This window comes from Candidatus Endoriftia persephonae (assembly GCF_023733635.1).
Lineage (GTDB): Bacteria > Pseudomonadota > Gammaproteobacteria > Chromatiales > Chromatiaceae > Endoriftia > Endoriftia persephonae.
Genome location: NZ_CP090569.1, coordinates 1,262,791 through 1,377,640, shown reverse-complemented (window position 1 = coordinate 1,377,640; position 114,850 = coordinate 1,262,791). Strand labels below are relative to the sequence as shown.

The 114,850-nt window shown below is 56.9% G+C and carries 115 protein-coding genes, 3 tRNA genes and 2 pseudogenes (2 of these 120 running past the window's edge); 33 read left to right on the top strand and 87 right to left on the bottom strand.

Annotation, left to right across the window (positions count from 1 at the left end; all coding sequences use genetic code 11):
- The 9 genes from L0Y14_RS06290 to L0Y14_RS06250 all read right to left on the bottom strand — a co-directional run.
- Positions 1 to 983, bottom strand: the 5' portion of a protein-coding gene (locus L0Y14_RS06290) for a proton-conducting transporter transmembrane domain-containing protein (protein WP_005963993.1). The gene continues 895 nt to the left of window position 1, outside the view; only the first 983 of its 1,878 coding nucleotides appear in the window; the start codon lies at positions 981 to 983; its stop codon lies off the left edge, out of view.
- A complete protein-coding gene (locus L0Y14_RS06285; protein ID WP_006474039.1) occupies positions 980 to 2,449 on the bottom strand; it encodes a complex I subunit 5 family protein in 1,470 nt (489 codons plus the stop codon). The genes L0Y14_RS06290 and L0Y14_RS06285 overlap by 4 nt, the downstream gene beginning before the upstream one ends.
- The gene (locus L0Y14_RS06280; protein WP_006474037.1) at positions 2,446 to 2,910 is read right to left on the bottom strand and encodes a Na+/H+ antiporter subunit C; all 465 of its coding nucleotides are present in this window, start codon (positions 2,908 to 2,910) and stop codon (positions 2,446 to 2,448) included. The genes L0Y14_RS06285 and L0Y14_RS06280 overlap by 4 nt, the downstream gene beginning before the upstream one ends.
- Positions 2,910 to 3,596: an MnhB domain-containing protein gene (locus tag L0Y14_RS06275; protein ID WP_251859283.1), complete on the bottom strand. Its 687-nt coding sequence runs from the start codon at positions 3,594 to 3,596 to the stop codon at positions 2,910 to 2,912. Before L0Y14_RS06275 ends, L0Y14_RS06280 begins: the two co-directional genes overlap by 1 nt.
- A complete protein-coding gene (locus tag L0Y14_RS06270) occupies positions 3,583 to 3,885 on the bottom strand; it encodes a hydrogenase subunit MbhD domain-containing protein (RefSeq protein WP_005964001.1) in 303 nt (100 codons plus the stop codon). The genes L0Y14_RS06275 and L0Y14_RS06270 overlap by 14 nt, the downstream gene beginning before the upstream one ends.
- On the bottom strand, positions 3,882 to 4,187 hold the full coding sequence (mnhG, locus tag L0Y14_RS06265; protein ID WP_005964003.1) for a monovalent cation/H(+) antiporter subunit G: 306 nt from the start codon (positions 4,185 to 4,187) through the stop codon (positions 3,882 to 3,884). The genes L0Y14_RS06270 and mnhG overlap by 4 nt, the downstream gene beginning before the upstream one ends.
- Complete coding sequence (locus L0Y14_RS06260) at positions 4,184 to 4,450, bottom strand: monovalent cation/H+ antiporter complex subunit F (RefSeq protein WP_005964005.1); 267 nt, start codon at positions 4,448 to 4,450, stop codon at positions 4,184 to 4,186. The genes mnhG and L0Y14_RS06260 overlap by 4 nt, the downstream gene beginning before the upstream one ends.
- A complete protein-coding gene (locus L0Y14_RS06255) occupies positions 4,447 to 4,959 on the bottom strand; it encodes a Na+/H+ antiporter subunit E (protein WP_005964007.1) in 513 nt (170 codons plus the stop codon). The genes L0Y14_RS06260 and L0Y14_RS06255 overlap by 4 nt, the downstream gene beginning before the upstream one ends.
- Before the next feature lie 176 nt (positions 4,960 to 5,135).
- Positions 5,136 to 5,480 (bottom strand): AF1514 family protein, encoded by a 345-nt coding sequence (locus L0Y14_RS06250; protein ID WP_006474030.1) that lies wholly within the window; start codon positions 5,478 to 5,480, stop codon positions 5,136 to 5,138.
- 105 nt (positions 5,481 to 5,585) lie between these two features.
- Between L0Y14_RS06250 and dapC the strand changes: the two genes are divergently transcribed.
- The 8 genes from dapC to L0Y14_RS06210 all read left to right on the top strand — a co-directional run bounded on the left by dapC (position 5,586) and on the right by L0Y14_RS06210 (position 12,294).
- Positions 5,586 to 6,782: a succinyldiaminopimelate transaminase gene (gene dapC / locus L0Y14_RS06245; protein ID WP_005964010.1), complete on the top strand. Its 1,197-nt coding sequence runs from the start codon at positions 5,586 to 5,588 to the stop codon at positions 6,780 to 6,782.
- Positions 6,783 to 6,808: 26 nt separating this feature from the next.
- Positions 6,809 to 7,630, top strand: a complete 822-nt coding sequence (dapD, locus tag L0Y14_RS06240) for a 2,3,4,5-tetrahydropyridine-2,6-dicarboxylate N-succinyltransferase (protein WP_006474029.1) — start codon at positions 6,809 to 6,811, stop codon at positions 7,628 to 7,630.
- Between the two features lie 62 nt (positions 7,631 to 7,692).
- Complete coding sequence (locus tag L0Y14_RS06235) at positions 7,693 to 8,040, top strand: ArsC family reductase (RefSeq protein WP_005964016.1); 348 nt, start codon at positions 7,693 to 7,695, stop codon at positions 8,038 to 8,040.
- Positions 8,040 to 9,167: a succinyl-diaminopimelate desuccinylase gene (dapE, locus tag L0Y14_RS06230; protein ID WP_006474027.1), complete on the top strand. Its 1,128-nt coding sequence runs from the start codon at positions 8,040 to 8,042 to the stop codon at positions 9,165 to 9,167. Before L0Y14_RS06235 ends, dapE begins: the two co-directional genes overlap by 1 nt.
- Before the next feature lie 47 nt (positions 9,168 to 9,214).
- Positions 9,215 to 9,676, top strand: coding sequence for a tellurite resistance TerB family protein (locus L0Y14_RS06225; protein WP_005964021.1), 462 nt, complete (start codon positions 9,215 to 9,217; stop codon positions 9,674 to 9,676).
- A gap of 153 nt (positions 9,677 to 9,829) precedes the next feature.
- Complete coding sequence (locus tag L0Y14_RS06220; protein ID WP_251859282.1) at positions 9,830 to 10,450, top strand: Cj0371 family chemotaxis-regulating polar lipoprotein; 621 nt, start codon at positions 9,830 to 9,832, stop codon at positions 10,448 to 10,450.
- A 3-nt stretch (positions 10,451 to 10,453) separates the two neighbouring features.
- Positions 10,454 to 11,656: a glutathionylspermidine synthase family protein gene (locus L0Y14_RS06215; RefSeq protein ID WP_006474023.1), complete on the top strand. Its 1,203-nt coding sequence runs from the start codon at positions 10,454 to 10,456 to the stop codon at positions 11,654 to 11,656.
- Positions 11,657 to 11,676: 20 nt separating this feature from the next.
- The gene (locus tag L0Y14_RS06210; protein ID WP_006474022.1) at positions 11,677 to 12,294 is read left to right on the top strand and encodes a riboflavin synthase; all 618 of its coding nucleotides are present in this window, start codon (positions 11,677 to 11,679) and stop codon (positions 12,292 to 12,294) included.
- Positions 12,295 to 12,600: 306 nt separating this feature from the next.
- On the opposite strand, the gene L0Y14_RS06205 is transcribed toward L0Y14_RS06210, so the two are convergent.
- The gene (locus L0Y14_RS06205; protein WP_005965585.1) at positions 12,601 to 13,749 is read right to left on the bottom strand and encodes a hypothetical protein; all 1,149 of its coding nucleotides are present in this window, start codon (positions 13,747 to 13,749) and stop codon (positions 12,601 to 12,603) included.
- A 330-nt stretch (positions 13,750 to 14,079) separates the two neighbouring features.
- On the opposite strand from L0Y14_RS06205, the gene L0Y14_RS06200 reads away from it, so the two are divergent.
- From L0Y14_RS06200 to L0Y14_RS06130, 15 genes and pseudogenes are all read left to right on the top strand, one after another.
- Positions 14,080 to 15,546 carry a complex I subunit 4 family protein gene (locus L0Y14_RS06200; protein ID WP_006474021.1) on the top strand — a complete coding sequence of 489 codons (1,467 nt, stop codon included), beginning with the start codon at positions 14,080 to 14,082 and terminating at the stop codon, positions 15,544 to 15,546.
- Positions 15,547 to 15,555: 9 nt separating this feature from the next.
- Complete coding sequence (locus tag L0Y14_RS06195) at positions 15,556 to 18,849, top strand: DUF2309 domain-containing protein (protein WP_370443645.1); 3,294 nt, start codon at positions 15,556 to 15,558, stop codon at positions 18,847 to 18,849.
- Complete coding sequence (locus L0Y14_RS06190; protein WP_006474019.1) at positions 18,842 to 20,434, top strand: proton-conducting transporter transmembrane domain-containing protein; 1,593 nt, start codon at positions 18,842 to 18,844, stop codon at positions 20,432 to 20,434. The genes L0Y14_RS06195 and L0Y14_RS06190 overlap by 8 nt, the downstream gene beginning before the upstream one ends.
- Before the next feature lie 12 nt (positions 20,435 to 20,446).
- On the top strand, positions 20,447 to 21,964 hold the full coding sequence (locus L0Y14_RS06185; protein ID WP_005965573.1) for a complex I subunit 4 family protein: 1,518 nt from the start codon (positions 20,447 to 20,449) through the stop codon (positions 21,962 to 21,964).
- 67 nt (positions 21,965 to 22,031) lie between these two features.
- Positions 22,032 to 23,549, top strand: coding sequence for a complex I subunit 4 family protein (locus L0Y14_RS06180; RefSeq protein ID WP_006474018.1), 1,518 nt, complete (start codon positions 22,032 to 22,034; stop codon positions 23,547 to 23,549).
- Positions 23,546 to 24,043, top strand: coding sequence for a SprT family zinc-dependent metalloprotease (locus L0Y14_RS06175; protein ID WP_005965567.1), 498 nt, complete (start codon positions 23,546 to 23,548; stop codon positions 24,041 to 24,043). The genes L0Y14_RS06180 and L0Y14_RS06175 overlap by 4 nt, the downstream gene beginning before the upstream one ends.
- Before the next feature lie 370 nt (positions 24,044 to 24,413).
- Positions 24,414 to 25,766: pseudogene (locus L0Y14_RS06170) on the top strand (caspase family protein).
- A gap of 36 nt (positions 25,767 to 25,802) precedes the next feature.
- Positions 25,803 to 27,581 (top strand): protein kinase domain-containing protein, encoded by a 1,779-nt coding sequence (locus L0Y14_RS06165; RefSeq protein ID WP_251859281.1) that lies wholly within the window; start codon positions 25,803 to 25,805, stop codon positions 27,579 to 27,581.
- Positions 27,572 to 28,309, top strand: a complete 738-nt coding sequence (tagF, locus tag L0Y14_RS06160) for a type VI secretion system-associated protein TagF (RefSeq protein WP_320415586.1) — start codon at positions 27,572 to 27,574, stop codon at positions 28,307 to 28,309. The genes L0Y14_RS06165 and tagF overlap by 10 nt, the downstream gene beginning before the upstream one ends.
- Entirely contained in the window at positions 28,306 to 29,061 is a 756-nt protein-coding gene (locus tag L0Y14_RS06155; RefSeq protein ID WP_040818855.1) for a PP2C family protein-serine/threonine phosphatase, read from the top strand. Before tagF ends, L0Y14_RS06155 begins: the two co-directional genes overlap by 4 nt.
- Before the next feature lie 17 nt (positions 29,062 to 29,078).
- Complete coding sequence (locus L0Y14_RS06150) at positions 29,079 to 29,306, top strand: hypothetical protein (RefSeq protein WP_006474012.1); 228 nt, start codon at positions 29,079 to 29,081, stop codon at positions 29,304 to 29,306.
- 185 nt (positions 29,307 to 29,491) lie between these two features.
- Positions 29,492 to 33,376: a protein kinase domain-containing protein gene (locus tag L0Y14_RS06145; RefSeq protein WP_006474011.1), complete on the top strand. Its 3,885-nt coding sequence runs from the start codon at positions 29,492 to 29,494 to the stop codon at positions 33,374 to 33,376.
- A gap of 315 nt (positions 33,377 to 33,691) precedes the next feature.
- A pseudogene (locus tag L0Y14_RS16640) lies at positions 33,692 to 34,870 on the top strand (formylglycine-generating enzyme family protein); the annotation flags it as partial.
- A gap of 71 nt (positions 34,871 to 34,941) precedes the next feature.
- Positions 34,942 to 35,325, top strand: a complete 384-nt coding sequence (locus tag L0Y14_RS06135) for an SPOR domain-containing protein (protein ID WP_050799327.1) — start codon at positions 34,942 to 34,944, stop codon at positions 35,323 to 35,325.
- Between the two features lie 70 nt (positions 35,326 to 35,395).
- Positions 35,396 to 36,022, top strand: a complete 627-nt coding sequence (locus L0Y14_RS06130) for a hypothetical protein (RefSeq protein WP_251859280.1) — start codon at positions 35,396 to 35,398, stop codon at positions 36,020 to 36,022.
- A 156-nt stretch (positions 36,023 to 36,178) separates the two neighbouring features.
- Here the strand turns inward: L0Y14_RS06130 and L0Y14_RS06125 are convergent, their stop codons facing one another.
- From L0Y14_RS06125 to uvrB, 25 genes are all read right to left on the bottom strand, one after another.
- On the bottom strand, positions 36,179 to 36,922 hold the full coding sequence (locus L0Y14_RS06125) for a YiaD family glycine zipper/OmpA-like lipoprotein (RefSeq protein ID WP_005964452.1): 744 nt from the start codon (positions 36,920 to 36,922) through the stop codon (positions 36,179 to 36,181).
- 671 nt (positions 36,923 to 37,593) lie between these two features.
- Positions 37,594 to 37,670: transfer RNA gene (locus tag L0Y14_RS06120), tRNA-Pro, on the bottom strand.
- 136 nt (positions 37,671 to 37,806) lie between these two features.
- A complete protein-coding gene (locus L0Y14_RS06115) occupies positions 37,807 to 38,166 on the bottom strand; it encodes a MerR family transcriptional regulator (RefSeq protein ID WP_005964446.1) in 360 nt (119 codons plus the stop codon).
- Entirely contained in the window at positions 38,144 to 38,446 is a 303-nt protein-coding gene (gene ihfA, locus L0Y14_RS06110) for an integration host factor subunit alpha (protein ID WP_005964443.1), read from the bottom strand. Before ihfA ends, L0Y14_RS06115 begins: the two co-directional genes overlap by 23 nt.
- Before the next feature lie 3 nt (positions 38,447 to 38,449).
- Positions 38,450 to 40,828, bottom strand: coding sequence for a phenylalanine--tRNA ligase subunit beta (gene pheT / locus L0Y14_RS06105; RefSeq protein WP_006474009.1), 2,379 nt, complete (start codon positions 40,826 to 40,828; stop codon positions 38,450 to 38,452).
- Between the two features lie 118 nt (positions 40,829 to 40,946).
- Positions 40,947 to 41,975 (bottom strand): phenylalanine--tRNA ligase subunit alpha, encoded by a 1,029-nt coding sequence (gene pheS / locus L0Y14_RS06100; RefSeq protein WP_006474008.1) that lies wholly within the window; start codon positions 41,973 to 41,975, stop codon positions 40,947 to 40,949.
- A 109-nt stretch (positions 41,976 to 42,084) separates the two neighbouring features.
- Positions 42,085 to 42,444 carry a 50S ribosomal protein L20 gene (rplT, locus tag L0Y14_RS06095; protein WP_006474007.1) on the bottom strand — a complete coding sequence of 120 codons (360 nt, stop codon included), beginning with the start codon at positions 42,442 to 42,444 and terminating at the stop codon, positions 42,085 to 42,087.
- 24 nt (positions 42,445 to 42,468) lie between these two features.
- Entirely contained in the window at positions 42,469 to 42,666 is a 198-nt protein-coding gene (gene rpmI / locus L0Y14_RS06090) for a 50S ribosomal protein L35 (protein WP_006474006.1), read from the bottom strand.
- 54 nt (positions 42,667 to 42,720) lie between these two features.
- Positions 42,721 to 43,179 (bottom strand): translation initiation factor IF-3, encoded by a 459-nt coding sequence (gene infC, locus L0Y14_RS06085; RefSeq protein ID WP_005964427.1) that lies wholly within the window; start codon positions 43,177 to 43,179, stop codon positions 42,721 to 42,723.
- A gap of 276 nt (positions 43,180 to 43,455) precedes the next feature.
- Entirely contained in the window at positions 43,456 to 45,372 is a 1,917-nt protein-coding gene (gene thrS / locus L0Y14_RS06080; RefSeq protein WP_006474004.1) for a threonine--tRNA ligase, read from the bottom strand.
- 238 nt (positions 45,373 to 45,610) lie between these two features.
- Positions 45,611 to 46,468: an NAD-dependent epimerase/dehydratase family protein gene (locus tag L0Y14_RS06075; protein WP_039960350.1), complete on the bottom strand. Its 858-nt coding sequence runs from the start codon at positions 46,466 to 46,468 to the stop codon at positions 45,611 to 45,613.
- Positions 46,461 to 47,393 (bottom strand): glycosyltransferase family 2 protein, encoded by a 933-nt coding sequence (locus L0Y14_RS06070; protein WP_305790623.1) that lies wholly within the window; start codon positions 47,391 to 47,393, stop codon positions 46,461 to 46,463. The genes L0Y14_RS06075 and L0Y14_RS06070 overlap by 8 nt, the downstream gene beginning before the upstream one ends.
- Positions 47,394 to 47,408: 15 nt before the next feature.
- Positions 47,409 to 48,362 (bottom strand): glycosyltransferase family 2 protein, encoded by a 954-nt coding sequence (locus L0Y14_RS06065; RefSeq protein WP_240991586.1) that lies wholly within the window; start codon positions 48,360 to 48,362, stop codon positions 47,409 to 47,411.
- Between the two features lie 272 nt (positions 48,363 to 48,634).
- Positions 48,635 to 50,386: an asparagine synthase (glutamine-hydrolyzing) gene (gene asnB / locus L0Y14_RS06060; RefSeq protein ID WP_006473999.1), complete on the bottom strand. Its 1,752-nt coding sequence runs from the start codon at positions 50,384 to 50,386 to the stop codon at positions 48,635 to 48,637.
- Positions 50,387 to 50,388: 2 nt separating this feature from the next.
- Positions 50,389 to 55,527 carry a class I SAM-dependent methyltransferase gene (locus L0Y14_RS06055; protein ID WP_251859279.1) on the bottom strand — a complete coding sequence of 1,713 codons (5,139 nt, stop codon included), beginning with the start codon at positions 55,525 to 55,527 and terminating at the stop codon, positions 50,389 to 50,391.
- Positions 55,517 to 55,996: a CatB-related O-acetyltransferase gene (locus L0Y14_RS06050; RefSeq protein WP_270104664.1), complete on the bottom strand. Its 480-nt coding sequence runs from the start codon at positions 55,994 to 55,996 to the stop codon at positions 55,517 to 55,519. Before L0Y14_RS06050 ends, L0Y14_RS06055 begins: the two co-directional genes overlap by 11 nt.
- A gap of 103 nt (positions 55,997 to 56,099) precedes the next feature.
- Positions 56,100 to 57,428, bottom strand: a complete 1,329-nt coding sequence (locus tag L0Y14_RS06045) for an ABC transporter ATP-binding protein (RefSeq protein ID WP_006475776.1) — start codon at positions 57,426 to 57,428, stop codon at positions 56,100 to 56,102.
- Positions 57,418 to 58,248, bottom strand: coding sequence for an ABC transporter permease (locus L0Y14_RS06040; protein WP_005966738.1), 831 nt, complete (start codon positions 58,246 to 58,248; stop codon positions 57,418 to 57,420). The genes L0Y14_RS06045 and L0Y14_RS06040 overlap by 11 nt, the downstream gene beginning before the upstream one ends.
- The gene (gene rfbD, locus L0Y14_RS06035; RefSeq protein ID WP_005966739.1) at positions 58,245 to 59,144 is read right to left on the bottom strand and encodes a dTDP-4-dehydrorhamnose reductase; all 900 of its coding nucleotides are present in this window, start codon (positions 59,142 to 59,144) and stop codon (positions 58,245 to 58,247) included. The genes L0Y14_RS06040 and rfbD overlap by 4 nt, the downstream gene beginning before the upstream one ends.
- Positions 59,141 to 59,686, bottom strand: coding sequence for a dTDP-4-dehydrorhamnose 3,5-epimerase (rfbC, locus tag L0Y14_RS06030; protein WP_006475774.1), 546 nt, complete (start codon positions 59,684 to 59,686; stop codon positions 59,141 to 59,143). Before rfbC ends, rfbD begins: the two co-directional genes overlap by 4 nt.
- 2 nt (positions 59,687 to 59,688) lie before the next feature.
- Positions 59,689 to 60,564 (bottom strand): glucose-1-phosphate thymidylyltransferase RfbA, encoded by an 876-nt coding sequence (rfbA, locus tag L0Y14_RS06025; protein ID WP_005966234.1) that lies wholly within the window; start codon positions 60,562 to 60,564, stop codon positions 59,689 to 59,691.
- Positions 60,565 to 61,650 carry a dTDP-glucose 4,6-dehydratase gene (rfbB, locus tag L0Y14_RS06020; RefSeq protein WP_005966235.1) on the bottom strand — a complete coding sequence of 362 codons (1,086 nt, stop codon included), beginning with the start codon at positions 61,648 to 61,650 and terminating at the stop codon, positions 60,565 to 60,567.
- Positions 61,651 to 61,836: 186 nt separating this feature from the next.
- Positions 61,837 to 61,913: transfer RNA gene (locus tag L0Y14_RS06015), tRNA-Val, on the bottom strand.
- 111 nt (positions 61,914 to 62,024) lie between these two features.
- Positions 62,025 to 62,681 carry a protein-L-isoaspartate(D-aspartate) O-methyltransferase gene (locus L0Y14_RS06010; protein ID WP_005966237.1) on the bottom strand — a complete coding sequence of 219 codons (657 nt, stop codon included), beginning with the start codon at positions 62,679 to 62,681 and terminating at the stop codon, positions 62,025 to 62,027.
- A gap of 168 nt (positions 62,682 to 62,849) precedes the next feature.
- Positions 62,850 to 64,856 carry an excinuclease ABC subunit UvrB gene (gene uvrB, locus L0Y14_RS06005; RefSeq protein ID WP_005966239.1) on the bottom strand — a complete coding sequence of 669 codons (2,007 nt, stop codon included), beginning with the start codon at positions 64,854 to 64,856 and terminating at the stop codon, positions 62,850 to 62,852.
- A 109-nt stretch (positions 64,857 to 64,965) separates the two neighbouring features.
- Between uvrB and L0Y14_RS06000 the strand changes: the two genes are divergently transcribed.
- The 3 genes from L0Y14_RS06000 (at position 64,966) to L0Y14_RS05990 (ending at position 66,931) form a co-directional block, all read left to right on the top strand.
- Positions 64,966 to 66,150, top strand: coding sequence for a pyridoxal phosphate-dependent aminotransferase (locus tag L0Y14_RS06000; protein WP_005966241.1), 1,185 nt, complete (start codon positions 64,966 to 64,968; stop codon positions 66,148 to 66,150).
- A 77-nt stretch (positions 66,151 to 66,227) separates the two neighbouring features.
- Positions 66,228 to 66,791, top strand: coding sequence for a GspH/FimT family pseudopilin (locus L0Y14_RS05995; RefSeq protein ID WP_005966243.1), 564 nt, complete (start codon positions 66,228 to 66,230; stop codon positions 66,789 to 66,791).
- A gap of 64 nt (positions 66,792 to 66,855) precedes the next feature.
- Positions 66,856 to 66,931, top strand: a tRNA-Asn gene (locus tag L0Y14_RS05990).
- On the opposite strand, the gene L0Y14_RS16635 is transcribed toward L0Y14_RS05990, so the two are convergent.
- The 6 genes from L0Y14_RS16635 to L0Y14_RS05965 form a co-directional block, all read right to left on the bottom strand.
- Entirely contained in the window at positions 66,890 to 67,921 is a 1,032-nt protein-coding gene (locus L0Y14_RS16635) for a recombinase family protein (protein WP_369126562.1), read from the bottom strand. The genes L0Y14_RS05990 and L0Y14_RS16635 overlap by 42 nt on opposite strands.
- A gap of 66 nt (positions 67,922 to 67,987) precedes the next feature.
- Positions 67,988 to 68,473: a recombinase family protein gene (locus L0Y14_RS05985; RefSeq protein WP_006475770.1), complete on the bottom strand. Its 486-nt coding sequence runs from the start codon at positions 68,471 to 68,473 to the stop codon at positions 67,988 to 67,990.
- 416 nt (positions 68,474 to 68,889) lie between these two features.
- A complete protein-coding gene (locus L0Y14_RS05980) occupies positions 68,890 to 69,909 on the bottom strand; it encodes a tyrosine-type recombinase/integrase (protein ID WP_006475769.1) in 1,020 nt (339 codons plus the stop codon).
- A 602-nt stretch (positions 69,910 to 70,511) separates the two neighbouring features.
- On the bottom strand, positions 70,512 to 70,880 hold the full coding sequence (locus tag L0Y14_RS05975; protein ID WP_251859278.1) for a hypothetical protein: 369 nt from the start codon (positions 70,878 to 70,880) through the stop codon (positions 70,512 to 70,514).
- Positions 70,881 to 71,082: 202 nt separating this feature from the next.
- Positions 71,083 to 71,286 carry a hypothetical protein gene (locus L0Y14_RS05970; RefSeq protein WP_010088852.1) on the bottom strand — a complete coding sequence of 68 codons (204 nt, stop codon included), beginning with the start codon at positions 71,284 to 71,286 and terminating at the stop codon, positions 71,083 to 71,085.
- Position 71,287: 1 nt separating this feature from the next.
- Positions 71,288 to 71,653 carry a BRO-N domain-containing protein gene (locus L0Y14_RS05965; protein WP_251859277.1) on the bottom strand — a complete coding sequence of 122 codons (366 nt, stop codon included), beginning with the start codon at positions 71,651 to 71,653 and terminating at the stop codon, positions 71,288 to 71,290.
- Between L0Y14_RS05965 and L0Y14_RS05960 the strand changes: the two genes are divergently transcribed.
- A complete protein-coding gene (locus L0Y14_RS05960; protein WP_251859276.1) occupies positions 71,624 to 71,869 on the top strand; it encodes an antirestriction protein ArdA in 246 nt (81 codons plus the stop codon). The genes L0Y14_RS05965 and L0Y14_RS05960 overlap by 30 nt on opposite strands.
- Before the next feature lie 102 nt (positions 71,870 to 71,971).
- On the opposite strand, the gene L0Y14_RS05955 is transcribed toward L0Y14_RS05960, so the two are convergent.
- The 3 genes from L0Y14_RS05955 to L0Y14_RS05945 form a co-directional block, all read right to left on the bottom strand.
- The gene (locus L0Y14_RS05955) at positions 71,972 to 73,072 is read right to left on the bottom strand and encodes a Fic family protein (RefSeq protein ID WP_006475873.1); all 1,101 of its coding nucleotides are present in this window, start codon (positions 73,070 to 73,072) and stop codon (positions 71,972 to 71,974) included.
- 279 nt (positions 73,073 to 73,351) lie between these two features.
- The gene (locus L0Y14_RS05950; RefSeq protein ID WP_040820569.1) at positions 73,352 to 73,555 is read right to left on the bottom strand and encodes a hypothetical protein; all 204 of its coding nucleotides are present in this window, start codon (positions 73,553 to 73,555) and stop codon (positions 73,352 to 73,354) included.
- Between the two features lies 1 nt (position 73,556).
- On the bottom strand, positions 73,557 to 73,856 hold the full coding sequence (locus L0Y14_RS05945; protein WP_251859275.1) for a BRO-N domain-containing protein: 300 nt from the start codon (positions 73,854 to 73,856) through the stop codon (positions 73,557 to 73,559).
- 79 nt (positions 73,857 to 73,935) lie between these two features.
- Between L0Y14_RS05945 and L0Y14_RS05940 the strand changes: the two genes are divergently transcribed.
- Positions 73,936 to 74,211, top strand: coding sequence for a type II toxin-antitoxin system RelE/ParE family toxin (locus tag L0Y14_RS05940; RefSeq protein WP_006474125.1), 276 nt, complete (start codon positions 73,936 to 73,938; stop codon positions 74,209 to 74,211).
- A gap of 21 nt (positions 74,212 to 74,232) precedes the next feature.
- Entirely contained in the window at positions 74,233 to 74,520 is a 288-nt protein-coding gene (locus L0Y14_RS05935; protein ID WP_305790634.1) for a HigA family addiction module antitoxin, read from the top strand.
- A gap of 267 nt (positions 74,521 to 74,787) precedes the next feature.
- On the opposite strand, the gene L0Y14_RS05930 is transcribed toward L0Y14_RS05935, so the two are convergent.
- The 10 genes from L0Y14_RS05930 to L0Y14_RS05885 form a co-directional block, all read right to left on the bottom strand.
- Positions 74,788 to 77,523 (bottom strand): toprim domain-containing protein, encoded by a 2,736-nt coding sequence (locus tag L0Y14_RS05930; protein WP_251859274.1) that lies wholly within the window; start codon positions 77,521 to 77,523, stop codon positions 74,788 to 74,790.
- Positions 77,524 to 77,601: 78 nt separating this feature from the next.
- A complete protein-coding gene (locus L0Y14_RS05925; RefSeq protein WP_005966100.1) occupies positions 77,602 to 77,787 on the bottom strand; it encodes a hypothetical protein in 186 nt (61 codons plus the stop codon).
- Between the two features lie 100 nt (positions 77,788 to 77,887).
- Positions 77,888 to 78,490, bottom strand: a complete 603-nt coding sequence (locus L0Y14_RS05920) for a tyrosine-type recombinase/integrase (protein WP_005966104.1) — start codon at positions 78,488 to 78,490, stop codon at positions 77,888 to 77,890.
- Complete coding sequence (locus L0Y14_RS05915) at positions 78,487 to 78,840, bottom strand: DUF7673 family protein (protein WP_006474127.1); 354 nt, start codon at positions 78,838 to 78,840, stop codon at positions 78,487 to 78,489. Before L0Y14_RS05915 ends, L0Y14_RS05920 begins: the two co-directional genes overlap by 4 nt.
- 20 nt (positions 78,841 to 78,860) lie before the next feature.
- Positions 78,861 to 79,193 (bottom strand): hypothetical protein, encoded by a 333-nt coding sequence (locus L0Y14_RS05910; RefSeq protein ID WP_006474128.1) that lies wholly within the window; start codon positions 79,191 to 79,193, stop codon positions 78,861 to 78,863.
- The gene (locus L0Y14_RS05905) at positions 79,190 to 79,453 is read right to left on the bottom strand and encodes a hypothetical protein (protein WP_251859273.1); all 264 of its coding nucleotides are present in this window, start codon (positions 79,451 to 79,453) and stop codon (positions 79,190 to 79,192) included. Before L0Y14_RS05905 ends, L0Y14_RS05910 begins: the two co-directional genes overlap by 4 nt.
- The gene (locus tag L0Y14_RS05900) at positions 79,440 to 79,754 is read right to left on the bottom strand and encodes a hypothetical protein (RefSeq protein ID WP_005966112.1); all 315 of its coding nucleotides are present in this window, start codon (positions 79,752 to 79,754) and stop codon (positions 79,440 to 79,442) included. The genes L0Y14_RS05905 and L0Y14_RS05900 overlap by 14 nt, the downstream gene beginning before the upstream one ends.
- On the bottom strand, positions 79,729 to 80,238 hold the full coding sequence (locus tag L0Y14_RS05895; protein WP_040818942.1) for a phage regulatory CII family protein: 510 nt from the start codon (positions 80,236 to 80,238) through the stop codon (positions 79,729 to 79,731). Before L0Y14_RS05895 ends, L0Y14_RS05900 begins: the two co-directional genes overlap by 26 nt.
- A 173-nt stretch (positions 80,239 to 80,411) precedes the next feature.
- Positions 80,412 to 80,648, bottom strand: a complete 237-nt coding sequence (locus L0Y14_RS05890; protein WP_240991596.1) for a hypothetical protein — start codon at positions 80,646 to 80,648, stop codon at positions 80,412 to 80,414.
- A 16-nt stretch (positions 80,649 to 80,664) separates the two neighbouring features.
- The gene (locus L0Y14_RS05885; RefSeq protein WP_006474133.1) at positions 80,665 to 80,823 is read right to left on the bottom strand and encodes a hypothetical protein; all 159 of its coding nucleotides are present in this window, start codon (positions 80,821 to 80,823) and stop codon (positions 80,665 to 80,667) included.
- 102 nt (positions 80,824 to 80,925) lie between these two features.
- Between L0Y14_RS05885 and L0Y14_RS05880 the strand changes: the two genes are divergently transcribed.
- Positions 80,926 to 81,663, top strand: a complete 738-nt coding sequence (locus L0Y14_RS05880; protein WP_040818945.1) for a hypothetical protein — start codon at positions 80,926 to 80,928, stop codon at positions 81,661 to 81,663.
- A gap of 247 nt (positions 81,664 to 81,910) precedes the next feature.
- Here L0Y14_RS05880 and L0Y14_RS05875 read toward each other — a convergent pair whose 3' ends face one another.
- From L0Y14_RS05875 to L0Y14_RS05750, 26 genes are all read right to left on the bottom strand, one after another.
- Positions 81,911 to 82,339, bottom strand: a complete 429-nt coding sequence (locus L0Y14_RS05875) for a DUF1810 domain-containing protein (protein ID WP_083825127.1) — start codon at positions 82,337 to 82,339, stop codon at positions 81,911 to 81,913.
- A gap of 242 nt (positions 82,340 to 82,581) precedes the next feature.
- Positions 82,582 to 83,043: a hypothetical protein gene (locus tag L0Y14_RS05870; protein WP_040818948.1), complete on the bottom strand. Its 462-nt coding sequence runs from the start codon at positions 83,041 to 83,043 to the stop codon at positions 82,582 to 82,584.
- A 395-nt stretch (positions 83,044 to 83,438) separates the two neighbouring features.
- Positions 83,439 to 84,338: a hypothetical protein gene (locus L0Y14_RS05865; protein WP_040818951.1), complete on the bottom strand. Its 900-nt coding sequence runs from the start codon at positions 84,336 to 84,338 to the stop codon at positions 83,439 to 83,441.
- A gap of 72 nt (positions 84,339 to 84,410) precedes the next feature.
- Complete coding sequence (locus tag L0Y14_RS05860) at positions 84,411 to 85,106, bottom strand: response regulator (protein ID WP_138921758.1); 696 nt, start codon at positions 85,104 to 85,106, stop codon at positions 84,411 to 84,413.
- A 92-nt stretch (positions 85,107 to 85,198) separates the two neighbouring features.
- A complete protein-coding gene (locus L0Y14_RS05855) occupies positions 85,199 to 85,624 on the bottom strand; it encodes a GNAT family N-acetyltransferase (protein WP_040818956.1) in 426 nt (141 codons plus the stop codon).
- 213 nt (positions 85,625 to 85,837) lie between these two features.
- Positions 85,838 to 87,520, bottom strand: coding sequence for a hypothetical protein (locus L0Y14_RS05850; protein ID WP_040818959.1), 1,683 nt, complete (start codon positions 87,518 to 87,520; stop codon positions 85,838 to 85,840).
- Positions 87,513 to 87,866, bottom strand: a complete 354-nt coding sequence (locus L0Y14_RS05845; RefSeq protein ID WP_006474136.1) for a hypothetical protein — start codon at positions 87,864 to 87,866, stop codon at positions 87,513 to 87,515. The genes L0Y14_RS05850 and L0Y14_RS05845 overlap by 8 nt, the downstream gene beginning before the upstream one ends.
- Positions 87,866 to 88,447, bottom strand: a complete 582-nt coding sequence (locus L0Y14_RS05840; RefSeq protein WP_040818961.1) for a hypothetical protein — start codon at positions 88,445 to 88,447, stop codon at positions 87,866 to 87,868. Before L0Y14_RS05840 ends, L0Y14_RS05845 begins: the two co-directional genes overlap by 1 nt.
- A gap of 9 nt (positions 88,448 to 88,456) precedes the next feature.
- The gene (locus L0Y14_RS05835) at positions 88,457 to 90,583 is read right to left on the bottom strand and encodes a hypothetical protein (protein ID WP_006474138.1); all 2,127 of its coding nucleotides are present in this window, start codon (positions 90,581 to 90,583) and stop codon (positions 88,457 to 88,459) included.
- Positions 90,583 to 91,272 carry a hypothetical protein gene (locus L0Y14_RS05830; RefSeq protein ID WP_039960551.1) on the bottom strand — a complete coding sequence of 230 codons (690 nt, stop codon included), beginning with the start codon at positions 91,270 to 91,272 and terminating at the stop codon, positions 90,583 to 90,585. The genes L0Y14_RS05835 and L0Y14_RS05830 overlap by 1 nt, the downstream gene beginning before the upstream one ends.
- Positions 91,273 to 91,299: 27 nt before the next feature.
- A complete protein-coding gene (locus tag L0Y14_RS05825) occupies positions 91,300 to 91,827 on the bottom strand; it encodes a hypothetical protein (protein WP_005965808.1) in 528 nt (175 codons plus the stop codon).
- Positions 91,824 to 94,136 carry a tape measure protein gene (locus L0Y14_RS05820; RefSeq protein WP_251859272.1) on the bottom strand — a complete coding sequence of 771 codons (2,313 nt, stop codon included), beginning with the start codon at positions 94,134 to 94,136 and terminating at the stop codon, positions 91,824 to 91,826. Before L0Y14_RS05820 ends, L0Y14_RS05825 begins: the two co-directional genes overlap by 4 nt.
- 435 nt (positions 94,137 to 94,571) lie before the next feature.
- Positions 94,572 to 94,985, bottom strand: coding sequence for a DUF6631 family protein (locus L0Y14_RS05815; protein WP_005965815.1), 414 nt, complete (start codon positions 94,983 to 94,985; stop codon positions 94,572 to 94,574).
- On the bottom strand, positions 94,985 to 95,719 hold the full coding sequence (locus L0Y14_RS05810) for a phage tail tube protein (protein ID WP_006474141.1): 735 nt from the start codon (positions 95,717 to 95,719) through the stop codon (positions 94,985 to 94,987). The genes L0Y14_RS05815 and L0Y14_RS05810 overlap by 1 nt, the downstream gene beginning before the upstream one ends.
- Before the next feature lie 10 nt (positions 95,720 to 95,729).
- Positions 95,730 to 96,176, bottom strand: coding sequence for a hypothetical protein (locus L0Y14_RS05805; protein WP_006474142.1), 447 nt, complete (start codon positions 96,174 to 96,176; stop codon positions 95,730 to 95,732).
- Positions 96,173 to 96,664, bottom strand: a complete 492-nt coding sequence (locus tag L0Y14_RS05800; protein ID WP_006474143.1) for an HK97-gp10 family putative phage morphogenesis protein — start codon at positions 96,662 to 96,664, stop codon at positions 96,173 to 96,175. Before L0Y14_RS05800 ends, L0Y14_RS05805 begins: the two co-directional genes overlap by 4 nt.
- Positions 96,661 to 97,281, bottom strand: coding sequence for a hypothetical protein (locus tag L0Y14_RS05795; RefSeq protein ID WP_006474144.1), 621 nt, complete (start codon positions 97,279 to 97,281; stop codon positions 96,661 to 96,663). The genes L0Y14_RS05800 and L0Y14_RS05795 overlap by 4 nt, the downstream gene beginning before the upstream one ends.
- 1 nt (position 97,282) lies before the next feature.
- Entirely contained in the window at positions 97,283 to 97,606 is a 324-nt protein-coding gene (locus tag L0Y14_RS05790; RefSeq protein ID WP_006474145.1) for a hypothetical protein, read from the bottom strand.
- 12 nt (positions 97,607 to 97,618) lie between these two features.
- Complete coding sequence (locus L0Y14_RS05785) at positions 97,619 to 98,113, bottom strand: hypothetical protein (protein ID WP_006474146.1); 495 nt, start codon at positions 98,111 to 98,113, stop codon at positions 97,619 to 97,621.
- A 14-nt stretch (positions 98,114 to 98,127) separates the two neighbouring features.
- Entirely contained in the window at positions 98,128 to 100,344 is a 2,217-nt protein-coding gene (locus tag L0Y14_RS05780) for a hypothetical protein (RefSeq protein WP_040818966.1), read from the bottom strand.
- Positions 100,344 to 100,874 (bottom strand): hypothetical protein, encoded by a 531-nt coding sequence (locus L0Y14_RS05775; RefSeq protein ID WP_040818969.1) that lies wholly within the window; start codon positions 100,872 to 100,874, stop codon positions 100,344 to 100,346. Before L0Y14_RS05775 ends, L0Y14_RS05780 begins: the two co-directional genes overlap by 1 nt.
- The gene (locus L0Y14_RS05770; RefSeq protein ID WP_006474148.1) at positions 100,871 to 101,380 is read right to left on the bottom strand and encodes a hypothetical protein; all 510 of its coding nucleotides are present in this window, start codon (positions 101,378 to 101,380) and stop codon (positions 100,871 to 100,873) included. Before L0Y14_RS05770 ends, L0Y14_RS05775 begins: the two co-directional genes overlap by 4 nt.
- Positions 101,380 to 101,808 (bottom strand): M23 family metallopeptidase, encoded by a 429-nt coding sequence (locus L0Y14_RS05765; RefSeq protein ID WP_138921761.1) that lies wholly within the window; start codon positions 101,806 to 101,808, stop codon positions 101,380 to 101,382. Before L0Y14_RS05765 ends, L0Y14_RS05770 begins: the two co-directional genes overlap by 1 nt.
- Positions 101,805 to 102,074: a hypothetical protein gene (locus tag L0Y14_RS05760; protein ID WP_040818971.1), complete on the bottom strand. Its 270-nt coding sequence runs from the start codon at positions 102,072 to 102,074 to the stop codon at positions 101,805 to 101,807. The genes L0Y14_RS05765 and L0Y14_RS05760 overlap by 4 nt, the downstream gene beginning before the upstream one ends.
- Positions 102,075 to 102,124: 50 nt before the next feature.
- Complete coding sequence (locus L0Y14_RS05755) at positions 102,125 to 102,538, bottom strand: hypothetical protein (RefSeq protein ID WP_006474151.1); 414 nt, start codon at positions 102,536 to 102,538, stop codon at positions 102,125 to 102,127.
- A gap of 75 nt (positions 102,539 to 102,613) precedes the next feature.
- Entirely contained in the window at positions 102,614 to 105,241 is a 2,628-nt protein-coding gene (locus L0Y14_RS05750; protein ID WP_040818974.1) for a phage protease, read from the bottom strand.
- Positions 105,242 to 105,497: 256 nt separating this feature from the next.
- Between L0Y14_RS05750 and L0Y14_RS05745 the strand changes: the two genes are divergently transcribed.
- Positions 105,498 to 105,752 carry a type II toxin-antitoxin system Phd/YefM family antitoxin gene (locus L0Y14_RS05745; protein ID WP_006474153.1) on the top strand — a complete coding sequence of 85 codons (255 nt, stop codon included), beginning with the start codon at positions 105,498 to 105,500 and terminating at the stop codon, positions 105,750 to 105,752.
- Positions 105,745 to 106,008: a Txe/YoeB family addiction module toxin gene (locus L0Y14_RS05740; RefSeq protein WP_010086693.1), complete on the top strand. Its 264-nt coding sequence runs from the start codon at positions 105,745 to 105,747 to the stop codon at positions 106,006 to 106,008. Before L0Y14_RS05745 ends, L0Y14_RS05740 begins: the two co-directional genes overlap by 8 nt.
- Here L0Y14_RS05740 and L0Y14_RS05735 read toward each other — a convergent pair.
- From L0Y14_RS05735 to L0Y14_RS05705, 7 genes are all read right to left on the bottom strand, one after another.
- Positions 106,002 to 106,424, bottom strand: a complete 423-nt coding sequence (locus L0Y14_RS05735; protein ID WP_050799347.1) for a glutaredoxin family protein — start codon at positions 106,422 to 106,424, stop codon at positions 106,002 to 106,004. The two genes, L0Y14_RS05740 and L0Y14_RS05735, sit on opposite strands and share 7 nt — an antisense overlap.
- Positions 106,425 to 106,645: 221 nt before the next feature.
- Positions 106,646 to 106,834: a hypothetical protein gene (locus L0Y14_RS05730; RefSeq protein WP_006474154.1), complete on the bottom strand. Its 189-nt coding sequence runs from the start codon at positions 106,832 to 106,834 to the stop codon at positions 106,646 to 106,648.
- Positions 106,824 to 108,950, bottom strand: a complete 2,127-nt coding sequence (locus tag L0Y14_RS05725; RefSeq protein ID WP_006474155.1) for a hypothetical protein — start codon at positions 108,948 to 108,950, stop codon at positions 106,824 to 106,826. Before L0Y14_RS05725 ends, L0Y14_RS05730 begins: the two co-directional genes overlap by 11 nt.
- Positions 108,951 to 108,966: 16 nt before the next feature.
- The gene (locus L0Y14_RS05720; RefSeq protein ID WP_006474156.1) at positions 108,967 to 110,370 is read right to left on the bottom strand and encodes a hypothetical protein; all 1,404 of its coding nucleotides are present in this window, start codon (positions 110,368 to 110,370) and stop codon (positions 108,967 to 108,969) included.
- Positions 110,371 to 110,386: 16 nt separating this feature from the next.
- Positions 110,387 to 110,662, bottom strand: coding sequence for a hypothetical protein (locus L0Y14_RS05715; RefSeq protein ID WP_040818982.1), 276 nt, complete (start codon positions 110,660 to 110,662; stop codon positions 110,387 to 110,389).
- A complete protein-coding gene (locus tag L0Y14_RS05710; protein WP_240991597.1) occupies positions 110,659 to 112,362 on the bottom strand; it encodes a hypothetical protein in 1,704 nt (567 codons plus the stop codon). Before L0Y14_RS05710 ends, L0Y14_RS05715 begins: the two co-directional genes overlap by 4 nt.
- A complete protein-coding gene (locus tag L0Y14_RS05705; protein ID WP_006474159.1) occupies positions 112,334 to 113,047 on the bottom strand; it encodes a hypothetical protein in 714 nt (237 codons plus the stop codon). The genes L0Y14_RS05710 and L0Y14_RS05705 overlap by 29 nt, the downstream gene beginning before the upstream one ends.
- Before the next feature lie 1,003 nt (positions 113,048 to 114,050).
- Here L0Y14_RS05705 and L0Y14_RS05700 point away from each other — a divergent pair.
- On the top strand, positions 114,051 to 114,850 hold the start of the coding sequence (locus L0Y14_RS05700; protein WP_240991598.1) for a type IV pilus assembly protein FimV. The gene runs 1,282 nt beyond the window's last position; 800 of the gene's 2,082 nt are visible here — the first part of the coding sequence; the start codon lies at positions 114,051 to 114,053; its stop codon lies beyond the right edge, outside the window.

Sequence of the window (114,850 nt, the reverse complement as noted above, 5' to 3'; positions counted from 1 at the left end):
AGGCCCAGCAGCATGTAACCGCCTTGCCCAATACCATGCCAGGCGAGCAACCGGCGCGCATCGTTCTGTTTCATCGCGGTAAAGGTGGGCAGGATAATGGTAAAGACGGCAATCCAGGCCAGCAGATCCCGCGCATCGATCATGCTGAGGGGGATCACAAGCGCCTCAACACGACTCATACCAATCAGTTTCACCAATACCAGCAGGATGGCAAACAGCCCCATGCGTGACGAAATCGCGCCGAGAAAGGCGGCACCCGGCCCAGGAGTCTCGGCATAGGCCGCTGCCTGCCAGAGATGGAACGGCAACAATCCCATCTTGATGCCGAAGCCCGCACAAAATAGCAGCAGCAACAGCCAGAGTTGGGCAGTCCCAAGAGTGGGCACGGCGGCCATCACCGCCTCGAATTGCAATGATCCGGCCAGATTGAAGAGCAGCGCCAGGGCACCGAAGATCGCCATCGCTCCGACCATGGCATAGGTGAGATACTTCATCGCGGCTTTAGTGGCCACACCACCGGCCATCGCCATCAACAGGAAACCGGCCCAACTCACCAGCTCCCAACCGATAAACAGGGAAAGCAGGTCACCGCTGGCCAGCAACACCAGCATCGTCAACACATTGAGCGCCATCGCTACATGGAACAGCCAGAGGTTGCCACCCTGACTGCGAAACCTCTCCCCCCACTCACCAGCGGCAAACCAGCTGCTGAGGAACGCCGCACCGAGGGTGATAATGGCGAAATACCAGCTCAGGGCATCGAAGCGCCAGGAGAGGGTGTGCTCCATCACCTCCAACTGCCAGCCAAGCGCTACAGCAGCCCCACCATAGGCCAGCCCAGCCATCTTCAAAAGCCCCACCAGCTGACCGCCAAAGAGGATGGTCACGAACCAACCGCTGGCCCGGATACGGCCAAACAACAGGACCAGCAGCAGCGTGCCTGCGGAGAACAGCAGCAGTTCATCGAGAGGTGTCAAGGTCATTGGCCAGCACCTCCCCGAGAAGGGAAGACATGCTTCACATAACCGCTCACATCGCCCGCCTCACTGGCCACCTCTTTCAGCCCTTCAGCGAGAGGGGCGATCATCACCAGCGCGCTGATCAGCCCAGCAGCGAGCAGACTCGAGACCAGCAGACCCTGTCGTTCAGGTAACGGAGCCATCTTCGACACCTCTTCTGGCGAACGCTGCAACAGCGCCGCCGCCAACCGAAACAGATAACTCGCCTCCACCACCGTGGCCGAGAGAAAGACCAGCAATGCCATCATGTAAAGTGGCTCGCTCTGCCCCGCCAGCCCGCTGATCAACAGCAGTTTGGCCCAAAACCCGGGCAACGGCGGCATACCCACCAACGAGAGCGAAAACAACACAAACAGCCCGGCCCCCAGCGGTGAAACAAAGCCTGCTCCACGCAACCGCTGCAGCGAGCCCCCCCAGCGCTCCGCCAGCATGAACAACCCTGGTTTGACCAGCATATGGTGCAGCGTCAGGGCCAGGCCGGCATAGAGTCCACCGCCCGCGGGCAGGGAAAAGGCGATGAAGATCATGCCCAGCTGCCCGATGGAGGAGTAGGCCAACATGCGCTTCAGATCCTGTGCCCGCCAGGCCGCCAGCTCACCACTGATCACCCCAAGCATGCCCAGCAGCAGCATCACCTGCGCCGCCTCCGGCTGTGGAAACAGCAACACCAGCAGACGCACCACGATCAGCACCGCCAGCTTCGAGACCAGCCCCGCAAGAATCGCCGAGACTCGGGCGGGGGCCGTAGCATAGACCTCCGGCACCCAGCTGTTGACCGGAAACAGCTCCGCCTTCACGCCAACCCCGATAAGGATGGCGACAAAAGCGGCAAGCCCCAGGGGATTATTCAACTGCTCGGGAGCGAGCTGGGCCAGATGCGCCAGATTAAGGGTGCCGGTCTGGCTGTAGATCAGCGTTATCCCCACCAGGGTCAGCACTGATCCGATGCCACTAAGCAACAGATAGCGGAAGGTCGCCGCATAGGCAGCACCGGTCGCCGACGCTGCTATCAGGCCAAACGAGGCCACCGCCACCAGCTCGTAGAAAACATAGAGATTGAACAGGTCACCAGAAAGGGCCAAGCCAGTGGAGGCGGCCAGCAACAACAGCATCAACGACTGACGGCGCGGGGTCTCCCGATCGATTTTGAACGGCCAGAAGAGCAGCCCCATCAACTGGACCGCGGCAACAAACAGCATCGCCAGTGGATCGACATAAAAATTGATGCCCAGGGGTGGTGCAAACCCACCGATGGCCAGGGAGAAGGCTTCACCCCCCGAAAGGGCCCAGACTTGCCACAGGGTCCAGAGTCCATAACCCAGCACGGCAGGACCAAACCAGAGACCCAGGCCGAGCGCCATCCGCATCACCACCGGCAGCAGAAAGGCAGCCAACAGCGGCAGGGCGACAACAAGCACGATCTGGCTCATGCCTTGCTCTCCGGCAGTGGCTCAGGCGGTGGCAGAGGACGCCCTCCCGCCGGTTTTTCACGACTACCCAGCAGTGGCACAGCAGCACTGACGGCGATCGCTTCATCCATGCCGGCCGCCACTTCACTCCGCTCCAAGGTACCAAAACTGTGCCGGATCTTTACCAACAGGCTGACTGCCAGGGCCTGAATGCCGACCCCGATGACAATCGCAGTGAGCACCATCGCTTGGGGCACCGGATCGACCATCGATGCCGGGGCTTGCGCACCGCTCAGGATCGGCGCCACCGCATCCCAACGATAGCCGGCCAGCACCAGCAGCAGATTGGCGCCGGCCTCGGCGATCGCCAGCGCCAGCACCACACGAAACAGATGGCGGGAGAGCACCATGCCGGCGAGGCCGATGACGATCAGCCCCAAAGCACCGCTATAGAGGATCAGATCGAGGCTCAGGTTATACATCACTCATCCGCCTCCGCCAGATGGGCCAGCAGCCCCGCCAACTCCGCCCCTACCTTCAACCCCACCGCCAGGTAGAGCAGCGGCAGGGTGCCGGCAGAGAGCAGTTCACCAAGCACACCTCGCTCTAACATCGGTTGCAGGAACTCCCCCCCCTGCCAGAGCGCCCACAGCCCAATGAGAATAAAGCCGGCCCCAGCGAGCCCCTCGATGAAACTGAGACCGGCATGATTCAACGAGCTACCGGGACGCGCCAGCAGCGGCAGAAAGAAGGCCGCGGCAAGGATCACACCCCCCTGAAAACCGCCACCGGGAGTCAGATGGCCATGGAAGATAATGTAGAAACCCACCACCAATAGCAGCGGAAACAGCAGATCACCACCAGCGCGCAGGATGAAACCGCCCTCCGGTTCCTTGTCAGCAGCCGTCCGACGTCGCCCCAATACCAGCCCGGCGGCAGCAGCCGAAGCGAAAAGGATTGAGAGTTCCCCCAGGGTATCTATGCCTCGGTAGCCAAGCACCACCGCAGTAACGATATTGGCAGTACCAACCTGTGCTGGCGCCTCACTCTGAATCAGACCACCGGCCACCATGGGAAGATTGCCGAAATCAAGTCCACCAACCAGCACACATAGGAGAAAGCCAAGGCCGCCAGCAAACAGCAGAGAGGCCAGGTTACGCATCATCATGGTCTCTCATCAGCAGGTTCCGGCCCGCCCGTTTTCCATCCAGCTGCCAGATCCCGAGTCGGCGCAGGCCAAGGGCCAGGATCAGGCTGCTCAGACCAGCCCCCACCGCAGCCTCGGTCATGGCCACATCAGGCGCCCGCAGCAGCACAAAGATCATCGTTACCGTCAACGACACCACCGAGGCCGCCACCACCGCAGCGATATGACTTCTCAGCAGCAACACTGCGAGCGCGGATCCGAGCATCACCAGCACGATGAGCAGGGCGATCCAGACCTCCAGCGCGATCATTTTTCAACTCCCTCGCCACTCTTCTGCCAGGGCTTGACGCCCGCCACCAGCAACGCCCGCGCGATGGTGGAAGAACCGATGGGATTGGTCAGAAGGATGAATCCGGCAATCAGCAGCAACTTGCTCCACCAATCGGGAAATAGCAACGCGATGCCGAGCAGGATCGACAGGGAACCCAGGGTCACCGCCTTAGTCCCCGCCTGGATGCGATTGTAGACATCCGGCATACGCAGCAGGCCCAATGCGCCAAGAAAGGTAAAGGCCGCGCCGATCAGGAGGAAAATGTCTGCCAACAGTCTCATGGCCGCCCCCCCTCGATGGCCCGGGCAATTGCCACCACGCCAACAAACGCCAGCGTGCCGTAGATCAACGCCACATCAAGATAGAGCACACTGCCAAACAGCGCCGCCAACATCAGCAACGCACTGGTGGTAATCACCGCCAGGGTATCTGCCGCAACGATCCGGTCCGGCGCTGCTGGGCCGATTAACAGACGCAGGAAGCTCAACACAACCGCCGCACCGATAAGGAATAACGCCAACTTCTCCAACACACTCAGTGTCATCGCAGAAAACCCTTCAGGTGGCGTTCAAAGCCAGCCACGATCGCTTGCGTTGCACTCTCCAGGTCACGGCCCGGCAGTGCATCGATCCAATGCACCAGAATCCGTTCACCTCGCACATCCACCGACAGGGTGCCCGGTGTCAAGGTAATACTGTTGGCAAGTAATAACCGGCCCAGATCAGATTGGAGTTCGGTCTCCACCTCCACCAGTGCCGGCTGAATCGGCAATGAGGGTGACAGTACCCGACGCGCCACATCGAGATTGGCTTTGATCAGGGCGATAAAGAAATAGATGAGATAACGAAACAGATGGATGGGGGCGGTCACTTCCAGTCGCAGCCCCGCCAGAAGCTGCAACCTTGGCCTCGCCGCCAAGGTTACCACCATGGCGACCAGCGCCCCAGTAACGACTTCAGCTGCGTCCAGGCTACCGACTAACAACAGCCACAAGGCTAGCGCACTCAGGTAAGCGAAGAGGTAGTGTCCCAACGAAACCGGTCTATCTTCCACTGATGATCCGCAAACCTATAGAGATGCCAGAACTCTGCACACGATGGGCAACACTCCCAACCCATGCGACGCTCGAAGTATAGCCACTCTTTGAGATCCCGCCAGAGAAAATTCTGGCCAAGCCGGATCACTCAACCCGCACTTGTTCTGCATCAAAGTAATGCGCGATATCCAGCTCAGAAATCCAGCGGCATGTAGAAAAAGACAAAACGTCCCTGCTCGATGTCGATCTTGAGCTTGGCCCCATGATGGATGCCGTAGTCCACATAGCCCGGCACTGCCGCATTCTGATGGCACTCCGATGAGTGCTGTGGCGATTCAAAATCCCGGTCCCGGTCGTACCAGGAGAGCAGCATGAACTCACCGAACCGCGACTGCGCCTGAGCATCGGCCAGCTTCATCCCCTCCAGATAATCAAGCAAGGCTGGATCGGGATTGAGTTCGACGACCTCGATTCCGTGCATCTCCGGCTCACGACGAACCATGCAGACCGCCGCCTCCTCACTCTCTCGATCAGACATAGATGTTTACCTTTGTAAGTTGGTCAGGCTTTTCCCGATCGCCTATACTACGCCCTTTGCACGCGGCAATGATGCCCCGTTAACCCAAACCGCGATCCAACCCCGATGAACGGCGACCTGGAAAAGCTCCAACCCTACCCTTTCGAGAAGCTGGCGAAACTGAACAAGGGTGTGGAACCGCCGGTGGGACTCAGCCCCATCTCGCTCTCCATCGGCGAACCCAAGCACCCGACACCGGGGCTGATCACCGAAGAGGTGATCAGCCATCTGCACGGTCTTTCGGTCTACCCCGCCACCAAAGGCTCGGCATCGCTGCGCACCGCCATCGCCGCCTGGCTGGAACGTCGCTTCTCGCTGCCGGCGGAGAGCCTCAATCCATCCAGACATATCCTGCCGGTCAACGGCACCCGCGAGGCACTGTTTGCGATCGCCCAGACAGTGGTCAACCGCCGCGGCTCGCCGTTGGTGCTGATGCCCAACCCTTTCTACCAGATCTACGAAGGGGCCGCCTATCTGGCCGGGGCCGAACCGGTCTACCTCAACTGCAACGAAGCAAACGGCTTCATCCCCGACTTCGATGCGGTGGACGCCACCACCTGGGAACGCTGCCATCTGCTCTATCTCTGCTCACCTTCCAACCCCACCGGGGCGGTAATCGGCATCGAAACCCTGCAGAAGCTGATCCGACTGGCCAACAAATACGGTTTTGTGATCGCCGCCGACGAGTGCTACTCGGAAATCTATCTGGACGAGACCCAACCGCCGATAGGACTGCTGCAGGCCGCTGCGCAGATGGGCAACACCGATTACAAACGCTGCATCGTCTTCCACAGCCTGTCGAAACGTTCTAACGCACCGGGCCTACGTTCTGGCTTCGTTGCCGGCGACGCCAAGATCATCGACGCATTCTTCCGCTACCGCACCTACCACGGCTGCGCCATGCCCCCCGCCACTCAGGCCGCCAGCATCAAGGCCTGGGGCGATGAGAAGCATGTCGCGGAGAACCGCCGCCTCTATCGCGAGAAGTTCAATGCAGTGTTGCAGATCCTCGATGGCGTATTGGAGGTGGAGCGCCCGAAGGCGGGCTTCTACCTCTGGCCGAAGACCCCGATCCCCGATCCGGAGTTCGCCCGCGGCCTGCTCGAACAGCAGAACGTGGCGGTGCTGCCCGGCAGCTATCTCTCCCGTGGCGAAGGCGACGAAAATCCCGGCCACAACCGGATTCGTATGGCGCTGGTGGCACCGCTCGACGAGTGCATCAACGCCGCCCACCGCATCAAACAGTTTGTAGAAAACCTTTAAACGAATAGCCATTCGGAGCTGACTTAATGAGCGATATCCAAACCATCATCACTGACGCCTTCGAGAAGCGTGCCGAGATCACCCCACGCAGCGCCGACACGCTAGTGCGCGACGCGGTGGCCGAGGCGATCAACCAGCTCGATCGGGGCGAGATCCGCGTCGCCGAGAGGCAGGATGGCGACTGGGTGGTTAACGACTGGGTGAAGAAGGCGGTGCTGCTTTCGTTCCGGCTCAACGACAACTACTTCCAGAAGGGTGGCTACACCAACTACTGGGACAAGGTCCCCTCTAAATACGCCGACCACAACTCCCGCGACTTCCGCGACTCTGGGGTGCGCGTAGTACCGCCCGCCTCGGTACGCAAGGGCGCCTATATCGCCCCCTCCTGCGTACTGATGCCCTCCTACGTCAACATCGGCGCCTACGTCGATTCCGGCACCATGGTCGATACCTGGGCCACAGTCGGCTCCTGCGCGCAGATCGGCAAGAACGTGCACCTCTCCGGCGGCGTCGGCATCGGCGGCGTACTGGAGCCACTGCAGGCGGCCCCCACCATCATCGAAGACAACTGCTTCATCGGCGCCCGCTCCGAGATTGTCGAGGGGGTCATCGTCGAACAGGGCGCGGTGATCTCGATGGGCGTCTATATTGGTCAGTCCACCAAGATCTACAATCGCCTCACCGGCGAGATCAGCTTCGGTCGGGTTCCCACCGGCGCGGTGGTGGTACCCGGCAGTCTGCCCTCAAAGGACGGCAGCCACAGCCTCTACTGCGCGGTGATCATCAAGCAGGTTGACGAGAAGACCCGCTCCAAGGTTGGCATCAACGAACTGCTGCGTGATATCTGATGGCTAACGCCATCCAACACCAAATTTTGAATTATCAATTCTGAATTCAAAATTCATAATTTATGGCGATCACGATATACGGCATTCCAAACTGCGACACCATGAAAAAGGCCCGCAAATGGCTTAACGATCATGGCATCGAATATCAGTTCCACGACTTCAAAAAGGCCGGGCTGGAACGGCAGCTACTGCTCGACTGGGTCGCTGAACTGGGCTGGGAGACGCTGCTCAACAAGCGCGGCATGATGTGGCGCAAGCTCGACGCTGAGACTAAGGCCAACATCGACCAGGCCAGCGCCATCGAGGTGATGCTGGCCACCCCATCGATCATCAAACGACCGGTGCTGGATGCCAATGATGCCCGCTATGTGGGCTTTTCGGAGGCGAGTTACGCGGAGATCTTCGACTGATGTCCGAGACCCTCTCACTCGCCATCGAACTGATCGGCCGCCAGTCGGTCACCCCCACGGATGCCGGCTGTCAGGAGCTGATGATTGAGCGCCTACAGGCCCTCGGCTTCCGCATCGAGCGGCTGCGTTTTGGCAACACTGACAACTTCTGGGCGCGGCGTGGCGACAACGGCCCGCTGTTCTGCCTTGCCGGCCACACCGATGTGGTGCCTGCCGGACCACGCGAGCAGTGGCACTCCGACCCGTTCCAACCGGAGATCCGCGACGGCCTGCTCTACGGCCGCGGCGCCGCCGACATGAAGGGCAGCCTGGCGGCGATGGTCACCGCCTGTGAGACCTTCATCGGCGAGCACCCCGATCATCAAGGCTCCATCGCCTTTCTCATCACCAGCGACGAAGAGGGTGACGCCAGCGATGGCACCATCCGGGTGGTGGAGACTCTGGAGGCGAGAGGGGAGAAGATCGACTGGTGCCTAGTGGGCGAGCCTTCCAGCAGCAAGCGGCTGGGCGATACGGTGAAAAACGGCCGGCGCGGCTCGATCAGCGGCTACCTAAAGGTGATCGGCAAACAGGGCCATGTCGCCTACCCGCAGCTGGCGAAAAATCCGCTACACGCCTTCGCCCCGGTGCTGGCACAGCTCTGCGTCGAGGAGTGGGACCAGGGCAATGAGCACTTCCCTCCCACCAGCTTCCAGATCGCCAACCTCAACATGGGCACCGGCGCCACCAATATCATCCCTGGCGAACTCAACGCCCAGTTCAACCTCCGCTTCTCCACCGAACTGAATGCGGAGCGCATCCAGCAGCAAGTGGAGGCGATACTGGACAAGGGTAAGTTCGACTATGAGATCCGCTGGCAGCTCTCCGGCAACCCCTTCCTCACCCCCTCCGGGCCCTTGGTGGAGGCGGCTCAGGCGGCAATCCGCGACGAGATGGGGTTTGACACCGAACTCTCCACCTCCGGCGGCACCTCCGACGGGCGCTTCATCGCCCCCACCGGTGCCCAGGTACTCGAACTGGGACCGCTCAACGCCACCATCCATCAGGTCAACGAGTGTGTCAGCATCGATGATCTGGAGCATCTGGCCCGCATCTATACCGGAATACTTAAACAGTTGCTGCTGTAGGTTCTCACCCTATCCCTTCTAGACAAACCCACCATCAGAGAGTACAGATGCTCGATACCATCAAACGTTTTTTTGATACCCATCTGGCGCCCGGCTCCCAGGAAACAGCACGGGATCCACAACACGCACTCCGACTGGCGGTTGCCGCGTTGCTGCTCGAGGTTGCGGAGTCCGACTACAGGCAACACGAGGAAGAGAAACGTGCGCTGCTCGATGCGGTGACAAACCATTTCGGCCTTGATGCTAAGGAGGCGGATCAACTGGTCACACTCGCCAGGTCGGAACAGGCCGCATCGACGGACTATTTTCAGTTCACCCGTCTGATCAACCAGCACTACAGCCCAACGCAAAAGATAGCGCTGATCGAGAAGCTGTGGCATGTGGCCTTTGCCGACAACGAACTGCACAAGTATGAAGAACATCTGATTCGCAGGCTGGCTGATCTGATCCATGTCGCTCATGGGGATTTCATCGCAGCCAAACACCGTGTTCTCAACTCGACCAAGTGACCAGCCGAACCACGCCGAAGACCCAAAGCGGCCTCCCTCCCCGGCAAACAGGCTTCTGCGCCATCTATCCCAAACCACTCTACGGTTTTGTGCATACCAGCAAGCAGTTAGAATGCCCCTCAATTGTTCTTGGAAAGCATCACAGGCAACTCAATGAAACACATCAAGAAGGTACTCTCCTACTCCATCGCCGGCAGTATCGGCCTAAGCGTGATCGCCAGCCTCAATGGCTGCAGCGACCAGGGAGCACCCCCCCCCGGCGGCTTTGGCTCACAGGCTGGCGCCGAACAGGGGCAAAACGCCTTTATGGTGATCGAGCAGACCGGCGCCAATCCCGACAGCTACAAGCTGGTAGAGAAACATCCAACCACCGGCCCAAACCGCGCCATCCTGCGCGATATGGATGGCAACGAGCGCTTCCTCTCCGAGGATGAACTGAAACAGATCGCCGAACAGGAGGCCGCCAAGGTCGAGGCGGGCACCTCTCGTCTCACCGAAGATCCCTCCATGCACTCCGGCGGCATGTCCCTGGGCGAGACCCTGCTGGCGACTGCGGCCGGCTCGCTGATCGGTGGCATGATCGCCAACAAGCTGATGAACAACAGTAACTTCCAGCGCAACCAGCAGCAGTATGGCGGCGGCCGCCCGACCAGTTCGATCTCGCAACCCTATAAGAAGACTGCCAGCAACAAGCAGCCCAAGAGCGGCTTCTTTGGCGGCAACAAATCGGCCCCCCGATCCTCCAACAGCCGCTTTGGCTCCTTTGGAGGCTGAAGCGTGGTCGATACCCTGGCAGTGAAGCCCCTCGACAAGGGCCTCATGGAAGAGATCGGCATGAGCTGGCATACCGATGAGGATGGCAGCGACTACATCGCCAGTGAACTGGTGCCGGTCAGCGAAGCGGAGGCGGAGGCCTACTACCAGGCCGCCAACACCCTCTACGATATGTATGTGGAGGCGGCCCAGCACGTCATCGACAACCAGCTCTACTATGAGCTGGGCATCCCCTCCAACCTGGTAGGGCTGATCGAAGAGAGCTGGGAGCGGGACGACTGGCACCTCTACGGTCGTTTCGACCTGGCCGGGGGGTTGGACGGCAAGCCGATCAAGCTGATCGAGTTCAACGCCGACACCCCCACCAGCCTGTTCGAGACCGCCATCATCCAGTGGGCGATCCTGAAAGCCAACGGCATGGATGAGGCGCGCCAGTTCAACAACCTACACGAGATGCTGCAGGGCAACTTCCAGCGCCTGATCAGCGGTGGCGACGCCAACTTCGACTTCGCCAGTGCCTACCAGGGCGAGAAGCTGCTCTTCTCCAGCATCCGCGACCTGCCGGAGGATGAGCGCACCACCCGCTACCTGCAGCAGGTCGCCCACGAGGCCGGTCTCTTTACCGACTTCTGCTACCTGGACGAGGCCGGTTTCATCAACACCGAAGGGGTCTTCAACAAAGACAAACAGCTGGCCGACTTCTGGTTCAAACTCTTTCCCTGGGAAGATATCGCCGAGCAGGAGCTGGAGCTGACCCGGATCCTGGAAAAGATCGCCAAACAGGGCCAGACTCGCTTCATCAACCCCGCCTACACCCTGCTGTTTCAGAGCAAGGGGATGATGAAGATCCTCTGCGACCTCTACCCCGACTCACCCTATCTGCTGAAGACCGCCTTTGAGCCGCTCAACGGCCTGCCCCAGGTGGAGAAAAAGCTGTTCGGCCGGGAGGGCGCCAACATGGCAATCCTCGACGCCAACGGCCAAATCATTGAGCAGAGCGACGGCCCCTACGGCTTCCACAAGAGTATCTACCAGGAGTTTGTGGAGTTCCCCAAAGACAGCGCCGGACGACACTATCAGGCCGGCGTTTTCTACGTCTGGGAAGCTTGTGGGCTCGGCTTTCGCCGCGGTGGCGCGATCCTCGACAACATGAGCAAGTTTGTCGGCCATCTGATCAGCGAGCCCCTGCGGCTCCCCAGCGCCTGACCACCACCCCAGGAGCCGCTATGTTCACCGGTATCGTCCAAGGCACCGCCGAGCTGGTCGAGATCAGCGAGAAGACCGATTTCCGCACCCATCGAGTGCGCCTGCCCGAGGCAACGCTGGCGAGGCTGGTGCCGGGCGCCTCGGTGGCGCACAACGGCTGCTGCCTCACTGTCACCGCGATCGACGGGGATATCGTCAGCTTCGACCTGATGCGCGAGACCCTGCGCCTGACCAACCTCGGCGAACTGCAACCCGGCGACCGGGTCAACGTAGAGCGAGCCGCCCGTTTTGGCGACGATATCGGTGGCCACGCCATGTCCGGGCATATCATCTGCACTGCCGAAGTGGTGGCGGTGAAGCGCTCGGAGAACAACCGCAACATCCGCTTCCGTCTGCCCGAGGCCTTTGGCAAGTATCTATTTGCCAAGGGCTACATCGGTATCGACGGCATCAGCCTCACCATTGGCGAGGTCGATGGCAACGCATTTGATGTCAACCTAATCCCCGAGACCCTGCAACGTACCAATATTGGCGCGCGCCAGCCGGGAGACCGGATCAACATCGAGATCGACCCGCAGACCCAGGCGATTGTCGATACGGTGGAACGCATCCTGCCCGACTATATCGAGGCGACATAGAGTTCCGGGCAGGTGCCGATAACGGATTGCTTAGGGAGCCTTTGATTAAGCCTGGACGAAGTCGATTGTGATTCAGAATATTCAGATTCAAGGCGTAAATCGCACGTAAGGCTATCGCGCCCCCGCTCACGCTCCTCCCCTACATCTCTGTCGGGGATAGCTGACTATTGCGAACGACTGCCTGGATGCAGGAGGTAGAATCACGCATGGAGCCGTTGCCGAGATTTGCAACGCAGAAACTGGATATTCTAGGCGCAAGATACAAGTTCATGACTTGATCAGAGGCTCCGTAGGTGCCGAGTGGCGCTATTCAGTGGGCGGGCGCACCTCTGCCGCCTCACTCATGGCGTGGATTGCGCCCTCTAGGTCGGTCTGGTCAGGGTTCTCCTCACTCTGCTGATCAAGCATCTGGAACAGCTCATCCTGCTCCAGGATACGGTGAGCGCCATCCGGCTGCTGCAGATAAGCGGCCCATGGCACGAACTTGGTCAGTGGGAAGAGCTGCCCCTCGACTGGTGAGATGTCGATATGCAGTCCCGAGATCAGCATCAGCCGCCGACCTTTGTACTCCGTCTCTTTCAGCAGACTGCGGTAGGTGCGATCAAACTCCACTTGGGTATTGACCTTGGCAGCCGTCAGCATAGGTGACTTAGTTGCGAGCACCCAAGGCATCACTGGCAGCAGATTATGCTCCAGATGGCTGTGGCCCTCCTCCTTCCCGCCACGGATCTGACGCTTGAAACTGTACCAGTCGGGCTGCAGACGATCCCCCAGAGGAGTCGGTTCTGATCCGGTGCCGCTGATGTCGAGCAGGCCCGCCAGCTCATCCGAGGCACGGAAGGTCTTGGAGGTACTGAACACCTTGAGCGGGTTCATCAGACCCGCGTCGTCCATCGTCACTAGGCGACTCAGATCAAGGTAGAGCCCCTCCTCACGAGACTCGTCCAGCAGTTGGTTATCGATGCTGATGCGCCACTCGTCCTCCTCCTTGAAGACGTGGATGTTGTCCCTGGCGAAGTCGTATTCGCGCTGGTACCAGTCGAGCACCCCGGCGATCTTGCCACAGCTGGAGGAGCAGCTGTTGTCCTCAGTCTGCAGCCGCCGATAGTGGCCGTACTGCCGGCTCTCCGGATCGTAGCCCACATGGCTGGCATGAATGATGATCAGGTCCTTGCCGTGATGGGCGTGCGGGCCGTGACGGTCGGTGGCGACAATGCCGCCCACCAAGCCGTGGTTGAAGGGGAAGCTGTTGAAGTGCTTGGCGATCAGGATGATCGGATAGCCTTGGCTCTCATCCGAGCAGAAGGCCCGCGACGGCATGATCTTGCCATGCTCGAAGCCAAGGGAGCGGCACAGATTGTAGAGCTTTGGCACGAAGGTACTGTAGCGTAGCATCCGGCTTTCGATCCGATAGCTCGACATCGAGGCCATTGGGTTGCTGTTGCGATTGTACATGCTCTTCCCTTAATTGCGGCTGGCCACGCTGCACCGCAGCCCTCTATTGCGGAGCGACTATAATACGGCGATTTCACCGCCAATAGGAAATATCAGCGCACCTTTTATCTTATTACCACATAAGGATTTTCCAATGATTTTAGCCTGCCTTTATGGTAGCGTTTCAGGCCATCCAAACGACCTGATTTTGGCGGCAGTTGTTTCAATCTTCTAGGGAGATTGTCAGCGTCGAGCTCAACCCAACCTACGATATCGACAAGAATCTGATCCCGCCCCAGCGACCGGCCTCCGGGAGGTCGTACCGATTTCACTCAGGAGAGCTTTGCCGACATGGGGCCACTCACCCAGTTACTGATCACGCCAGTTGTCAGCGCAGCACTGATCGCACTGCTCCCTTCTGCACAGAGCCGCCTAATCCGTAGCGTCGCACTGGCCGGCTCCGGCCTCGCCCTGATCCTCTCCTGGTGGCTGCTCGGTGATTTCGACAGCAGCAGCGCCGCAATCCAGTTCAAGGAGGTTGTGCCCTGGAACCCACGCCTCGGCACCGCCTATGCGGTGGGGGTCGATGGTATCGCGCTATCGATGTTGCTGCTGGCGACCCTGCTCTGCTTCGTCGCACTGCTTGCCTCCGCCAGCATCCAAAAACAGCAGAAGGGTTACTACCTGCTAGTGCTACTGCTGGAGTCGTCAATGCTCGGCGTCTTCATGGCCCAGGACTGGTCACTCTTCTATGTCTTCTGGGAGCTGACCCTGATCCCGCTGTTCTTTCTGATTGACCGCTGGGGCGGCAAAAACCGTCACGGCGCGGCGCTCAACTTCGTGCTCTACACCATGGGCGGCTCAGTCTTCATGCTGCTCAGCCTGCTGGTGCTATTCGACACCCTGCCCGGCCACTCCTTCGCCATGGATCAGATGAGCGCCGGCGCCAAACAGCTGACCGAACATAAACAGGTGCTGATCTTTCTCGGCTTTCTGGTCGGCTTTGGCGTCAAGATGCCGATCTTTCCGATCCACGGCTGGCTACCGCTGGCCCATGTGGAGGCCCCCAGCCCAATCAGTATCCTGCTCTCTGGAATCCTGTTGAAGATGGGCGCTTACGGCCTGATCCGCGCCGCCCAGATGCTGCCCGAGGCGGTCATCACGCTACAGGGAGTGCTGGTGGCACTGGCCCTGGTCAGCCTGATCTACGGCGGCCTGCTAGCCTGGCGCCAGTGGGATCTGAAAAAGATGATCGCCTACTCCTCGGTCGGCCACATGGGGGTAGTGCTGCTCGGCATCGCCACCCTCAACATCTCCGGGCTAACCGGCGCAGTGTTGCAGATGATGGCCCACGGCCTGGTGGCCGGCGCTTCCTTCCTACTGATCGGCCTGCTCTATGAGCGCACCCACACCCGCAACATCAATGACTACAGCTCGCTGCTGCGGATCACCCCACGCTTCGCCTTTTTCACCACCCTGGCATTTGTCGCCGCGGTCGGCATCCCCGGCACCTTCGGCTTTGTCGCCGAGCTGCACGCCCTGATCGGCGGCTTCGAGCGTTGGGGCTGGCTGGTGGTGGTGCTGAGCCTGAGCATCATGATCAGTGCCGCTTACGCGATCCGCACTATCGGCCGGCTCTTCACCGGACCCAGCCACAGCCAGATGCAAGAGATCGAGGACCTGCGTCCCACTGAGCTGGCCGCAGCCAGTATGTTGAGTCTGGGCATCCTACTACTAGGCATCTTTCCGGCGCCGGCGCTGCAGCTGGTCTCCGCCTCAGTTGAACAGCTGAGCGGGCTGTTCGCCGGCCACTTTTAAACGAGGAGAGTGAGCTTGTCTGTTGCCAGTCACGATCAGGAGCCAGGCGATATCCGCGACCGCTTACAGCACGCCATCGAACACTTCGAGCATCTGCTGCCTGGCCAGGCGCCGATCAAGGACTTCGTCCACCACAACACCCTACACGGCTTCCAGCACCTTCACTTTACCGAGGCACTGGCCGAGGCGGAACGCCTCACCGGCGCCCGCGGCTATCTGCCGGAGAAGCAGTTTCGCGAGTTTTACCGTGCAGGTCGCATCAACCGCGACGACCTCGAGGCAACCCTCGACGAGACCCCGGATCTCGCTGCCAACGCGCCACTGTTGCAGAATCAGCCCCCCCCCCTCAACCAGCGCGATCTAATCATCGCCGCACTACTGCATCCGCTGAAGCCGGTGACCGCCTGCCAGCTCAACTGGCAGCTCGAGGAGCTGGATGCACTCCACCGATTCCAGCCCGATGTGGAACCGGCCAGCCGTGAACGACTACTCAGCGCCGCCAATCAGCAGGACGAGGGGACCGCGATCAGTGACCTCTGGTCAACCTGCCTGGAGGTGTTGGGACTACAGCACTTCATCATGCACCCGGAGGAGCTGGTCGATCTCTCCCCGGAACAGGCGGAACAGATGCTCAGCGGGCTGAACCAGAGCAGCGAAGGCTATGGCGACCTGCACATGCTAGTGCGCAAAGAGGTGGCCAAGGAGCTGGAAACACTGCTCGCCCAGGTCGGTCCTGAGATCACCCTGCGCGGCCTACTACTCAAGCTCACCGGTCAGGATCTGCTGGAACAAATCCGGCCGATGTTGATCCGTTTCATCGCCAGCTTCCTCGATCAGGGACTGGCAGCCTGGCCGATTCCCAATCGCGAGCAGGGCTTCTACGCTACCTGGCGCACCAGCGTGGCAGTCTCACTGACCGGCTTCCTAGCCGATCTGATCGAGTGGCAAGATGAGATCGCACTGCTCGATGACGATCCTCTGGAGGTAGTCATCGCCGAGCTACGTCATATAGGCGTACCTGAGGCACACTGGGAGAGCTACCTGGAGCGACTCGCCCTGGAACTGCCGGGCTGGTCTGGCATGTTCTTCTGGCGCCACAACCACCCCGGTTACCAGGGCAGCACCGAGATACCGGTAGCAATGCTCGACTACCTGGCGGTGCGCCTGGTGCTGGAACGGCTGTTCGCGCAGAAGCTCTGCAACCAGCAGTGGCAGATCGCCCCCAACCTCGATCTGCTGCGCTGGTACTTCCGCCGCCGTCGCTCCGAGTTCATGGTGCGCTACACCCTCTACAATCGCCGCCTGCCGGAGTACCTCACCAACCGTGCGCAGCAGTTAGTGAGCCGCATCCCGATTGCCAGTGAAGAGCGCCCCATGTGGCGGCAACTGGCCGACATGATCTGGACTTGGCGGCAGAGCCCCACCGCCGACCAGCCGGAGGGCTATTCCGTCTACCGCAGTGCCTGGCCCCTGTTCCGCCTCTGCCAGCACCTCGGCATCTGCGCTGACGAACTGCGTAGCATCGAGTGCGAACCGCTTGCATCGATCTTCGACACCCTGGCCCAGCTCACCCCGCATAAACGCGGCTACATCTGGCTGCAGGCCTACGAACGCCACTACCGCGAACAGATCTTCAACGCTATCGTCAATAATGAGGGACGCGGTCGCTGGAAGACGCGTGAGAACCGCCCGGCAGCACAGATCGTCTGGTGCATGGACGATCGCGAAGAGGGCATTCGCCGCCATCTCGAAGCGATCAATCCGCAGATCGAGACCCTAGGCGCAGCCGCCCACTACAACGTGCCACACAATTGGCGCGGCCTCGACGACAGCGAGATCAGCAGTCTCTGTCCGGTGGTGATGGTGCCCACTCATGAGATCCGCGAACTGCCCAAGGTCGGTGAGGAGAAAAGCGCCAGGGAGCGCAGCAAGCAGCACAAACGCCGCCTTTGGCTGAAGGATTTGTTGTTTCAGGAGACCCGCCGCAACCTGCTCGGCTCCACCGCATTGATGACCTTGGCAGCCCCCGGCGCACTGGCAGTACTGGCCGCCAAGGTAGTGGCGCCATTGAAGCTGGGGCAACTTTCAGCGCGCCTGCGAGAACGCTATGAGACCCCGGTGACCACCGATCTCGCCCTCACCGCAGCGCCCGATGCCCCGGAGGGCAGTATCGAACAGAACCGTCTCGGCTTCTCCGACATCGAGCAGGCCGACCGGGCCGAGGCGTTCCTACAGAATCTCGGTCTGGTGGATGGCTTTTCGCGGCTGCCAATCATCATGGGCCACGGGTCCAGCAGCGAAAACAACCCGCACCGCGCCGCCTACGATTGCGGTGCCTGCAGCGGCCGCCACTCCGGACCGAATGCCCGTATCCAGGCCGCGATATGCAATCGTCCGGTGGTCCGCACACTACTGCGCGAGCGCGGCATCGATATCCCCGACGACTGCTGGTTCATCGGCGCCTTCCACAACACCTGCGACGAAAATATCGACTGGTTCGACCTCGACAAGGTACCGAAAAGCCATCGCCAGGAGCTGGCCAGTATCCAGCAGGATCTGCACCAGGCCTGCCACCATTCGGCCCACGAGCGCTGCCGTAAGTTCTTCTCTGCTCCCAAGCATCCGGGGCTGAAACAGGCGCTGACCCACATCCAGGGACGCGCCAACGACTTCAGCCAGGCGCGCCCGGAGTTAGGTCACGCCACCAACGCCTGCGCCTTTATCGGCCGCCGATCGATCACCCAAGGGGCGTTCTGGGACCGGCGCGTCTTCCTCATCTCCTACGATCCTACCCGCGATCCAGACGGCCGCATCATCGAGCGTCTGCTGCTGGCCAACGGCCCGGTCGGCGCCGGCATCAGCCTGGAGTACTACTTCTCCACCGTCGACAACGAACAGTATGGCTGCGGCTCTAAGGTGACCCACAACATCTCCGGCCTGTTCGGTGTGATGGAGGGTGCCAGCTCCGATCTGCGCACCGGCCTACCGCGGCAGATGATCGAGATCCATGAGGCGATGCGGCTGCAGGTGATCGTCGAACAGAGCACCGAGATGCTGACTGAGATCTATCTGCGCCAACCACCGCTGCAGGAGCTGGTGGGCAAGGGCTGGCTGCTGCTCAGCGCCAAAGATCCAGACAGCGAGCGCATCGATGTCTTTTATCCCGACAAGGGCTGGGTACGCTGGCAGGGCAAGCTGGAGCCGCTACCCAGCGTAGAGTGCTCGGCTGACTGGTACAACGGCCAGATGGATCCACTCACGCCGGTGCTGCTGAAACAACCCGGAGCGATCGACCATGTATGAACTCGCCCACTCCCCTCTGTTCGCTCCACTGCATGGGCTAATCCCGATGATCCCGGTACTGCCGCTACTGGCGGCCGTCTGGATCGCCCTCTCCTACACCTTTGAGGGCAATCGTGGTGAGTTCGGTGAACGCCTCACAGCGCGGGTCGCACTACTGGCAGGCGCGCTGTCACTGATCATCCTGCTGCTGGTCGACCTGTTGGCCCTGCTGATCGGCGAGGCGCCGGGCCAAATCCGGTTCGGCGAGTGGCTCAGTAGCGGCGACTATCATATCCGCATCAGCTTCACCCTGGATGCACTGGGGCTCTCGATGGCGACCTTGGTAGCCACTATCTCCCTGATCACGCTGCGTTTCTCGGTCAACTATCTGCATCGCGAAGCGGGCTTCCAACGCTTCTTTATGGCGCTCTGCCTGTTCATGGCAGGTATGCTGCTAATCGTGATGGCAGGCAGTGCGGCACTGGCATTTGTCGGCTGGGAGCTGGCCGGTGTCGCCTCCTATCTGCTGATCGGTTACGCGTTGGACCGCCCCACTGCCACCACCAATGCGACCCGGGCGTTTGTCACCAACCGCATCGGCGATGCCGGTTTCGTGCTGGCGCTGTTTCTCGCACTGTTCTGGATCGGTGATCTGGAATGGCCAGCAATCACCGATGGCGTTACCGGTATGAGCAGCCTCAGCGCCGGTCTGCTCGGCTCCGGCTTCCTGCTGGCGGCACTGGTGAAGTCGGCCCAGGTGCCCTTCTCGCCCTGGATCAGCCGCGCCCTGGAAGGGCCGACCCCCTCCAGTGCGGTGTTCTACGGCTCACTGATGGTGCATGCTGGCGTCTATCTGCTGATCCGCCTGCAGCCAGTATTCGAGCAGACACCGCTGATGATGGTGGTGATACTGCTGTTTGGTCTGCTGACAGTGGCCTATGGCTACCTCTGCACACTGGTGCAGACCGATGTAAAGAGCACGCTGATGTTCTCCACCACCGCCCAGGTGGGGCTGATGTTCGTCGAGTGCGGCCTGGGGCTATTCGAGCTGGCAGCCTGGCATCTGGCGATCCACGCCATCTGGCGCGCCTATCAGTTCCTGCTCTCGCCGGCCCACATGCACCTGATGTCACGCCCGACCCGAGCGGCACCTGCCTGGCTGCGCAAGCGCCGCTGGCTGTTTACCGCAGCCATCAACCGCTTTTGGCTCGATCCGGTCAGCGACTGGCTGTTGACTCATCCTACTCAGCAGCTAGCCCGAGACACCCAGGAGTTCGACGACCGGGTGATCGTACCACTGGTCGGCATGCCGGCCCGTGCCAATGCGATCAGCTCCCTGGCCCAATGGCAGGGGCGCAAGGGCCAACCGCTACCCTCCAGCGAGGGCGATGTGGGCCAAGGCATGGGGCTGGTCGGCAAGCTGATGGAAGGCATCGCCTCAATGCTGCACTGGTTTGAGGAGCATCTGGTGCTCAAAGGCGGTGGTGAGGGGCTGATCAACCTGATCGAGCGGCTTGGTTCCAGGCTGTTGCGGATCGAAGAGCTGCTGGCCCAGCCCCGCTATCTGCTGTTGCTGATCATGGCGACCTTCGCGGTGATACTCTAAGGAAACTGGTCGATGATGCATGAGATCCACTGGAGCGCCCAGGCGGGCTTCCCCATCCTCAGCGCGCTACAGCTGCTGCCGCTGCTCGGCATGGCCACCCTGCTCGGCTGGCGGGAGAGCCGCGCAGTACCCCTGCTTGGTACCGGTTTCGCGCTACTGGAGCTGTTGCTGGCGCTGCTGCTGCTGAACTTCTTCGATCCCACGCAAGAGGCGATGCAACTGGCCGAGCGGATGCCCCTGTTTGGCCCGCTTGCCTACCACGCCGCGGTGGATGGGGTGAGCGTGATCTTCATCCTGCTGACGGCGCTGCTCTGTCTGCTGGTTGTGATCTACGGTCAGGTGCGCGAGCTGACCCCTCACGCACTCTTTATGCCACTGGTGCTGGCGGTTGAATCCGCACTGATGGGCATGTTCACCAGCGTCGATCTACTCTGGTTCACCCTGCTCTCGGCGATGGAGCTGGGCCTGGTAGGATTTCTAATCGCTCGCTGGTCCACCTCGCCAGAATCAGAGCTGGCCCAGGCGCGCTACTACCAATTCATGGGCACCGGTCTGCTACTGTTGTTGACCGGCGTCATCATGCTCGGCTGGAACTACGCCGACGCCAACGCTGGCCGCTGGAGCTTCGATCTGTTCGAGCTGCAACAGACGAAAGTGGCGCCCAATTTCCCCTCAGTGATCTTCTTCCTGCTGTTCTATGGTCTGGCGGTGCGCATCCCGCTGTTCCCGCTGCACGGCTGGCTACCGGTAGTGGCGGAACACGGCACAGTGGCGGCGGCGCCGGTGTTTTTAATCGGTCTGAAGATCGGCATCTATGCGATGCTACGCTTTCTGCTACCGCTGATGCCTGAAACAGTGCTGCAGTGGCAGCCGTTCATCGTCGCCTTTGCGGTGGCCGGGGTCTTCTACGCTGCTCTGCTGGCGATGCTACAGGTCAATCTGCGTCGGCTGCTGGCGTTTGCGGTGGTGAGCCATACCAGCGTGTTGCTGATCGGCATGTTCAGCCTCAATCTGGCGGCTTTCGAGAGCAGCGTGATGCTGTCAGTCAACTTCGGTTTGGCAATCACCACCCTGCTATTCATGCTCGGTTTTGTCTATCGCCGCACCCACACCCTGCTGATGGCTCGCCTCGGCGGTCTGTTCGACCACATCCCACTGATCGGCATCGCCTTTCTGATCGGCGGCCTGGCCATCGTCGGGATGCCTGGCACACCAGGTTTCAACGCGGTGCATCTAACCCTGGAGGCGGCGATCCACCGCTTTGGCGCGCTGGTGACCATCGCCGCGGCGCTGGGTAACGTGGCGGCTGCCGGCTTTCTGCTGTGGGCGTTTCAGCGCTCCTTCCTAGCGCCCCAGGATGAGACCCAGGCAGCGCTCAAGGTGGAACCCACCAGCCCGGTTGAGAAGCTGATTGCCGGAGTGATGATCCTGGTGATGTTGAGTGCCGGCTTCTATTCCGAGCCCTGGCTAGGGCTGATCGAAAACTCCCTTGAGGGGCTGAATACGCTCTATGGGGCCGGGGCGCACTGAAGATTCGACCGCTCACGCACCGTGCGGCTCGCGTGAGCGATCATAAGAAGAGACGGAATCGACTGACATGCATGAATCCATTCAGGCGCTCACCGAGGGCCTACCGCTGATCAGCTTGCTGATCCTTTCGCTGCCGCTGGGCGCTAGCCTGATCTGGCTGCTGCCGGGAGAATATCTGGCGCGCTGGGTGGCACTGTTCATCGCACTGATCGATCTGTTGCTTGCGGTAACGATCCTGTTGGCTTTCGACCCGGGCCAGTCGGGGTTTCAGTTTGTCGAGCAGAGCAACTGGATCTCCTCGCTGAATATCCACTACCGGGTCGGCGTGGATGGCATATCGGTGCTGTTCCTGCCGCTGACGGTGCTGCTGTTTCTCGGCGTGGTGCTCTCCTCTTGGAGCAGCACACGCAGCATGCCACGTCTCTACTACACCCTGCTGTTGCTGCTGGAGAGCAGCAGCCTGGGGATCTTCTGCTCGCTGGATACGGTGCTGTTCTTCCTGTTTTGGGAGCTGACTCTGCTGCCGCTCTACTTCCTTATCAGCTTCTGGGGAATCGGCGCCAACCGCCGCTACGCCGCGGTCAAATACACCCTGTTTATGCTCGCTGGCGGCATCCCGATCCTGTTTGGTTTTATCCTGCTCGCCTTCGGCCAGGCCGAGCTCAGCGGTACGGCCCCACCCGTGGGTCTGGTATTTGATTACGAAACCCTACTCAACAATCCCCTGCCGGCCGAGATGCAAACCCTGGTGTTCTTCCTACTGCTGCTCGGCTTTGCCTTTAAGACCCCGCTGTTCCCACTCCACACCTGGCTGCCGGTGGTGGCGATGGAGGGACCGGTGGCGATCGCCGCGCTGATGACCGGGCTCAAGCTGGGGGCCTACGGTATCATCCGCTTTGTAGTCCCGATGGCGCCGGCTGCGGCGCAGGAGTTCCACTGGCTGCTGGCCGGTCTGGGCGTGATGGGGATCCTCTACGGTGCGGTGCTGGCGATCGCCCAGACCAACCTGCGCCGCATGCTCGCCTATGCCAGTATCAGCCATGTCGGGCTGGTATTGCTGGGAATCGCCTCGTTCACTATCCAGGGCTTTCAGGGGGCGCTGTTTCAGCTGCTCAACTTCACCATCATCGCCGGCGGGCTCTATATCGTGACCGGCTTCCTGCACCATCGCATCGGCTCTACCGATCTGATCAACCTGGGTGGCGTGGCCCAGTCGATGCCGCTGCTGACCGCTTTCTTCCTGCTGTTCGGCCTGGCGAGTATGGGAGTGCCGGGCACCAACGGTTTTCCCGCCGAGTTTCTGGTGCTGGTGAGTGCGCTGGGCAGCCACACCGGCGCCGGGCTGGCGGCGCTGTTCGGTATGGTGCTGGGTGCCGGCTATTTTCTCAGCCTCTACCGCCGCGCATTCCTGGGGCCTGCCCGCTCTGCGGTGGTCATCGACGCCCTGGATCTGCGCCGCCGCGAGCTGCTGGTGGCCAGCGTGATCGCCTTCCTGGTACTCGCCATCGGCCTCTATCCCAACAGTGTGTTGGAGACCACCCGGGTCGCCAGTGAGGCCTGGGTGGCGCATCTGCTGACTCAATGACGCCGCTGCAGCGCCAGGCCGAGGCGCAGACCCTGGAGCTGTTGCTGCAGGCACAGGATCAGTTCAAAATCCGACTGCCTGAAGTGCGTATCACTTTTGATCTGCGAGGGCGCAGCGCCGGCATGCTGCGGCTGCCGCGGTCAGGCGCGGCGGTTATCCGCTACAATGCCCAGCTGCTGACGGAAAACGACCCGCAGTTCATCGCCCAAACGGTCCCCCACGAAGTTGCCCACCTGGTAGCCATGACGCTGCATGGCAGAGGGATCCGCCCACATGGAGCGGAGTGGAAGGCGGTGATGGAGGCATTTGGAGCCGCACCGGAGCGTTGCCACCAATTTGATGTCAGCCGCACTTCTAGACGCCGGTTGCGCCGCTTTACCTACCAATGCAACTGCAGGGAGCACCAGCTCAGCAGCATCCGTCACAACCGTGCTCAGCGGGGCACCCGCTACCTCTGCCGACACTGCAAGACATCTCTACGCCCAGTTGAATAATTTTAGAGACCAAGGGCACTTCAGATCACACACTTCCCATCACCTCTCATAAAGAGGAGCGAAGCACACGCCGCCCTGCGTAACCACTGAAATCTTCCGTGCTTTACGCTCTCTACCAATTGACGATTCACGACCCGCCTCACCGGCTTGTATTCACCGGGCCAGTATCCTAGCTTGTCAAATAGATGGAAGCGAAAAACTGTCGGAGAATGACGATGCCCAGGATTATTCGCCTTTTTTGGATGCTGTTCCTGTTAAGTGTGCCGCTTTCTCTTCCTGCACTCGATTTCGAGGTGACGGCCCAGACCACCGACTGCTCCGGTGACATCGGGTTCTATTCTCCTCCTTCGATTCCCGGGATCCCTATAAGATGCAGTCAGCGGACTGCACCGACCCCAACACCGGCCAAAAGCTGCAGCAGGTGCTACTGAAATCCAAATCAGGTCTGGTCAGCTACGACGTGATCTGGGTCACTCAGGAGGAGGCCCGCAACATCCTGCAACAGATCAAGGAGATCAAGGCGGCCAAGATCAAGCGCATGGCCCGTCCCGAGGTGATGATCCAGAAAGAGACGGTGATCCGCCACGAACGACCGATTGCTGCGCCCACCGTCACCCGTTCGGCCCCGCCGGCGCGCAGCGACCTGCCCGGCCCGGTGATCAACATCATCGATCCGCCCATTGCCAATACCCGCTCCATCACCAATGTCATCACACCGACGGATGCCGACAAGCGCACCGTGGTGGGCAAGATCAACGCCCCCGCCGGCCTGATCTCCTTGACCATCAATGGCAAGTCTCACAAAGTGGACGAACACGGCATCTTCAAGGCCGAGGTGCCGGTGACCCGTTCCAAGACGCCCGTGACCATCGTCGCCGTGGACAATCAGGGCAAACGGGACACGGTGGAATTCCGGCTGCTGCCCGAACCCCTGCAGGAGCAGCCTGAGACTGGCGCCGGTGTCGACAACGATCCGAGCGTCTTCGGAAACTATCATGCCCTGATCATCGCCAATGCCCGTTATGAAAAACTTGATGACCTCTCCACCCCAAAAAACGATGCGGATGCGATCGCCGATATCCTCAAGCAGCGCTATGGATTCACCGTCACCCGACTCTACGACGCGACCCGCTACGAGATCCTCTCCGCTCTGAACAAGACCCGCCGGGAACTCACCGAAAAAGACAACCTGCTGCTCTACTACGCCGGCCACGGTGAGTATGACAAGACCTACAACCGGGGCCACTGGCTGCCGGTTGATGCGGAAACCGACAGCACCGCAAACTGAATCTCCACCGTGGCGATCACCGACATCCTCAACGCCATGTCGGCGAAGCATGTACTGGTGGTGACCGACTCCTGCTACTCCGGAGCCCTCACACGGGCCGTCAACACTGAACTCGATCCCGGCATGTCGGAAAAGACCCGCATGAAATGGCTCAGGGTCATCGCCAAGGCCCGATCTCGCTACGTGTTGACCTCCGGCGGTGTGAGACCGGTATTGGATGACAGCGGAAATGGACACTCCATGTTTGCCAATGCGCTCATCGATGTACTGAGCGAGAGCAAGGGGATACTCGAGGGTGCCAAACTGTTCCGCGAGGTCAAGTCACGGGTGTCAGCCCGGGCCGAGGAACTCAACGTTGATCAATCCCCTCAATACGCCCAGCTCAAGCGCACCGGTCATGAGTTTGGGGAATTCCTTCTGGTTGGTCAGCGTTGATACCAGATACTCGCTGTAGTTGGAATGCTTCACTCCATGGATGAATTCAGGGCGGCGCTGGACGACTTTTTTACCGGACGCATGGATCTGGATAGGTTGTTGGGCAGGCTCGACGCCCAACTGCTGCTACATCCGAATAGCCAGACGGAACTCGCCACACTATTGGACGAGTTGCAGCGCAGTAACCGGATCCCGGCCCAGATCGTCACCTCCCTGCGTGCCCGTCTCGCTCAATATACGGAATCCGCGGAGGATGCAGCGGGTGGGGAAACTCGTATCCGTTCGGATCGGGGAACGGGCCATCCGGTCCCGATTTCTAACCAGGCAACTCGTATCGTCGGTACCCCAGTGCCATCTCCCTCCCGCGTTGCTCAAACACAAGCCTCCTCTGCACCACCCCTCTCCTCAGTCCACGCAAGTCGCCCGCTGGTGGGCGACATCCTCAACGGGCGTTTCGTGCTGGAGGATGAGATCGGCCGCGGCGGCATGGGCGTGGTCTACCTGGCAAAGGACCTGCGTAAGGAAGAGGCGAGGGACCGGGATCCTTACGTCGCCATCAAGGTGCTCAACGAAGCGGTGCAGCAGAATCCTGATGCCTTTATCGCTCTGCAGCGGGAGGCCAAGAAGGCCCAACGCCTAGCTCATCCCAACGTGGCCACGGTCTATGATTTCGACCGGGATGGTGACAGGGTCTACATGACCATGGAACTGATGCAAGGCGAGTCGGTGGAGCACCTGATCAAGCAAATCCGGCCCAGCGGTCTGCCCCTGGAGAAGGCCCTACCGATCATCGAGGGGATGGCTCAGGGTCTGGCCTACGCCCATAGAAAGGATATCGTGCATGCCGACTTCAAGCCGGGTAACGCCTTCATCCTGCAGAACGGAGAGATCAAGGTACTCGACTTCGGTATCGCCCGCGCCTTTAACCCCCCAGGACAGAACTCTGGCGACGCCACCGTCTTCGATCCCGCCAAATGGGAGGCCCTCACTCCGGCATACGCCAGTTGCGAGATGTTCGACCAGGCGGCCCCCGATCCGCGGGACGATATCTACGCCCTCGGCTGCGTCAGCTATGAACTGCTCACCGGACGCCACCCCTTCGACAAGTTGCCGGCTAACCAAGCCCGCGGTCGAAAATTAATACCCAAACCCATCTCCGGACTCAGCCACCGACAGAATCAGGCACTGGTCCATGCCCTGGCCTTCGAACGCGGTGAGCGCACCCCTGATCTTGAGCAGTTTCTACGGGAGCTGAAGGGTGGAAACGACGCCAACCTCAAGTGGTGGGGGTTGGCAGCGGGTGTCCCCCTGTTGCTGGCAGTTGTGGGGGTCGGGATCTATCTCTGGATAGACGGGGGGACGGACAGGCCGAAGAGTTCACCCCGACCAACGCCGGTGGTCGAACAACCGGCAGAAACAAGGCCGGCTGCAACGATCCCAAGGGAGCTGTTGGAGCCCGATGAAACACCAACGGCCGAGGCTAAACCCAGGCCCAAGGAACTCGATGCCGAAACTCGGGCCAAGGTAGAACGCATCCTGGAGGTAGCCGAGCTTCACCGGATGGTCGGTCGCTATCTGGAACCGAAAGGCAGCAATGCGGTAGAGGCCTATCAGGCGGTCCTCGAGATGGACCCCGGAAACCGGAAGGCCCGGAACGGCCTGGATCAGGTGGCCACCCATTTTACGAACCAGGCCAGGCAGGCCATGGAACAGGGAGATAATTCAGCAGCACAAACCATGCTCAATCAGGGCCTGCGGGCGGTCCCCAAGCACAGGGAGCTCCAGCTTTTGAAAAAACGGCTGCAATCGAAATAAGTAAGCATATTCAGATAACGCAACCGATCTATCATCAGATACTTCAATTCAGAGCGCTGATTGAGCAACTTGGTGAGAGCTGGCTCGACATCTACCTCACCAGCCCAATCTGGCGCTTCGCCCTCTCGACCGGATTATGCGGCGAGGCCGCCTGGTGCGGCATCCTGATGCCCAGCGTGGACCGTGTCGGACGCTACTTCCCCCTCACAGTGGCAGCCCCGCTAGAATCAGGTGGCAATCTGACCGCCCTGCTGCATGACGACAGCCGGTGGTTTTCACGCTGCGAGGAGCTGGCACTGGGCTCGCTGGCGGAAGAGATCCCCCTGGAGGGTTTCGATCAGGCCCTGATCGATCTGCCGCCACCGGTGATCCCCCCTCGTCCTGGGGCAGTCAGCGTCGGTGGCATGGGTCGGTCGGCCTGGCAGTTCGAACTTCCCTCTCTCGAATCCGTCTCCCCGGTGACCGCCGCCCTGAACCAGACCCTTTTAGAACGGGCCTTTCCCGCCTACAGCCTCTGGTGGAGCGAGGGCTCGGAACGGGTTCGTCCCTCCCTGCTGGTCACCGAGGGGCTGCCGCCGATTGAGGGCTTTGCCGCCCTGCTCGACGGCAACTGGGTCAACTGGAACTGGGGCCAGTACCGGGTCACCCTCTCCCCCTCTCCCACGCCAGTGAGTGAAAACGGGAGTAAACCGGACATCAGTGAACCAGCAGAAACGGAAGCCAAATGAACGGAACGTCCACCATACATTGGGATTCCGCCGCATTGAGCCACGTCGGCAAGGTCCGCAAACTGAATGAGGATGCCTACCTCGACCGAAACGAATCGGGCCTCTGGGTGGTGGCAGACGGCATGGGGGGACACAGTTCAGGCGACATGGCCAGCGGCATGATCGTGGAGCGAATGCAGCAACTGCACCTGCCGGGAGTCCTGAGCAAGAAGGTGGATCTGCTGGAAGAGACCCTGCTCGACATCAACCATCAACTGTTGACGGAGGCCGCTCACCGCGGCGGCAACGTGACTATCGGCGCCACGGTTGTGGTGATGCTGGCCCATGCCGCCCACCTGTTGTTGCTCTGGGCCGGCGACAGCCGCGCCTACCGTTTTCGCGATGGCGAACTGACCCAACTGACCCAGGATCACACCCAGGTGGAAGAGCTGGTGGCAGGGGGCCTGCTGCTGCGGGAAGACGCGGAGAACCACCCCGCCTCCAACGTGGTCACCCGGGCGGTGGGGGCGGTAGAAGAGCTCTATGTCGACATGGGCGATACCCAGGTCGAACCGGGCGACCTCTACCTGCTCTGCAGTGACGGCCTCAACAAGGAGGTGGCGGACCGGGAGATCGGGGAGATTCTGGCCATGCAGTTGCCCCCCGAGAACTACTGCCACCGGCTCATCGACCTCGCCCTAGACCGTGGGGCTAGAGACAACGTCACCGTGGTGGTAGCCCGAGCCGATGCGGGGCCGCCCGAACAAATATGACGGATTTCAGGATCCTGTTGAACGGGCTCAGTCAAGGCGCCATTGACGCCGACGAGTTGATCGAGCGATTGTCCCGGATCGCCGAAGAAGCCCCGCAACAGATTCCCGAACTGATTGAGGCGGTAGACGAAGGCTTTCGCGCCGGCCACCTGCCACCCCAAATCCACGCCATGCTGCTGGCCCGGATCGAGATGCCAGCCCCCGCCAAAGCGGAAACTCCGGTGCTTCCCCCCGGGGTTGACTAGGAGCCCCCTCGGGACGGCAGCACCCGTATCACCGGCAGTGACAATGCAACCCGGGTAGTCGCAGGCCCCGGCAAGGAACCCGTGATCGACGACGAAGCAACGCGCATCGCCAGCGGTCCGACACCTCGCCCCCCTCTCGGCGACGAGGCCACCCGGGTTGCCAGCAGGCGTACTGTGCACCGCCCATGACACCCTCCCAGACCTCCAACGGCTCCTCCTGGGCCGATACCAGCGGGATGGGGACCACCACCTCATCGCATCGGATCAGTCACGAGCCCGCAGTAGGCGACACCCTCAAACAACGTTTTGAACTGGTGGAGGAGATCGGTCGCGGCGGTATGGGCGTGGTCTTCAAGGCCCTAGACCAACGCAAGGTCGAGGCAAAGGATCGTAACCCCTACGTTGCCCTCAAGCTGCTGAACGAGAGTTTCAAACAGCACGCCGCCTCCCTGATGGCGCTGCAGCGGGAGGCGCGCAAGGCCCAGGACCTGAAACACCCCAACGTCATCGGCATTTTCGACTTCGACAAGGACGAACATGGTAACTACTTCATCGCCATGGAGTTCCTCGAGGGCAGCCCCCTCGACAAGATAATCAAGAAGCTGCGCGGCACCGGCATGCCACCGGAGCAGGCGCTGAAACTGATCACCCAGATGGGGCTGGCGCTGGCGGCCGCCCACAATCACAAACCGGGCATCATCCACTCCGACTTCAAACCCGGCAACGTCTTCCTCACCCGGGATGGCGAGGTCAAGGTCTTCGATTTCGGCATCGCCCGGGCGGCCAAGCCGAAGATCCCCCAGGCCGGCAGCGATGTCACCGCCTTCGACGCCGGCACCCTCGGCGCCCTCACCCCCACCTACGCCAGCCTGGGAATGCTGGAGGGCCAGGACCCCGATCCCCGGGACGACATCTATGCCCTGGCCATCGTCGCCTACGAACTCTTCACCGGCGGCCGCCCCTTCGGCCGCAAGCCCACCACCGAGGCGCAAAGCAAGGGGTTACGCCCGAAACGGGTCAAGGGCCTGACCCGGCGCCAGTGGAAAGGGCTGCAGCGGGGGCTGGCCTTCCAACGCGAAGACCGCACCCCCAACGTCGAGCAGTTTCTCGACGAATTGACCCCGAAGAAATCCCGGCTGCCGCTGATCGCCGGGCTCTCCGCCATAGGTGCCGGGCTGCTGGGCTGGCTGTTGGTGCCCGATTACCTGGAGAAGCAGCGCACAACCGAACTGGCGACACAGATCGAAGGCTCCACCCTGGCCCGAATCCCCCAGCTGCTGGAAGACGCCACCGAACTCCGCCCCGAATCCCGGCGGTTGTTGTCCGCCAAGGCCGTAGCCCGCCTCATCGGCATCATCAACCAAGGCACCCCGAAACAGGTCCAGGAAGGTCTGCAAGTTACACAGGAACTCCCTCCCAATCAGAAGCGCGAGGTGATCGCCAGCGCCCGTGAGGCACTCCTCACCTACTACATCAATCTGGCTGATGATGCCTTCGCCCCCCAGGAGGGAAGCTACGACTATGCCGCCGCAGAACGGCAGATGACCCTAGCCAGCACCCTCTACCCCGACTCAATCCAGATCTTCCGCACCACCCAGCGTATGGAGGATGCCCGCAACGATCTGCTCAATCGCCTGGATAGCCGTTTCAACGAAAACCTGAGCGCCGGCCGTCTGCTGCCCGATCCGGTAATGGATGATATGGCAGATGTTCTCGGAATCCTGCGCCAGATCAGCCCCGAACATCCGCTGCTCACCGACCCACGTCTCGCCAATGCCTATAGCCAGCAGGCCAACCGCCTGTTGGCGAAAAATGACGTGGACCGGGCCGCCAGCCTGGCGGAAACAGGCCTGAAACAGTTCCCTGATGACGTGGCGCTGGAGAATCTGGCGGCCCGGGTCCGCCTGCTGCGCAACAAAGAAGAGGCCCAGAGCTTGTTGGCCGACCTGCATCGGGATCTCAAACAGAGGCTGCCCGGCATCGATACGCTCAATGGCTATCGGGAACTGGACGAACAGCTCAAACAGCTGCGCATGATCCAACCTGACGACCCGCTGCTCAGCCAGGCTGAAGCCGGTTTGCGCAAGTTACTTCAGCCGCAGCTGGAACCGCTGATCGCACAGGAGAAGTGGAGCAGCGCCAATACCCTGTTGAAGCAGTTCGCCGGCCAACTCTCTGGCGATTACATGCGGATACAGCAGAAACGTCTGCTCGGCGGCAAACGCGCCCCGGAACTGCTGGCTGAGGAGATCGCCGAGCGCAAACGGGGCATCGAACGGTTGACCGCTGGAGCACGGTTCACCGCCTCCTGGGAACAGGAACTGGAGACGGCGCTGAAAGGTCTTCAAAACCTGATTACGGCGGATGACCCCTGGCTCGGCAAACAGAAGAATGAGATCGCCCGGCTCTACCTACAGCAGGCCGGAAAGGAGCGTGATGCGGGCCAGTTCACAAGAGCCGGCACCCTGCTGAGCCAGAGCGAACGCTTTGCCCCGGCCATGGCGGATCGTTTCAAGGCGGAACACTTGGCGCTGACCAAGGCGGAGTCAGCCTGGGAGCGGGAGAACAGGGAACGCATCCAGCTGGCTCGAGTAGAGGGCACCAAACAGTCCCTGCTCACCCAGGCCAAGGCAAATGACGTTACCCAGGCCCACAAGACATTGCAGGAGTTGCAGCAGGAGTTACCGGCAAATGACCCTTTCCTTCAGGTCACCGGGCCCGAGGCCATTGGCAAGGCCTATCTCCGTCTGGCACAGAGACGGGCCAAGAGAGATGACTTTACCGCGGCCATCAAACTGGTTCGCCACGGTCTGGAGATTGCCCCGGAAATGCCGGAACTTACCGAAAAGCTGAGAGATTTCCAGCGCAAGACCGCGTTTAAAAAGGTTGGCCAGGCGCTGAAGAAACGGCCACCCAACAAACTTCGCGCACTCGATGCCGAGTTACAGCAGTTGCAACAGGAATATCCCGAGCAGTACCCCGTGGCCGAGGAAAAATATGCCGCACTGCTCATCAAGCGTGTTGAAACCGCAAGGGATCCAGCGATTGCCGCTTCCCTACTCGTCGTCGCCAGACAACTCTTTCCCGATAACCGGGCATTGACAAAAGTTTCCGTCGCCGAGCCACCGAAGCCGTCGGTTATTGCTGCACGTGGTATAGAGGCGGTCGAGGCAGGGCGTCTCAACGAGGCCCTCAAGCTGCTGCAGGAGGCAAAGGAGAAGGAGTCGGGTCACCCTGATCTGGCGCGCCTCGGTAACTCCCTGAAAGCGCGCTTGGAACAGGCGAAAAGAACCTTTTCCGAACACAAGACTGCACTGAAGGCAAAGGATCGCAAACAGGCCATCACCAAGGTGGAACAGGCCATCAAACTCTGGAACGACCATGCCATCTTCAGGAAAAAACTGAAGGAGTTGCGCCCCCCCTCTTCCAAGGACCGCTGCAATCCAAAATACGCCGGTTATGGCAAGCGCAGCAGCAAGTTCCGTTGCTACGATCTGCTGAATGGGAAACAACGGGGGCCCATCATGGTAGTGGTGCCCGCGGGTGGGGGGAGCGCCACGCCCTACGCCATCGGTCGCTACGAGATCTCCGTCGGTGACTACAATACCTATTGTCGGTTGAGCAGCAAGTGTAAACCCCTCTCAGGGAAAAACACCAAGCTGCCTTTGAACAACATCTCACTGCAGACGGCCCAGGCCTACGCCGAGTGGCTGAGCAAAAAGACCGGTCATAACTACCGGCTGCCACGAGAGGAGGAATGGCTGCACGCCGCCAGGGCTAAAGGGCGTCAACCTGCCGGCTCAGATTTCAATTGCCTGCTGCTCAGCGGTGGTTCGGTGGTCAAGGGTGGCGCACCCATCGAGGTCAATGTGGCACCGCAGAACACCTGGGGTCTGTTCAATTATGTGGGCAACCTGCAGGAGTGGGTGATCGGCCCAAACGGTAGCAAGGTCATGGGCGGTCACTACAACTCACCGGCAGCCACCTGCAGTATTAAACTCAACCAACAGCACGGAGGCGCTGCCGAGCAGATCACCGGATTCCGGCTTCTGCGTGAGATCAAAGGGTAGGCCATGAGCAACACGCAGCCCCAAATCAGATTGCGGCAACTGGCACGGGAGTTCGCTGAGGGCCGTATCGACCGGGAGAGCTACCGCACTCGGCGTGCCGGGTTGCTGGATGCCCTGTCACCATCGGACAAGGCGGCACCGGCTTCAAATACACCGGCATCCGCCTCCGCAACCCATTCCATCCTCCCCCTCGCCGCCGCTGCCGGTGGTCTGTTACTGGTGGCGGGGGCCGGATTGTTTCTCCTCTTCACGGCGAAGGACGAACCGCTCGCACCAGCACCTGCTGTGCCACCTGAAACGCAACCTCCTACACCCATGGTCGAATCGCCCCCGCCACCCGTAATTCCAGAAACAGGGGCCGCACTGGCAACGGTGTTACGGGGGTTCGTGCAGGCAGGCGACTGGAGTAAGGAGAGCCAGGAGCAGCTTCTGCAGGAGTGGCAAAGCCGGGGAGCGCAAGCTCAGGCGGAGGCAAAATCCTCACGATGGTTCCGCGTCCTGGAAACCGATTTCCGGTCACGGCTTGAGGAGGAGCGCGGACTGGCTGCAGGCAGCAATGGAGAGATCGTAAAATCGCTGGTGGATTTCGGCCACCGGCTGGAGTTGCAAAACACTACCGAGAAAAACACGCTCCCCTCCGCTTCTGCGCCTGAGGTAAAATCCCGCCCGCTTCCAGCCCCAACCGAACGGCCCGTCAACCACAAGACACCCGCACCGTCCCCAACAGCACCATCCAGACCAGTAACCGCTGCAGCGCCGAAACCAAAGGCGGCAGCGTCGACTAAAGCCCCGATTAAACAAACCTTAGCCAAAGAGTCGGTGCAACAAAAAATTGAAACTCAGCCGAGGACGCCCACCTCGCGCAAGCAACGATCCAGCGTGGAGGTCCCTGTTCCCCGAGGTTGCCGGCCGCGCTTTACCAGCCCTAACCAGGTTCAGTGTCAAGACAGCCTCCAGACTGGTGAGCGGGGGCCGTGGCTCACTGTGCTGCCTGGGGGACTGTTTGTCATGGGCAGCGACAGCGAACCCCAAGAACAGCCGGTACACCTGGTCAATATCGCCTACCCCTTCGCCATCGCCACCCATGAGATCAGCTACCGGGAGTATGCCCGCTTCTGCCGGGAGAGTGGCACGGTCTGCCCTGAGCAGCCATGGAATCGCGCTGACCTTCCGGTGGTCAACGTAAGCTGGGACGATGCCCAACGTTACACTACCTGGCTCGCAAAGCAGACGGGCAAGGGCTACCGCCTGCCTACCGAGGCGGAGTGGGAATATGCCGCACGGGCAGGCAGCACCGGCCCCTATCCCGTAGCCGAGGCCGACCTCGGCAGTTATGCTCACTATGCCCGTCACGGTGGTGAGGACGCACCGCAAGCCAGCAAGCCGCAACGCACCAATCCCAACGCCTTCAGCCTGTTCCACATGGCCGGTAACGTCCAAGAGTGGGTCCTGGACAACTGGCATGACGATCACGCCGGCGCCCCCGCCGACGGCAGTCCCCATTTCGACCAGAGTTCAGACCGGCGCGTCGTGCGCGGGGCGGCTACAATGAAACCGCCGGGTCCTTGCGCTCATCCGCCAGGTCATCCTTACCCCAGACCAGGGCCAACCGCTACACCGGCTTTCGCGTCGTGCGGGACATCTATCTCAAGCCCGATCAGGCAAACCTGGAAAAATGGGGCGACTGGTGGCTGTCACGCCAGGATAAGCAGCACTATACGGTGCAGCTCTTTAGCCTCAAACGGCTGGACAGGCTGGGAGAGCTCGTCGAACACCACCCTGACCTTCCCCTCAAGCTGGTCAGCTCAAACGAGACAGGCTTCAACTACCGGATCCTCTACGGGCTCTTCACGACCAAATCTGCCGCGGAAAACGCCTTCAAAGCCCTGCCCGCTTCTTTGCGCAAACAAGTGCCTCGCTTGCTGATAAAAGAGATTGGTGAGTTGTAAATGAGATTCTTGACAGAAAGAGTGGGTAAAACACTGCGTGTGGAATTACACCAATCCAGCTTGGCTGCGAATGAAAGCAATTTATTGGCCCAACCCTTTGTTGATTCAGATCAACAGAGTAAATGTATTATCAAAAATTGGAGATGCTTTAGGGTTGACCGACAACATTTTATCATTCCAGCCAATTGCAGCCCTCATCGGCCCTGGAACCACATTAGCTCATACTGCCACAGGCATATCAGTGGCTGTTCTCGTCCTTAACCTGATCATTAATATTATTAATTGGATAAATGCATGGGAAGCAGGAGACCGTCTATATGGATTTCGCGCAGTTGCCTATACAATCACGGCATGGGCATTTGACGAAACCATCCCTTCATCTTCCAACAGATATCTAAAGCGAGCAAAAGAAAAAACGGGAGCGTACGCTGACTGCTTTGCCTTTCTTGGCGAAGAAGAAAAACGTTGGCACAAAGCATGGAAAGAAGCTAGCAATGCTGCAGTAAAACGATTAGATAAGCTTGCTAATGATGAACTTATGGGTCGCAAATCGACGCTCAAGAAGTACCTAAGATTCATAAGCAATGATAACAAAGAGGATCTTTGCTCGGCTGTACTGAAAGGAATGGAAAAGAAGCTCGATGATTATCAAGCTGAACTGATGAGGCATGGATATGATATTAAATATCCGCATTGAACTCGAGGACAATAGGGGACAGACCAGAGGACAATAGGGGACAGACCACGGTTTATCGCTCAAGAGTTTCCTAGTGGCTAGCCCAAACCGGTTTTGACTCCCCCGGCAACGAGGAGCCCATCGGAACATCAAGCCGATTCCTGCATTCCCTTACACTCAATATCGCGGCGACTCGTAGGCCTGTTCTTCCTGCCCTTTTTTTATGGGACGTACGTAGATCTCGACCCGGCGGTTGAGCTGGCGGTCCCCCTCAGTCTCATGAGAGGCCCGTGGCTCCGATCTCCCCCGCCCCTCGACCCGGATGCGTGCAGCAGGCACACCCTGATCCTCAAGAAAATAGGCAACATTTTCGGCCCGGCGCTCGGACAAGTGCTGATTATATTCCGCCGTGCCCGTATCATCTGCATGCCCCACTACATGCACCACGGTCTGGTTGTATTTGACCAGGATCCTGGCTAGCTTCTCCAGGGTAGATTCAAAACTTGGTTTGATCGCCGCGCTGTCGAAGGCGAATGACACCTCATTGTTGAGGTTCAATTTCAGAGTATCGTCTTCGTAGCGCTGGATAGCGAGTTCCTGTTTCTCCCGCTCTTCGGCGAGTTCCTTTTCGAACGAACGCTGCTGCTCGTCCATATAAACCCCGACCATCGCTCCAGCAAAGGCACCTACCGCGGCACCAACAATTTTACCGTGCTTGTCGTCAAGCTGGTGGCCAACCACCGCACCGGCAATGGCGCCGATGGCAGCGCCGGATTTTGCATTCCGATCGGGATCGCCCGTGGCGCAAGCGGAGAGCAGCGAGGCGGCGACCAGAAATGTTGCAACAGCCTGACGCTGGCGTATTCCCCACCTCTTAGCAACCCCTTCGGTCGAGATATGAAACACTGCATAGATCGACACTGTTGCTGCCCGTCCTGTCTGCTCAAAATGGGACTAATAAACCTAATTTCTTAATAGCATAATCCCGGGATAAGAAAAACCAAAGCCTGCCGGAGACGACCTTCCCAGAGTTGGCGCTTTTCAGATTCGGACTGGGGAATGACACAGAGCTTCGAGTTATGTTTTCTGGCTCTTTCTGAACGACCGTCCCCCGGCCATTAAATCTGAGGGCTGCGAGAACCCTGCGTTATGAAGATCGCTAAGAACATCAACCTACTCTGAGGGCTGATGCCGAGATCATCGAAGCCTCCCGCTCGCCTGCCCCTATCTCATCCATCACAAACCCTGGAGACTCAGAAAGAGCAAGGAGATAAGCAAAGGCCTCATGGCAGCTAGAGAAGCCACCGACCCGTTCGACAGTGTAGCGCCAGGCCAGCATTTCACGAACTGCTAGGCTTCGAGGAGTTCCTGCGGGAGAAACAAAGATGGAGCCTGAAGCAGATTCAGACCTTGCGAGAACACACCCGCAAGAGCATCACGAATCTCTATCGGACGGGCATGAATGGACGATAAGGAGATGCTGGCGGTTGGAAATCGAGCCGTGCTCCCAACTCAGCGCCACAAAGTTTGCGCAACCGCTTTTCTTTATCTTGGCTGCGTCCCTGCAACCCACTGAAAGTATTATAAAAAACTGGTCCGGGCGAGATGATTCGAACATCCGACCCCCACAACCCCATTGTGGTGCGCTACCAAGCTGCGCTACGCCCGGAGATTCTGGCGATACAGGCCAATCGACCTGGCTCCAGATCCCCGCGGATCCACCTCCCATCTGGCGGGAAAATTAGCAGCTCCGCAAAGGAGGGGGAATACTATGCAGTTACCCTGCTGTTGTCAATCGTAAAAGACTACCTCTTGAGGATCTGAAGTAGATCCTCAAGTTCCATGCGCAACTGCTTGACGATCTGCTGACTCTGGATGTGGTCATCCTTAGCATGCTCACCTGACATCTGCTGTCGGGCGCCACCGATCGTGAAGCCCTGCTCGTAGAGCAGGCTGCGGATCTGGCGGATCATCAGCACATCGTGGCGCTGATAATAGCGGCGGTTTCCACGCCGTTTTACTGGTTTGAGTTGGGGGAACTCCTGCTCCCAATAGCGCAGCACATGAGGTTTCACCTGGCAAAGATCGCTGACTTCACCGATGGTGAAATAGCGTTTGCCAGGGATCGCAGGCAGTTCAACGTTACTGCTGTTGGGATCCAGCATAGGCTTCCACTCGCGCCTTGAGTTTCTGGCCCGGCCGGAAGGTTACCACTCGGCGGGCGGAGATCGGGATCTCTTCTCCGGTTTTTGGGTTACGACCGGGACGCTGCTTTTTCTCACGCAGGTCAAAATTTCCGAAGCCTGAGAGCTTCACCTGACTGCCTTCCTCAAGAGCACGGCGGATCTCTTCAAAAAACATCTCCACCATCTCTTTGGCTTCACGTTTGTTGAGGCCCAACTCATCAAAGAGCCTTTCAGCCATATCAGCTTTGGTCAGTGACATACCCTACTCTCTCAACTTCGCGCCAAGCTCATCGGCTAACCGTTTGAGCACAGCATCGACCACCGCATCCACTTCCTCGTCCGTAAGAGTGTGGGAAGATTCCTGTAAAATCAATCCCAAAGCGAGACTTTTTCGCCCCGAATCTACCTTCTCACCAGTATAGACATCAAAAAGACGGATGTCCTTCACAATTTCTGGGGCAGCCGTTTGCACGCAGCGTTTAACCCTGTCGAAGGGGATTTCCGCATCCATCAGCAGTGCAATGTCGCGCCGGATCGAGGGAAACTTGGAGAGCGGAGCAAACGCCGGCAGGCGGCCCGCATTGAGCGCCTCCAGCTCGACCTCGAACAGATAGGTACTGCCATCCAGATCGAGTTGCTGCTCCAGGGCAGGATGCAGCATACCGATCCAACCGATCTGCCGACCAGCAAACTCGATCGCGGCGCTCTGCCCTGGATGCAGCGCCGGGTGCTCGGCAGCACTGAACGCAAATCCTGCCCCTGCCCCGGTCAAGGTAAACAGCGCCTCCAGGTCTGCCTTCAGATCGAAGAAATCGACAGCACGCGCTGCACCGCCCCACTGCTCCGATAACTGCGGACCGGTGATCAGCCCCGCCAACATCTGACGCTGATCGATCTCGCTTGCGCTCTTGAGGAAGCGCAGACCGGACTCAAAGATGCGTACCCGCTCTTGCTGGCGCGACAGATTGTAGCGGGCGGTCTGCAGCAGACCCGGCCAAAGGCTAGTGCGCATCACCGACATGTCAGCCGAGATCGGATTCGCCAGACGCACCCCATCACGCCCCGGATCGAGCTGCTTGTGAAGCTCGGGGCTGATGAAAGAGTAGGTGATAACCTCTTGATAATCCCGTGAAACCAGCAGCTCTTTAGCGCGCAGCAGATCGAAGTCAGCCTCAGCTCGACCACGCAACTCCATGCCAAAGGCACCACGCCGGGTGGGGATGCGCGCATAACCGTAGATGCGCCCGACCTCTTCGATCAGGTCTGCCTCGATGGAGATATCAAACCGACAGCTGGGGGCAGTAACCAGCCAGCCCCCCTCTTCGACGGAGAACTGCATCTCTAGGCGGCTGAGGATATCCTCCACCTCGTCGGTGGAAATCTCGATGCCAAGCAGACGCTGAATGCGCTGATGGCGCAGCAGAATCTGCGGGCGCGCCTCGATCTTCTCCTCGTCACTGACCTCCACCACCGGCCCCGCCTCGCCGCCGACGATATCCAGCAGCAGTGCGGTGGCCCGCTGCATCGCCTGCGCCTGCAACTGGGGATCGACGCCGCGCTCGAAGCGGTGCGAGGAGTCGGTATGCAGGCCATAGGCACGCGCCTTGCCGATGATCGCGGTGGGGCTGAAGAAAGCGCTCTCGAGCAGGATATCGCTGGTCTCGGCGCTGACCCCGGAGCCCTCGCCGCCCATGATGCCGGCCAGCGCCAGCGGACGATTCGCATCGGCGATCAGCAGAGTGTCGGGCTTCAGCTCGATCTCCTGACCACCCAACAGGGTCAGCTTCTCGCCTACCTTGGCCATGCGCACCCGAACCGGCGCACTGAGCTGGCCGAGGTCAAAGCCGTGCATCGGCTGACCCAGCTCCAACAACACGTAGTTGGTCACATCCACCACCGGGCTGAGGCTGCGGATGCCGCTGCGACGCAGCCGCTCCTGCATCCAGATCGGCGTCTCGGCCGTCGGATTGATGCCCTTGATCACCCGACAGAGGTAGCGTGGACAGGCCTCTGTGGCCTCCAGCTGTACCTCGAAGCGGTCATCGATCACCGCCGGCACCTCGTCGATCTGCGGCGAGGTGACCGGGCAGCGATTGATCACGCCGACCTCGCGGGCAATGCCGGCGATGCCCAGGCAGTCGCCCCGGTCTGGGGTCAGATCGATATCGATGGTCTGGTCGTCGAGCTGCAGCCAGTCGCGGAAATCATCGCCAACCGGAGCATCCGCCGGCAGCGGCATAATGCCGTCGGAGCTATCGGCCAGACCCAGCTCACTGGCGGAGCAGATCATGCCGAGGGATTGGACACCGCGCAGCTTGGCCTTCTTGATCTTGAAGTCACCGGGCAGGCGGGCACCGACTACCGCCACCGGCACCCGCATCCCCTCGGCCACATTGGCCGCGCCGCAGATGATCTGCAGCGGCTCTTCAGCATTCACATTGACGCTGCAGATACGCAGCTTGTTGGCATCCGGATGGGGCTCGATGGCGAGTACCTCGCCGACCACTACACCACTGAACGCGGGGGCCACCGGCTCCACCGAATCTACCTCGAGACCGGCCATGCTGAACTGCTCGGCCAGCTCCTCGGTAGCGACCGCAGGGTTGGCCCACTCGCGCAACCAGGCTTCACTGAATTTCATTTTTCTGCCCGTTTTATTGAATCGTTTTCAAACCGCGAATGGACGCGCATCACCGCAATAAAACGCAAATATTTTTTGCGGAAATTAACGGTGACTCGCGTCCATTCGCGACCAATTATTATGCAAACTGTTTCAAGAACCGCAGGTCATTTTCGAAGAAGAGCCGCAGGTCGTTGACCCCGTAGCGCAGCATGGTGAGCCGTTCCACCCCCATGCCGAAGGCGTAGCCGGTGTACTCTTCGCTGTCGATGCCAACGTGGCGAAACACCTCGGGATGGATCATGCCGCAGCCCAGCACCTCCAGCCAGCCGGTGTGACTGCAGACCCGACAGCCCTCACCACCACACATCACACACTCCATATCGACCTCCGCCGAGGGCTCGGTGAAGGGGAAGTAGGAGGGGCGAAAGCGCACCTTCAGATCCTTCTCGAAGAAGCTGCTGAGAAAGTCGTAGATCACCCCTTTGAGATCGGCAAAAGAGACATCCCGATCGATCAGAAAGCCCTCCACCTGGTGAAACATCGGGGTATGAGTTAGATCGGAGTCGCAACGGTAGACCCGCCCCGGCGCGATGATCTTCATCGGTGGCGTGCCACTCTCCATGGTGCGGATCTGCACCGGCGAGGTATGGGTACGCAGCAGCATGTGGGCGTCGAAATAGAAGGTATCGTGCATCGCCCGGGCCGGATGGTGCGCCGGGATGTTGAGCGCCTCGAAGTTGTGGTAGTCGTCTTCGATCTCAGGGCCTTCGTGCACATCAAAGCCGGCATGGGCAAAGAGGCGTTCGATCCGCTCCAGAGTGCGGGTAACCGGATGCAGCCCGCCCTTTGCCAAGCCACGCCCCGGCAGGGTCACATCGATCTGCTCAGAGGAGAGCCGTGCTGCCAATGCCTGTTCTTCAAGCAGCGCCTTGCGCGTCTCGATAGCGCGCTGCAACGCCTGCTTGGCCTGGTTGATCGCCTGCCCCGCCTGCGGGCGCTCCTGTTTTGGCAACTTGCCCAGCTGTTTCAACTGGTCGGTCAGCAGGCCGCTCTTGCCAAGATATTTGACGCGCACTTCATCCAGAGCGGTCAGGTCATCGGCTGAGGCCACTGCGCACTCTGCGTCCGCCATCAGCTGTTGCAGATTCAGCACAGAATCTTTCATCTGTAATCATCCTCGAGAGGGAAACAAAAAAGGGGAAAGGCCCAAAGGCCTTCCCCCTTTATAGACGCCGTTATGCATGCGGACAGCCGCCCACACTCGACGACAGGCTTTAGCTGGAGAGAGCGGCCTTGGCCTTTTCTGCCAGCGCGGCAAAAGCCGGCTTGTCGTGTACCGCCAGGTCGGCCAGCATCTTACGATCGATCTCGACCAATGCCTTGTTCAGGCCGTCGATCATGCGGCTGTAGGAGAGACCGCACTCACGCGCACCGGCGTTGATTCGGGCGATCCAGAGAGCGCGGAACTGGCGCTTCTTCTGGCGGCGGTCGCGGTAGGCGTATTGGCCGGCCTTGATAACCGCCTGCTTGGCGACACGATAGATCTTGCGACGGGCACCGTAATAACCCTTCGCTTCCTTAAGCACCTTCTTATGGCGGGCGCGTGCTTGTACACCACGTTTGATTCTGGACATTCTTCAGTACCGATTCGTTAAAGGTTAGGCGTAAGGCATCATGCGACGGGCGGCAGCCACATCGGACTTGTGCACAGTACCTGGGGAACGCAGATGGCGCTTCCGCTTGGTGCTCTTCTTCGTCAGGATATGACGACGATGTGATGCGTTCCGTTTGAACGAACCGGATGCGGTGCGCTTGAACCGCTTCGCGGCACCACGATTGGTCTTGATTTTTGGCATTGCTTCAACTCCGCAATTTGTGGCGGGATCCCACTATTGGGCCTGCCTTTTTGGTTACTTTTTCTTGGGACCCAGCACCATCACCATCTGGCGGCCTTCCATCGCCGGTTTCTGCTCCACCTGACCATATTCGGCCAAATCGGCTTCCACCCGCTGCAGGAGTTCCAGCCCCAGCTCGCGATGTGCGTGCTCACGACCGCGGAACCGCATGGTTACCTTGGTCTTGTCCCCATCACTAAGGAAACGTACCAGGTTGCGTAGTTTTACCTGGTAATCCCCTGCACCCGTCCCTGGTCGGAACTTCACTTCCTTAACCTGCACCTGCTTCTGCTTCTTCTTGGCCGCCTGTTTCTGCTTCTTCACATCGAACAGAAACTTGCCGTAGTCCATCACGCGGCAGACCGGAGGCTCCGCGTTCGGTACGATCTCAACCAAGTCCATATCCGCCTCGTCGGCCACCGCTTTGGCCTCGCTCAACGAAACGATTCCTAACTGTTCGCCGTCCGCACCCACCAGTCTGATCTGGGGTACATTGATCTCGTCATTCAGGCGATGCTTTTTTGGTGCAGCGATAGTCGCTTCCTCCGCAGAAGTTCAGCTCCAAAACAGGCCGTGATGCCTTACGACGGCCTGCCTGTGGCACATTGGCGTGCCACTGGTTTCGTCAGACAAACCTGACGAAAACCGGTCGACCAAGGCGACTCATTACCTTGATCTATGGTTGAGTTGGCCACTCAGGCTTTTCAACCACTCGAAAGCAGAAAAGCACCGACCCAGCGGTGCTTTATCCTAATTCACACGTTCGGCCACCTCTGCAGCCATTTTCGCGATGAACTCCTGCAGCGGCATGCTGCCGAGGTCTTCACCCTTACGGGTCCGTACGGCCAGGCTACCCTGTTCCATCTCCCTGTCACCGACGACCAGCAGATAGGGCACTCGCATCAACGTGTGTTCGCGGATTTTAAAGCCAATCTTCTCGTTTCTCAAGTCCGATTCGACACGAAAACCGGCTTCACGCAGGGCTTTGACGCTGTTTTCCGCATATTTAGCCTGGCGATCGGTGATATTCATCACCACCACCTGCACCGGAGAGAGCCACAATGGCATGGAGCCGGCGTAGTGTTCGATGAGGATACCGATGAATCGCTCCAGGGAGCCAAGCACCGCCCGGTGCAGCATCACCGGCACCTGCTTGCTATTGTCTTCGGCGATATAGTGGGCGCCAAGCCGCTCTGGCATGGAGAAGTCGAGCTGGATCGTGCCCAACTGCCAGACCCGCTCCAGGCAGTCGCGCAGGGAGAATTCGATCTTGGGGCCGTAGAAGGCGCCCTCCCCCGGCTGCAGCTCGAACTCCAGCCCCTTGTGGTTGAGCGCGTCTTCCAGAGACTTCTCCGCCTTGTCCCAGAGCTCGTCGGAACCGACGCGCTGCTCCGGGCGGGTGGAGAGCTTCACCAGCACCTCTTCGAAACCGAAGTCACGGTAGACCTCGAACAGCAGGTCGATGAAGTCGGAGACCTCGGAGAGGATCTGCTCCTCGGTGCAGAAGATATGGGCGTCGTCCTGCACGAAGTTGCGCACCCGCATCAGTCCATGCAGGGTGCCGGAGGGCTCGTTACGGTGGCAAGAGCCGAACTCGGCCAGGCGCAGCGGCAGATCGCGGTAGCTCTTCAGTCCGTGGTTGTAGATCTGGATGTGGGCCGGGCAGTTCATCGGTTTGATCGCATAGTCCCGGTGCTCAGAATGAGTGGTGAAGATCATGTCGCCGAACTTCTCCCAGTGACCCGACTTCTCCCACAGGCTTCGGTCGATCACCTGAGGCGTGCACACCTCTTGGTAGCCGTGGTTGCGCAGCTTGTCGCGGATGTACTGCTCGATGCTCAGGTAGATGCTCCAGCCCTTGTCGTGCCAGAAGACCATGCCCGGCGCCTCTTCCTGGGTGTGGAACAGGTCCTGCGCCTTGCCGATTTTACGGTGGTCGCGCTTCTCCGCCTCCTCCAGCCGGTGCAGATAGGCGTTGAGCGCCTTCTTGTCGCACCAGGCGGTACCGTAGATGCGCTGCAGCATCGCGTTGTCGGAGTTGCCGCGCCAGTAGGCGCCCGCCACCTTCATCAGCTTGAAGCCCTTGCCGAGTTTGCCGGTGCTCGGCAGATGCGGGCCGCGGCAGACATCAAACCAGTCGCCTTGACGATAGATGGAGACCTCTTCACCCTCGGGGATGATGTCCTGGATGATCTCGACCTTGTAGTCCTCACCCAGCTCGGCAAATGTTTTGATCGCCTCGGCTCGATCCCACACCTCACGCTGCAGTGGCAGATCGCGCTTGACGATCTCGTGCATGCGCTGCTCGATCTTCTTCAGATCGTCCGGCGTGAAGGGCTCTTCGCGGGCGAAGTCGTAGTAGAAGCCGTTTTCGATGGCCGGACCGATGGTGACCTGGGTGCCCGGATAGAGTTCCTGCACCGCCTGGGCCATCACATGCGCGGCGTCGTGGCGCATCAGCTCCAGCGCCGCCTCATCACGACTGGTAATGATCGCCAGCTCACTGTCCGCTTCCATCAGGAAGCTGGCGTCCACCAGCTCTCCATTGACCCGACCAGCCAAGGTCGCCTTTGCCAGGCCTGGTCCGATGTCGGCCGCCACCTCGTAGACGCTGACGGGGTTGTCGAATCTACGGGTGGAACCGTCCGGGAGGGTGATGACAGGCATGTCTCTTTCCTTGTCAGTGGTGGCCCATACGAGAGGCCACATAAAAAAAAGCCAGGCCCCAAGAAGCCTGGCTGGCTATTCGATTGCGGTGTTCCGGGTGTACCCACCCTGCCGCGCTTGCACTCCAGGCACGAGCAAGCCTCTGCTAGAGCTAAGCGGCGGATATTCTATCGTCTGCGAAGGTCAACGCAAGCAGTTGCTGATTGAACCGGATCGCAGATCGAAACACGTACCGCCCCTATGGAAGATCGCCCACTTCCAGGCGAAACGGGCGGGGTTTGAAGCCGATGTCCTGCTCTGCCTCGGCATGGTCGAAGACCATATCCTGGTTCATCCTATCAACCATCGCGACCGACCAATCCTGGAAACGCCTGAACCTGCGCAACAGCAGCAGAACCATCTTGAAGGCCCAGCGGGGGATGGAGACGAGCCGCTCCTGTTTATCCATGCAGCGAAAGATCCTCAGCACCATCTCTCTATAGCTAAGCTGTTCGCTGCCAGAGATATTGTAGGCCCGGTTTTTTATTTCGGGCAGATCGAGCGCAGCCTGGCAGGCCTGTGCCACATCTTCTGCGTGTATGGGTTGTCGCAGCCCCACCCCTTCGCCCAACAGTGGAAAAAAACCAAACCGATTGATCATCCGGGCGATCTCGGAGATGTTCCGATCTTTGCCCAGGCCATAGATCAGTGTCGGTCGCAGCACCACCCATTCGATGTCATGTTTGCCGGCCCACTCGGCCAACATCGCTTCTGAGGTCCTTATCCCTTCCACAAGCCGCTGTTCTGCTGGACTCTCTGAGCGGGATTTGGTGAACAGGCTGGTGGTACTCAAGACAACGACCTTGCGCGCACCCCGAGCCTCCAGCATGGGGAGCAGCTCCGCTAGCACCCAGATCGGAGCCAGCGAGATCCAGTGGGTGATCTCCACCCCTTTCGGGTTCCAGACCAGCGAACCCGGCTGCAGGTTTGGGTTTTCGCTCTCTGGCTTGCGCCGGGAAAAGGCGGCAACCCTGCAGTTTGACGCGACCAACCTGGGAAGCAGAGCCGCCCCGACCAGACTGGTCGCGCCAATCACACCGTATATCTTATCAGCCACGCCGTTTTCCCACTTTGCAACTGGCACTGTGCAGCAGATGATAGAGCGCCGTCGCGCCAAATCTGAGCCAGACTCCCAATCCCACCAACCACATCAACACACCAGGGTACTGGTGTTTGAAAAACTTGCGGTAGAACCGAATCATGCCCCTGTGTTTATGCCAGGCAACAAAGATGGGTTTGCCTAGGCCGCAGACGCCGCGATAATGGATGATCTTTGCATCCGGTACAAACAGGATTTTCCAGCCCTTGCGGCGAAAGCGCATACACCAGTCCAGATCCTCGCAATGCAGAAAATAGCCCGCATCGAGCGGCCCGACATCTTCCAGGGCATTTCGACTGACCAGCATGCAGGCGCCGGAGATCGCCTCGACCTCGATCGGCTGCTCAGGCAAGGGCTGTTCGTGTAGATGGAAATCGAAAAACAGCCGCGGCCAGCGATGAGAGAGACTATACAACCCAAACGCCCGGACAAATGAGCGCCAGGGCGTCGGAACAGCGCGACGCCCTCCACCCTGCTCAGTGCCACTCGGATTCAGCAGCAAACCCCCGACCATACCAGTATCCGTGTAGGACTTATGAGCGCTCACCAACCGGGCCACACAGCCAAGCTCCAGCAGGCAATCGGGGTTTAAAAACATCAGGTAGTCCCCACGAGCTCGCTCAAGGCCGATATTACAAGCAGCAGCAAACCCCAGGTTGGTTCGATTTCGGATCAGATGGATATGGCTTTCAGCGGGAAAACGGGCCTCCAGCAGCGCAAGACTATTATCCGAAGAGGCATTATCAACGACAATGATCTCCTCTGCCTGGTCCAGGCTCGAGGCGATGCAATCGGCCAGCATGGGGCCGGCATCATGATTCACAATGATCAGCGAGACTGGCGGCACCCCCATGCCATCGCTTTCCACTATCCTACCTGACACCTGTTTTTCCATGATTCAGCGCAGGGGGAGTATACGTTTATCCAGGGCATGCCAGATATCTTTGATGGAGGCAACCCGAGCCGCCTGAATCTCTCTGCGCTTGCGCCACATCATGGGCACCCCCTTGATGGCATCCCACTTTGCGCGTAGAACCAACCGCCCCTGCCCGCGCAGGGCAAACACGACGATCGCCATAAGATTCATGGCCAGATGCAGAGGGAGTAAGAGCCAGAAGAGATAGCCAGGCATATTCTTAACAAACGCCCAGAGAAGATTGCGGTGCCCATGATAGACGGCAAAATCACTGCGCTTCCCCCCCGTAGTGGCCGAGCCCACGTGTAGGGCCACAGCATCGGGCACTAGCATACAATGGTAGCCCGCAAGTCTGAAGCGGAATCCCAGATCCACATCCTCGACGTAGCAGAAGAAATCCTCATCGAACAGCCCCACCTGCAGCAGAGTTTCAGTTCGATAGAGCGCAGCGGCAGCACAGGGGCTGAATATCTCCCGCTCTTCAGCAGGACGGGATGAGCGCAGTTGGCCGTGAGCATCGCGCCAGACCTGGCCGCTCATGTGGTAAACATCACCCAAACCATCCCAGGTATCCCGCTTGTCTGCCACCACCAGACAGGAGGCGAACGAGGCGGCATCGGGATGGCGTTCTGTTGCGGCCAACATCTGCTGCAGCCAGTCCGGCGCGAGGTAAGCATCTGGGTTAACAAGCGCAACGAAATCACAATCATCCAAGTGCTTCAGAGCGACATTATTGCCGCTCGCGAAACCCTGATTGGTTGGCAGTTGAATAAAGTCGACCTGAACTGCCAGGTCATCAATAATTGCGTCCGCCCCTATTTCACTCGCATTGTCAATAACCACAATATTGCGAAATGGAATTATCTGCTTCTCCAGTGCAGCGATACAATTGAACAGATGCTCCCAGCAATTCCAGTTAACAATCAAAGCGGCCACACTATGAGCCGCACCTAGATTTTCTACTTTGTGCGTAACCATAGTTTGCAAGGTACGGAGAATTCACATACTAACCGCATCAAAATACTCAAAAGGGAAGTTAGAAGGAAAACCTACTGACATGCGATGATGTGCGTTCAGCGCGAATACACCAAGGTGCCCTACAATAAAAAAGGCGCCATAATCATCTTAGCGGCATGAGAAAGGAAGCCTTTGGAGTGACTGCCCAGCATATGCGGCAGGCATCTAATAGGCCGCTTGAAGTCCACATATTAATTAGCAAAAGCTATATCCTGCCATTGTAAAATCACAAACAGCGTCCACAACCACAGCGGCTGCTCGTTACGGCCAGAAAAATGATCATCAAAATCTTCTCTAATTGCATTGCAATCAAGCAAATTAGAGAACACTCCATTTCTCCCTGAATCGAGCAAATCGTATAATCTGTCCCGCATTTCCAACACCAGATCACCCACAGGCACTGAAAACCCCATCTTTGGCCGAGTCAGAACTTCCTTAGGAAGATCCCGTTCAAAAGCCCTCCTAAGAACGATTTTTCCATCATTGGAATCAAGCTTGTAATCATCAGGAAGACCCGATACGAATTCAATGATTTTTGGAGATAAGAAAGGGAAACGACCTTCCAAGGAATGAGACATGAGTATCTTATCCGCCTTGGCCATAAGGTTCTCAGGAAGCCATGTTTTAAGGTCATACGCGAGCATACCGCTCAACAACGATCTTTCCTCAAAATATATCCTCTGAAGGCATAATCGCGAAGGCGGTACCCCCTGTATAACACGTGCTGCACGCTGCCTAAAATACCAACTAAAGTCCAGAAAATGATTAAATTCTTTCCGCTGAGACGATGGAGGAGCCCCCAATACATGCTTGTATTGCTGATAGCCACCAAGCATCTCATCACTACCCTCACCAGACAAAACAACAGTAACTTGCTCTTTTATATAGTCGCAAAGAATATGAAGAGGAAAACACGCAGGATCGGCGATGGGCTCATCCATCGCCGTAACAACACGTTCAAACCGCGCAGCAATCTCCTCCGGGGATGTCTCAATAGCGAAGTGGGGTAAACTAAATCTCTCAGACACAGCTTGCGAATAAGAAAATTCATTCAAATCAGGGAATCCGATATTGAACGAGGTCAAGGAAACGCCTATATCTGCACACAGAGATGCAATCGCACTTGAATCCAAACCACCACTTAGAAGAAGCCCTACTGGGACATCGGACATCTGTTTCTGTTTAACTGACTCACGAAGCAATCTCTTCAATTCTACTGCCGCTTCATCAGCACTTAATTCGCAGCTATTTTCATTCAGCGGTAAATCCCAAAACCTCCATGTAGAGTTTCGTCCCTGATAAATTTTTATATAATTTCCAGCCTCCACTCGCCTAATGTTTTTGAAAAGTGTATAGGGCGCTTGAGTATATCGATACGTAAGGTATGACGCCAAACCGTTTGCATCCGGGGAAAGATCCAAGCCATCAATCTTTAGCAAAGGCAACAATTCACTACTAAATACAAATCTTTTTTCATCTTCATAGAGATACAAAGGCTTTACACCTAGATGATCTCTGACAAGGTAAAACCTCCCATCACTACTAGCACGAAAATCCCATATAAAGGCAGTGAACATCCCATCCAATTTTTCAAATGATGCTTCACCTTCCTGCATAAAAAGAGCAAGAAAAACTTCCGTATCACAGTCTGTTTGAAACTTATGCCCCTGTTGTTCTAGCTCGTTTTTTATCTCGATAAAATTATAAATCTCACCGTTATATGCTATTCCGACCCTACCATCATTCGACAACATTGGCTGATGGCCATGTCCAATGTCAATTATTGACAGCCTTCTATGAGCAACCGCAAATCCCTTGCCAACATAACTTCCCCCATCGTCAGGTCCACGATGGTGTAACATGGTATCCATGCATGTAAGGAAAGATGAAACTTCTTCTGGTGTTTTGCCATTTTTCCAGATAATACCTGCATATCCACACATAATCAGTTCCCTTTGCCCGCAGCTATCTCATTAATGAGTTGGCTCCAGGAAGACAAATATCGGTCTTGGTTGAAGATATCCATCGCAGTATTGCGTGATGCCAGAGCTATTTTTTTCCTTGCACTAGGCCTCTCTGAGAGCCAATGAATTTGCTCCGCAAGCTCTTCGCTTGAATCTGCATAAAACCCATTAACACCATTCTTGATAAACAGATCCACGTCATGATTTCGTAGCGATACTGAGACTAATCCAGCCATCATAGCTTCTCCACGCGCTCGTGGCATTGGAGAGCGAACTGTCGGATTAAAGTAAACGCTGTAACGGCCCAACTCACGAACATAATTCTGGTACTTTGCGATGGCCCAGTCATTGGTTCCCACCCCATATCGATTTCCCGGATCAGGTGTTCGAAGGCATTCTAGATTGACCCTTTCATCCAAAATCTTCTTAACATCTTCATAAACAAATAGCCCGTTATAATGAGGTCGATTTCGCAGTGCATCCCTTTGCATAACTAAAACATCTCCATCACAACGAGCCGGAGGAAACTCGTCTGGAGCAAATCCATGCCAGATTGTTCTGCTATTTTGAAAGCCCCATTCTGATTCTGCTTGATGACTATTACAAACTACCGGGATATCACCAAGTAAATTTACCAAGGACATTCGTTCATCGTCCAATATTTGCCCTAAATCAGAAGCAACATAATTACTATCATACTGACCGACAAATTGCGGTGTTCCGTGACAAATTGCCACCTTCGGAAGATCAACATTATGGATAAACCAGCGTAGAGTTTCTCCCCAATCCGATGGCACAAGACCATTGCAGAGATCTGGTCGCAAAGCGCTTTCATCAAAATGCAGCACAGCCAAGTCAAAATCACTAACATCAACTTGTTCAGCAGGCAGCATACGGCAATTGGCTGGCATAGGCCGCTTTCCATACTCCCAATGCTCACATAATCCAGTACCAGCGCCAGTTACCAGCGTAAAATCATGGCCAGTTTTATATAACTCATACTGATGTGGAACATGCCAGCGATATGTCAGAATTCGCAGCTTCCGTGATCTATCAACGAAGATGGGGGCCTGCTCATAACGACGAAAGCGCTTCTGTAACCACAGATAGTCAGCGTTCTCATCTAGGTTAGAGCCAACAGATCGCGACCACCCAAGAATGGCATCGTAGGTTTTTGTACTCCATTGTCGAGACGCTGTCAGAATGTCCGGATGTTTTTCGAAGAGCCTACGGAAATTTCGCAGGGAACGTAGCGGCTTTTCAGATTCATTTGCAGATGACTCATGGGAAACGTGAATAGAAACTGTGTCCGGCAAATACTTGATACGGGCGCCAGACACATATAAACGATAGCCCATTTCAACATCCTCCCAACCAAAGCCGGAGAGAGGATCAGAAGAATAGCTGAACACTTCATCAAACAGAGGGGCCTGAAGAACCTCATTCAAGAATGCGCGCCGGATTGAAAAATTCCGTGTAATACAATTAACAAAGCTCGCTGAGTTTACTGGGTCTTGCTGTAGATTTTCAGTTTCCGCAAAAGAGGGCGAGGCCTCATGTTGCCCAAGAACTGAAAATGGTGCCTTCTCATTCGTTTCGATATTTATCGGACCAATAGAGACATCACAATCACCCTTCAAATACGCACTGTAGTGAGAAGAAAGAAAAGAACGGTTAAACATGCAATCCGCATCGACAACAATAATGATGTCGCCACAAGCCTCTTTTATAGCCTTGTTGCGACTACCGCAATTCCCTATGTTGCTCCCATTGCTCAGAATCCGGATATCAACTATCCGCTTTGCATCAGCTGTATTCCCCATCCATTTTTTAAAGTCATTTACAACAGCGACAGAGTCATCAGGAGACATGTCATCAACTAATATTACTTCGAATCTTCCGGAAAAGTCTTGGCGTCTGAGAGCTTCAAGAAAATACCGGACCTCACGCGCTTTGCGATAGAGCACCGACACAATAGTAATCAATGGCCGACTTTCCAACGTTAATGATGCTGCTTGAGGTTCAGGCTTTCGGCGTAACGATTTGGAAAATGCTGCATCGTAGATTGCTTTTGCTTCCCAGACAGCAGTTCGAATAGAGTAACGAGCAGCAATTTCATCATGGGCAGCTTCGCCAAGTTGAAGGCGAAGTTCCCGGTCTCTTACAAGCTGAATAAGTGCTTTATGCCATTCTTCTTGATCTGCAGCCAAGAACCCCGTCCTACCGTGCGCAATCGTCGCTGCAAATGTCGTAGTTGAAGAAGCAATCGTAGGAATCCCAAAGAGTGCAGCTTCAAATATTTTTAGCTCGCTTTTACAATCAGTAAAGGTATTGTTTAGCTCAAGTGGTGCGAGATTGATATCAACAGTAGCCATCTCTCTGAGCATATCCTCATAAATCATCAATGGCTTTCTGCTAATACGGTTTTCGTATTCATTGAAACTAGAAGGCAGATCAAGGTGTCCTACGATCAAAAGTTCAACATCAGGGCACTCCAAAAGTGTAGCTCGCAGGGCCTCCGCACATTCAGCAAAGTCCTCTTCGTGCGTTTTCGTGCCACTGAAGTATCCTATGCGGATTATTTTACTCAAGGACGACGATTCCGCCTGCCTACATATCTTGATATTTTCAGCGAGATCAATTTGATTCTTCCCAATGTTGTTCGGCAGAACATAGGATGGTATTCCCAGTTTCTCCACTCTCTCCATGAGGGCAAAAGTTGAAGCAGTAACAACATCAGACATTTTCATGGTTTTAGCAACGCCCTCCATGAAGGAAAGGGTTCGTTGTAAATCTTCGTCACCATAGCCATTAGTAGCTCGGAGAAGTGAAATCTGAGACGAATCGAACACAAAGTCGTCTATATCAAAAATAACTGGCCGCCCGTCATTTTTAAATTGATTGATCAGCACATCAATATTGGGTGACCAAACAATGCGATTGAGAACTAAAATATCTGCATTTATCTTAGTATTATCAGTGAGTTCGCTATCGCGGATAACCTGGCATTCATATCCAAGCTCCACCAATGCTTCTGAATAATTGATGACTCTGTAAAGTTGAGTCATCAAATCATGCTCATTAATGATGTACGCGATTTTACGAGAATTCGATGATGTTTCAACGACAGCATGACTTAATTCAAGATGATCATCTCTATGATGTACTTCTGCCGCTGCACCGTTATTCTTTCGGAATTCATCCACCACTCGAATATTGGAAGAGTGTTGCGTCATTTCTAGTGCGAAGGCGTTAGAGCGCCCCAAGAGCATACGGAAGCCGCCTTCGCGAAATCTTCTCGAAATCCGGAGATACAACCCATCAAATCCCCACTGCCGTATAGCTACTGGCACATTCACAAGCGCGTTAATCAGAGATTTTTCTATCTTAATAGCGAACAAGTACTTATACTTAAGATATCTAAGCGGGCGCGTCACTCGCCATGATGTGGATTTTTTGTATTCATTGATAGCATAATCTCGAGCAACTATAGATTGGTCTCTCTCTTTTAGAGCCATCTGCAATGATGCAATTACAGCATCACGCTCGACCATCCTCTTGTTGAGGTCATTAATCTTCTCCTCCTGCTCAGTATAAGTCTGATTCAAATCTGAGATATGTCCCTCACGCTCGGCTAAACCTTGGTTCAAGGTGCTAATCTCTTCCTCTCGCTCAGTTACGGTCTGATTCAAATTGGCGATACTCCCTTCACGTTCGACCAAGTTCTGATTGAGGGTGGTGATCTCCTCATCACGCTCAGTTACGGCCTGATTCAAATTGGAGATACTGTTTTCACGTTCGGCCAACTCCTGATTGAGTGTGGTGATCTCCTCATCACGCTCAGTTACGGCCTGATTCAAATTGGAGATACTGTTTTCACGTTCGGCCAACCCCTGATTGAGGGTGGTGATCTCCTCATCACGCTCAGTTACGGCTTGATTCAAATTGGCGATAGTCCCTTCATATTCGGCCAACCACTGATTGAGGATGGTAATCTCCTCATCACGCTCAGTTACGGCCTGATTCAAATTGTCGATAGTCCCTTCACATTTGGCCAACCCCTGATTGAGGGTGGCAATCTCCTCATCCCGCTCAGTTACGGTCTGATTCAAATTGGCGATAGTCCCTTTACATTCAGCCAACCCCTGATTGAGGGTGGTGATCTCCTCATCCCGCTCAGTTACGGTCTGATTCAAATTGGCGATAGTCCCTTTACATTCAGCCAACCCCTGATTGAGGGTGGTGATCTCCTCATCCCGCTCAGTTATGGCCTGATTCAAATTGGAGATGCTGTTTTCACGTTCGGCCAACCCCTGATTGAGGACATTGATCTCCTCATCACGCTCAGTTACGGCCTGATTCAAATTGGCGATAGTCCCCTTATTTTTCGCCAAATCCTGATTTAAGGTGTTTATCTCATGTCGTTGTACGATGCGATCACCCAAAAAAGCAAACAACTTTTTTGCGTTTTCTGCATATTCCTTATTCGACCACTCAGCTATGATGGCTTTTACTTCATCAGATGGTGCAGACCCGACAAATAACACACCAAGCCCGAAAGAATGATCAAACTCAATACTTGGGTAGATTTGCTGCAGTTCTTCCCATAGTTTAAAGACACCAAAACCACGCTCCCTAACATTGATATCATGAAAAAGAATGACGCCATTTTTCGACATTTTTGGCAGCCACGTTTCAAAATCATGCTTAACTGCATCATATGTATGCAGCCCATCGATATGCAAAAGATCTATGGAGCCTTCACTGAAATAAGGTGCAGCATCATCAAACGTCATCCGCATCAGCGTTGAAAATCTTGAATAATGCTTATTATGGTATTCACTAAGGTCCTGAAATACCTCTTCTCCATAATAAAATGAGTGTTCATCCCCTAACCATGTATCTACCGCATAGCATTTGGAACCTAATTTACTTTCCACCACTGTTTGACAAAAAGCGAGATAGGAATTACCCGTATGGGTGCCTAACTCAACAAATATTCTTGGATTTAGCCAGGTTATAAGAGTAGAACCAAACGGTATATGTCCTGACCATGCTGATGAACTCAATCGGGCAGGATTAATCAAGACAGGTTCATTCATGTGGTGATCAAAAATCATTTAACTGAATCTTCTGAATAAATGAATTAACGTCAGGCCCACAAAGCAAATGGGCATATTTCTTAATTCGGCTTAGTGGCCAGTTCCACCACTGAATATCACATAATTTCTTAATATGTTCGTCATTGAATCGCTGCCTAATTATTCCAGCTGGATTTCCAGCTACAATCTGGTAAGGCGGAACATCTTTTACCACCACGGAACAAGCACCAATAATTGCTCCATTACCAATGGTCACACCAGAGAGGATAGTTGCACCAAACCCAATCCACACATCATGACCAATTGTGGTCGGCCCCTTACTAGCAGGATGACCATCTTTTCCAGCCAATTCATCTCCCAATGCTATCCGTAAAGGGTAGGTTGTAACCCAAGCGGAATTATGTTCTCCGCCAGCAAAAATAGTCACGTTATCAGCAATTGAACAAAATGAGCCAATCTCAATCCGCTCATCTTCATCCCACAGCATTAAACGAGGCTCTCCATATGTAAATCTCCCCACAGTAACACGTCGATCTGATGCTACGAGTGTCGGTATATTACAAATACTCTCCATCTTACTTATTAATTCTCTAGATTTTTGACATCGAAACTGATTCAAAAGGTATCCCGACTAACCCATAACGGAGTTTTTTTGATTGAACATGGATAATTACTGCATCGTGCAGCCAGTGGTGTTGTGTGTGATTTTCTGGGGTGCCATCAGCAATAGAAACCGTCATAGAATAGTCACCATTAGGAAGTAATGGTAGGTTAAAAATGTATTTAGCTTCAAGAACATCTCCAGCATGGGCGGAACAAGGCGGCTGCACATAAGTGTATGTGTGCTCACCAAATAGGGACTGCCCAAGTTTATCCTTTACGAAAAACCCAACGATAGGACTCAACAACGTTTGATTAATGTTCACGCGTATTATCAGCAGCACCCTTTCACCACCGGCCGCCAATGTGACTGGTCTTTCGTCAACGGTCATAATCTCGACCCCAACGACCTCAGCCGCACCCGTTTTCCAACCATCAGAATTTGCTATATCTTCAAAAAAACTAATTCTAGTGTCATCTTCTTCTGGTTTGTTACTTTTATCATCAAGCACTTTAGGTTTTTTTATAGAATTCAGCTTAACGCTCTCACCATAGACTTCCTGATTACAATACTGGGTATATTCCTTGCTTACTTTCTCTGCATCAGCAAACATTCTTATTTCCCCATCAGATAGCCAGATAGATTGTTGGCACATATTATTAATGGCATTCACATCGTGACTAACAAACAATACCGTTCCAAATTCCATAAATCGCCGTAAGAACCGCATACATTTCTGTGTAAAAATTGCATCCCCAACTGCCAGTGCTTCATCAATCACCAGAATATCCGCATCAACGTGCGCTATAACCGCAAACGCTAATCGCATAGTCATCCCACTTGAGTATGTCTTTATTGCTTGCTCAATAAAGTCGCCTATATCTGCAAAGGCAACTATTTTCTCATATCGTTTATCGACTTCTTCGGTTGAAAGCCCTAGCACCGACGCATACATGTAGATGTTGTCACGTCCAGAATATTCTGGATTAAAACCAGAGCCAAGTTCTAAAAGTGCTGCTACACGGCCATTTATTTCTACAGTACCATTGCTTGGTGTTAGAGTGCCGCAAATGAGCTGGAGCAGCGTGGACTTTCCTGAACCATTACGCCCAATGATGCCAACGGTTTCTCCTCTCTTAATTTCGAATGAAACATCTTTTAGTGCCCAAAACTCTTTAAAGTATTGTTCTTGTTTTATTCCAACTAATTTCTGCATCCTCGGTAAAGTAAATTGCTTAAGGCGATCATGAGGAGCATCATAGATTTGATAGCACTTACTTAGATTATTTGCACGAATCACGAAATCATTAGAGGACATCTGCAAATCCCTTTCGGGTTTTTTGAAACCACGCGTACCCAAGCCATAAAATGCTAATCGAAACTAGCGCATATATGGATAATCCATACCAATCGGGTTGATTACCCCAAATCAACACTTCTCTAGCTTGCTCAATAATAAACGTAAGCGGATTAGCCATGATGTAAGAATGGTATTTTACCGGCATAGCGCTTAGTGGGAAAAATACGGGCGAAAGAAACAAAAGTATGGTTGTAATTATTCCAGTCGTCTGCCCTATATCACGAACATAAACGCCTAATGAGGCCAACGCCATGGAAATTCCTAACATCAAAATGATCAACGGCAGCAATACAATGGGAATCAGCAGCACAGTCCAAGACAAAGAACCATTCAAAAAAAATAAAGCAAGCAATAAAACAGCAAGGCTTACAAAACTGTGAAATATGGCTGAGCCAAGACTAATAAGAGGTAACATCTCCAAAGGAAAAACAACTTTTTTTACATAATTAATATTACCGAGGATGAGTCCAGGAGCTCGATTTAATACTTCTGCAAGAAGTCCATGTGCAATCAGACCAGCGAACAATATAACTGCAAAGCTAGTATTACTTTCTTCATTGCCTATTCCCCACTTTGTTTTAAAGACAACGGAAAAAACAAAAGTATAAACAACCAACATGAGAACTGGATTGATAAATGACCAAAGCAATCCTGCATAGGAGCCTTTGTAACGGCCCACTACTTCTCGTTTAGTCATCTGTATGATGAGTTCACGATGCAGAAAAATGCTTTTGGTCAAGAAAATCAATGAGGTGGGATGATTTTCATGAGGATTCATTGTGCTTCAAGTACCTCTTCCGTACACAACGCCATGGCATGATGCCACTCCGGCATAGTCACTCCAAAGCGTGTTGCCAGTGAACTTGAGTCCATCTGTGAATTTTTGGGTCTCGGCGCAGGGAGTGGGTAATCTTCGGTAGCAATCGGCAAAACACTTCTTGTTTTGATTCTTCCTGCAATGTCGAATTGACTGGCTCTCGCAATGATAGCTCTGGAAAAACCATGCCATGTTGTTTTTCCACTAGCGCAGAGATGGTATGTGCCAGATACGCCCACACCAGTCTGTCGTTCTTTTTGTACAGCAAGCAGTATGTGAGCTGTTGCATCTGCAATATTACGCGCCCAGGTTGGAGCGCCATACTGATCTGCAACAATGCGTAATTCTTTACGCTCTTGAGCTAATCGTAATATGGTTTTAAGAAAGTTATTACCGCGCGCTGCATAAACCCATGTAGTGCGTAGAATTAAGTGGTCACACCTTGATTGAATAACAGCTTTTTCACCGGCAAGCTTACTGCGCCCATAGGCATTTATGGGATTAGGAATATCTTCTTCTGTATAGGGTTCTAGCTTCGTCCCATCGAAGACATAATCGGTGGAATAATGAATAAGAAGGGCGTTTAGCTTTAGAGCTTCCTCGGCGATAACACCCACTGAAGTACCATTGATGGTTGTCGCCAGCTCCTCTTCTTCTTCCGCCTTGTCCACAGCAGTGTAGGCAGCTGCATTGACGATCACATCCGGCCTTATCTCTTGCACGATGCGAGGAATAGTTTCCGGCCTTGATAGATCACACTGAGTCCGATTTAACGCTACCACTTCTCCCAGCGGCATCAAGCTTCTTGCGAGTTCCCAACCAACCTGACCGTTGACGCCTGTAAGCATGATTCTCATGCAAACACCTCGGCCTGACGGAGCAAGAGACCTTCTTTATCTTTCGACGACAGCTGCAGATCAGCATTTATTGGCCATTCGATGCCGATCTCCGGGTCATCCCAGCGGATGCAGCGTTCATGTTCAGGGGCGTAGTAGTCGGTGGTCTTGTAGAGGAAGTCCGCGCTCTCGCTGAGCACCACGAAGCCGTGGGCGAAACCTGCCGGCACCCACAGCTGGCGGTGATTCTCTTCGGTCAGCTCCACCCCCACCCACTGGCCAAAGCTGGGGGAGGATCGACGGATATCCACTGCCACATCGAACACCGCCCCCTGGGCTACACGCACCAGCTTGCCCTGGGGCTGCTGGATCTGATAATGCAGCCCGCGCAGGACGTTGCGCTGGGAACGTGAGTGGTTGTCCTGCACAAATCTCACATCCGATCCTGTCGCTTGTTGAAACGCCTTGGCATTGAAGCTCTCGAGAAAGAAGCCCCGGCTGTCACCAAAGATCTGTGGCTCGATCACCAGCACATCAGGAATCGAAGTCGGTGTCACACGCATCGCTAATACCCTTCCTGCAGTAACGCAAGCAGATATTGCCCATAGCCGCTCTTCTTCAGCGGCTCGACCAGCCGCTCAAGCTGCTCGTCGTCGATGAAGCCGGAACGCCAGGCGACCTCTTCCGGACAAGCGATCTTCAGACCTTGCCGCCGCTCGATGGTCTCGATAAACTGGGAGGCCTCGATCAACGACCAATGGGTGCCGGTATCGAGCCAGGCATAGCCGCGCCCCATCAGGGAGACGGTCAACTCCCCCGCCTCCAGATAGCGCTTGTTGAGGTCGGTAATCTCCAGCTCGCCCCTGGCGGAGGGCTTCAGATCACGGGCGATATCGACCACCTGATTGTCATAGAAATAAAGGCCGGTCACCGCGTAGCGGGACTTGGGCTGCTCCGGCTTCTCTTCCAGGCTGATCACCTTACCGGACCTGTCGAACTCGACCACACCGTAGCGCTCCGGGTCATTGACCTGGTAGGCGAACACGGTGGCACCGGTTTCACGCTCGGCCGCATGCAGCAGATCGGTGGCCAGTTCATGGCCAAAAAAGACGTTGTCCCCGAGCACTAGGGCACAGGGATCGTTACCGATAAAGTCAGCGCCGATAATGAAGGCCTGGGCCAGGCCGTCGGGAGTGGGCTGCACCGCATAGGAGAGGTTCATGCCCCACAGGGAACCATCGCCCAACAGCTGCTCGAAGCGGGGCGTATCCTGAGGGGTGGAGATGATAAGCACGTCCCGGATCCCCGCCAGCATCAGCGTGGTCAGGGGATAGTAGATCATCGGTTTGTCGTAGATTGGCAACAGCTGCTTGGAGACAACCTGCGTCACCGGATAGAGCCGGGTACCTGAGCCCCCCGCCAGAATAATTCCCTTTCTCACTCATCCCCCCCGTTTGTCGTAGTTGCTCTCGATCCATTTGCGATACTCGCCACTGGCCACATTCTCCACCCAGCCGGCGTTGTCGAGATACCACTCCACTGTCTTTCGGATACCGCTCTCGAAGGTCTCGTCTGGCGTCCAACCCAGATCCCGTTCGATCTTGGAGGCATCGATTGCATAGCGCAGATCGTGACCGGGGCGATCAGCCACGTAGGTGATCAGCTCTTCATAGCGTTGGATGCCCTCGGGGTGCTCCGGGCGCAGCTCATCGAGGATCGAACAGAGTGTTTTAACCACCTCAAGATTGGTCTTCTCGTTATGGCCGCCGATATTGTAGGTCTCGCCATCCCGCCCCTCCAGCGCCACCTTCACCAGCGCGCGGGCATGATCTTCAACCTGCAGCCAGTCGCGGATCTGATCCCCCTTACCGTAGATCGGCAGGGGCTTACCAGCCACCGCGTTGAGGATCACCAGCGGGATCAGCTTCTCGGGGAACTGATAGGGGCCGTAGTTGTTGGAGCAGTTGGTGATCACCACCGGCAACCTGTAGGTGCGGTTCCAGGCGCGCACCAGGTGATCGGAACTCGCCTTGGAGGCGGAATAGGGAGAACTCGGCGCGTAGGGGGTCTCTTCTGTAAAGAGATCGTCAGTCCCCTCCAGGTCACCGTAGACCTCATCGGTGGAGATATGGTGGAAGCGAAACCGCGCTTTGGCGGGACCCTCCAGGCCAGACCAGTATTGGCGCGCCGCCTCCAGCATCACATAGCTGCCGGTGATGTTGGTCTGAATGAACTCCGCCGGACCGCTAATCGAGCGATCGACATGGGATTCGGCGGCGAGGTGCATCACCAGGTCCGGATGATGCTCACGGAACACCCGGTCGACCTCCGCCTGGTCGCAGATATCGACCCGCTCGAAGGCGTAGCGTTCGCTGCCGTCCACCGCAGCCAGCGACTCCAGATTGCCCGCGTAGGTGAGTTTATCGAGATTAACCACATGGTGGTCTGTCTCATTGATCAGATAGCGGATCACCGCCGAGCCGATAAAACCCGCCCCGCCCGTAACCAACAACCGTCGTGCCGGCATTTGAGCCATGCTAATTGCCTCCCTCCCCCCGACAGGCTTTCTGGAGTCACTCAAACATCCCCTGCTTTAGCAGACATAGGCTGCCGGATTAATAGCAGTGACTCCGACCGCCTGCCCCACAGGATACACCCCGCACCTGTTCTCGAAACGAAAAAAGGCCTACGAAAGTCGTAAGCCCTTATTATTTGGTAGGCGCGATTGGATTCGAACCAACGACCCCCACCATGTCAAGGTGGTGCTCTAACCAACTGAGCTACGCGCCTGAAGAGCGCGGAATAATACATGCAGCCGGGATCGAATTGCAAGGGCCTTTGTGCGATTTATCGAGGCAGCTCTGGCCAGAGCCACGGAAGCCCCGTTGTCGGACTGAAAACTCAGTGGCCGCTGGTCAGGGGAACAAAGGCCACCGGCAATAGACTCGACAGGGAAACTGCGCCCTGATCATCCTTCTCCAGCAACACCAACTCCTGTGCGGCGTAGCGCTCACCCACCGGCAACACCATGCGCCCACCAGGCCGCAGCTGCTCGATCAGCGTCGGCGGAACCTCCACTGCGGCCGCGGTTACCAGGATGATGTCGAAAGGCGCCTCTTCCGCCCAGCCATTGCGGCCATCCCCAACCCGGTAGTGGATGTTGTTGTAGCCAATGGTATCAAGGCGCTGCCTAGCGGCCCGCGCCATCTCAGGCAGGATCTCAACGGTATAGAGTTGATTGACCAGCTCCGCCAGAATCGCAGTCTGGTATCCCGATCCGGTCCCCACCTCGAGCACCTTGTCATGGGTTTCCGGCGCCGCCACATCGGTCATCAGGGCGACGATAAACGGCTGGGAGATAGTCTGCCCTGAGCCGATCGGCAAGGGACTGTTATCGAAGGCGTGCTGCAGCATCGCCGGCCCCACAAACTGCTCCCGGGGAACGCGCTCCATCGCCGCCAACACCGACCGACTGATCTCCGAACGTCCCGTCATCCGGCCGACGTAGCGGGTCTCATCGACGATGTCGCGAATCATCCCGAACCTATCACTACCCATGCCATCCCCCCAGAGGTCCTATGAACTACCAACATCCATCCTGGAAAGGTGATTACAAAATCTACGCAACCAACAAAACGTGAACGGAGTCACGTTTTTCATAACTAATTATTCCTGGCCTGTCAACTTAAACCAAAACAAATCAGTCGTTAGAGACTTCATCCGTGACTATGCCAGCACACCCTGTACTTCCAACTCACGGATTTTATCGCGCACCCTGGCCGCCTCCTCGAACTCCAGATCCCGCGCGTGCTGGTACATCTCATCCTCCAGCGCCTTGATGCGTTTGGCCATCTGCCGTGGTGACAGGGCCGCATACTCCGCCTGCTCCTCCACCACTTTAGCATAGCGTTTGGCTGACCCCGGGGCACCGGGATAGGCTCCCTCCAGAATGTCGGCAACTGATTTGCGGATGGTCTCCGGAGTGATGCCGTGAGCCTCATTATGGGCGATCTGTTTGCTGCGGCGGCGCTCGGTCTCGTCGATGGCGCGGCGCATCGATCCGGTGATCTCATCCGCATAGAGGATCGCCTTGCCGTTGGCGTTGCGCGCGGCCCGGCCGATGGTCTGGATCAGCGCGCCTTCGGAGCGCAGAAAGCCCTCCTTGTCGGCATCCAGAATCGCCACCAGCGAGACCTCTGGCATATCGAGCCCTTCGCGCAACAGGTTGATGCCCACCAGCACGTCGAACTCACCGAGACGCAGGTCGCGGATGATCTCCACCCGCTCCACGGTATCAATATCGGAGTGTAGATAGCGCACCTTCACATCGTGATCGTGCAGATAGTCGGTGAGATCCTCCGCCATGCGCTTAGTCAGGGTGGTGACCAGCACCCGCTCGCTCTGCTCCACCCGCTGGCCGATCTCGGAGAGCAGATCGTCGACCTGGCTGGTGGCAGGGCGCACCTCCAGCTCGGGGTCGAGTAGACCGGTGGGGCGGACCACCTGTTCAACGATAGCGCCGGAGCGTTCGATCTCGTACTCACGCGGGGTGGCGGAGACATAGATGGTCTGGGGCGAGCGCGCCTCATACTCGTCGAAGCGCATCGGCCGGTTGTCGAGCGCCGAGGGCAGACGAAAGCCATACTCCACCAGGGTCTCCTTGCGCGATCGGTCGCCCCGATACATGCCGCCGATCTGCGGGATGGTGACGTGACTCTCATCCACCACCAATAGGGCCTCGTCCGGCAGGTAGTCAAACAGGGTCGGCGGCGCCTCACCGGAACCACGTCCGGAAAGGTAGCGGGAGTAATTCTCGATGCCGGAGCAGTAACCCAGCTCCAGGATCATCTCGATATCGAAACGGGTGCGCTGCTCAAGCCGCTGTCGCTCCACCAGTTTGTTGGCCGACTCCAGCTGATCCAGACGCCCCTTTAGCTCTTCTTTGATCTGATCCACCGCCGCCAGCAGGGTCTCGCGGGGGGTGACATAGTGGCTCTTCGGATAGATCGAGTAACGCGGCACCTTACGCAGCAGCTCGCCGGTGAGCGGGTCGAACAGGGTGAGCCGCTCCACCTCGTCATCGAACAGCTCCACCCGCAGCGCCTCGGCGTCCGACTCAGCCGGGTAGATGTCGATCACCTCACCGCGCACCCGGAAGGTGGCGCGATGCAGCTCCACATCATTGCGTTTGTACTGCAGCTCAGCAAGACGCTGCAGGATATCGCGCTGGTTGATGATGTCACCACGGGAGAGGTGCAGCATCATGCTCAGGTAGGAGCGTGGATCACCCAGGCCGTAGATCGCCGAGACGGTGGCGACGATGATGGTGTCGTTGCGCTCCAGCAGCGCCTTGGTGGCGGAGAGACGCATCTGCTCAATGTGCTCGTTGATCGAGGCGTCCTTTTCGATGAAGGTATCGGAGGCCGGCACATAGGCCTCGGGCTGGTAGTAGTCGTAGTAGGAGACAAAATATTCCACTGAGTTATTGGGGAAAAACTCCTTGAACTCGCCGTAAAGCTGGGCCGCCAGGGTCTTATTGTGGGCCAGGACCAATGTCGGACGCCGCACCTGCTGGATCACGTTGGCGATAGTGAAGGTCTTGCCCGAGCCGGTCACGCCGAGCAAAGTCATACCCGCCTCACCATCGTGGATACCCTCTACCAGCCGCTCGATTGCACTGGGCTGATCGCCAGCCGGGTCGAATCGGGAGGCCAATTGAAATTGTTTCACCATCGGGGATTCTGCATCTAAGGGTAATTGGATATTATTACACGCCGACATGCCGGAATCGTGTCAGCTTATCGGCATTATGCTTTTCAACCTCCAGTTACGGAATTTGTAGATGAACAGCTTATTCTCCACTCGCGTACAGGCGATCAAACCCTCGCCCACCCTGGCGATCACCGCCCGTGCCAGCGAGATGCGCGCTGCGGGTAAAGATGTAATCGGGCTGGGCGCTGGTGAGCCCGACTTCGACACTCCGGAACACATCAAGGCCGCCGCGATCCAGGCGATCAACGACGGCTTCACCAAATACACAGCGGTGGACGGCACCCCCGGACTGAAACAGGCGATCATCCACAAATTCAAGCAGGACAACGGTCTCGACTACGCAGCAGACCAAATCCTGGTCTCCTGCGGCGGCAAACAGAGCTTCTACAACCTAGCCCAGGCGGTGGTGGAGCCCGGCGACGAGGTGATCATCCCGGTGCCCTACTGGGTCTCCTACCCTGACATGGCGCTGCTAGCGGGCGGTGTGCCGGTCTACGTGCACGCCGATGCCTCGCAGCACTTCAAGATCACTCCGGCCCAACTGCAGGCGGCGATCACCAGCTTGACCAAGCTGGTGGTGATCAACAGCCCCTCCAACCCCACCGGCATCGCCTATAGCCGTCAGGAGCTGGAGGCGTTGGGCGAGGTGTTGCGGGAGCACCCTAAGCTGCTGATCGCCACCGACGACATGTACGAACACATCCTCTGGTCGGACGAGCCCTTCTGCAACATCCTGATGGCCTGCCCCGACCTCGCCAACCGCACTTTGGTACTGAACGGCGTCTCCAAAGCCTATTCGATGACCGGCTGGCGCATCGGCTACGCCGGCGGCCCCGCCAATATCATCAAGGCGATGAAGAAGATCCAATCCCAGAGCACCTCCAATCCCACCTCCATCTCCCAAGTAGCGGCACAAACGGCGCTGGAGGGGCCCCAAGAGTGCATCAAGGAGATGCTCACCTCGTTCAAAGAGCGTCACGACTATGTACTGGAACGGCTCAACACGATGCCCGGCATCTCCTGTCTGCCGGCCGACGGCACCTTCTATCTCTTCCCTAATATCGAAGGGGCGCTGGAATCGATCGGCGGTGTCAGCAACGACCTGGAGTTGGCGGAATATCTGATCGAACAGGCCGGCGTGGCCCTGGTGCCCGGCTCCGCATTCGGCCTCGGCGGCCATGTCAGGATATCCATCGCCACCAGCATGACAAATCTGCAAAACGCCCTCGACCGGATCGAAAGCGTTTTGAGCTGAGAGATCGCCTTGTAAGTGGAAGGAGAGGAGCTAGGCTCTAACAGGAAACGATCACAATCCGCTCAAGAGGGCACGACATGGACGTCACCCCTACACAGGCCAGGCGCGCCCGCGCCTGCGGTTTCTCTCTCGTGGAACTCACCTCGGTGCTCAGCGTCGCGCTGATCCTGATCGGCGTAGGGGTTCCCGAGTACCGTCATTTCAGCGCACAGAACCAGCTGCACAGCAGCCTGCAGAGCTTTCTGACACACCTTCAGATGGCTCGCATCAGCGCCATCCAGCAAACCGATTACGCGATTCTCTGCCCCAGCCGCGATGGTATCAACTGCCTGAAAAGCACCGAGTGGCACCAGGGTATCCTGCTTTTTCTCGATCGCAACAGGAACAAAAAGGCAGACCAGGGAGATCTACGGCTGCGCGTCTGGCAAACGCCCTCAAACACCCCAGTACGGATAACCACCACCTCCGGCAGGCCCCTGATCCGCTTCGATCCCAACGGCTGGGCCTCAGGTTACAACGCCACCATCACCTTCTGCAGCAGCTCAGCAGAGATCCCCCCCAAAGCCCTCATCTTCGGCAACCCCGGCCGAATACGCATCTCGGACAAAGGGGCGGGCGGAAAAAAACTGACCTGCAACTAATTTTTCTCGCCCAGACTATTGACGAGGGCCGGAGAGGTCATTAATATTCGCGCCTCAATGCAATTCCCCGGTAGCTCAGTCGGTAGAGCGGGTGACTGTTAATCACTAGGTCGGCAGTTCGAGCCTGTCCCGGGGAGCCATATTGCCTTACTGGGAACCTTTATCGGTTCCTGGTTTTTGATCAACGACTCGGGGCGGTATTCAATCCGCACCGAGTCGTCACCCAAAATTATCCGATCAATGAATGTCCCGAAGAAGTGTCGCAGCTTCTTCGGGCTTTCTGTTGTATTGATAATATAGCGTAAAGCCCTCTCCAATTCAGCAATATCCTCTTGAGAAACAGTGAGTTTCGGCTGTTCTTCTGCATCAATCCCCGCCAACTTCCGCTCTAACTCGCCAATTCTTTTATTGTTTTCACGTAGCCGCTTGGTTAAATCTCCCAGATTCGGGGTGTCCCTTCCGTAGGTTTCAAAGAGCTCGTATATTTTCGAATTTCTTTCCTCAACAGCTGACAAGGCGCTGGAAATGGCCTGACGACGCTTTCTGTGATCCTTCACCCAAGTGCCACAGGCCTCATTCAGATCCCGGACCACATCAGATAGAAAACTCCTGGTAAAAACCCGGTCCAGGATTACCCCAACCATCCATTCATCAAACGACCTGGCCGAGATTCGCCGATTATTTCCGGATCCTTTTTTCTGGGCTAAGCGGCAATTGTAATACCAATATCGCTTACCGGTTCCACTTTTGCCTGATTCAATCTGCATGCTGGAACCATCATTGCAGCGAAGGATGCCCGTGAACAGGTAGGTACTCTTCGGAGACCCCTTATTATCACCAGCAGTCGCACCATCCATCATGGATTGAACGGTATCCCACAGATCAAGAGGAACCAGGGGATCATGTGCCTGGACGATAATCCACTGATCTCGAGGCTTTTTACAGCGGGTAGCGCGGTCGCGCCTGCCAAAGACTACCCGTCCCGCAACAGCATCATTCCGCAGCAACGCCAAAATGCTGGATTTGGTCCATGATTTCCCGCGGTTGGTGACACCCCGATCCTGAAGGTTGATGGCAATGGTCAGTGCGCCCATCCCCCTGGATCGCATGTCAAAGATTTCACGGACCACAGGGGCTTCATCAGCGCGTGGGCGGAGGCGTTTTCTCTTTGGATTGTCTGGCGCCGGATAAGCTTCTTAGCCGAACGGGACTCGGCCGCCATTGAAATATCCTTCTTGTGCATTCTTGAGCATGGAACGGGTGGTGTCCGCAGAAACCTGCCGGCTATAGAGCTCGTCAAAGAGTTCCAGGACGCTCTCAGTCACCCAGCCACCGTCTGTGTTGCGGTCGATATTCAAGCTCACATACTGAATATCAATACCCGCTTTTGCCAGACGCAGTTTGTACATGCCCGCGTCGATCTTGTTTCGGGCAAATCGGCTGGTAGACCAAGTGATTAGGTAGTCTGGGCTCATCACCTCGCAGTATGCGATGGCTGCCTGGAAGTCGGGACGGTCGTCATACCGGCCGGATCGGCCTTCATCCACAAAGATCCGATCCACCCGCGCCCCAAGGGACTCCGCCTTTGCCGCGCACTGCTGGATCTGTGACTCCAGCGGCAGCTCATCTTCAGCTTGCCGGGCAGTGGAAACCCGAGCATATATCACCGCAGTTTTTTCCATTTTTCGCCTCGAGCCCGAACTCAGGAATTAAAGAGAGTGCAGATATAGAGGTACCCACCCCCCCTTGTGGGCTGTGGGATGTTGCTATGCCGAGCCCCCACCCCCGCTGTCTTACTGTGCTGGTGGTGTGATTCTGAGAGTTGAATTGCGCCTTTGTGGTTTGTCGTCTCTCGTAACCCACTGATCCAACATAGGCATGGTGTGTGTAAACTGCGTCTTTGTGAATAATGCGCAGTTTATAGTTTCAAGCGGCAAGAGATTGAAACCGTTTGAATTGCGCGTTCCCCCGGCTGCTGCATCTGCCCCAGAACACCCATAGTCTTAGACATAGCAGAAAAGGGCTGGCCACAGCAATCTGGGTTTCAGGCGCCAGATAAGGAGCGCGGGGGTGCCTCTGGGGTAGATATGGTGGGTGTTCAGGGTTTGGATAGGTGTCTGGCCAGCTTGGTGACAGGTAGCTCCATCTTTGACAGCGGATTGGCTTGGTCGACTGCTTTGGCCAGGGTTCGCAGCGCTACATGCACATAATCTTTGGTGGTCTTCGGATCCTTATGCCCCATCAGGGCCTGGATCTTGAGCAGCTGCACATCATCTTCGGTGAGCTCTGTGCCATACAGATGGCGAAGCGCATGAGGATGGCACTGATCCCTTGGGATACCCGCCTGATCGCCATACTTCTCGACCATCTCACCCACCGATCGGGTAGAGATGCGCCTTGCCTCACCGTAGTACTCATGTGGGGGCGTCTTCATGTCCTTGGTACTGACGAACAGCACCTGGTCACCATCAGGCAGCATCCTGTCGATTCGCGCCAGCTCCTCATGCCCCAGATAGGCACGGATCAACAGCCGGGTTTCATGGGGGGCAGGAACAAACCGCTGATGATCCCCCTTCTCCCTGACACGGATGATCAGCCGCTCCATGCCTCGATCATCGGCCGCCCAGACCAGATCCGACTCATTGAGACGACAGACCCCTGACAGCCGCAGACCGCAGCCGATGAACACCGACAGGATCGCCGCATCCCGCACCCCGAGGAACGTATCCAGATCAGGCTGCAGCATCAGCCGCTCACCATGGACCAGGTCCATCCCCTTCGGCAGCCGGCGCCCGCTCTTGGGATAGGGCACGGTCACAGCCGGGTCTTCAAACAGCAGGCCCTGCTTCAGAGCCCAGGCATAGAAGCCCTTCACCGCCGCGACCGTAGGCCGACGGCTGCCAGGACGCAGCCCCCGCTTATGGGCCTCCAGGCCACAAAACGCCTCGAGCTGGGCACGGTCGGCATCCAGCAGGCCCATCTCGTGCTCCTGCTGCAGCCAGGCGGCGAGCCCCTCCAGATAGCGGAAGTACTTATTTACAGTGCCAGGCTGGCGGCCTTCGTTGTGCTCTTTCCACGTCAGCCAGCGGGTGATCAGATCGGTATTAGTCGGGTGCATTGTCGGCCTCATTTCCAGGGGAGGGGGAAAACAACCCGTGGACCGGTGGATACATGGATATTTTCGTGTAACTCATTGAAATGATAGCACTTTCAGTTTACTAGAATCCATGGATTAACCCATGGAACGAACTCTAACCCATGGATAAGGAAACACTAATATAGAAAAACCCGTGGATGGGACTTTTGCCTTTTCTCTTCCTTTTTCACCGTTATTCTTCTTTCTTTTCAATTATTTAAGAAGAAGAAGAGAAGGAAAAGCCAAAAAAGTGACATATGGCTAAAAGTCGTCAACCCATGGAGGAATAGACCTAACCCGTGGATATTCAGACACAACCCGTGGATGGTGTTCTCTCTATAATCAATGACTTACGCGCAAACAGACCCCAAATCCACGGCTTTTTGGGAATGCCCCCCTATAGGAAATGGCCACCGAGGGGCAGTTTTGCTCTTCTTAGAAGGCAGGCGCAGCCTGAAAGCGGGCGCAGCCCGACTCATTAGGGGGTGTGGGGGATGAGAAATACCAAGCGCAGGCGCCTCAATAAGCCGAGATCCAACCGGCAATCAGCGCAGGACACGGACAAACTTGGGGTGGGCGCAGCCCTACTTATTGGGGGGAAAGGGGGAACGTTGAGAAGAGCGGGCAAACCATCGAGAGCGCTTCTCCGGCCGATCTTGGGGTAATGTTGGTGGACCAGCTGACTTAGGCCCCTCTCGCATCTCCTGAATGACCTCATCCAGCATCAGCATCCCCCGATCAGAAGCTATCTCATCAGCAATTCGCGGGGAGGATCGAGACTCCAGCACCGCCAAGGCCTTTTCCAGGCGCTCTCTCACTGGCGCAATCAGGCTCAGCAGATGTATGGGCTCAACGTCCTCAATCGGTGCATCTGGCATCCCACTGAGGAGAGCACAAAAACAATCCAACTGAGACTTCGCCTCAATAATCAATCCATGTAAGTCCTGATCCATAGGATCCTCTCCAGCACTTTTCATTAGGAGAGCCTTATAGTGCGAGAGGGAAAGACGCAATTCACCACCAAGAGCCGACCTGGGTTCCCGAACTCCATGCGCCTACGTGAAAAGTTTCACAGTTCAAGGGGATAGGACTAAAGATTTTGCGTAGCGCCCCGCGCCAGAGCGGCGCGGGACTGAGGTTGACTCAACATGCGCACTACTCAGTGCCTGTTAATCTGACAGGAGAGGCTACCCCCTGCAACGCCTGATCGAGGCGGTCGATGATCGGGTTGAGCATCAACATCATGGCAGAGGGCTCCAGCGCCTCGACAGGGCCGTCTGGCATATTGGAGAAGAGCGTGTAGATCCCGGCCGCATAGTCCCTGGCCTCCTGAATGAGGGTGTTGTCATCCTGGCGCACCTCACACCTCCATACTCAACTGGCGGCGATCCTGGCCCAACAGCGCTGGGTTAGGCATGGGCTCACCGAGCTGGTTGCAGACGTTGCGCAGGCTGGTGAGCACGGACTCGTAGATGAAGGCATCCTTGGTCACTAACTTCTCGATCAGCTTGATCTTCTGGTTGCGCAGGGCAATCTGCTGGCCGGCGGTGACCTTGCCGTAAAAGCCCTGGCGGTGGATGGCGGGGAGCACCTCTTCGCAGACCCACTCGGTAAAGCGGATGGCTTCCGGTTTGTTTGAGCGGAAACTGGTCTGATAAACCGCCGGTTCGGAGATGAAAATCGTCTCTTTTTGGCCGTGACTGGTGATGAAACCGAAGCCACCCAAATCTTCTTTCTTCTCGATCTCGGCTATAGTTTTGAAGATGCTCTGGACTGCTACGAAGAAGTCAGCCTCTTTAACGGCACAGCCAAAGATTATGCCTACGACCTTATCGAAGAAACAACCGAAATTCCTGAAAATTTCCGCTACTACATCGACTACGATGCAATCGCCACGACATGGAGATCAACGGCGAGATCACCGAAATCAACTACGACCTGATCGTTACCAACGCTAACGAGTTCTGATCTTCAACAGGCCGCCGAAAGGCGGCCATTAGCATTGTCACTCATTGCCAATTTAAAGCCTGCTTCGTCGCAGCGATCATTCAGTGCTCAATGAATAGCTAGTGCTGCGCCCGCCGCCGGGGTCTTTTCGTAATGCGCCCCGATCCATCAGGTCGAGTATGTCGCGGTAGGCTGTGTCTTGTGAGCACTTGGCGATCTTTGCCCATTTCGATGTGGTGAGCTTGCCTTCAAAGCCATCCAGCAACCTGTTCAGAATTTTGATTTGCCGTTCATTCAAAGGCTCTTTGGCAAAGCGTTCCCAGAATCGTGCCTTTTGTAGTACGGCGCTTAATGTCTCCTGCGCCCCCTCGATGGCACGGAGCAGGCAGTTCAGAAACCAGTCCTGCCACCGCGTCACATCGAGTTCGCCTTTCTGTGTCCATTCCAGCGTATCGTAATACTCTTTGTGCTCACGGCGGATTTGTGCCGACATGCTGTAGAAGCGCTGGCCGGTTTTCTCCGAACGAGCAAGCGCCATATCCGCTAACGCACGGGCAATACGCCCATTGCCATCATCAAATGGGTGGATGGTAACGAACCATAAATGTGCTAACCCCGCGATGAGCAGTGGGTCCGTATCCCCAGGTTGTTCAAACCAGTGCAGGAATTTCGCCATTTCATCGGGTACACGATCTGCCGGTGGAGCTTGATAGTGGACTTTTTCCCTGCCAATCGGACCTGAAACAACCTGCATAGGGCCGTCACTGTCGTCACGCCAGTTACCCACCCGGATTTTGGTCATTCCGCTTCGGCCCGTTGGAAACAGCGAGGCATGCCAGGCGAACAATCTCTCCTCGGTCAGGGCTTCTGCATAGTTGCCCGTCGCATCCAGCATCATCTCGACCACGCCTTCGACATCGCGGTCAACAGGGACAAGCCCGCCAACATCCATACCGAGCCGCCGCGCTATGGATGATCTGACCTGATCGGGTTCCAGCTTCTCACCTTCGATTTCGCTGGATTTGACCACGTCCTCTGTCAGGGTGCGAAGATGGGCTTCATTGCGCAGGTCAAAGCCCAGCGCCTCCATTTTACCCAGCAGCCGACCCTGTTCTCTTGATACGTGCGCGAGCAGCTTGGAGAGGCTTGCATCAATCCAAGTGAAATCTGGCCAATCCGGTCTGACCCATATGTACATTTTTTTAAACTCCGCAATATATGCGGATATTATGGCCACTATTCTCCGCAGAGGCAAGAGAAAACTCCGCATCATGTGCGGAGAATAGTACCATTATTCTCCGCAAAGTCCGTTTCCATGTCCGCTTTATGATCGGCTATTCGGCAATATATTCAGTTGGTTATGCGGATATCATGCGCCTACGTGAAAAGTTTCACAGTTCAAGGGGATAGGACTAAAGATTTTGCGTAGCGCCCCGCGCCAGAGCGGCGCGGGACTGAGGTTGACTCAACATGCGCACTACTCAGTGCCTGTTAATCTGACAGGAGAGGCTACCCCCTGCAACGCCTGATCGAGGCGGTCGATGATCGGGTTGAGCATCAACATCATGGCAGAGGGCTCCAGCGCCTCGACAGGGCCGTCTGACATATTGGAGAAGAGCGTGTAGATCCCGGCCGCATAGTCCCTGGCCTCCTGAATGAGGGTGTTGTCATCCTGGCGCACCTCACACCTCCATACTCAACTGGCGGCGATCCTGGCCCAACAGCGCTGGGTTAGGCATGGGCTCACCGAGCTGGTTGCAGACGTTGCGCAGGCTGGTGAGCACGGACTCGTAGATGAAGGCATCCTTGGTCACTAACTTCTCGATCAGCTTGATCTTCTGGTTGCGCAGGGCAATCTGCTGGCCGGCGGTGACCTTGCCGTAAAAGCCCTGGCGGTGGATGGCGGGGAGCACCTCTTCGCAGACCCACTCGGTAAAGCGGATGGCTTCCGGTTTGTTTGAGCGGAAAAGGCTCTTGTGCATAGGCCCGGTTGGCGCGGGGTGTGTCAACATCGGCGTATAACGCTTGACGTTTAACGCCGCTCGTTATACTCTTGCCCCCATGATTAAAAGCTTCAAGTGCAAGCAGACCCAGGCGCTCTATGAGGGGCAATGCCCCCGGCAGTTCCGGGCCTTTCGCGCACAGGCGGAACGCAAGTTGCAGATGCTCGACTGCGCGGTCGAACTGGCGGATTTGCGCTTGCCGCCCGGCAACCGGCTGGAGAAGCTCAGTGACGACCGGCAGGGTCAATACAGCATCCGCATCAATCAGCAGTGGCGCATCTGCTTTTCCTGGACGGACGCGCCGTGCGATGTGGAGATCACCGATTATCACTAGGAGGACAGACGCATGAACCAGATGAGACCAATTCACCCCGGCGAGATTCTCCGCGAGGAGTACCTGGAGCCGTTGGGCATGAGCGCCAATGCGCTGGCCACCGCGCTGCGGGTCTCCGCGCCACGGATCAATGACGTGGTGCGGGAGCGGCGCGGCATTACGGTGGATACCGCGCTGCGGCTGGCCCGCTATTTCAACACCACGCCAATGTACTGGATGAACCTTCAGGCCGCCTATGAGCTGAAGGCGGCCCGGCGGAAGCAGGACGAGATCGAGCGTGAGGTGCTGCCGTTGCAGAGGGCTTCTTGAGGTGATCGAGGCTTGGCGCGCCTCACATGTCCGCGAGCAGCAGTGCGCCTGATCGACTACCACTAGGAGTGGCGACATGCTGAGCCGAGCTGCGGCTGGGGCGGTATTTCCGCACCTCGGCGCAGTTCTGGATGAACCTGCAAAGCGCCTACGATCTGGCCGTGACGGAGGCAAAGATCGGCGATCGGCTGGACCGCGATATAGATCCCGTGGCGGCATAGGTCGCGCGAGGCGCGGCCGGACGGGCGCATCCGCTTGATCGGCCCCTCACACTGGCGCCGTTTCCTTCCAGCCCACCGACAGCCCGTAGCGGACCAAGGCATCCAGATCGACAGCCACCAGGTTGCTCACCCGCCGACTGTTGATCACCCGCTCCTTATTCTCGGCCACAATAACCCCGGCCTGGCGCAGCTGGCGCTTGAACACCCGGTCGGACTTCACCGGCAAGGCATTCCAGCGGTCCCGCAGCGCCGGTGAATGGGCGATGTGGTCCATGATATTGCTGGTGCGCACCAACAGGCACTCCACATCGACGCGCTCGTCGTCCTGCACCGAGTCAAACATATGCGGATAGCGGAACTCACCCCGATCGATCTCCGACAGCGCGATCTCCATGATCCACACCCACGGCTCCCGGTCCTGGCTGGTCTCTGAGATGTGCTCATTCATCTCATGCAGCACATCCTGAGGAAAGTCGCCCTGAGACTCCTCCACCCCAGCAAACTCACACAGCAGCCGCCAGGCCATCAGCACCGCCGCATAGTTACCCGCCATGCGCACCGCGCCATCGTCGTCACCAGAGGCACGGGAAAGATCCAGACAGCGCTTGCGATAGCGCCCATAGATCTCCTGAATCTGGCTGCGGTCGTAGTGTTTTGCGAGGAACTGCAGCCACTGCAGCATCGGGAACCGGGGCAACGACTCGCGCATCTGCGTGCCCTTGGCCCCCGGCTTCAAGCTGGCCCGCACCACCTTACCCAGCAAGGAGCGCACCGGCACATCCTCACCGGCCATCAGCACCGGCGCCGAGAGGATGTACTCAGTCATCTCCGAATTACGTCGGTTGATGGTGTACTGGTAGCTCTCCTGCAATAGGTTCACCGCGGCATCAATCGTCTGCTGTCTGCGCGCCGAGATCTCCTCCCAGCCCACTGGGTGCGAGGTAGAAGAGATAGAGGTAACGATACGGAACACAGTCTCAAGCGACTGCCCAGAGAACATAGTGAAGGTAAGAGTCCGTTCCAGCCGTTTGATCAGGGTCGATTTACCCGCGCCCTTGTCGGCCTGCATGATCATGTGCGGCCAGAACCCCAGCAGCGCCTTCAGATGTGCACCCAAACCCCACACCAGCAGCTGCAGGGCCGCATTGTGCTTAAAGGTGGCCTGATAGGCGTTGATGACCTGTCGTGCATCCTCTTTCGAGCCCGAGTGAAAGGTCAGGTTATGGTAGGGGCACTGCTGCTGCGGATTCGTGAAATAGCAGTCCGGTCCTTCATTCACCACCAGCTTGCCCTCACGCCAGGCCAGCCCAACAAAATTGACCGCATGCCGGGCCCCAAGGTCAGCACTGCGCTCCAGGATACTCACCATCCGATTGAACGCACTGGGCTGAAACACCGGGCCAAACTTCCGCCACTGATCCACATTGTGCAGCTGCTCATCCTCAAACACCCGGCGCTGCAGGTTAGCGCCATGCCGGGGCGCCTGCACCGAGACAGAAAATAGCACCTGCGGTTGGGCGTCGACTTCCCCGGTCATGGTCGAGAGCGCACTGGCGACCGTCACCCGGCTAATGCCAGCAACACGGAACCCGCACAGATCCTGCATTGTCAGCTTGTCATCCCCTGCCTCATCATCCTTCTCCACCTTACTCACATAGGTGGTGAAATCCGGCTTGACCCGGTATTTCCAGTAGTGCGCGAAGTCATAAGATGGCAGGAACAAACGGGACCGCCCCTTCTGCCGCTCGGCATCCCCGATCATCCCTGGAATGGCCCAGTGCTCCAGCCGGTTCAGCTCGATCTTGAGGCCCGATGCACCCACATCCTGAAGCACGTCGTTCAGATCATTCCAGCCAGCGTCATCCCACGCCGACTGATCCAGCAGCATCGCCGAGATATTCAGCCCCGTCAGATGCTCATAGACCGACCAGGCCGACTTCTGCCCAGGGCAATAGCCGGTGCGCTCGTTGGGCGCGTCATTGTCCATCGCCACGATAACCTCCTTGCCCTGGAGGAAACGCCAGTCGATGTTATCCACATTGCCGGTGCCACGGGATGCCACCGTGGCAGTGCCAGGCAGGCTACAGCTATCGATCGACAGCGCATTGATGGCGGACTCCACCACAAACACCCGCCGCGCCGCCTTCAGCGCCCGCAGGTCAGCCGTCCAGATATGGCCGAACTTCTCGCCGATGGTTTGAGTCTTCACATCACCATTCAGTGACGGGTCCAGATAGCGCATATCCACCGCCTTCACATGGCCAGGGTTGAGAGTGCGCACAATGAAGGCCGCCGCCGGGCCACCATAGCCCACCTCCCCCACCTTGCGCTTGGTGGAAGTGAAGGTGTTAAACCCCAGCGACTTGCCACGAATCGCCCGCTCCACCGCCGTTTCCGCGATCTTTCGTGTCTCCACCAGGAAAGCCTTCACCTGATCTGCCTGAGCCAGACAGCGGCCAGCCACATTCTCCTCAAACGACAGCTCGCGCCTGGGCGCATCGGGGCGATCCAGAGGAATACCGTAAATCTCATGCAGCCGGCGGATCGCCTCATCCACCGGGGACTCTTCCACATACATCACTAGGTCGATGCAGGTTCCGGCCGCATCATCACAAGAGTGGTCTTTCCAGCGGGTGCCGTCGGCGAAGATCGACAGCGACGGGCTCTTGTCTGGGTGCCGGGGGCTCTTGTAGTTGCCCCGGCTCTGTGGGCGCTCCAGACCCAGCTTAGCGGCCAGGTCATAGAGATCGATACGCTGTTTGAGTTCTTCCGTTGAAGCCATAAAACTACCTGCTGTGGACGCCGGCAAATTGATTCCCTACAAGCCGGCTGCATTCAATCTCTCTCAGTTTCATGGTCATTACCTTGTTAAGTTGTCACCCGCCTCCGGCAGATAAATAACAATCTCCCCATCAAAGGCCTGCGCCATCTCCTGCACAAACTCGCTTTCAACCAGCTCAGCCTGGGCGGGATAGTCACGCTGCAGCTTCTCCCAGGCTTCACGCTTGCGCTCTCTGGGGATCCGAGACAGGTTGACCTTCTTCATTCGCCCTGCGGCGCGTCGGCCTGCTCCCCTTGCTGGCATCTGTGGATCAGCACCAACAGCAACACCGCCAGCGGGAACAGCTGCCAACCAGCAGAGATATTCACGAGACCTCTTCCATGGCGTCTTCAATGTCTTCACGATCCGGCAGCGTATAAACCGCCGTTGAGCGAGGGTCACGCTGGTTCAGCGCACCCTGCACCACACCGCGGGGATCTTTAGCGGTCGAGTTCTTCATCAACCGCTTGGCCAAGGTGTGGCGGAACCAGTGCGGAGACGCCTTCACTTCCAAACCAGCGGCTCGGCACCAGTGGCGCATCCGGTCCTGATAGCTCCTGATGCTCATCCGCTTGTGTTTCCGGGAGTAGACTAGAGGCAGATCCGCACTCTCCGGGTAGCCCATCTCCCGCCGGATCTGCAGCAGATCGCGCAGCGCCCGCCGCGCCTTATTGGTCAGAAACACCTTGCCGCCCTGGCTCCGCTTGGTGATCTCGGGGCGCAAGATCAGGTAACGATCCCGCAGCGCCGCCGTGGCATCCCCCACGCTCAGACCCGCCATGGTCTCGACTCGAATACCGGTCTGGCGCATGAAGCGCATCCAGGCGTAGTCCCGCCGGGCCAGCACGCTCTTGAACTGATTCACCGTCTGGAACAGCTGCCGCTCTTCGCCCTCTTTCAGGTAGCGCTCAAACACCCGCCGGTTCATGACTCACCCCGCTGGCCCTCAAGGCCCCACACCAACGCAAGATGCTCAAACACAGCCCCACCGTTGAGGATCAGCATGTGCGGTTCACGCCCCAGGTGGCGCAGCCGGAACACGTCCAGCAGGTTTTCACAGAGCACCGCATCCAGCAGGGCCAGGTCCGACACATTGAACTGGAAGCGCTGCCCGTTGTAGGCCGACAGCAGCCCCTGGGCGACCACGCGAGCACCTGACGTGTCCTGTGATACAGCCACCTTCAGGCAATACTGAAGCGCCACCGCCAGCGTCTCCTTCATGCTCTCTGGAATGCATGTGGAGGCTGCCAGCTCACGATGATTGATGATGATTTCCATTCTCTGATCTCCGTATTGATTCAACTCGCCCACTTAAGAGAGCGGGTTGTGCGAACAAACTCAAGAAACACCCGCCGGGAAGCCCCGGAGGCACCCTGCTCGACCGCCCTGGGCACTACCCAGAGGCTGGCCCAGCCGTTGCAGCTCACCACCGCCCCCGCCGGAACGACTGACTCAAACGCAGTCGTAGGGGACTCGATGCGGATCACCAGCTCCCGCTCGCCGTCCTGAATGTTCTCCAACGCCGTCAGCACCAACTGGGGGCCAATAATCAGGGGCTGGCCGATCTCCAGCCACAGCCGCCGGCGGTCACCGGAAGCGGCAAAAACACCAGCACGAAGCAGACGAATCATCGCCCTCCCCTCCTCTTCTTCTGGATCCGCGCAATGGTCTCCATTGCGGCCAACAGCTCCAGCTCATCCGGGTCAGGCTCCACGGCGATGGGAGCCTGTACCGGCGCAGCGGCTTCACTGCTTACCGTGCAGGCCGACATCAATTCGTCTTTGAAGAGCAGGAAAAAAACCGAAGTGCCAACCCGCAGCTGATGCCCGGACGGAATATTGTCTTCAACCCGGCGAATACCATGCTTGGCCAGAAAGTCAGGCACCGACATGGCCGACCTCCCGCAGTACACCACGTGCCGACAGAAACACCGCCACCTTTAACGTCAACGCTGGCGGCAAGGCATCATCAACAGCATCCTGATCCGGTGCTGCCGCCGCCCGAATCGACGCCACCACGGCCGGTGGCATCACATCGACAGCCAGATCCATCGCCGCCCCATGCCGCCCCGGCACAAACGGCAATTGATCGGGCAAGCCTGGGACAGTCATCCAGCTGGGAACACCGCCGCCCAACAGCTCCAGCAGCTGGATGGTTTGCGGCACATCAAGCAAGTATCGTTCTGCGTGCATCTTCCGCCTCCGCTAGTTGTTCGATACGTGAAAGAAATTCAAGGAAGGCCTGAATGTGCCGATAGCCCGCGGTCTTGATCGCCCGGGCCTCAGTCAGCGTGACCCGATGATCGGCCAAAGACTGGTGGATCACCTCACAGGTACAGCCCATCTTTGCCTGCCAGGCGCTGAACTTATCGAGCAGCTCCACATCCCCGACCGGCTCTGCATCCGGCAATTGGATAGAGATGTGGTGCAAGGTGTGGCTGAAGGCGTGCAGCAGGCGGTAATCCTGCGCCATCAACTGCAGGATGATGGCATCCTCCAGCCCCAGCTTGTGGCTGGATGACTCAGGATTGACCTCATTCGACAGGGTGCCAGCACTCTTGCCGAGCATTGGGCCCAGCGCCTCGGCGCCGCCCTTCATTCCCTTCCGAAACTCGTGGACGGTCCGCCAGGCAGCCTCCTGCACCGGCGTCCAGTGGGATGGTATTTCCCGTAACACTGTGCGTTCCTCTCACGTGGATCAGTGAGAGACAGCGGACTAGGCTTTTCGCGTATGGAGAGATCGACTACCCTATTTCACGCGAGGATGTACGGATGAAGGTGCTCAAGCCAAGTCCTGCTGCCTCGTTCGCCCCAGCCAGTGTTGCCGCACCGGCTGGGGCCTCTCTTCTCTCAGGCGGCTGCCGCCTGTTTCTCCTGCCAATCTCGCCAGCGCCGATGCCCTTCACGGGTTCCGGCGAACCAGGCATCGGCTTCGGCAGTGCCGACCTCATAGGGCCGCGACATGCGCTCGCCATTAAAGCGATAGACCAAGGCCGACATCACCCCCTCCTCGTAGGCGCGGCTGCGCGGGGTGCGATAAACACCAGGGCCAAAGGCCTCGTTGTAGAGTTGTTGTGGCAAGTCCATTTCTGTTTCCTTAGTCTCAAGCCGCATTTTTCTGTTCTGCTTGTTCCAGCCCCGCTTGAACAAAGGCCTCGACCAGATCTTTCACAGAGGTACCTCTCTCCGCCGCCAGCAGTTTGAGGCGTTTGTGAATAGCTGGGTCCACAAACAAGGTTTTGGGTCGCTGGATGTTTTTCATTTCACGCTCCATGATTTAGGATGCTGTTTTATGTTCCTGCGATTTCGTCGGGTACCGTTAACACTACCTTAGTAGCGCATTCGCTACCGGTCAAGCGACGACATGCCATCTGCTCATAACGATTTCTTATCAAAAATTAATTTTCTATCAGGCGGGCGTTATATCACCCCGTGGCTTGAGTCCACCGGACTGACAAAAGCAACCATCAATGCGCTTCGCAATGCAGGGCGCACACCGTCATCTGACGTACTCCGCGCAATCTCACGCACCGAAAACGCCTCATTGATCTGGCTAACTGAAGGCAAGGGCGCACCGTTCTACGTCGCCTATGCCCTCTCAGACGAGGATGGTGCCGAGCTGCTGGATGCCCTGTGTGAAGGGGATGGCTGGGTGATTGCAATAGTCACTGGCGAACACAGCGAGGGCTTCACCCTTCTGCTGGCACAGCACAGTCACTTTGAAATAAAGGGAAGACGCGTAGATTTCACCCAGGTCGAGATCATCGCCGGCCACCTGGGAAAAGCCACCCTGGAACGGGCAGCCCAGGCAACAGAAACCGGCAGCCGCCTCTACACGCTAAAAATCACAGATGAACAATACGAGCGCCTCGAACGAGGCGCCATGGGAAACTACGAACTCATCGGCTGGAGAAAAGAAGAAGGCCTATTCGCCAATGCTCAAGCCTGGCAAGAAACCGATACCCTCGACCAATTCACCCCCACCGCCGACACAGAAGACCACCTCACAAAACAAGAAAAGCTCCTGCTGAAAATCTTCCGCAGGTTCAGCGATGAAGACAAAAAACGCCTACTGGCAATCGCCGAAAGCCTTCAGCTTTAGCAATTTTACAACCAGCAAGCTTACCTTGTATGGTGATTTACTCATCATCACCTGATACCCATTTCACTGATTATGTTGCGCATGCTCCTGAACAAATTGGGGTTTGCTTTACGAAGCTGGGATAGCCAGTACTGGTGATCGAGCGCCTCACATCACCGACAGAAAAAAGCATAGCGAGGAACGAGCGACGCTTTTTTCTGTCCGAGTGCATGTGATTGTTGGGCATTCTCGCAAAAATGCCGTATTTTCACAGTGACTCTAGTATCGAAAGAGTTCGTTTATCAGGTTCACCCTCAAAGAATCTATCCAGTGCATGAGAAAACGGGCTGTCATTTCCAGCCACTATATTAAATAAGGTCATACTTGAACGGAACTTTAGATAATCTGGATACCCAAATATTTGCTCTGCTGTTAGATCCTGGTGTTCATTGACGGTATTTGTGCAAGCAACAAGCCTTGAGCCAAGCACTGGATGTTGTAAGTACGCAGTCGCCTCAGATGCACTTTGAATGGCGTAGTACTCCGATGTTGAACTATGCCCAAGGCATTTAATTTGTGGAAACATGTACCACATCCAATGCCCCCGCTTTTGCCCCCGCCTAAGTTCCTGCAATACTCCCTCAATATTTTCTCCCTGGGCTGAAAGAAATCTTTGCAAATTATATTTATCTTCCATATCCATATTTTCTTTATTAAGTAAAAAGGCCAGTAGCAGCCTTCAATATGCGCTTTGAAGTGTTTATAGATATTACCGGTTTTTCTCTAGTGCTAGCTCGATACACTACTACATAGTATTTTTTAATATGATGGCCAGATAATTTGAAAACACCATCGCATATAGCTAACAAAAGTGAAAAAAGCCCCACCTCTTTACGCAAGCCACCGTGCCCCGTACCCATAATAGGAATACACACTGACTCATGACTCAATTCTATGGTCTGCCGCAACTTTCTGAATCTCTTTAACAGCTTCAAAGATATGCGACATTTCTGCCCGCAAACCTTCTCCAGAGCGCTTAGTAGTAACAGAAATAAACAATACAGGTTGCTGTGAATGCAGAGACTCTTTTAGAAAGACACCAAATCTGACTCCATAGCTACCTTGCATCACGCCAGGTTCTTTCTCAATTTTTCGTGACTTAACGGAGATGAGCTCCTCCTGTATGAGTCGCTGAATTTCACTGGCTTGATTCGGAAAAACAGACTGAACGTATGCACCAAGTGAGCTATTTGAATCATTAATACACTCATCATCAAAATATTCATTAGCAGGAAGCACAACCATGCTCTTTGGGATATCCTTGGCCACTTCTTGAATCCTGCCAAAAGCGATGTTTATTTGACTGTGACCATAGTTTGCCTGTAAGTAACCGTCATTCATACGAACTGAAGCCGATTTAAACCAACCCAACGTTAAGCGATCTTGAGCATAGAAAAACAACGAAAAACCAACTAGCGCGCCCCCAAATATGAGCACAATCCAAATAATTGGATTACGAGGTTCGACCTAAAATTTAGATATATCTTCAACATCAAAAATTGAAATGATAGCAAGAACTATCCCTAATACCAGGAGCACTACAAGATAGCTTTGTTTTTCTAGTAATTTAAACATAATGACTTTACTTCAAGTGAATACCATCCTGCATTCATTGCCTTACCTTAACTGCCCAACGACTCGCTTCACCGGCAAAGTAAAGTGAAGGAGCAAAGCGACGTAGCTTCATTTTGTCCGAGCGCAAGCGTTTGTTAGCTGATAACTTGAGCCTCCTGTACTTATAATTCGTTTATAATATCCATCAACGTTGCCATGCAAGATTCATAGTTATTCTTAATGTTTCTTCTTTCAATATCTGCCCGTAATGTTTGAATATCGGCTTCAATTAACTCAATTCGCAATTTAGTTTGCGGCGACGCCTTGTCTTTGGCCTTTGCTAGGCTCTTTTTCGCCTGGTTGAGATATAAAATTTCATCATTATCTTTCCACGCCTCATGACTTTGTTCTACCTGCTCCTTTAATAGATTTATTTTTGTATTTAAATCGTTAATTTCTTTCTGTATCGGCTTTTTAGCGACCTGATCGGCCTTATCCAAGTATTTAAGCACGCTATCTAGTTCTTGTGCAGAATCTTTAACATTGTGACTAACAAGTAGATCGTGTTCCGCAGTATATAGGTGCATTTTTGCATCAAGAAGATGTTTAAGAGTTTTTTCGGAAGTTGCTAATTCAACATAACCATGAATTAGTTGATCTATCTCTCGCCCAATTATTGCAGTAGACTGATGCCAAAAACGAGTTAAAGTATTTTCATTTTCCGCCGAGGATTGCTTTAGTTGTTTTTTAAATGCATCTATTTTTACAGCCAATTGACGGGATGATTCTCGGGACTTTTCAGTCTTGCTAGTTTGTGATGCCTTATTTAGCCATTCAATGGCGACTTCCAAATCATGCTTGGCATCATCAAAGTCTCCATTATTGTATCTATCAATAGCACTTTTTAGCTTCATCCGTACTACTTCAAGGCCATTTATACCACTATTGGATCGAGTATTTTCTTCAACCTTAGCCGACACCTTGTCATTATCTGTTTCGACTGAAATTGCAGGAATAGAAGTAATAATTAGAACAGTCGATATTGTTACCAATATCATGGACTTATAGACTATTTTGGCCATCTCTATTTTCCTCTAAGTTACAAATAATCAGCTAACGCTTGTGCTCAGCCGCCCCTTGAGGCGCGCAGCGCTTTAAGGGGGCGGCTGGAGCACTTTGTTGGGCAATTCTATGGCTGACATTAGCTCTGTGGGTGATGATGTCACCAAATTTGCTCCAGCCTCAATTGCTACATCTTTGTAACGATAAACAGGCTTTCTGCTACGGCCAAAGAAAACTATCATTGGTGTAGAAAGCTTTCTTTCTCTAACTGCCTTAATTAGCTCCATTCCCGCTTCATGGTGCACCTTTCCAAACTCAACCCTGTGCATATCAGTAATTATTAAGTCAAATTTTGATACTGAAAGACGCGAAATTGCATCGTCTGTAGTTTTCTCTTGAATTACAGACACATCTTTGTTGTTCAGTTGCTCAATAATCTGAATATGATTCTCAGGGTGATCATCAACCCACAATACTGAACTAATTATATTTTTAGAATTTTCGACTATCACTTTCTCAGTGAGAATACGCTCTGTTTTTGGTAAATTATTTATCCGATCTTCTATTGCAATAATTTTGTCTTGCAGGTCTCCAATTAGACCTCTTTGTTGTTGATTGTAGTCGTCAATTGAAATTTCCAAATCCCCAACCTTGAGAGTCGATTTTCTCCAAGCCCACGACTTGATGACCGAACTAATAGGCTCTCGCGCAAACCATGCAACCGACATAGCTAGTATTGGCCACATCAACGATGCAAGGGCTTCAATCAACTTTGCTGTGTTTTCCATATTCTTTACTATGCCCAACGACCAGCATCAGCGGCGCGTTTTTTGCGTCCGCTGAATGCGCTTGTTATGTGCCTGCTCATAGTGTATTACCATTATTCGAACTTTAAGAATAAGCCAAGATAGTTTTTATGAATACCGCTTTTCCATGGCTTACCAAAAAGGCGAAAACCAAATTTTTCTAGTATTTTTACCATAGCAGGATTTGCGGAGATCTCGGTACTTGCCATAAGGTTACCATTGCCGTAGCTATCTATAAGCATGCGTGTGACATTTGTAGCGATGCCTTTACCTGAATAATCTGGATTAACATATAAATACCCTAGCTCCCACTCAAAAGCATTACTTAGTTCTGGCACTGATGCTTTTTCATTAGAAAAATCAGATTTCGTTTTTATCTTAATAGCTCCGATACCTGCTATATCTTCATTAATTTTTGCTATACAGATAATCTTGCATCTATCTGCTTTTATAGATAAGTCGCCTTTTACTTTTCCTTGTTTTTTTAAGTGCCTCTGCAAAAATAGTTCGAGTTTGGTCGCTTAACTCCTCTTTTCTGATAATGTTATATTCAATTTTGATACTCATTTTATTGCCAGAACATCCAATAGTGGTAAATCAACTTTTTGCACATAACAGAGAGATAGGCCGCGGCAGTCTATTACAGATAGCACTACCACGCTCTATTGCGTAATAAACTGCCAGGCAGCCATCACGGTAGCAGGTTTGATCCCTCACACAAAACAAACAGGCTCTTGGTCTATCTCTATCTCTTGTGTCACTGGCTGATAGCTGCCGTGGATGCCGAGATACCAATACGTCATGTTGGGGGCTACCCAAACAGCCGGGCTGCTGGCCTGCGCGGCTACGTGTGGGCCTATCTTTATCTCGGTGTATTCGATATCGGCGCCCGCCGAAGGGTACACCCCCCGCTTGCTGATCAGGCTGGCAATCTGCCCAGACGTTAGCGCAAACCCAAACTCAGCAACCATACCCTTTGGGTCGTCACCGGGATGCTGCACGTCGCTAGAATCATAATAGATATCGGAGCTGGTTTCGTCACGCAAAACAGTGCCGCCAAGCGTCACGCGCTGGGTAACCGAATATGCGGTGCTGACGATATAGGGATCATTCCACGTTGTCCCCGAGCAGGTAAACGTGAGGCTGTCTGTCTGCAGTGATGACACAGAATTAACGCGGTCAGGAGCGGATGCTATGTGCACACCGCCAGCGTCGATTCTATAGCTGTCAGTCGTCACGCTCGTTGCCGCTTCAATCTCCTGCATCACACCTGATGAACTAACGCAGCCTGGAGGCAGCGTGCCAGGGCAATCGCTTCCAAAATTCTCAACTCGCTGGCCGCTTCCAGTATGGGTGCGATCAAAAGTTGTTGTGCGTTCGTGCCGGATTGTCTCGGCTATTTCAACTTCTGAATCTGTGCTATCAAAGACAATTCGCAGGACGTTGCGCGTTTCTGTGCCGTATCCATGGCTCAGCGTGTGCGTTGTCGTTGTGCCTGGCCACACCCAATCACCTGTCGCTTGATATGTCGCCTCAGAGCCAGAGCACGGCGGTGAGCAACAATCTGTAACCTCATCCGTGAGTGTCGGCAGCCCCGCGGCATTTAGGCGTGTCTCGTCAACGCTGATGGTGGATTGATAGCCTAACGTCTGCGTAACAGATAGGGCCGCGCTGTCCTTATACAGCGCCACGGATGCCGATATACCAGCCCCAAGCGGGAGCTGGTCATCATCAATGTTGCCAGCACCGGAGATCGTCAGAGCGTATACCCCCATGAGCTGCGCAACGTTTGGGTAATTGCCGCTTTTGTCCGGGTAATAATCGCCGCTGAACGCGCCGCTATACAGGTGGCACAACACCCGGCTGCCGGTGCTGTTTGCCTCGGTCGCCAGATAGTTCGGCACGCTAAGAGTAATCACAGGCCACTGGGTCCACGGCGGGTCAACAGGCTGCGGCAGCTGCGCATAATCAATGAGCGTCAGATCGACGAATTCTCGGCTGAGCGGAAACCTGCCGAGCAGGCCAATCAGCCGCACCAGAAAAGTCACGCCGGTATCAGTGGCGTAGAACGACACCAAGACGCGCCACGGCACCCCGTTTGTGTCGATATAGATGTTACCGACATCCTGCCCACCCAAGCGCCGCCGCCCACCGCACAGCAACGCATGGTCGCGCCATTCCCAGCCGTGCCTTTCATCTCGCGCAATCTCTGGATCAGAGCGAGCAGGTATTGTGTGCCCCGGAATTTTTAAGAGCGTGACGTTGCCGCCGCCAGCTTCATACAAATTATCAATGGTGACTCCAGGCGGCTGCTCATAATTGATTTCCTGCCCGTTCGGTAGCATCAGCTTCCCGCCGCGCACAAGCCCATGGAACGGGAAACCACATCTAGCCATAGGGATTGGCTTTATTGATCACGACCTCTGCCCCATCTGCGTCGGTATATTTTTCGGTCTGTGGTACCAGATCATCGAAGATAAAAAGCCCATCGCTGCTGGTGATTGGCTGATCGAAAAAAACGCGTGTGTTTGGCTGCTCAGTCAGCGGCGACGCGATACCACCGCCAGTGCCGCCGGCCTTCTCCGCCACGCCCACACCAACCCCAGCTGGGATCTGCGGTCGCTCCAGTGGGCTCCCGAGCCGCTCAGCGTGGCTCTTGTTGCGCCATCTGCCATAGCGGCTGGTGAGGCTATTCAGGCGATCCTGTAGGGCCCGAGAGCGGTTTGGCTTCGGCTTAGCCATCAGATCGCAGACTGCAGCAGGTCAGGCACCACAATTTTTATATCTGTATATGTGCCAAATGGGTGCGCGCCCTGATCTACGCGCAGGTAGATGGGGACAGCGACGCCGCCAGTCACGGATACGCCGATATCAAGCGCGGCACCTGGGGTGTTTGTACCAAGGCCGGCTGAGTCAGCAGACAAAACGCACTCCGCGGGCTCGTGGATCTCGTCGATGCACTCATACGTGATGCCGTCCTGGGCCACTGTCGCGCCGATGGTCGTCGGCCAGGCCGGCTCTGTAACGGCGGTGCCTGAGCCCTGCGCCTGGTATTTGTAGCCGTTGCCAACGGTGGGCTTCATGATCTGATTTGCAGCCACCGCGCCGGCTGCCCAATCTGCGACGTTGCTGGCGACTGTGACCTGGAGCTGAGCGGTTCCTGGGTCCGTGCTGTTTTCGGCTTTGACTGATGCGGACTGAGCCCCGAAATAGACGACAAAATCATTTGCCGCACTGCTCCCGTCAACCAGCTGCTGGCTAGAGATCTGAGTCAACACCCCTGCCAAACCCGCGTCAGCCCAAAATTTAAAATCGATAGCCATGCTGGCCTCCTACGTGATTGATAGTTGATCGACGCGGACAGCGACATTGAGCGTCTGCTCCTGCATCGCCTGCTTCGCCTGGCGCGCCTCATCCTCGATCTCAGGCGTTGGCACGCGGAACTGCACTGGGTAAACCACAGAGCCTGGGGCCTCTGGATCAAACCAGTCTGTGCGGTTGCTGTCGTACTGGTAATTCGTCACGAACCCCGCCCGATCATCACTGAACGGCGGCGCTCCCTGGGTGCCACCGATGTGCATCCCGGCATTGCCCGCGGTCAGTACGGCTGGACCCTGGTTTGCTGCAGGGTCTGCCTCGGTGTCTGGTGCTGGCGGTGCCTGCGGCAGATCGTCGTTATTCGCCCCCGTTCCGCCCGTGCGGCTCAGCGCGATAGTGATATCAGTAACCGCCTCACCAGTGCCGATATCGCCGCTGTGGACAACCTGAAACACCTTCCCCTTTGCTGTCAGCCCGGGTGTTGATATCTCGCCTGTTTGATGCCGATCAATCTGCGCCGACAGGGGCACCTGCCAGCTGACGTAATTATGCCGGTGGCTGGCGGCGATGCTCGCCCGCGCACGCGCCTGCAGGGTCTCTAGGGCCGACTCCAGCGCGGCGCGTCCATCTGCCTCGCCCGTCACTGCGTCTTTTGACCAGTCCCCATTTGGCGCCGCCGTCGCACCGACAGACAGCCCGGTGAAGCGACTATCCTGCTCCCAGGTGTCGGTATCAGCCTCGGCCTCCAGGCTGCCGCTCAGCTCCGCTCCAATCGTGCCGTTTTGCGACACGCTGCGGTCGGATCTGACTGTGATGCTGTATGTCTCGGTGATCGTTTGCGCCCAGCGCTTCGACAGCTTGATATAAGCGCCCTGGCACAGCAGCGCGAGATCTGGATCAGCAACAGCCACGGTGCCGTAAAATGTGTTCTGGAGACTGATTCCCCAGCCGATTTGCGAGGCCGCACCGCCCTTGTAGCAGGTAAAAAACTGTGGCGGGGGGAGATCAACGTAGCCGACAGATTGCACCGCCCACCCGGTTGCCTCGGCGGCTGATTTGATCATTGCCCGAGTCGGCAGGACGAATGGATTGTAGAGATACTCGCAGCCAATTGGCGGATTCATCTGCCAGTTGTATTGATAATCTCGTTGCCGAAGACGTTGAAAGCGGAAATCAAAATTGATCGTCACTTGGTTGACCAATGCACGGCCATCAGCCAGCTCTAGCTGTCGCGTGCCGTCGATGTGGTCAGCCGAGGCGTGGGAAAAATCTGCGGTTGCCTTTGGCACCCAGTCAGTCAGCCTGCCGGTGCCTGATACGTCCAGATCATAAGCGGCCTGCTGTGTCGATAACCGATCCTGAGCCTGCTGCCAGCCGTCTGCCGTCTCATCAAAAATCACTGGCGAATAGTACCCACCAACAGTCGCCTCCACCCCAGCAGCATCCATGCGCTCAAATCGCTCCTGTAGCTGGTCTGTACAGCTGAGCGTGAGCAGCCGCGTGTTGGGGTCATACTCCGGAACATCGACGATCCCGGCAAACAGCAGAGCAGACCAGCGCGGCACCCCGGCGGCGTCAACCGACGCATAGTGCAACGTGATGTTGCGCCGCACCCAGTCCAGCGGGTCAATGGGGCCGGCCGGCGGAACCACAGTGATCTGCGCGACGCGAGCCGCGCCTTCTTCGGCATCCACGCTCCAGCTGCCGGTGAGATTGGCGCTGATGTCCACGCCATCAACAACTGCAAACAGCCTCCACAGGCTGACAGCAGCATCCTCGACGCTCGCCTGCTGCAGATAGAGCGTGGGGGCTGCCTCGACAATACTGGCCTGCTGAAGCCGCAGCGTTGCCGGGCCTGTGTTCTGCACACTGTTCTGTTCCAGCAGCAGGTCTGCCTCACCCACCTCGGCGCTGATTTGCTGCAGCGGGAGATAGGCGGCGCCGGTCTGTCCGGTTGATATCTGCTCCAGCAACAGCGTAGCGATGCCCGGCTCTGCGCTGACCTGCTCCAGCAGCAGAACGCCGGAACCAGCCTCAGCGCTGATCTGCTCCAGCAGCAGGACAGCCTCACCCTCGTTCAGCCCACCGTTACCGGCAGCCGAGTTGAGTGAGTGAGCGTTAAGCGGGGCCTGGTTGAGCATTATGGCGGCGTGATGTCGATGTTTTGGGCGACAACCTCACCGCTCCAAAACAGGTCAGAATCTAGGCGATAAAATCGAAAAATATCCCGGCGATACGCACCAGAAGAGACTGTCGGCGCAACACCACCTGCCCAAGCCACACCTTCGGGGTAAGCAGACGCGGAAAATGTGATTGTGTGGCCGCCCGTGGCGTCCTGATCAACCAGAAACAGCACCTCGATTAAATGGTTGCTGCCTCCCATTGCTGTCTGTAGCGATATTTCTGCATTTTTGTCGGCATTAAACGCAATGACCGCCTCAGATTCATCGATATTGATGTACGGCCAGGCGTCCGCTGGCGTGTAATGCGTGACACGGCGCGGGAACGTGACCAGCTGCCCCATGCCGTGCTGCGTCAACCGCGCCTCAATCGTCGTGCCGATCGGCCAGGTTTGCTCTGTGCCGCCAACTGCACGAGTAATCCAGATCCTGTCTGTGCTCGTGGCTGCGGTCAGCTGCACCACTTCAAAATTCCCGGCGCCATCATCAAGCGTCAGGTCAATGAGGCCCGGGGCGGCCGCGGTGATTGCCGCGCTAATCGCAGCATGATCTGCCGGATCGATGTAGCCATTGCCGACGCCTGACGCCAGCTCAGCGGTCAGCGTGGAAGACCACTGGTCAACAAAGCCGATCTGTGTTCTTACCGCCATAAAACTGCCTCCTCAATCAAAATCCACTCACACCTGCAGCAGCGACACTTGCCACTGGGTCTCACTCGCCCGCAGGTCATCGCTGGTCTGCACCCCGCCCTCGATCAAGACCTGGAATTCAGGGAACCAGAGCACCTGGTAGAGGGTGGCGTTGGGGACTGGCGTCAACGCAGCCAGGTCACCCGTCATCGCCACCGCTGTGGGCTGCCACCGACTCTCCACATAGGCCCGCCCCCAAGGGGTGTAACCGTCATCACTGCGCCTGGCGGCGGGGATCAACACAGAGGTGGCCTGGCTGATGGTGGCGCGCTCTGCCCCACACTGGAGCAACAGCGGCACCGAGGCGTCCAGACCATCCAACCCTGGGGGGATAGCGCCTCGGCCACTGATTACGCTACGCACCTTGCCCTGGGTGCCAGCAAAGGTCTGTTTCTGATGAGAACCATCCCCCATCAGGTGGATGGTCTCCCGGGCAATCGGCTCGTAGGTCTGCTGCATATCAAGCGATGCGAGCAGGGGGATCTCAATGCCGGCCAGGACGGCGGTGCGGATCATAGGCGGCTCCCTCGTTTCAAGGCGCTGAGGCTAAGGCGCCGTTCCAGTTGATCGGCGGTGTCGTTATCTGCTGATACGGCATAGCGGTCGCCATTCAGCACCAAGGTGATAGGCCTGCCACTGGCCGCTTGTGGTGTCGGGAAATTAATGGATGGCTGAGGCGCCGAAATCAGCCCGCCGTCGACATAGCGTGGGATCTGCATCTGGTTGAGGCGATCGAAAAAGCCTGATCCATAATGGCGCACCGCGGATTCCCGCATCATGTACTCACCGTTGGAGCCCCACATCAGAATGCTGTCGCTGGTGCCGCTGCCAGGGCCGCGCAACAGGCCGCCGCCAGCCTTGCCTGGGAGGTTCTCCAGGGCCTTGTCGATCAGCTTGGCATTACCGGTATTTGGCTTGCGCAAGATCACCGGCAGCTCCAGTGGATTGTTGTTGAACTCCTCCTGCAGGCTGGCTCGCAGGAACTCAGCATTCAGTGCGGCCTGTTCCTGGTCGAAGCTCACCTGCAGGCTCTTCAGCCGCTCCGCATCGGCTAACAGGCTGGTGATCTGCCCCTTTGTCTGCTCAAACGCTGCCTGCTGTCCATCTACCAGACCGGCCGAGGCCTCCTTCCCGATCAGAGTGGCCTGGTTAAGGAAATACTTCAGGATGGCCTCGCTCTCTTTGCCACCCGCCTTCACTTTGTTGATCAGGTCAAGTGCGGTCTTGGCCTCTTGCACCGCCTGCTGATTATCGCCCTTATCAAGCGCTGCGCGGGCCGTGCGCATCTGCGCCATCACATCCTTGAGTCCAAGATCAGCCTCTGGTGCGCCGGTGGTCTTGAATGTCGTGGCGGCGGACGCAGCAAATGCGTCAAATTCCGCTGCAGCCTGTTTGGCCGCGAGCAACGCCTCCTTCTGCCGGCCGAACAGTGTGATCTGCGCCTGCAATTTCTCCTTAACCAGATCCATCTGAGTGGCCAGTTGCTGTTGCTGGGCCTTTGTCGATCCTGTGCTTTCTACGCCCGCACTTAGCACTCTGTTGTATGCCGACTCTGACTCTTGCACTGCCTTTGTCAGCTCGCGTTGACGTTTCTTCAGCCGCGCCAGCTCAGCCCCGAGCTGATCCATCTCGGCTGTTGTGTTGACTGGATCCATGCCGAGCAATTGCGTCGATTTTGCTGCTATCTCAGTGTCAACCGTACTCAAATCATCGCGCAGTTGTGTCAACTCACTGCGGGCGCTCTTAATTGCCGCCTGGCTCTCTTGGGACATCGATGCGAGGCGCTTCTGCTCCTGCATATCCGCCATCTCTTTATTCACGGCATCCAGGTCAGACTTTAGCCCCGCCAGCTGGCGACGGAGTGACTCGGTCGGCTGGTTCTTGCTCGACCACTCAATGCCATTAATCTGCTCTTCCAGCTCCAGGCGGCGCTCCAGCAGCAGGTTGAATCGGTTCAGGCCGGTCGGGCTGATATATTCGCCGGCATTGTCCATGCCGCGTGCAATGGACTGCATCTGCTCGGCTAGAAAGCTGGTAAATCCCGTAGCCTGATCGAGTTGAGAGAGAAAGTTGCCGAAGCTGGTTGAGAGCATCTGCGATGCGCGGTCCAAGGAGAGCGGCATCTCTTTGAACTGGTCGGCGATCTCCAGGGCCTGTTTCAGCAGGGCGTTGAAAACATCCTTGCTCAGCAGCTTGCCTTCAAGTACCGCGGCCCGCATTTGGCCCACCGTCATGCCCATTCCCTTGGCGATCCGGTTGGCTACCTCGGGAATATTCTCCAGCAGGCTGTTCATTTCCTCGGCGCGGACAACCCCGGCTGCCATCGCCTGGCCAAACTGCAGTAGGCCGGCCGACATGGCGCCCTGACTGGCGCCAGAGATGATGCCCAGCTGCTGCACCGCCTCGGTTACCTTCAGAATATCGGTATTGGCCGCCCCGAGTTCTTTGGATGAGCGGGCCAGGCTCTGAAACACGCTGACCGTATCCGCCATCGCCGACCCATTGCGCTGGGTGATGGCGTAGATCTCCTTGGAGACCTCCGCGTAGTCGCCGCTCTCACGGGTAGCGGCCTTGATGCGCTGCTGCAGCACATTGAACTCGTCCGCCAGCTTCAACCCCTGAATCAGGGTAGCGACAGAAAAGTAGGCCGCAGCCCCTGCCGCTAAGGCTCTGAAAGAGCCGCCCAGCGCCTGATTGCCACGGCTGGACTTGGATGCGCTCCTGCCCTCCTTCTCCACGGCAGCCGCCATGCGGCGCATGTCCGCCACCGCCTTTTCAATATCCGCTTTGACCCGGATCAGAAACTCTTTGTCTGCAGCTGGCATCGGTGCCCCTAAACGCAAAAAGCCCGGCACCGCTGCTGCGGTTGCCGGGCTTTTCGCTTTGATTGCGTTATGCCTTTATTTGGCTTAATTATGGGTTAAATCAATTGGTTACACAACGCAGCGTGGCCCACTGTGAATGCATTAACCAACTAAGGCATGGTCCGATAAGGGAAACCCCCCTTTTGCCGTGGTGCTCAAAGTGGCCCGCGCCCTTGCTCTGGAGATGCACATCACGCCGGCGACTTGGCCAATGGGCCTGCGCTCAATCACGTAGTGCCTTGATCAACCGATCCCCCTCCTTCGACAAGGCCGCCCGGATATCCACGATCCGACCGGCCCTGTCTGCCGCCTCCTGCCGCTCTGCCTGCCTGAAGTAAAGTTCCAGCTGCCGCCGGGTGTAGTGCGGCAGCTGCTCCCGCTGATGGCCGTGGCGGATCAGTTTGGCGAAGACGCCACCCCAGCCTGAGCGTTCGCCCTTTGCCTGGCTACCAGCGGGGCAGCCAGGCGGCGGACGAAAAAACCGCTGTTGACCCTCCACCAGGTCATCATCAGTGTGTGGCCGTCATCATCGGAGAGCGTTTCAATCCACTCCTGTGGCTTGCCGGTGCTGATGCTCAGCAGTTCGACCAATAGGCCTGGCATGGAGCCGAACACCGCCTCGAGAGCTGCAAAGTCGAACGCCTCAGGAGCTGTCTCTTCCAGGAAGAGATCAGCCAGGCCGGCCATCAACGACTGGGCCATGGCAGCGACCTTCAGACCATCCAGGAACCGGTACTCCCGCACGGTGACCGGCTCGCCATTGAGGATCAGATCCGCATCCGGGAAGAGGGTTTCCAGATCCTCAGCCATCAGTCTTCAAATTCCCAGCCATAGAGCTGATCGCCCACCGGGCGCAAGTCATCCATCAGCATCTTGGCCTTGACCGAAAGCGACATCTCCTGGTCACCCTGGATCAGGGAGAGGAATGCCGGATCGATGGTGATGCGGTAGACGGTGCAACGACCTCGCTTGTCGTTATTGGCGGTATTGATGCCGGGAAAGGTCATCATGAACTCGGTGTTGCTGGGGTTGGCCGAGAGATGTTTCTGCGCAGCAAAGTCGTAACCGATGGTGATCGCCGCGCCGTCGCCGATGTTGCCGGTGGAGAGGATCTCGACCATGCCCTCATCCGCATGGGTAATGAAATCAGTACCCTCGGCAGAGCCCGAGATCGCCACGTTCGAGACCTTCACGTTGGCCAGCTTGATCAGTTTGTCATGGTAGGCAGTGTGGGACTCGGCGGAGACGTTGCCAGCTGACTTGACGGTCAGGTCTGCCTGCAGCGCCTGGGCAAGATGGGTTGGCTTGGCCGACTTGAAGTTGATGGTGATGTCGGTCGACTGCTCGGTGATAAAGCTAGCGGCGGTATTGCGTTGGCCGGTGACGTTCTCCTTGATGTCCTGACGTGAGACCGAGGGGGAGCCCTCAACGGATTCCACATCGCCGACGAAGCTGAACCCCAGCGGCTGGCCGGTGGCGTCCCGTGCGGCCAGAAAGAGCGGCCCCTGGCCGCGCCAATAGATCGAGTCAAATTGTTCGCTCATGATAGTTGCCTCATTGTGTTGCGGCCGCAGGCGGCCTGATATTGATAAACGCCACCACCCAGCCGTAGGGGTGTTCCAATTGGCGGGAGAGCTGCAGGCTTTCGAGCGACAGGCTCATGCCCTGTACCCCACCACGCACGAAAGCCTTGATCTGCTCCGCCAGGTCGATCTCGGCCTGCTGCAGCTCGGCGCTGGTCTGGGCCTCTTCTACCTGCAGGTGACAGGACAGGATCAGCTGCAGGGTGCCCTCTCTGGCGGCCATGCCTCGAGCGGCGTTGTAGTGGCCCTCGTCGCTGGCCACCAGGTTGACCACGCCCTGCAACAGCTCTGGCTGGCTGCGTGTCTCGTATGGGATGAATCCACGCTCCACCAATCGGCCCGGCAGGGCGGCCTCCAGCACTGGCTGGATGGCATTCAGCCGGTCGTCGATACGCTCCAGCGCTTTTGCTCCCATCATTGGCCCATCTCCTTCAGCGCGGCATTGATGGCGCGGTTGATGCGCCGCTCCGCCTTGGCCTTGTTGCTTTGCAGGGCAGGCTTCAGATAGGGCTGGGCAGGGGTGCCACGCAGGGCAATGCTTCTGGCCATCACAAAGGCCAGATCCTGCTGATCCATCGTCGGGTCACGCGGCTCGATGTGCTTCGCGTGGATCCAATCGAGCATGGTGCGGTCGCTCGGCCAGCCGCCGGGGCCGGTGCCTTCTTCCACCATCTGCGCATAATCCACCCCGGCCACCACCTCGCCGGTGAGTGGGTCGACCATGCGTTGAATGATGGAGTGGGTCAGGGTGCTGTAAGCTTTGGGTGCGTTGCGACGGGCATCCCGGGCGATCTCCATCACGCTGCGCAGCACGGCCTGCTGCACGTGCTTTTTTAGCAGCTCAGGGCCCTGGCTGAGCGCCTGCATCAGCCCCTTGTTGTGGATCTCCAGCGCCAGGGTGGTCATGCTGCCATTCTCTCAAACAGATCCAGCAGGTCCTGCGCCAGGGCCGCGGGCGAGCCGTTCTTCGGCATGCCGCCCATGGCGGCCTTGCCCAACATCACCGGCTTGGTCACCCCTTGGTTGGCCAGGGCCTGCAGGGCCGCTGCCGTGGCGCGGGTGAGCAGCAGCTCTCTCGACTCCTCCGGCACGGTGGTATCTGCTGCCTGTATCCCAATGGCGTAGCGTGCGCTGTAGCGGTATGAGTAGGCCGAACTCAGCTTGAGAATCTGTGCCCCGGTGGGAGCCGGGGTCAGTGTCAGCTTGCGCACACCACCGTGGGTGACCATGCCCAGGCTCGGCAGGCGGCCTGGCCATAGCTCTTCCCAGGGCTTGCGGTTCTTGAGCGCATCCAGGCCCCAATAAGAGGCCAGGGGTCGGATCAGATCGGCCGGTGCAGCATAGAGCCACTGGTCGGCCACCAACACCAGCTCACCCAGCAGCGACAGCGGCCGCACCCGGCTCAGGTCGTGGGCTGCCGCTTCCAGAAAGCGCTCCAGGTCCAGCTCTTTGAACTTGTCTGCCGACTCCATCAGGAGTGCGGTCAGGTCGTGCCTCAGTGCCGCTCTGCTCATATCGCCCATGTCACACCGCCATCAGGTTTTTCACTGCGTACTCTGTCCGATCATTGATGGTGCCGTCGCTAAAGCTGGCCTTGACCGTAACCAGACGCCACTCCTCCCGGTTGGTCTGATCGATGATCCGGTTCATCGTTGAAGTCAGCTCCAGTTCGACCGACTCGCCCATCGGGGAGAGCGGTGTATCGGGCTGGACCTCTGTTCCGGTGGAGAGGCAGTCGATACGGTAGACCGCACTGGAGGGTGCCGCCGGCTGGCCATCCCGATCGGTGAACGCGATGGTCAACCAGGCAGGTGAGCCCTCATTGACTGCTGTGACGGTGACACCCATCGTGGTCCCCGATCAGCTAAAGGTGATCTGCAGTTCCAGGGTCCAGGTGCCGGTGGCCTTGGTCCCCAGATCCTGCACCTTGCGGTTCAGATTCACGCCGGTGCCGTCGGCCGCGTTGGAGAGGCTGACCTCGGCCCAGGCGTGATTGCCTTCGGCATCCGCGAACACAGAGCGCCAGGTCAGCGTCTGACCGCTGCGCTGAGGATAGGTCGCCTCCATCGCCTTGTAGGTCTTGTTAGTGCCTTGCAAATCGGTCTGGGTGGCCGCCTCAGCGGCGTTGCTGTCACCGACACCAAGGCGGGCATTGGCGTTGTCCCAGGAGGTGCCGCCGGCGCCAATCATCAGATCCTCCAGCAGCTGAATGCCTTCGTTGAGCAGCAGGTTGCCTTGAATCTCGACGGTCTCATAGGGCTCGCCACCAGCCTCGTAGACGCCAGATGCATATTTCTCGACCTTCCACTTGCGGTGGATCTGGCCGCGGTCATCAATGTGAGTGGGATCATTCATGGGGCGTATCCTCATTAGTGCAGGGTGAAGGTCATCGATCGAGCCTTCAGGGTGAAACGGATGGTGGTGATGCGGGTCTGGCCGGGAATATGGCTCACCACCAGATCGGTGGCACCGACGGACTCGAGCAGCGCCAGCATCGCCTGCAGGGTGGTGTCGTCGGTGCCCGCGCCCGCATCAGCCACAGGCAGATCGACAGAGAGGGTGAGCGCATCGATTGCGGTCGCGGCGTCGCTGACCAGCTTCAGAATCGACTGCAGGGTGCTCACTGCCTCGAGGGCGGTGCCTGTGTCCTGGATCGGGAGCGAGGCATCGGCAGATGCCGCATCAGCCCCGGTGGCGCTGTCGGGCAGCGACAAGGCGATCGACAGAAAGAGGCCATCCACCGCGCTGCCGATATCACTGACGCTCTTCAGAACGGACTGCAGGGTGGTGAGCAGTTCGGAAACTGAGCCGGTGTCCTGCGCCTGGTGAAAGGTGGAGGCATCAACTGCGTCAGAGCCGCTCCCGGTATCGGGCAGCGTGAGAGAGACCGAAAGGCCCATGTTTTCGACCGCTGAGCCGAGGTCAGTGACTGTTTTCTGCAGGGCCTGCAGGGTGGTGATCACCTCTGTGGCGCTAGCCAACTCCTGGAGAGAGAGTGCGACCGCAACAGTCGGCGTGTCGGTTGCGGTGCCGGCCTCCGTCGACTGCAGCAGTGCCGAGGTGCTGACAGCCTCAGCGCCAGTGCCGATATCAGCGACGGTTTTCAGGATGTCTGTCAGGGCCAGCAGGGTATCGATGGCAGAACCGGCATCTGTGACATTCAGGGCAGCTGTCAGTAGTGGCTGATCTGCTGCGGCACCGGAATCCAGCACTATGAGATTGGTCGCCAGTGTGACGGCATCACTACCGCTGCCGGTGTCGGCCACCAACTTCATCGCTGCAGTCAGTACGGAGAGCAGTTCAGAGCTGAGACCAACCTCTCCGACCGCGAGGGTAACAGCCAGGCCGGTGGCCTCTGCACCTGCCGCGGCATCCTGGAGCGTCAGCAGACCAGACAACCCGGCTGACTCCAGCGAACTGCTAACTTCGGCCAGCTGCATCAATGCCGATGGCTGCGTGCTGTCAGCGCCCGCACCGACATCTGCGATGGCATAGGTAGTCGATGGGCCTGCGAACGCATCCAACCCTGCCCCGGCATCTGTCAGCGCCAGGGAAACGGCAGGTAGGGCGACGCTGTCGAGGGCGGTGCCAGAATCTGAAACCGACTTTGTGGTGCCGCCGGCGCTGGGCACGGTCTCGCAGCCGATAAAATAATCACCGGCGCCACGTGCGACTCCATTGATGTCGTCAGTGACCGAGAAATTTGTATTTGCAGAAGCCGCACCAACGTTGAGCACCGACTGTGCTGCCACAGTCATTGTCATATCGCCAGCTGTGTTTAATGCAGGAGCAACAAAAGGATTGACTGTTAATGTGATATTACCAGTACCTACAGCGGTACCATCATCACTGGCGATGTAATTAGTTGTCAGGCCGGATTGAACGCCAGTAACGTCTTGAGTGACCCGCCAGAAGGCATTATTGGCGTAATCGTAACCGCTGCCAGTAGCCTCGAATACTGATGGGTTTTGGGCACCCCAGATGGAGTTGCAATAGGCCCACATGAACGAGGCGCTGTTAGCTAGATTGAATACCTCGTCAGAGGCACTCGACCCGTTTGTGGTAATAGCGTTGTTCCAGACGCGTATCCGTACATCTGCGGCGCCAATGCGGAACACATCATCAGCACTGCCAACTAACACATAGTTGGCTTCAAAGTCGAGTTTGGCGAGGTTTGCACCACCCGCATTTATCGGGTTTGCAATACGGCCTGACACGTTATAGAGGCGGAGCCATTTGAAGTGGATCTGCCCCTCAAACCCAGTGCCGGTTACTATTAGATCGCCAGCAGATGATTTCGAGATGGCGAACTTGGCAGCATCGTACTTAGGCCCATAAGGAGCTTGAGCCCGGAACCGGATGATGCCGCCATTAGCACAATGGGTTGTGCCGAACGACAGCTGTGTAACAGAGTCTGTATAGACACTGGTGCCGGTGTAAACAAACTCCAGCACCTCCCCAGAGGCGACTGGGGCCGCCAGACTGTCCAGGGCCTCGTTCGCATCGGCCCATGCGGTGGCCTCAGTTAGCCCATCATTGAGCGGGTCACCGATTGTCCGCGACGGATCAATGTATTGGATAGCCATTACACGGCTCCCGGCCAGATCAGGAGATTCTCAGACAGGTGCCTATCTGTCACGGGGGTCAGAGTCACCATATCAATGAGGGCCTGCTTAGCCTCAAGCCATGACACAGTCACCCGATTATCAGATGCCAGCGCAGCCACCACTCCGGGCCGGGCCTGATCTGCTAATTCTGGGGAGAATACAAAACGATCGGATCTTATCTCTGACGACTGGACCCATTCGCCTTCTGCGTTGTAGTAACCACTGACAAGAGGCCGAACGAACTGCCCATTAAGTCTGTCGATTGGGTCCCGCTGCATCTCAACAGAAACCAGTTCACCACCAACCGGCACCGTTATCAGGTACGGCTCTGGCCCGATGGGAATATCGGTGATCGTCACAAACCGCCAAATACTATTTTCACCAGGGGCGTGGCCCATCACTGGGAAGACTTTGCGAACGGCCCCTGCTGAAAATCGGCAATTATTCGGGTTGAGAGGATCGCCTATGACCACACTCTTCTGAGCAATGGCGAACGTTGCGTCTGTCATTTGCCGACCTTCGATGACAGCAGCCTCTCGAACAACGGCATCAGGTTTTTGATTGCCCGCTCGCCGAATAGGAAGCCCAGCACGAGCAGATTGATAATCCAGAATGCGCCAGCCAGGTCGACCACTTGATCACCGGCATCCATTTGCCCAAGTTTCCAGGCACCTGAGAAAACCTGCAGGTCCATATAGAGCACACCGAATCCCCAAGCGACACGTTGTGACCCACGCAGGAATAGCATCAGCGGTCCAACAACCGGCACCGACTTCAGATCCGAGGCCGTGCCCTCAAGCTGAGCGATCCTGTCTGTCAATGCTTGGGTAGCTTCCAGCAGATACTTTTCAGCCCGCTCTTTCTCTCTTTCTTCAACCGCCCTGATCTGCAGTTTGATTTTTGCCTTTTCAGCATCACTCATATCAGGTGGAAAATACCGCTCAGCGATTTTGAGCCCCTTTTCCATCACGTTGCCGACGATACTGCCGACATCCAGATCGAGAATCCCGGCCATCAGTACCCCACCCCTTTTTTATCGAGATAGTCGTGCGGGTTGAGGAACTGGCCGCGCTCGCTTTTTACCTCGAAATGGAAGTGGTCGGTGATGCCCGGATAGATATTGATCAGCCCCTGGGTGACGCCGATCAGCTCACGCCGGCGCACGACATCGCCAACCTCAACGAGCGGCGACACATAGAAGTAGCGGGACCGCATGCCATCGCCATCCTGCACCTCGACATAGCGCAGCTTCCCCTTGATCGGGTGCCGTGGGTCATAGGGGTAGCCGATCTTAGTGACGATCCCGGCACTGACGCTGTAAACCTCGGAACCTGCATAGCAGGCGATATCGAGCCCACGGTGGAAACGTGAGCCGCGCGGCGCCATGTAGGCGCCACTACCCTGCTTATCTGATCCTCGAATGGGGGCGCCAATCAGAATCACGACGACCTCGAAAAATCCGGACCGACACGCGGCGCATAGAAGTCACGCTGGAACCTCTCCATGCGCTGCTCGAGCTTTTGCACGTCAGAACGTAGCCCCTCGATCTGCTCACCCATCACCTGCTGCGTGGCCCACATCACGCCCCCACCGGTCAGTGCCGCGATGATGATGGCCTCGGTGATGCGTGCGACTGACAGCCGTTGCGTCTGTCCTGTACTCAGGATGAAGGGGAGCATCCCGTGCCAATCAATCTCTGGAAGTGCCATGTTTTCCCTGTTTATTCCCGTGGCCATCGTCAGTTTCGACGCCCTGACAACTACTCAGCCTGGTTCGGATGTTGTTCATTCGCCGCGCTGTCACTTGCGCTATCGGCGTCACCACCCGCAGTCGCTTGCGCGGATTCAAACTCGGCATTTGCACGGCGCAGATCCTCTTCACTGAAGGCCTTAACCAGGGTCACTCGGGTATTGCCGTTGCGCTCGGCCTCTTTCAGCCCCTCATAGTCCTCATCAGAGAGCGCTGGTAGGTGGGCCACAATCTCAGGGACAGTGCGTTCCAGGAGAGCAAGCACGGGGTCTTCTGGTAACAGCACGGACTCGGCTTCTTGCTGGGGGCGCAGATGCGGCGGCACCAGCCGCTCTTCAATCAGCCGGGTTTCACCGGGGAATACAGTCAGGTTGCCGACCGGTAATGGGTTCTTGCCTGGGTTGTGAATGGGGATTTCCATCATCTTGCACTCTGTTCGGTTTTTAAAAGGCCCCTCCCCGCAGGGAGGGGAATCCACCAAGGGAGGATGGAGGATCGGTTACCGCACCACTCGGGTGGTTGCGCTGTAGAGCACCATGGATGTGTGCGCACGCTGCAGCGGCTCTGGCGTTTTCACCACGATGAACTGATCGCCGTAGGCCTGCTTTTCACCGGTGAACAGACCCTGGGCATTGCGCTCGTTCTCGAGTTCACCCATCGACCAGGGCTTGACCATGCGCAGGCGGGTGGTGCCGCGCTGGCCCATCACCAAGCGCTGATCACCCAGGCTGATGCCTGGGGCTGAGGTGCGGAAGCCGGCCACGTCCTTGATCCGGCCCAGATCACCGTTGGAGGCCAGGTCGGTACCGGGTTTGGCAAAATTGGCGCCGAAGGTCTCCGCCTGCTCGATCTGGGTCATGACGTTGCCGGACATGGCGGCAAAGTTGCACTGGTAGAAGCGGTCGTCCTGGATGACGTTCTTGCGCAGGCCGAAACGGAAGAGGAAGTCGTCCCATTTGGCCTTCTGGGTCAGGCTGCCCAGGTCGGTGTCGAACTTGTAGACGTTGGTGGAGTAGCTATAGGAGACGATGCAGGCCAGACCGTTCGCCGGGGCGATGATGGCGCCGACCTCATCCACAAAGCTGATCTCGCCATGATTGTAGTTCATCACGTAGTAGATGCCAGCAACCTGGGTGCCTGAGCCGTCGTATTCTTCACGCGCCACGCTATCGTAGGTGACAGTGATCGGGTTGAGGGTGGACCCCACCTGATTGCCCTGCAGATCAAACGCTTTGCGCGGTCGAACCACGGGAAACTGAGCAAGAGGGAAGATGGTTTTTGCGCCATCAAAGCCGCCAGCGATATTTTCGCTGCTGACGGTGGCTGCCGCGTACTCATCAGCGGCATTCAGCAACTCATTGTGCAGCAGCATGTCGGTGTCTTCCGCGATGATGCGGGAGGCGTTGTTGCGATTCTCGGAGACCGCATCCCAATTGATGCGACCAGCCTGCATCAGGTAGCGCAGCTCGTCGGAGACCAGGAAGGAAAGCTTCTGTGGAATCGGCCGGGCCTCGCAGGTGGTCTGCTTGACGCCAGCCCGCTGGATGCCCTGCCCCTCATAGCGGCGCACTGCATCAGCACCGGCTCCCGTGGTGTCACGATAGCTGTAGGGGATCTCGATCACTGCACCAAAGGGGGCGGTGCCCACATCCACCAGCAGGGTGCCGCGCAGCTGGTAGAGAGCCTCGCGGATGACGGTGCGCTCGAAAGCAGCAGGCAGCACCACGTCTGAGACGTTGCCATCACCGGCAGCCAACCGCACCGACTCGTCATGCAGGCGCCGGGCATTCTGCCGATCGAACTCGGCCAGCACCTGCTCGGCCAGGGCCTTGTTCTCTTCCTGCAGCGTGCCGTCGGTGGCGGCGTAGCGACGGGAATCAGGCAGTTTGGTGATGCCAAGTCGCTGATCGGCATGTTCCTGGAGCTGTTTGATCGCGTTGGAGTCGCCGCCCTGAATGTGCACAGAACCACCAACACCGGGTGGTTCCCAACCCAGGCCAGCCAGCTTTGACGCGGCGCTCATCTGGTTACCTAGGCGGATCTGATTATCGGCCAGAGCCTTGATCTGAGGCTCGCTCATCTCGGCGGTGATCAGATCCTCGACGCCTTCGCAGAGCTGCTTTTTCAAGCCGTCGGTAAATCCGTCCTGGGTGTTGATAGCATCGGTGAAGCGCTTAACGTTGGCGGTGCGCAGCTCTTCGCTCTCCGCCAACTTGCGGGCCTCTTCCGCCTGCTGATCGGCCATCAGCTTCAGCACCTCATCCTTCGAGAGCCCGCCGGCGCCCGGCATGCCGGACAGCGCCTGCTGCAGGCCGGAGAAATCCAGCTTGATGGCGGCGCCATCAGTGCCATTGTCTGCCAGCTGGGTGCTGAGCTGCTCGCCCATACCGCTGAATGCGCTCAGCAGGATCTTGGCCTGGGCCTCGTCAGTGATGCCATTTAGGGCGCCCTCGAACTGGCCGGAGATGGTGGCCACAACGGGCTCGGCCAGTTTGAATTTCGCCAGCTGCGCCTGCAGCTGCTTGATGAGTTCTTTCCACATGGTGGTTACCTCGTCGCTCAGTTTCTGGATGATTCGGGGAGATACGCTGATAGGCCTTCCGTCTTCCTCCCCATCCAGGGAGAGCTGCAGCCGTTTCGGGTCGATGGGATCGAGAAATTTCACCCGGGGCCGGGTGGTGAGGGCAGCGCCTTGCAGCAAGGCGCCATGCTTCTTGCTCGACTCAGGATCTTTGTAGTTTTCGTGGTACTCGGCGGAGAAGTAGCGGTAGCCTTTCTTGGTTACCGATTCCACGCCGAAGTCTGTCCACTCGATCCGGCCACGCAGTTTGCCGTTTTCAACGGCCAGCTCACGAATGAAGCCACCGGCGCCGTTACTGGGGTTGTGTGCGATATCCACCGCGATGTCTTGACCGTAGACGTTGGCCTGAAAGTTCCGCACCATCTGCAGCAACATGCCTTTGGTGATCTCGACCTCCCCATAATAGGAATCATCGAACTTCACCACTCGGGTAATGGTCTCCCAGGATTCACTTTGGCCTTCGGCCAGGGAAACCTCACCAGAGAGCAGCAGGACTGACCCATCCGGGCCATCAGCAGAGAGGCGAATGATTCGAGCTTTGTCCATTCAGTGACCCCAGAAACGCAAAAAGCCGACCGCCCCATCCCCGAAGGGTGGAACGGTCGGCTTTTCGCTGGAAAGCGTTACGCCTTTATATTTTCAATACTAATTCTTGCAGAATCGCAATATAAGTCAAGGGGTTATGCGTCAACTCAGGTGACTACCGAACGCATTCTTACCCCTGATTTCATGTACACTTTATTGAACATGTTGACTGCCGATGCCATACTTGTCCCATAACCTGTACAGAAGAGCACTTCAAATGCGCATCGTCACATTCACAGAAGCCAGAAACAGCCTTAAATCCGTGTTAGATCAGGTGATTGACGACGCCGACTGCACAATCATCACGCGCCGGGATACCGAAGATGCGGTTGTTATGTCGCTAGAGTATTACAACGGGCTGATGGAGACGGTCCATCTGCTCAGGTCGCCAGCCAATGCGGCTCACTTGGAGAAGTCGATCGAGCAGTTTCGCCAGGGTAAGACGGTGACTCGAGAACTCGTCGATGAGTAGGCATCTCGCCTGGACCGAGGAGGCCTGGGCGGATTATGTCTACTGGCAGGGGCAGGACAGGAAGACCCTCAAGCGGGTGAACAAACTGATCACTGATGTGCTGCGGACCCCGTTTGAGGGGATCGGTAAGCCGGAAGCGCTGAAGCAGAACTTATCGGGTTTCTGGTCTCGGCGAATTGATGATACCAACCGCTTGGTTTATGCAGTAACAGATTCGCATGTCACTGTTATTTCGTGCCGGTATCACTATCAGTAGATTCTCTCAAAACCCTTCTCACTAAACCCATTCATTCGCTTATTTCCGACCAGTATTACAGGCACACCTTTTGCGCCCATTTTTTCATACTGCCGCTTGGCCTTAGCGTTTTTCTCAATATCGTATTCAGTGAATGATATACCTTTTCTCCTGAAGTACTTTTTCGCCTTCTTGCAATAGGCACACCAGCTCGTCGAATACATGACCACTTTCTTGCCAGTATTGAATATTGACCTATCGTAACTGACAGCCTCGTAGGTATTGATTTTTAGCTTTATTTTCTTTGCTTCCAGATGCCTCGGCTTCTTATCAGAGAAGTGGACCTTCCCATTCTCATCCGTCCATTTGAATATTTCCGCTGTTGCATGGCCGGCAATCAATAAACAAAGTGCCAGTACAGCCAGTATTTTCAACATCACATTCTGCATAAAAATTCCTCTGTTATGCTGGCGGAAGGACAACGGACTGTCCTCAGCTTAATGAGTAACTGACGGGCACTTTCACCCACCGCTTACACCTACACTTTGCCTCAGCCCCCACCGGCAGCACTCGCACAACACGGGACTTAATCACCACCCCATCAAACAGCACCTGACCACAATCACAGCGTACTACGGGACGGATAGACTGGACAGGATCAGTAATTGCCATCATCAGGAAGCTCCGGTTCGTATTGAAAGCCATTATCCCCCGGATAGGGGCGGCTGTGGTCGACCTCACCAGTGACGATCGCCTCGGGAATGCCGTCCGGGAAAGCCAGGCAGATGAGGGATCCCTCAACCGAGTCGATTCTGTGTAGACAATTCATGCACTGTTTACTGACCACCTGTGTATTCTCCTGATTCAATCTGTCTGATAAGTGCCAGCAGGTCTGGGTCGAGCAGATCGCTGCGCCCCAAGCGGTAGAGGGAGTAGGACTCGGCGAACCACTCCTTGTGGTTGGTTCTCGAGTACCGCGTGGGAAAGGTTCTGCCCGGTTTCTTGAATAATTTTAGAAGATCCGCCTCGAGGGGCGGGGCCTGGTAACTAGTAGCATCACTCACCCCGAGCTGCTGATGGATGTGGTGCCCAAACTCATGCCAGATGGTGGATTTGTACTTCTCCTCGGGCAAGGAGAAGTAGGCATCTGAGAGCGCTGGGGCTACATCCGGACTACCAGGCTTCCAGGTGGACGGTGGATTGGTGACCACTTCGACGGGCACGCCCTGCTCCAGCCGTTTCAGGCGATTCTCCAGGTTCTGGATGTCCTTCAGATAGGCCTGTTTTATCTGCTCTTTGGTGCTCGCTGGGCCTTGGTAGGTTTCAAGCCATTTATCGAGGATCTCTCGCTTCTGTTTGACCAACCCCTTGTGGTGGGCGATCGCCTCCTGCTGCGTCATCCGCGTGCCGAAGTAGCGGTTATTGTACTTGCTGATGGCAAGCACCCCATCACCCATCGAGGCAGCGGCCTGGCCGGCTGCAGTATTCACGCCCCGGAGCGCCGGAAGCCCCAGTTTTTCGGCGACCTGATCCACCTCATGCAGCATCCGGTTGGTGGCGTTTGCCGTCTCCACCTTGAGGCCAGAAAAGCTGATCTTGTTGAACTTCTTCTCCCGAATCTGCTTGGGAAGAAACTTGGGCCCATGACGGAAGCGAATCGTGAACTCGCCGTTGGCCTCTTTGGGATAGTGGTGGGCCCGGCCCTTGGTGACGTACTGCTTGGCGATCTTGTTGGCTTGGGGCAGGTTCTCAGCCACCGGGAACCCCTCCGGGAATGAGGTCTTGATGATCACCCCGCTGCTGTCTGGCTGAACTCCTTCGGTAGTCGGGGCCTTGCTACCGGGGATCGCCCCTTTGATGTCGATGCCCTTGCGGGCGTACTTCTTCTTCAGAATCTGCCAGGGGGTGGCAATTTCCTGCTCTGTCAGAACACCCTGTTTGAGCGCCGCCTGCTTGACCCTAGCACCGAGCACATCTGACTGCACTCCCGCATCCTGACGCTTCAGCCAGTCGATGCGGGTCTCCTTGCCTTTCCTGTCGTCTTCACTCACCTCATCATCAAACACCACCTCAACAAAGCTGAGCGTGTTGGGGTGCGCCGGCCATGGATTCTTTCCCTTTGGATAGACACCAGGACCCAGGCCATAGCGGTTGACCTTGGCGTGCATATCGCAGATGTCGGTGCGGGGATGGTTCGGCGATAGAAGGAACCGGGTGCCAATCACATCTGGATGATCGAAAGCTGCAGCCTGGTAGGCCTCACCATGAGCGCGGTTGATCTCGGTGCGGAACAGGCGCATGGCGTTGCTGTAGGCGCTGCCCTCCGATCGCATCACCCCATCCAGGATCTGTTCGCCAACCTTCGTCGCGCTGGCGGCGTTGATCTGGCTCTGCACCTCCTTGGGAACTGCCTGGGCGCGGCTGAGGAACGCCTGGGCTGCCTTGGATGCTGACCAGCCACGCACCACCGCCTGCTGGATGGCATCCCCCACCACCTCCCGGGCCTGGCCATCCAGCTTCCAGATGCGGTTGGAGAGCTGCAGGCCATCCTCTGCCACAAACTGGGTGACGAACCGGGCCGCGTCATCGGCGATCCTGGTCAGGCTGGCGCCAATATCCACTGCCTGCTGAAACGGCTCGACGCCGATGTCCGCCGCCTGCAGCAGGCCAGACTCCAACAGCCCGTTACGCTCCGCCGCCATCAGGTTAAGGCGGGATTCCGCCTGGGTGAGCAGATCCTGCATCACCTCGAGGCGCAGGGTGTTGTCATCACCGGCGCGGGATTGAAGATATGCACGGATGTCTTCAACAGCCCGGCGGTAGACGCTCTCCAGCTGCTTGAGCAGTTCCCGGCTCAACTGCCGCATCTTCGCTCGTGCTGCCTTGCTGCCACGCTTGATGGCTGCCTTGGCTGCGGTACGTGGGTTTTCTGCCAGGCGGATGGCGCCGGGATGGCCGTACATCAATCAGCGCTCCTGTTTAGTCATTGCCTGACCGGGTGCTGATGGTGGTGGCGCTCTCCCCTTTTTTTGCGTTGCCAGGCGTGATACTCACGCTGGGCCGCTTGGGGTTGATGGCATTGGGGTCGGGATATGGATTCCACTTGCCCCGCTCCTGCTGCTTGCGCTTCAGTTCTGTCTCTGCATCCAGGTTGATGATGTCGAGCACGGTCTGCTGGCTGATGCCAAGGGCCTGCCACTTCAGCGCCCGATCGGCCGCCTGGTTGGGGGTTTCGGTGCGCCGCTCGGCAAACTCGACGCTGAAATCGAAGTTGTCCGGGCTCATGCCGTCTAGTAGCAGCTGCAGTTCAAAGCCTGTCTGGTAGACGGTGGAGAGCTCATCCTGGATGGCGTCCACTTCTTCAAAGAAATCCCGCTTCAGGTCTTCGAGGATGTCCCGACTGAGGTCACCCACGTAGCCGAACAGGCCCTTGGGGGCGGGAGAGCCAGAGAAGAAGGTGTCGAGTAGATGGGCCACGTCGGCGATCTGATCCAGGTTGGCATCGCCCTGCACCGGGCTCACCGCACCCTTTTTGTTCAGGTAGTAGTCGGTGGTGATGCCTTCCGCCTGGTCTCGCTCGACCTGATCCCGGTAAGAGGCCAGCTCCTCCTTGTTGGCCCCCTCGAGCACATGGGCTACCCGTAGCGGTGCCCGCATTCGCCGGCGCAGCACCAGGTCTTCCTCGGTCATCACCAGCTTCTTCCAGACCGAGCGGGCCGCATCCAGGTAGGGGCGGCCCAGGCTGCCCCAATCGTCGAAGTTGTCCGGGGTGAGGCGGCCCAGGGTGAGCTGCCAGAGCGCGAAGGTGAACAGGATGGCGCCGTTGGCCAGGTCGTGTTGTTCATAGGCCAGGCGCGGGTCGAGAAACTGCCCGTTCTGCCCGACCTTTGGCAGGATGGTTTCAGCGGGCATTCGCACCCCCTGTAGCACGCTGCGGCGCTCATGGTCGAGTACCCACTGCATGGGCAGGTTACCCTCCATCAGCAGGCCCCGGGCATCGCTCAGCAGCTTGGGCGACTGCTGCAGCTTCAGGCGGCGCTCGAACCGATCCCATGCCTTTCGCACACTGGTGGTTTGATTTGGGTTCTTCAGCTTCAGCCCACCCTTGATCACCGCCGCGGCGGTGCGCCGATGGATCTTCTTTACCCGCAGATCCTCCCGATCCATCTGCCGGATCTCCAGGATGGCGCTGCGCAGCTCTGGATCGACCCACATCTGCCGGTAGATGTACTTAATCTGATCTTCTGGGGTGGGCCGGCGACCACGCTCAGAGGTCGGGCCAGGGTAGACACCGACCTGGCGGTGCGCTTGCAGGATGGCACTGGCCGGCAACGGGCCTAGCAGGCGCTGATACTTGTCCTGGATGGCTGAGAGTTTGTGCATGGTCAGATCCTCGTGCTTAGGCCGTTCCAGGCTGGAAGGTAACGTGCCAGTACCCCTGATCAAGTTTTACAGCGAACTCATCACCCAATCGATCATCTATCTGCTCAGTGATCAGATCGTGAAACATTGCAAAAATAGGGTGGATTGAAATCGCAAAGCCGCCAGGCGCTGCCTTGAGTTCGCAGCGCCAGCTGTTTTCCATGAAGTAGATACCCACCGCCATGGCGGCTAAGGCGACTTCTGGCTGAAGTCCGGCAAGCGACAGCCCGTTGGCCCCTGAGTTGATTCTCATATCGCTCCTTTCATCAATTCTGTCCGACACCGTGTGCGTGTCAGGATGGAGGTGGAGACCTGCACGGCACCGCGTGTAGCCAGCCCCCAGACGGCAGCCATGGCGGCGTCAAACAGGTCATCTCCGATTTTGCTGTCTGCCTGCTTGTAGCTGGCGTAGCTGGTTTTGGTCGGCACGGCGACGATGTTTGGCAGCTGCCGGGTGAGCATGCGCATGTCGGCCAGGATGGGATCCAGCAGGCTCTCCTCCTGATCATCCAGGTAGGGGATGGCGGCCTGGTTGTTGTGGAAGGCACCGCGCAGGGCGGAGGCCATGTTGTGTTTGACCATGCCCTCAAATCGGATCGGTGAAAAAGGCCACTCGGGCCAGGTGCTGGCGGTGCTGTCACCATCGCCAACGGTGCGGCGGTCGATGTGGGTCAGGCCCTCTGCATAGAGTTCGTCGTTCAGCTGGGTCAGCATGCCCACGCCGTAGGCATCGCCAAAGGCGGTATCCGGCTGAAAATAGTCCCAGAAACCGATCAGATCCCGCTTCACCACCTGATCATCGGCACCTGGAGACCAGGTTTTGCAGAAGGGGAAGGTGGTGTAGTTGCCGATCTGTTCGACCACCACCAGGGCGTGTTTGGAGCTTTTCGGATCTTCGCCATGGCCGCCGGCATCGTAGCCAAAACCAAGCAGGCCGCGCTTGACATGCTTCACTCCGGGCAGCGGCTCCAGGATGGACAGATTGGCCATCAGCCCTACCTGCAAGGCCCGGCGCACGTAGGTCTCCCAGATCAGGTTGCGACTGGCGGTGTTCACGCACAGCAACTGGCGGGTGTATTCGTCTGGAGAGAGCTGGCTCTTCATGTTCGCCATGAACTGTTTGTTCAGCAGACCCAGTTCGGCGCCGGTAAGCGCATTGGCGATGGGGACTGGGTAGCTGTAGCTCTCCAGATCCACCGCCTCTTCATCCATCTCGCCCATGGCAATGTAGGCGCGGATCTGGTCTGTGGCTTTCTCACCATGCAGGCAGCCCAGGGCGTGGTATTTGCCGGAGCTCAGCAGGTCGGTGAGGGTATCGGCCCCCTTGAAAACACCGGTAATGCGGATCTCCGGCTCATTCTCTGAGTCTGACGCGGCCCCCAGGCGGCGGGCGGCGCCCATCATCAGCAGGAAACGGGAGAAGAGCCGGTCTTTTGGCATGTCGTCTACCTCCTCGAGGGAGGCAGAGGTCAGATCACCACCGTCCACCTGGGCCATGATGCCGTAGGCTCTGGATTTTGACCGGTTGGTAAATTCGTAATAGGTATCAGCAAACTGCCGGCGGCCAGATTTGAAATTGATCCAGGCCTCGAGAATGGGGGAACGGCGGATGGCGTCCAGATGACACCCAAGATTGACCAGGCTCTGCGCCTCATGCGGCGCGACGATGCCAAGTTCCTGGTCTGATTTGGTGGCGTTCTTCTTGAGCTCGTACATCTCCTTGATCGCCGTCTTACCGGTGCGGCGGCTGGAGAAGTCGATGGTGTTGGGGTGCCGGTCCATCTCGAGGCACTTCAGCACCTGGATGGGGTCCAGATCTACGTTGTGGACGTGCTTGTGCCACATGGCGTGATCTTGGGCGTAGCGCATCACCTCACGCTCGGCCAGGTTCTGCATGCGGATCCGCTGGGCGGCTGAGACCCGATCACTCACGAACCACCTCAGCATCGGCATCTACAGTGACCGGCTCCCTGGCCGGGGTGTAACTGTTGCCGATCAGCGTCTGCAAGTGCTCCAGCTGCTGTTGAGTCTGGCGCTGGTACTCCAGAGCCTCCTGCTGGCTGCCCTTTTCGTGGTCCAGGTACCCACGAATGCTCTCCTGCTCATCCTGCGCCTTGGGCGTCATGCCCATGTCCTCGAGGGTCATCTTGTTCTTGCTGATGTAGTCCATCAGCAGCTTCAACAGGGGGTGGGCCTCGATCTTCTCCAGCTGGATCCATTCATCCGTCTCGGCATCCCTGAATCGCGCCAGGTGGAAGATGCCATCCTTGTCGTAGTACCACTCGGGGGATTTGATCCGCGGCCCACCATCCTGAGCGATCGCCAGGATCATGTCGTCAATCAGGGCCTGGATGTGGGCCTGGGTCCTGGCCCGAAACGCCTGCAACTTGGAGGGGTCACCAGACTCAAAGGCGATCTGATGGCGCAGCAGCAGCTCGGTGCGCTTCAGGCAGCCGCCGAAGTCTAGGCACTCCAGGTCAGTGCGATACTCGCAGCCGTTGCAGTGGGGGTATCCGCCAGGCTTGGCCGGGTAGTAGGTGGCGGTATCGGCCCGCAGACCATGTTTCAGCGCATTGAACTTGCAGCGACGCTTGCCCTCATCCGTGGTCGGGCCGGTCGCGCTTGCATGCGCAAGCATAAGATTCCGCTCCCAGGCGGCCTGGGATGCGGTATCATTGCAGTTTGGGCATTCGGCTGAGTATGAGAATGGGTGGTGCGCCAGTTCAGGAGCCTCACTGACAAACTTCGGCTCAGCGCGGAATTTATGGCCGCACTGGCGACAATGGAAATTCACTTCTGGTAGAGGATCAAGCTTTGAGATGCCCAAGAATCACGCCGTCTTCCTGTGGAACCGATCTGGCAGCCAAACCACCAGAGATTTTGTTCCCAGTAAGGCGCGATCGCGGAGCCATACAAAACAAGGGCTTAGCGAGAAATTGCTAGGCCCTTTGTTTTTTAGGTCACCTCAAAACCAGCCAACCGCTCAAACATGCCCAATTTCTCATCTATCACCAAAATTATGCCATGATTCGCGGCTTGTTCCTCCCGCATGGGCCGCGCAAAGGTCTTCCATTCAAGTGCATCCCCTTGGCTTTGCCCCAGATAGGCTCGGATAGATCAACAGAGGCCCCAACCTGCGCCAGATCTTTCGCATTTTCGCCATCATCCTGTCAATGTTCCCTTCTTGCTGGCAAAGATAGGGTAGATCGGCATCGTTCACCTCGTTATGGCATTTTACAGCCTTAACTCGGTGCCAGATTTAGTAACCACTTCAAGAAGAAGCGACCTAAAAGTCCTGGGCAGAAAACTGATGTATCATGAAAGAAAAGGAAGATCACCGAGTCAAAACCCCTCGCACACCGCCCATTGGTGGCGCAATTTTTGCCTGCGCACATCAACTGATGCCCCCTCACACCCCAAGATGCGATTGTTCATTCAGCGCCAGACTACACATAATCTGAAAGGCCGCTATCCTTGTGGAAAGGAACCCATTCCAAAAATCTGGGCATGTAGACCAACAATAACGGCGAACCAGTCACAAGAGGGGAGCGCCTTGCATGCCAATGATGTAGAAGGAAGATTCGGATTTAGTTATCCTTCCCGTTTGACACGAAATCACTGAGTATCAACCTGTGGCCCGCATGGTGACATTCATCAAAGCCGACTCTATGAGGCACACTCTACAACGAATCATCTTCGCGGCGGCACTACTGCCAGGAGGCAGCTTCGCTTTGGGGCTAGGTCAGATTGAAACCCACTCATACCTGAACACCCCTCTCGATGCGGAAATTGCTCTTGTCGCTGCAGATGATGTCGACCTTTCGGACTATCGACTGCGACTTATCCGAGACAACGATAAGCGTCAAGCCTACAGCGGGAACCTGTTCGCCCTTGAGTCACTAAGATTCAACTTCCATCAGTCCGAAAAAGATAAGCCGGTCATCCGCGTCACTTCAAAGCGCACAGTACGGGAGCCTTTCGTCACCTTCACCCTAGAACTCACCGGACCAAAAGTCAGGATACAACGGGACTACACGGTTTTACTTGACCCTAAACCCTACATCAGAAAAGCAAGCGCGAAGTCTGCACCTGCGACCCGCCGCCCACGCCCCAAAAGGCCCAAGCCTGTTAAAACCGCGCCCAAGGTGCAACAGGAGAGCTTCAACGCAGATGTATATGGCCCGGTCCGGGGCGGTGAAACCCTGTCGCAGATTGCACAACGCACCCGCCCCAGCAGTGGCGTTTCCACGCATCAGATGACACAGGCCTTGTTTCGCCACAACCCCCAGGCTTTCATCAATGGAAACATCAATCTGCTGCGCAAAGGGGCCAAGCTAGCCATCCCGAGCCGCGAGCAGATCCGGCAAGCCACCCGGGCACCCCAACCAAAGCCGTCCACTCCAGCATCTCAGACAGCCGCGCCCGTGACCGAATCGGTGGC

Coding starts and splice junctions, on each gene's coding strand:
- L0Y14_RS06285 (WP_006474039.1), bottom strand. CDS start 2,449: ATGAGCCAGATCGTGCTTGTTGTCGCCCTGCCGCTGTTGGCTGCCTTT.
- L0Y14_RS06280 (WP_006474037.1), bottom strand. CDS start 2,910: ATGTATAACCTGAGCCTCGATCTGATCCTCTATAGCGGTGCTTTGGGG.
- L0Y14_RS06275 (WP_251859283.1), bottom strand. CDS start 3,596: ATGATGATGCGTAACCTGGCCTCTCTGCTGTTTGCTGGCGGCCTTGGC.
- L0Y14_RS06270 (WP_005964001.1), bottom strand. CDS start 3,885: ATGATCGCGCTGGAGGTCTGGATCGCCCTGCTCATCGTGCTGGTGATG.
- mnhG (WP_005964003.1), bottom strand. CDS start 4,187: ATGAGACTGTTGGCAGACATTTTCCTCCTGATCGGCGCGGCCTTTACC.
- L0Y14_RS06260 (WP_005964005.1), bottom strand. CDS start 4,450: ATGACACTGAGTGTGTTGGAGAAGTTGGCGTTATTCCTTATCGGTGCG.
- L0Y14_RS06250 (WP_006474030.1), bottom strand. CDS start 5,480: ATGTCTGATCGAGAGAGTGAGGAGGCGGCGGTCTGCATGGTTCGTCGT.
- dapC (WP_005964010.1), top strand. CDS start 5,586: ATGAACGGCGACCTGGAAAAGCTCCAACCCTACCCTTTCGAGAAGCTG.
- dapD (WP_006474029.1), top strand. CDS start 6,809: ATGAGCGATATCCAAACCATCATCACTGACGCCTTCGAGAAGCGTGCC.
- L0Y14_RS06235 (WP_005964016.1), top strand. CDS start 7,693: ATGGCGATCACGATATACGGCATTCCAAACTGCGACACCATGAAAAAG.
- dapE (WP_006474027.1), top strand. CDS start 8,040: ATGTCCGAGACCCTCTCACTCGCCATCGAACTGATCGGCCGCCAGTCG.
- L0Y14_RS06225 (WP_005964021.1), top strand. CDS start 9,215: ATGCTCGATACCATCAAACGTTTTTTTGATACCCATCTGGCGCCCGGC.
- L0Y14_RS06220 (WP_251859282.1), top strand. CDS start 9,830: ATGAAACACATCAAGAAGGTACTCTCCTACTCCATCGCCGGCAGTATC.
- L0Y14_RS06210 (WP_006474022.1), top strand. CDS start 11,677: ATGTTCACCGGTATCGTCCAAGGCACCGCCGAGCTGGTCGAGATCAGC.
- L0Y14_RS06205 (WP_005965585.1), bottom strand. CDS start 13,749: ATGTACAATCGCAACAGCAACCCAATGGCCTCGATGTCGAGCTATCGG.
- L0Y14_RS06200 (WP_006474021.1), top strand. CDS start 14,080: ATGGGGCCACTCACCCAGTTACTGATCACGCCAGTTGTCAGCGCAGCA.
- L0Y14_RS06190 (WP_006474019.1), top strand. CDS start 18,842: ATGTATGAACTCGCCCACTCCCCTCTGTTCGCTCCACTGCATGGGCTA.
- L0Y14_RS06185 (WP_005965573.1), top strand. CDS start 20,447: ATGATGCATGAGATCCACTGGAGCGCCCAGGCGGGCTTCCCCATCCTC.
- L0Y14_RS06180 (WP_006474018.1), top strand. CDS start 22,032: ATGCATGAATCCATTCAGGCGCTCACCGAGGGCCTACCGCTGATCAGC.
- L0Y14_RS06175 (WP_005965567.1), top strand. CDS start 23,546: ATGACGCCGCTGCAGCGCCAGGCCGAGGCGCAGACCCTGGAGCTGTTG.
- L0Y14_RS06165 (WP_251859281.1), top strand. CDS start 25,803: ATGGATGAATTCAGGGCGGCGCTGGACGACTTTTTTACCGGACGCATG.
- L0Y14_RS06155 (WP_040818855.1), top strand. CDS start 28,306: ATGAACGGAACGTCCACCATACATTGGGATTCCGCCGCATTGAGCCAC.
- L0Y14_RS06145 (WP_006474011.1), top strand. CDS start 29,492: ATGACACCCTCCCAGACCTCCAACGGCTCCTCCTGGGCCGATACCAGC.
- L0Y14_RS06130 (WP_251859280.1), top strand. CDS start 35,396: ATGAAAGCAATTTATTGGCCCAACCCTTTGTTGATTCAGATCAACAGA.
- L0Y14_RS06115 (WP_005964446.1), bottom strand. CDS start 38,166: ATGCTGGATCCCAACAGCAGTAACGTTGAACTGCCTGCGATCCCTGGC.
- ihfA (WP_005964443.1), bottom strand. CDS start 38,446: ATGTCACTGACCAAAGCTGATATGGCTGAAAGGCTCTTTGATGAGTTG.
- pheT (WP_006474009.1), bottom strand. CDS start 40,828: ATGAAATTCAGTGAAGCCTGGTTGCGCGAGTGGGCCAACCCTGCGGTC.
- pheS (WP_006474008.1), bottom strand. CDS start 41,975: ATGAAAGATTCTGTGCTGAATCTGCAACAGCTGATGGCGGACGCAGAG.
- rplT (WP_006474007.1), bottom strand. CDS start 42,444: ATGTCCAGAATCAAACGTGGTGTACAAGCACGCGCCCGCCATAAGAAG.
- rpmI (WP_006474006.1), bottom strand. CDS start 42,666: ATGCCAAAAATCAAGACCAATCGTGGTGCCGCGAAGCGGTTCAAGCGC.
- thrS (WP_006474004.1), bottom strand. CDS start 45,372: ATGCCTGTCATCACCCTCCCGGACGGTTCCACCCGTAGATTCGACAAC.
- asnB (WP_006473999.1), bottom strand. CDS start 50,386: ATGTGTGGATATGCAGGTATTATCTGGAAAAATGGCAAAACACCAGAA.
- L0Y14_RS06055 (WP_251859279.1), bottom strand. CDS start 55,527: ATGATTTTTGATCACCACATGAATGAACCTGTCTTGATTAATCCTGCC.
- L0Y14_RS06050 (WP_270104664.1), bottom strand. CDS start 55,996: ATGCTGTGGGATGAAGATGAGCGGATTGAGATTGGCTCATTTTGTTCA.
- L0Y14_RS06045 (WP_006475776.1), bottom strand. CDS start 57,428: ATGTCCTCTAATGATTTCGTGATTCGTGCAAATAATCTAAGTAAGTGC.
- L0Y14_RS06040 (WP_005966738.1), bottom strand. CDS start 58,248: ATGAATCCTCATGAAAATCATCCCACCTCATTGATTTTCTTGACCAAA.
- rfbD (WP_005966739.1), bottom strand. CDS start 59,144: ATGAGAATCATGCTTACAGGCGTCAACGGTCAGGTTGGTTGGGAACTC.
- rfbC (WP_006475774.1), bottom strand. CDS start 59,686: ATGCGTGTGACACCGACTTCGATTCCTGATGTGCTGGTGATCGAGCCA.
- rfbB (WP_005966235.1), bottom strand. CDS start 61,650: ATGCCGGCACGACGGTTGTTGGTTACGGGCGGGGCGGGTTTTATCGGC.
- L0Y14_RS06010 (WP_005966237.1), bottom strand. CDS start 62,681: ATGGGTAGTGATAGGTTCGGGATGATTCGCGACATCGTCGATGAGACC.
- uvrB (WP_005966239.1), bottom strand. CDS start 64,856: ATGGTGAAACAATTTCAATTGGCCTCCCGATTCGACCCGGCTGGCGAT.
- L0Y14_RS06000 (WP_005966241.1), top strand. CDS start 64,966: ATGAACAGCTTATTCTCCACTCGCGTACAGGCGATCAAACCCTCGCCC.
- L0Y14_RS05995 (WP_005966243.1), top strand. CDS start 66,228: ATGGACGTCACCCCTACACAGGCCAGGCGCGCCCGCGCCTGCGGTTTC.
- L0Y14_RS05985 (WP_006475770.1), bottom strand. CDS start 68,473: ATGGAAAAAACTGCGGTGATATATGCTCGGGTTTCCACTGCCCGGCAA.
- L0Y14_RS05980 (WP_006475769.1), bottom strand. CDS start 69,909: ATGCACCCGACTAATACCGATCTGATCACCCGCTGGCTGACGTGGAAA.
- L0Y14_RS05975 (WP_251859278.1), bottom strand. CDS start 70,880: ATGGATCAGGACTTACATGGATTGATTATTGAGGCGAAGTCTCAGTTG.
- L0Y14_RS05955 (WP_006475873.1), bottom strand. CDS start 73,072: ATGTACATATGGGTCAGACCGGATTGGCCAGATTTCACTTGGATTGAT.
- L0Y14_RS05945 (WP_251859275.1), bottom strand. CDS start 73,856: ATGCACAAGAGCCTTTTCCGCTCAAACAAACCGGAAGCCATCCGCTTT.
- L0Y14_RS05940 (WP_006474125.1), top strand. CDS start 73,936: ATGATTAAAAGCTTCAAGTGCAAGCAGACCCAGGCGCTCTATGAGGGG.
- L0Y14_RS05935 (WP_305790634.1), top strand. CDS start 74,233: ATGAGACCAATTCACCCCGGCGAGATTCTCCGCGAGGAGTACCTGGAG.
- L0Y14_RS05930 (WP_251859274.1), bottom strand. CDS start 77,523: ATGGCTTCAACGGAAGAACTCAAACAGCGTATCGATCTCTATGACCTG.
- L0Y14_RS05925 (WP_005966100.1), bottom strand. CDS start 77,787: ATGAAGAAGGTCAACCTGTCTCGGATCCCCAGAGAGCGCAAGCGTGAA.
- L0Y14_RS05920 (WP_005966104.1), bottom strand. CDS start 78,490: ATGAACCGGCGGGTGTTTGAGCGCTACCTGAAAGAGGGCGAAGAGCGG.
- L0Y14_RS05915 (WP_006474127.1), bottom strand. CDS start 78,840: ATGGAAATCATCATCAATCATCGTGAGCTGGCAGCCTCCACATGCATT.
- L0Y14_RS05910 (WP_006474128.1), bottom strand. CDS start 79,193: ATGATTCGTCTGCTTCGTGCTGGTGTTTTTGCCGCTTCCGGTGACCGC.
- L0Y14_RS05905 (WP_251859273.1), bottom strand. CDS start 79,453: ATGTCGGTGCCTGACTTTCTGGCCAAGCATGGTATTCGCCGGGTTGAA.
- L0Y14_RS05900 (WP_005966112.1), bottom strand. CDS start 79,754: ATGCACGCAGAACGATACTTGCTTGATGTGCCGCAAACCATCCAGCTG.
- L0Y14_RS05890 (WP_240991596.1), bottom strand. CDS start 80,648: ATGGACTTGCCACAACAACTCTACAACGAGGCCTTTGGCCCTGGTGTT.
- L0Y14_RS05885 (WP_006474133.1), bottom strand. CDS start 80,823: ATGAAAAACATCCAGCGACCCAAAACCTTGTTTGTGGACCCAGCTATT.
- L0Y14_RS05880 (WP_040818945.1), top strand. CDS start 80,926: ATGCCATCTGCTCATAACGATTTCTTATCAAAAATTAATTTTCTATCA.
- L0Y14_RS05875 (WP_083825127.1), bottom strand. CDS start 82,339: ATGGAAGATAAATATAATTTGCAAAGATTTCTTTCAGCCCAGGGAGAA.
- L0Y14_RS05870 (WP_040818948.1), bottom strand. CDS start 83,043: ATGAATGACGGTTACTTACAGGCAAACTATGGTCACAGTCAAATAAAC.
- L0Y14_RS05865 (WP_040818951.1), bottom strand. CDS start 84,338: ATGGCCAAAATAGTCTATAAGTCCATGATATTGGTAACAATATCGACT.
- L0Y14_RS05860 (WP_138921758.1), bottom strand. CDS start 85,106: ATGGAAAACACAGCAAAGTTGATTGAAGCCCTTGCATCGTTGATGTGG.
- L0Y14_RS05850 (WP_040818959.1), bottom strand. CDS start 87,520: ATGGCTAGATGTGGTTTCCCGTTCCATGGGCTTGTGCGCGGCGGGAAG.
- L0Y14_RS05845 (WP_006474136.1), bottom strand. CDS start 87,866: ATGGCTAAGCCGAAGCCAAACCGCTCTCGGGCCCTACAGGATCGCCTG.
- L0Y14_RS05840 (WP_040818961.1), bottom strand. CDS start 88,447: ATGGCTATCGATTTTAAATTTTGGGCTGACGCGGGTTTGGCAGGGGTG.
- L0Y14_RS05835 (WP_006474138.1), bottom strand. CDS start 90,583: ATGCTCAACCAGGCCCCGCTTAACGCTCACTCACTCAACTCGGCTGCC.
- L0Y14_RS05830 (WP_039960551.1), bottom strand. CDS start 91,272: ATGGCGGTAAGAACACAGATCGGCTTTGTTGACCAGTGGTCTTCCACG.
- L0Y14_RS05825 (WP_005965808.1), bottom strand. CDS start 91,827: ATGATCCGCACCGCCGTCCTGGCCGGCATTGAGATCCCCCTGCTCGCA.
- L0Y14_RS05820 (WP_251859272.1), bottom strand. CDS start 94,136: ATGCCAGCTGCAGACAAAGAGTTTCTGATCCGGGTCAAAGCGGATATT.
- L0Y14_RS05815 (WP_005965815.1), bottom strand. CDS start 94,985: ATGGCTGAGGATCTGGAAACCCTCTTCCCGGATGCGGATCTGATCCTC.
- L0Y14_RS05810 (WP_006474141.1), bottom strand. CDS start 95,719: ATGAGCGAACAATTTGACTCGATCTATTGGCGCGGCCAGGGGCCGCTC.
- L0Y14_RS05805 (WP_006474142.1), bottom strand. CDS start 96,176: ATGATGGGAGCAAAAGCGCTGGAGCGTATCGACGACCGGCTGAATGCC.
- L0Y14_RS05800 (WP_006474143.1), bottom strand. CDS start 96,664: ATGACCACCCTGGCGCTGGAGATCCACAACAAGGGGCTGATGCAGGCG.
- L0Y14_RS05795 (WP_006474144.1), bottom strand. CDS start 97,281: ATGGGCGATATGAGCAGAGCGGCACTGAGGCACGACCTGACCGCACTC.
- L0Y14_RS05790 (WP_006474145.1), bottom strand. CDS start 97,606: ATGGGTGTCACCGTCACAGCAGTCAATGAGGGCTCACCTGCCTGGTTG.
- L0Y14_RS05785 (WP_006474146.1), bottom strand. CDS start 98,113: ATGAATGATCCCACTCACATTGATGACCGCGGCCAGATCCACCGCAAG.
- L0Y14_RS05780 (WP_040818966.1), bottom strand. CDS start 100,344: ATGGCTATCCAATACATTGATCCGTCGCGGACAATCGGTGACCCGCTC.
- L0Y14_RS05775 (WP_040818969.1), bottom strand. CDS start 100,874: ATGACAGACGCAACGTTCGCCATTGCTCAGAAGAGTGTGGTCATAGGC.
- L0Y14_RS05770 (WP_006474148.1), bottom strand. CDS start 101,380: ATGGCCGGGATTCTCGATCTGGATGTCGGCAGTATCGTCGGCAACGTG.
- L0Y14_RS05760 (WP_040818971.1), bottom strand. CDS start 102,074: ATGGCACTTCCAGAGATTGATTGGCACGGGATGCTCCCCTTCATCCTG.
- L0Y14_RS05755 (WP_006474151.1), bottom strand. CDS start 102,538: ATGATGGAAATCCCCATTCACAACCCAGGCAAGAACCCATTACCGGTC.
- L0Y14_RS05750 (WP_040818974.1), bottom strand. CDS start 105,241: ATGGACAAAGCTCGAATCATTCGCCTCTCTGCTGATGGCCCGGATGGG.
- L0Y14_RS05745 (WP_006474153.1), top strand. CDS start 105,498: ATGCGCATCGTCACATTCACAGAAGCCAGAAACAGCCTTAAATCCGTG.
- L0Y14_RS05740 (WP_010086693.1), top strand. CDS start 105,745: ATGAGTAGGCATCTCGCCTGGACCGAGGAGGCCTGGGCGGATTATGTC.
- L0Y14_RS05735 (WP_050799347.1), bottom strand. CDS start 106,424: ATGTTGAAAATACTGGCTGTACTGGCACTTTGTTTATTGATTGCCGGC.
- L0Y14_RS05725 (WP_006474155.1), bottom strand. CDS start 108,950: ATGTACGGCCATCCCGGCGCCATCCGCCTGGCAGAAAACCCACGTACC.
- L0Y14_RS05720 (WP_006474156.1), bottom strand. CDS start 110,370: ATGCACAAACTCTCAGCCATCCAGGACAAGTATCAGCGCCTGCTAGGC.
- L0Y14_RS05715 (WP_040818982.1), bottom strand. CDS start 110,662: ATGAGAATCAACTCAGGGGCCAACGGGCTGTCGCTTGCCGGACTTCAG.
- L0Y14_RS05710 (WP_240991597.1), bottom strand. CDS start 112,362: ATGCCGATGCTGAGGTGGTTCGTGAGTGATCGGGTCTCAGCCGCCCAG.
- L0Y14_RS05705 (WP_006474159.1), bottom strand. CDS start 113,047: ATGCTTGCGCATGCAAGCGCGACCGGCCCGACCACGGATGAGGGCAAG.